Annotated in this window: 106 protein-coding genes and 1 tRNA gene (2 of these 107 only partly in view); 53 read left to right on the top strand and 54 right to left on the bottom strand. The window is 68.9% G+C overall.

The features are described 5' to 3' along the window. A protein-coding gene (locus F5X71_RS05380; protein WP_238815728.1) for a TetR/AcrR family transcriptional regulator crosses the window boundary here: on the bottom strand, positions 1 to 547 show its 5' portion. It extends 83 nt beyond the left edge of the window; only the first 547 of its 630 coding nucleotides appear in the window; the start codon lies at positions 545 to 547; the stop codon falls past the left edge of the window. Between the two features lie 98 nt (positions 548 to 645). Between F5X71_RS05380 and F5X71_RS05385 the strand changes: the two genes are divergently transcribed. The 3 genes from F5X71_RS05385 to yhjD are packed head-to-tail and all read left to right on the top strand — an operon-like array spanning position 646 to position 3,744. Continuing rightward, positions 646 to 1,602, top strand: a complete 957-nt coding sequence (locus tag F5X71_RS05385) for an oxygenase MpaB family protein (RefSeq protein WP_167460929.1) — start codon at positions 646 to 648, stop codon at positions 1,600 to 1,602. A 48-nt stretch (positions 1,603 to 1,650) separates the two neighbouring features. Continuing rightward, the gene (gene trpS / locus F5X71_RS05390; RefSeq protein ID WP_167460930.1) at positions 1,651 to 2,682 is read left to right on the top strand and encodes a tryptophan--tRNA ligase; all 1,032 of its coding nucleotides are present in this window, start codon (positions 1,651 to 1,653) and stop codon (positions 2,680 to 2,682) included. A gap of 39 nt (positions 2,683 to 2,721) precedes the next feature. Further along, positions 2,722 to 3,744, top strand: coding sequence for an inner membrane protein YhjD (gene yhjD, locus F5X71_RS05395; protein ID WP_167460931.1), 1,023 nt, complete (start codon positions 2,722 to 2,724; stop codon positions 3,742 to 3,744). A gap of 6 nt (positions 3,745 to 3,750) precedes the next feature. Here yhjD and F5X71_RS05400 read toward each other — a convergent pair whose 3' ends face one another. The 5 genes from F5X71_RS05400 to F5X71_RS05420 all read right to left on the bottom strand — a co-directional run bounded on the left by F5X71_RS05400 (position 3,751) and on the right by F5X71_RS05420 (position 8,461). Further along, the gene (locus tag F5X71_RS05400) at positions 3,751 to 4,737 is read right to left on the bottom strand and encodes an RDD family protein (protein WP_167460932.1); all 987 of its coding nucleotides are present in this window, start codon (positions 4,735 to 4,737) and stop codon (positions 3,751 to 3,753) included. 120 nt (positions 4,738 to 4,857) lie between these two features. Next, positions 4,858 to 5,502: a hypothetical protein gene (locus F5X71_RS05405; protein WP_167460933.1), complete on the bottom strand. Its 645-nt coding sequence runs from the start codon at positions 5,500 to 5,502 to the stop codon at positions 4,858 to 4,860. Then, positions 5,495 to 6,727 carry a hypothetical protein gene (locus F5X71_RS05410; protein ID WP_167460934.1) on the bottom strand — a complete coding sequence of 411 codons (1,233 nt, stop codon included), beginning with the start codon at positions 6,725 to 6,727 and terminating at the stop codon, positions 5,495 to 5,497. The genes F5X71_RS05405 and F5X71_RS05410 overlap by 8 nt, the downstream gene beginning before the upstream one ends. Further along, the gene (locus tag F5X71_RS05415) at positions 6,724 to 7,056 is read right to left on the bottom strand and encodes a hypothetical protein (protein ID WP_167460935.1); all 333 of its coding nucleotides are present in this window, start codon (positions 7,054 to 7,056) and stop codon (positions 6,724 to 6,726) included. Before F5X71_RS05415 ends, F5X71_RS05410 begins: the two co-directional genes overlap by 4 nt. 118 nt (positions 7,057 to 7,174) lie before the next feature. Next, positions 7,175 to 8,461 (bottom strand): D-alanyl-D-alanine carboxypeptidase family protein, encoded by a 1,287-nt coding sequence (locus F5X71_RS05420; RefSeq protein ID WP_167460936.1) that lies wholly within the window; start codon positions 8,459 to 8,461, stop codon positions 7,175 to 7,177. Positions 8,462 to 8,583: 122 nt separating this feature from the next. On the opposite strand from F5X71_RS05420, the gene F5X71_RS05425 reads away from it, so the two are divergent. After that, positions 8,584 to 10,137: an MFS transporter gene (locus F5X71_RS05425; protein WP_167460937.1), complete on the top strand. Its 1,554-nt coding sequence runs from the start codon at positions 8,584 to 8,586 to the stop codon at positions 10,135 to 10,137. Beyond that, positions 10,127 to 10,744 carry a TetR family transcriptional regulator gene (locus F5X71_RS05430; RefSeq protein ID WP_174817013.1) on the top strand — a complete coding sequence of 206 codons (618 nt, stop codon included), beginning with the start codon at positions 10,127 to 10,129 and terminating at the stop codon, positions 10,742 to 10,744. The genes F5X71_RS05425 and F5X71_RS05430 overlap by 11 nt, the downstream gene beginning before the upstream one ends. A gap of 8 nt (positions 10,745 to 10,752) precedes the next feature. Here the strand turns inward: F5X71_RS05430 and F5X71_RS05435 are convergent, their stop codons facing one another. Next, positions 10,753 to 11,652, bottom strand: coding sequence for a phenylalanine 4-monooxygenase (locus F5X71_RS05435; RefSeq protein ID WP_167460939.1), 900 nt, complete (start codon positions 11,650 to 11,652; stop codon positions 10,753 to 10,755). A gap of 337 nt (positions 11,653 to 11,989) precedes the next feature. Between F5X71_RS05435 and F5X71_RS05440 the strand changes: the two genes are divergently transcribed. Then, positions 11,990 to 12,193, top strand: coding sequence for a type II toxin-antitoxin system VapB family antitoxin (locus F5X71_RS05440; RefSeq protein WP_167460940.1), 204 nt, complete (start codon positions 11,990 to 11,992; stop codon positions 12,191 to 12,193). Between the two features lie 4 nt (positions 12,194 to 12,197). Here F5X71_RS05440 and F5X71_RS05445 read toward each other — a convergent pair whose 3' ends face one another. Beyond that, on the bottom strand, positions 12,198 to 13,730 hold the full coding sequence (locus F5X71_RS05445) for an alpha/beta hydrolase (RefSeq protein WP_167460941.1): 1,533 nt from the start codon (positions 13,728 to 13,730) through the stop codon (positions 12,198 to 12,200). A gap of 162 nt (positions 13,731 to 13,892) precedes the next feature. On the opposite strand from F5X71_RS05445, the gene F5X71_RS05450 reads away from it, so the two are divergent. Then, a complete protein-coding gene (locus F5X71_RS05450) occupies positions 13,893 to 14,567 on the top strand; it encodes a JAB domain-containing protein (protein ID WP_167460942.1) in 675 nt (224 codons plus the stop codon). A 111-nt stretch (positions 14,568 to 14,678) separates the two neighbouring features. On the opposite strand, the gene F5X71_RS05455 is transcribed toward F5X71_RS05450, so the two are convergent. Then, the gene (locus F5X71_RS05455) at positions 14,679 to 16,331 is read right to left on the bottom strand and encodes an alkaline phosphatase D family protein (RefSeq protein WP_167460943.1); all 1,653 of its coding nucleotides are present in this window, start codon (positions 16,329 to 16,331) and stop codon (positions 14,679 to 14,681) included. 70 nt (positions 16,332 to 16,401) lie between these two features. Next, positions 16,402 to 17,340: a hypothetical protein gene (locus F5X71_RS05460; RefSeq protein WP_167460944.1), complete on the bottom strand. Its 939-nt coding sequence runs from the start codon at positions 17,338 to 17,340 to the stop codon at positions 16,402 to 16,404. Between the two features lie 204 nt (positions 17,341 to 17,544). Between F5X71_RS05460 and F5X71_RS05465 the strand changes: the two genes are divergently transcribed. Beyond that, entirely contained in the window at positions 17,545 to 17,940 is a 396-nt protein-coding gene (locus tag F5X71_RS05465; protein ID WP_167460945.1) for a PPOX class F420-dependent oxidoreductase, read from the top strand. Positions 17,941 to 17,986: 46 nt separating this feature from the next. Beyond that, positions 17,987 to 19,837, top strand: a complete 1,851-nt coding sequence (locus F5X71_RS05470; protein WP_238815729.1) for a hypothetical protein — start codon at positions 17,987 to 17,989, stop codon at positions 19,835 to 19,837. Positions 19,838 to 19,897: 60 nt separating this feature from the next. Here the strand turns inward: F5X71_RS05470 and F5X71_RS05475 are convergent, their stop codons facing one another. From F5X71_RS05475 to sdhC, 4 genes are all read right to left on the bottom strand, one after another. Next, positions 19,898 to 20,608: a succinate dehydrogenase iron-sulfur subunit gene (locus F5X71_RS05475; RefSeq protein WP_228836019.1), complete on the bottom strand. Its 711-nt coding sequence runs from the start codon at positions 20,606 to 20,608 to the stop codon at positions 19,898 to 19,900. A 104-nt stretch (positions 20,609 to 20,712) separates the two neighbouring features. Beyond that, positions 20,713 to 22,464 (bottom strand): succinate dehydrogenase flavoprotein subunit, encoded by a 1,752-nt coding sequence (gene sdhA, locus F5X71_RS05480; protein ID WP_167466237.1) that lies wholly within the window; start codon positions 22,462 to 22,464, stop codon positions 20,713 to 20,715. 30 nt (positions 22,465 to 22,494) lie between these two features. After that, positions 22,495 to 22,926: a succinate dehydrogenase hydrophobic membrane anchor subunit gene (locus F5X71_RS05485; RefSeq protein ID WP_167460947.1), complete on the bottom strand. Its 432-nt coding sequence runs from the start codon at positions 22,924 to 22,926 to the stop codon at positions 22,495 to 22,497. A gap of 81 nt (positions 22,927 to 23,007) precedes the next feature. Continuing rightward, a complete protein-coding gene (gene sdhC, locus F5X71_RS05490; protein WP_081869145.1) occupies positions 23,008 to 23,406 on the bottom strand; it encodes a succinate dehydrogenase, cytochrome b556 subunit in 399 nt (132 codons plus the stop codon). Between the two features lie 277 nt (positions 23,407 to 23,683). Between sdhC and F5X71_RS05495 the strand changes: the two genes are divergently transcribed. Next, positions 23,684 to 24,085, top strand: a complete 402-nt coding sequence (locus F5X71_RS05495) for a cytidine deaminase (protein WP_167460948.1) — start codon at positions 23,684 to 23,686, stop codon at positions 24,083 to 24,085. 36 nt (positions 24,086 to 24,121) lie between these two features. On the opposite strand, the gene F5X71_RS05500 is transcribed toward F5X71_RS05495, so the two are convergent. After that, positions 24,122 to 24,349, bottom strand: a complete 228-nt coding sequence (locus F5X71_RS05500) for a hypothetical protein (RefSeq protein ID WP_167460949.1) — start codon at positions 24,347 to 24,349, stop codon at positions 24,122 to 24,124. 98 nt (positions 24,350 to 24,447) lie between these two features. On the opposite strand from F5X71_RS05500, the gene F5X71_RS05505 reads away from it, so the two are divergent. From F5X71_RS05505 to F5X71_RS05515, 3 genes are all read left to right on the top strand, one after another. Continuing rightward, positions 24,448 to 25,737, top strand: a complete 1,290-nt coding sequence (locus tag F5X71_RS05505; protein ID WP_174817014.1) for a thymidine phosphorylase — start codon at positions 24,448 to 24,450, stop codon at positions 25,735 to 25,737. Positions 25,738 to 25,950: 213 nt separating this feature from the next. Next, positions 25,951 to 27,048 carry an adenosine deaminase gene (locus tag F5X71_RS05510; protein WP_167460950.1) on the top strand — a complete coding sequence of 366 codons (1,098 nt, stop codon included), beginning with the start codon at positions 25,951 to 25,953 and terminating at the stop codon, positions 27,046 to 27,048. Between the two features lie 67 nt (positions 27,049 to 27,115). Continuing rightward, a complete protein-coding gene (locus F5X71_RS05515; RefSeq protein ID WP_167460951.1) occupies positions 27,116 to 27,772 on the top strand; it encodes a hypothetical protein in 657 nt (218 codons plus the stop codon). 81 nt (positions 27,773 to 27,853) lie between these two features. Here F5X71_RS05515 and F5X71_RS05520 read toward each other — a convergent pair whose 3' ends face one another. The 5 genes from F5X71_RS05520 to F5X71_RS05540 form a co-directional block, all read right to left on the bottom strand. Further along, complete coding sequence (locus F5X71_RS05520; protein ID WP_167460952.1) at positions 27,854 to 29,104, bottom strand: primosomal protein; 1,251 nt, start codon at positions 29,102 to 29,104, stop codon at positions 27,854 to 27,856. A 26-nt stretch (positions 29,105 to 29,130) separates the two neighbouring features. Beyond that, a complete protein-coding gene (locus F5X71_RS05525; protein ID WP_167460953.1) occupies positions 29,131 to 29,478 on the bottom strand; it encodes a YbaB/EbfC family nucleoid-associated protein in 348 nt (115 codons plus the stop codon). A gap of 76 nt (positions 29,479 to 29,554) precedes the next feature. Beyond that, complete coding sequence (locus F5X71_RS05530) at positions 29,555 to 29,896, bottom strand: hypothetical protein (protein ID WP_167460954.1); 342 nt, start codon at positions 29,894 to 29,896, stop codon at positions 29,555 to 29,557. Next, entirely contained in the window at positions 29,893 to 31,023 is a 1,131-nt protein-coding gene (locus F5X71_RS05535; protein ID WP_167460955.1) for a C40 family peptidase, read from the bottom strand. Before F5X71_RS05535 ends, F5X71_RS05530 begins: the two co-directional genes overlap by 4 nt. A gap of 4 nt (positions 31,024 to 31,027) precedes the next feature. Further along, a complete protein-coding gene (locus F5X71_RS05540; RefSeq protein WP_167460956.1) occupies positions 31,028 to 31,351 on the bottom strand; it encodes a type VII secretion target in 324 nt (107 codons plus the stop codon). 147 nt (positions 31,352 to 31,498) lie between these two features. Between F5X71_RS05540 and upp the strand changes: the two genes are divergently transcribed. Beyond that, on the top strand, positions 31,499 to 32,122 hold the full coding sequence (gene upp, locus F5X71_RS05545; protein WP_167460957.1) for a uracil phosphoribosyltransferase: 624 nt from the start codon (positions 31,499 to 31,501) through the stop codon (positions 32,120 to 32,122). A 9-nt stretch (positions 32,123 to 32,131) separates the two neighbouring features. Here the strand turns inward: upp and F5X71_RS05550 are convergent, their stop codons facing one another. The 3 genes from F5X71_RS05550 to F5X71_RS05560 are packed head-to-tail and all read right to left on the bottom strand — an operon-like array spanning position 32,132 to position 34,651. Further along, positions 32,132 to 32,353: a hypothetical protein gene (locus F5X71_RS05550; protein WP_167460958.1), complete on the bottom strand. Its 222-nt coding sequence runs from the start codon at positions 32,351 to 32,353 to the stop codon at positions 32,132 to 32,134. 21 nt (positions 32,354 to 32,374) lie between these two features. Beyond that, positions 32,375 to 33,871 carry a phospho-sugar mutase gene (locus F5X71_RS05555; RefSeq protein WP_167460959.1) on the bottom strand — a complete coding sequence of 499 codons (1,497 nt, stop codon included), beginning with the start codon at positions 33,869 to 33,871 and terminating at the stop codon, positions 32,375 to 32,377. Continuing rightward, on the bottom strand, positions 33,872 to 34,651 hold the full coding sequence (locus F5X71_RS05560; protein WP_167460960.1) for a purine-nucleoside phosphorylase: 780 nt from the start codon (positions 34,649 to 34,651) through the stop codon (positions 33,872 to 33,874). Positions 34,652 to 34,872: 221 nt separating this feature from the next. Between F5X71_RS05560 and F5X71_RS05565 the strand changes: the two genes are divergently transcribed. From F5X71_RS05565 to F5X71_RS05575, 3 genes are all read left to right on the top strand, one after another. Continuing rightward, complete coding sequence (locus tag F5X71_RS05565) at positions 34,873 to 35,577, top strand: enoyl-CoA hydratase-related protein (protein ID WP_167460961.1); 705 nt, start codon at positions 34,873 to 34,875, stop codon at positions 35,575 to 35,577. A gap of 104 nt (positions 35,578 to 35,681) precedes the next feature. Beyond that, positions 35,682 to 36,920 (top strand): M20 family metallopeptidase, encoded by a 1,239-nt coding sequence (locus F5X71_RS05570; RefSeq protein WP_238815730.1) that lies wholly within the window; start codon positions 35,682 to 35,684, stop codon positions 36,918 to 36,920. A gap of 77 nt (positions 36,921 to 36,997) precedes the next feature. Next, positions 36,998 to 38,179, top strand: a complete 1,182-nt coding sequence (locus F5X71_RS05575; RefSeq protein WP_167466242.1) for a M20 family metallopeptidase — start codon at positions 36,998 to 37,000, stop codon at positions 38,177 to 38,179. Positions 38,180 to 38,267: 88 nt separating this feature from the next. Here the strand turns inward: F5X71_RS05575 and F5X71_RS05580 are convergent, their stop codons facing one another. Beyond that, a complete protein-coding gene (locus tag F5X71_RS05580) occupies positions 38,268 to 38,741 on the bottom strand; it encodes a gamma-glutamylcyclotransferase (protein ID WP_167460962.1) in 474 nt (157 codons plus the stop codon). 242 nt (positions 38,742 to 38,983) lie between these two features. Between F5X71_RS05580 and F5X71_RS05585 the strand changes: the two genes are divergently transcribed. The 4 genes from F5X71_RS05585 (at position 38,984) to F5X71_RS05600 (ending at position 44,076) form a co-directional block, all read left to right on the top strand. Further along, positions 38,984 to 40,387, top strand: coding sequence for an NAD(P)H-quinone dehydrogenase (locus F5X71_RS05585; protein WP_167460963.1), 1,404 nt, complete (start codon positions 38,984 to 38,986; stop codon positions 40,385 to 40,387). A gap of 447 nt (positions 40,388 to 40,834) precedes the next feature. After that, positions 40,835 to 41,707 (top strand): hypothetical protein, encoded by an 873-nt coding sequence (locus F5X71_RS05590; RefSeq protein WP_238815731.1) that lies wholly within the window; start codon positions 40,835 to 40,837, stop codon positions 41,705 to 41,707. A gap of 74 nt (positions 41,708 to 41,781) precedes the next feature. Continuing rightward, entirely contained in the window at positions 41,782 to 42,795 is a 1,014-nt protein-coding gene (locus F5X71_RS05595) for a hypothetical protein (protein WP_167460965.1), read from the top strand. A gap of 93 nt (positions 42,796 to 42,888) precedes the next feature. Next, a complete protein-coding gene (locus F5X71_RS05600) occupies positions 42,889 to 44,076 on the top strand; it encodes a PLP-dependent aminotransferase family protein (RefSeq protein WP_167460966.1) in 1,188 nt (395 codons plus the stop codon). On the opposite strand, the gene glpK is transcribed toward F5X71_RS05600, so the two are convergent. Beyond that, positions 44,058 to 45,557 carry a glycerol kinase GlpK gene (glpK, locus tag F5X71_RS05605; protein ID WP_167460967.1) on the bottom strand — a complete coding sequence of 500 codons (1,500 nt, stop codon included), beginning with the start codon at positions 45,555 to 45,557 and terminating at the stop codon, positions 44,058 to 44,060. The two genes, F5X71_RS05600 and glpK, sit on opposite strands and share 19 nt — an antisense overlap. Before the next feature lie 250 nt (positions 45,558 to 45,807). On the opposite strand from glpK, the gene glpD reads away from it, so the two are divergent. Next, on the top strand, positions 45,808 to 47,574 hold the full coding sequence (gene glpD / locus F5X71_RS05610) for a glycerol-3-phosphate dehydrogenase (RefSeq protein ID WP_167460968.1): 1,767 nt from the start codon (positions 45,808 to 45,810) through the stop codon (positions 47,572 to 47,574). 200 nt (positions 47,575 to 47,774) lie between these two features. On the opposite strand, the gene F5X71_RS05615 is transcribed toward glpD, so the two are convergent. From F5X71_RS05615 to F5X71_RS05635, 5 genes are all read right to left on the bottom strand, one after another. Then, on the bottom strand, positions 47,775 to 48,344 hold the full coding sequence (locus F5X71_RS05615; RefSeq protein WP_167466244.1) for a TetR/AcrR family transcriptional regulator: 570 nt from the start codon (positions 48,342 to 48,344) through the stop codon (positions 47,775 to 47,777). 95 nt (positions 48,345 to 48,439) lie between these two features. Then, positions 48,440 to 49,801 carry a hydroxysqualene dehydroxylase HpnE gene (hpnE, locus tag F5X71_RS05620; RefSeq protein ID WP_167460969.1) on the bottom strand — a complete coding sequence of 454 codons (1,362 nt, stop codon included), beginning with the start codon at positions 49,799 to 49,801 and terminating at the stop codon, positions 48,440 to 48,442. 54 nt (positions 49,802 to 49,855) lie between these two features. Further along, entirely contained in the window at positions 49,856 to 50,041 is a 186-nt protein-coding gene (locus F5X71_RS05625) for a hypothetical protein (protein WP_167460970.1), read from the bottom strand. 242 nt (positions 50,042 to 50,283) lie between these two features. After that, positions 50,284 to 51,066 carry a DNA-formamidopyrimidine glycosylase family protein gene (locus F5X71_RS05630; protein ID WP_167460971.1) on the bottom strand — a complete coding sequence of 261 codons (783 nt, stop codon included), beginning with the start codon at positions 51,064 to 51,066 and terminating at the stop codon, positions 50,284 to 50,286. Between the two features lie 27 nt (positions 51,067 to 51,093). After that, on the bottom strand, positions 51,094 to 55,743 hold the full coding sequence (locus F5X71_RS05635; RefSeq protein ID WP_167460972.1) for an ATP-dependent helicase: 4,650 nt from the start codon (positions 55,741 to 55,743) through the stop codon (positions 51,094 to 51,096). Between the two features lie 192 nt (positions 55,744 to 55,935). On the opposite strand from F5X71_RS05635, the gene F5X71_RS05640 reads away from it, so the two are divergent. Further along, complete coding sequence (locus F5X71_RS05640) at positions 55,936 to 56,481, top strand: histidine phosphatase family protein (protein ID WP_029898536.1); 546 nt, start codon at positions 55,936 to 55,938, stop codon at positions 56,479 to 56,481. Between the two features lie 3 nt (positions 56,482 to 56,484). On the opposite strand, the gene F5X71_RS05645 is transcribed toward F5X71_RS05640, so the two are convergent. Next, positions 56,485 to 57,111 (bottom strand): TetR/AcrR family transcriptional regulator, encoded by a 627-nt coding sequence (locus tag F5X71_RS05645; RefSeq protein ID WP_167460973.1) that lies wholly within the window; start codon positions 57,109 to 57,111, stop codon positions 56,485 to 56,487. Positions 57,112 to 57,179: 68 nt separating this feature from the next. Here F5X71_RS05645 and F5X71_RS05650 point away from each other — a divergent pair, with 68 nt between their 5' ends. Both F5X71_RS05650 and F5X71_RS05655 read left to right on the top strand, forming a co-directional pair. Further along, positions 57,180 to 58,127, top strand: coding sequence for a patatin-like phospholipase family protein (locus tag F5X71_RS05650; RefSeq protein WP_167460974.1), 948 nt, complete (start codon positions 57,180 to 57,182; stop codon positions 58,125 to 58,127). After that, the gene (locus F5X71_RS05655; protein WP_167460975.1) at positions 58,124 to 58,960 is read left to right on the top strand and encodes an SDR family oxidoreductase; all 837 of its coding nucleotides are present in this window, start codon (positions 58,124 to 58,126) and stop codon (positions 58,958 to 58,960) included. The genes F5X71_RS05650 and F5X71_RS05655 overlap by 4 nt, the downstream gene beginning before the upstream one ends. 222 nt (positions 58,961 to 59,182) lie before the next feature. On the opposite strand, the gene F5X71_RS05660 is transcribed toward F5X71_RS05655, so the two are convergent. Then, positions 59,183 to 60,340 (bottom strand): lipase family protein, encoded by a 1,158-nt coding sequence (locus tag F5X71_RS05660; RefSeq protein ID WP_167466246.1) that lies wholly within the window; start codon positions 60,338 to 60,340, stop codon positions 59,183 to 59,185. Between the two features lie 755 nt (positions 60,341 to 61,095). Here F5X71_RS05660 and F5X71_RS05665 point away from each other — a divergent pair. Further along, positions 61,096 to 64,569 carry an indolepyruvate ferredoxin oxidoreductase family protein gene (locus F5X71_RS05665; RefSeq protein ID WP_167460976.1) on the top strand — a complete coding sequence of 1,158 codons (3,474 nt, stop codon included), beginning with the start codon at positions 61,096 to 61,098 and terminating at the stop codon, positions 64,567 to 64,569. Between the two features lie 133 nt (positions 64,570 to 64,702). Here F5X71_RS05665 and F5X71_RS05670 read toward each other — a convergent pair whose 3' ends face one another. Beyond that, positions 64,703 to 64,990 carry a hypothetical protein gene (locus F5X71_RS05670; protein WP_167460977.1) on the bottom strand — a complete coding sequence of 96 codons (288 nt, stop codon included), beginning with the start codon at positions 64,988 to 64,990 and terminating at the stop codon, positions 64,703 to 64,705. 406 nt (positions 64,991 to 65,396) lie between these two features. Here F5X71_RS05670 and F5X71_RS05675 point away from each other — a divergent pair, with 406 nt between their 5' ends. Next, positions 65,397 to 66,158, top strand: coding sequence for a helix-turn-helix transcriptional regulator (locus F5X71_RS05675; protein WP_167460978.1), 762 nt, complete (start codon positions 65,397 to 65,399; stop codon positions 66,156 to 66,158). Between the two features lie 197 nt (positions 66,159 to 66,355). Here the strand turns inward: F5X71_RS05675 and F5X71_RS05680 are convergent. After that, positions 66,356 to 66,429, bottom strand: a tRNA-Met gene (locus F5X71_RS05680). Positions 66,430 to 66,697: 268 nt separating this feature from the next. Here F5X71_RS05680 and F5X71_RS05685 point away from each other — a divergent pair. The 4 genes from F5X71_RS05685 to F5X71_RS05700 all read left to right on the top strand — a co-directional run bounded on the left by F5X71_RS05685 (position 66,698) and on the right by F5X71_RS05700 (position 72,282). Beyond that, complete coding sequence (locus F5X71_RS05685) at positions 66,698 to 68,383, top strand: MDR family MFS transporter (protein ID WP_167460979.1); 1,686 nt, start codon at positions 66,698 to 66,700, stop codon at positions 68,381 to 68,383. 442 nt (positions 68,384 to 68,825) lie between these two features. Then, complete coding sequence (locus F5X71_RS05690) at positions 68,826 to 69,650, top strand: acyl-CoA thioesterase (protein WP_167460980.1); 825 nt, start codon at positions 68,826 to 68,828, stop codon at positions 69,648 to 69,650. Beyond that, positions 69,650 to 71,038, top strand: a complete 1,389-nt coding sequence (locus F5X71_RS05695; protein ID WP_167460981.1) for a hypothetical protein — start codon at positions 69,650 to 69,652, stop codon at positions 71,036 to 71,038. Before F5X71_RS05690 ends, F5X71_RS05695 begins: the two co-directional genes overlap by 1 nt. Beyond that, positions 71,035 to 72,282, top strand: coding sequence for a cytochrome P450 family protein (locus tag F5X71_RS05700; RefSeq protein ID WP_167460982.1), 1,248 nt, complete (start codon positions 71,035 to 71,037; stop codon positions 72,280 to 72,282). The genes F5X71_RS05695 and F5X71_RS05700 overlap by 4 nt, the downstream gene beginning before the upstream one ends. A 94-nt stretch (positions 72,283 to 72,376) precedes the next feature. Here the strand turns inward: F5X71_RS05700 and amaB are convergent, their stop codons facing one another. Beyond that, on the bottom strand, positions 72,377 to 73,942 hold the full coding sequence (amaB, locus tag F5X71_RS05705) for an L-piperidine-6-carboxylate dehydrogenase (protein WP_238815732.1): 1,566 nt from the start codon (positions 73,940 to 73,942) through the stop codon (positions 72,377 to 72,379). 112 nt (positions 73,943 to 74,054) lie between these two features. Between amaB and F5X71_RS05710 the strand changes: the two genes are divergently transcribed. Then, entirely contained in the window at positions 74,055 to 74,507 is a 453-nt protein-coding gene (locus tag F5X71_RS05710; protein ID WP_014981966.1) for an Lrp/AsnC family transcriptional regulator, read from the top strand. Positions 74,508 to 74,570: 63 nt separating this feature from the next. Then, on the top strand, positions 74,571 to 75,905 hold the full coding sequence (gene lat, locus F5X71_RS05715) for an L-lysine 6-transaminase (protein ID WP_167460983.1): 1,335 nt from the start codon (positions 74,571 to 74,573) through the stop codon (positions 75,903 to 75,905). Between the two features lie 90 nt (positions 75,906 to 75,995). Here lat and F5X71_RS05720 read toward each other — a convergent pair whose 3' ends face one another. Continuing rightward, complete coding sequence (locus F5X71_RS05720) at positions 75,996 to 76,340, bottom strand: hypothetical protein (RefSeq protein ID WP_167460984.1); 345 nt, start codon at positions 76,338 to 76,340, stop codon at positions 75,996 to 75,998. Between the two features lie 317 nt (positions 76,341 to 76,657). Between F5X71_RS05720 and F5X71_RS05725 the strand changes: the two genes are divergently transcribed. Then, positions 76,658 to 78,211 (top strand): serine/threonine-protein kinase, encoded by a 1,554-nt coding sequence (locus tag F5X71_RS05725; protein ID WP_167460985.1) that lies wholly within the window; start codon positions 76,658 to 76,660, stop codon positions 78,209 to 78,211. A gap of 222 nt (positions 78,212 to 78,433) precedes the next feature. Then, on the top strand, positions 78,434 to 80,521 hold the full coding sequence (locus F5X71_RS05730; protein WP_167460986.1) for a serine/threonine-protein kinase: 2,088 nt from the start codon (positions 78,434 to 78,436) through the stop codon (positions 80,519 to 80,521). 72 nt (positions 80,522 to 80,593) lie between these two features. Here F5X71_RS05730 and F5X71_RS05735 read toward each other — a convergent pair whose 3' ends face one another. The 3 genes from F5X71_RS05735 to F5X71_RS05745 all read right to left on the bottom strand — a co-directional run bounded on the left by F5X71_RS05735 (position 80,594) and on the right by F5X71_RS05745 (position 84,563). Further along, complete coding sequence (locus F5X71_RS05735) at positions 80,594 to 81,529, bottom strand: patatin-like phospholipase family protein (protein ID WP_238815733.1); 936 nt, start codon at positions 81,527 to 81,529, stop codon at positions 80,594 to 80,596. 115 nt (positions 81,530 to 81,644) lie between these two features. Beyond that, positions 81,645 to 83,438 carry an acetyl/propionyl/methylcrotonyl-CoA carboxylase subunit alpha gene (locus F5X71_RS05740; protein WP_167460988.1) on the bottom strand — a complete coding sequence of 598 codons (1,794 nt, stop codon included), beginning with the start codon at positions 83,436 to 83,438 and terminating at the stop codon, positions 81,645 to 81,647. 159 nt (positions 83,439 to 83,597) lie between these two features. Then, a complete protein-coding gene (locus tag F5X71_RS05745) occupies positions 83,598 to 84,563 on the bottom strand; it encodes a sulfurtransferase (protein ID WP_167460989.1) in 966 nt (321 codons plus the stop codon). A gap of 166 nt (positions 84,564 to 84,729) precedes the next feature. Between F5X71_RS05745 and F5X71_RS05750 the strand changes: the two genes are divergently transcribed. Next, positions 84,730 to 85,542, top strand: coding sequence for a helix-turn-helix transcriptional regulator (locus F5X71_RS05750; protein ID WP_167460990.1), 813 nt, complete (start codon positions 84,730 to 84,732; stop codon positions 85,540 to 85,542). Here the strand turns inward: F5X71_RS05750 and F5X71_RS05755 are convergent. The 3 genes from F5X71_RS05755 to F5X71_RS05765 all read right to left on the bottom strand — a co-directional run bounded on the left by F5X71_RS05755 (position 85,468) and on the right by F5X71_RS05765 (position 88,208). Further along, entirely contained in the window at positions 85,468 to 86,103 is a 636-nt protein-coding gene (locus F5X71_RS05755) for a nucleoside triphosphate pyrophosphatase (protein ID WP_167460991.1), read from the bottom strand. The two genes, F5X71_RS05750 and F5X71_RS05755, sit on opposite strands and share 75 nt — an antisense overlap. Continuing rightward, positions 86,100 to 86,432: an acyl-CoA carboxylase subunit epsilon gene (locus F5X71_RS05760; protein WP_167460992.1), complete on the bottom strand. Its 333-nt coding sequence runs from the start codon at positions 86,430 to 86,432 to the stop codon at positions 86,100 to 86,102. Before F5X71_RS05760 ends, F5X71_RS05755 begins: the two co-directional genes overlap by 4 nt. Before the next feature lie 135 nt (positions 86,433 to 86,567). Continuing rightward, positions 86,568 to 88,208, bottom strand: coding sequence for an acyl-CoA carboxylase subunit beta (locus F5X71_RS05765; RefSeq protein WP_167460993.1), 1,641 nt, complete (start codon positions 88,206 to 88,208; stop codon positions 86,568 to 86,570). 275 nt (positions 88,209 to 88,483) lie between these two features. On the opposite strand from F5X71_RS05765, the gene F5X71_RS05770 reads away from it, so the two are divergent. Both F5X71_RS05770 and F5X71_RS05775 read left to right on the top strand, forming a co-directional pair. After that, complete coding sequence (locus F5X71_RS05770) at positions 88,484 to 88,669, top strand: hypothetical protein (RefSeq protein ID WP_167460994.1); 186 nt, start codon at positions 88,484 to 88,486, stop codon at positions 88,667 to 88,669. 58 nt (positions 88,670 to 88,727) lie between these two features. After that, positions 88,728 to 89,528 (top strand): biotin--[acetyl-CoA-carboxylase] ligase, encoded by an 801-nt coding sequence (locus tag F5X71_RS05775; protein WP_167460995.1) that lies wholly within the window; start codon positions 88,728 to 88,730, stop codon positions 89,526 to 89,528. A gap of 74 nt (positions 89,529 to 89,602) precedes the next feature. Here F5X71_RS05775 and F5X71_RS05780 read toward each other — a convergent pair whose 3' ends face one another. Continuing rightward, positions 89,603 to 90,556 (bottom strand): acyl-ACP desaturase, encoded by a 954-nt coding sequence (locus tag F5X71_RS05780; protein WP_167460996.1) that lies wholly within the window; start codon positions 90,554 to 90,556, stop codon positions 89,603 to 89,605. 281 nt (positions 90,557 to 90,837) lie between these two features. Between F5X71_RS05780 and F5X71_RS05785 the strand changes: the two genes are divergently transcribed. From F5X71_RS05785 to F5X71_RS05795, 3 genes are read left to right on the top strand one after another with little or no spacing between them, the layout of a single operon-like run. After that, positions 90,838 to 91,386, top strand: coding sequence for a PH domain-containing protein (locus tag F5X71_RS05785; RefSeq protein WP_167460997.1), 549 nt, complete (start codon positions 90,838 to 90,840; stop codon positions 91,384 to 91,386). A 22-nt stretch (positions 91,387 to 91,408) separates the two neighbouring features. Then, positions 91,409 to 92,086: a response regulator transcription factor gene (locus F5X71_RS05790; RefSeq protein WP_014981983.1), complete on the top strand. Its 678-nt coding sequence runs from the start codon at positions 91,409 to 91,411 to the stop codon at positions 92,084 to 92,086. A 1-nt stretch (position 92,087) separates the two neighbouring features. Then, the gene (locus F5X71_RS05795; RefSeq protein ID WP_167460998.1) at positions 92,088 to 93,395 is read left to right on the top strand and encodes a sensor histidine kinase; all 1,308 of its coding nucleotides are present in this window, start codon (positions 92,088 to 92,090) and stop codon (positions 93,393 to 93,395) included. A gap of 2 nt (positions 93,396 to 93,397) precedes the next feature. On the opposite strand, the gene F5X71_RS05800 is transcribed toward F5X71_RS05795, so the two are convergent. After that, the gene (locus F5X71_RS05800; protein WP_167460999.1) at positions 93,398 to 93,937 is read right to left on the bottom strand and encodes a GtrA family protein; all 540 of its coding nucleotides are present in this window, start codon (positions 93,935 to 93,937) and stop codon (positions 93,398 to 93,400) included. 38 nt (positions 93,938 to 93,975) lie between these two features. On the opposite strand from F5X71_RS05800, the gene F5X71_RS05805 reads away from it, so the two are divergent. The 4 genes from F5X71_RS05805 (at position 93,976) to F5X71_RS05820 (ending at position 97,787) form a co-directional block, all read left to right on the top strand. Next, a complete protein-coding gene (locus tag F5X71_RS05805; RefSeq protein ID WP_167461000.1) occupies positions 93,976 to 95,199 on the top strand; it encodes a 5-(carboxyamino)imidazole ribonucleotide synthase in 1,224 nt (407 codons plus the stop codon). A 13-nt stretch (positions 95,200 to 95,212) separates the two neighbouring features. Next, positions 95,213 to 95,713 carry a 5-(carboxyamino)imidazole ribonucleotide mutase gene (gene purE, locus F5X71_RS05810; RefSeq protein ID WP_167461001.1) on the top strand — a complete coding sequence of 167 codons (501 nt, stop codon included), beginning with the start codon at positions 95,213 to 95,215 and terminating at the stop codon, positions 95,711 to 95,713. 55 nt (positions 95,714 to 95,768) lie between these two features. After that, positions 95,769 to 96,449 (top strand): TetR family transcriptional regulator, encoded by a 681-nt coding sequence (locus F5X71_RS05815; RefSeq protein ID WP_238815734.1) that lies wholly within the window; start codon positions 95,769 to 95,771, stop codon positions 96,447 to 96,449. A gap of 180 nt (positions 96,450 to 96,629) precedes the next feature. Then, the gene (locus F5X71_RS05820) at positions 96,630 to 97,787 is read left to right on the top strand and encodes an acyl-CoA dehydrogenase (RefSeq protein ID WP_167461002.1); all 1,158 of its coding nucleotides are present in this window, start codon (positions 96,630 to 96,632) and stop codon (positions 97,785 to 97,787) included. A gap of 176 nt (positions 97,788 to 97,963) precedes the next feature. Here F5X71_RS05820 and F5X71_RS05825 read toward each other — a convergent pair whose 3' ends face one another. Both F5X71_RS05825 and F5X71_RS05830 read right to left on the bottom strand, forming a co-directional pair. After that, a complete protein-coding gene (locus tag F5X71_RS05825) occupies positions 97,964 to 98,248 on the bottom strand; it encodes a GNAT family N-acetyltransferase (protein ID WP_167461003.1) in 285 nt (94 codons plus the stop codon). A gap of 41 nt (positions 98,249 to 98,289) precedes the next feature. Continuing rightward, positions 98,290 to 99,648 (bottom strand): FAD-binding oxidoreductase, encoded by a 1,359-nt coding sequence (locus tag F5X71_RS05830; RefSeq protein ID WP_167461004.1) that lies wholly within the window; start codon positions 99,646 to 99,648, stop codon positions 98,290 to 98,292. Between the two features lie 56 nt (positions 99,649 to 99,704). On the opposite strand from F5X71_RS05830, the gene F5X71_RS05835 reads away from it, so the two are divergent. Then, positions 99,705 to 100,256: a GtrA family protein gene (locus F5X71_RS05835; protein WP_428981453.1), complete on the top strand. Its 552-nt coding sequence runs from the start codon at positions 99,705 to 99,707 to the stop codon at positions 100,254 to 100,256. Here F5X71_RS05835 and F5X71_RS05840 read toward each other — a convergent pair. The 3 genes from F5X71_RS05840 to F5X71_RS05850 are packed head-to-tail and all read right to left on the bottom strand — an operon-like array spanning position 100,244 to position 102,224. Then, positions 100,244 to 100,903, bottom strand: a complete 660-nt coding sequence (locus tag F5X71_RS05840) for a Type 1 glutamine amidotransferase-like domain-containing protein (RefSeq protein ID WP_167461005.1) — start codon at positions 100,901 to 100,903, stop codon at positions 100,244 to 100,246. The genes F5X71_RS05835 and F5X71_RS05840 overlap by 13 nt on opposite strands. Next, complete coding sequence (locus F5X71_RS05845; RefSeq protein ID WP_167461006.1) at positions 100,903 to 101,742, bottom strand: maleylpyruvate isomerase family mycothiol-dependent enzyme; 840 nt, start codon at positions 101,740 to 101,742, stop codon at positions 100,903 to 100,905. Before F5X71_RS05845 ends, F5X71_RS05840 begins: the two co-directional genes overlap by 1 nt. After that, positions 101,739 to 102,224, bottom strand: coding sequence for an HIT family protein (locus F5X71_RS05850; protein WP_167461007.1), 486 nt, complete (start codon positions 102,222 to 102,224; stop codon positions 101,739 to 101,741). Before F5X71_RS05850 ends, F5X71_RS05845 begins: the two co-directional genes overlap by 4 nt. A gap of 396 nt (positions 102,225 to 102,620) precedes the next feature. On the opposite strand from F5X71_RS05850, the gene F5X71_RS05855 reads away from it, so the two are divergent. From F5X71_RS05855 to F5X71_RS05875, 5 genes are all read left to right on the top strand, one after another. Next, complete coding sequence (locus F5X71_RS05855) at positions 102,621 to 103,739, top strand: Re/Si-specific NAD(P)(+) transhydrogenase subunit alpha (RefSeq protein WP_167461008.1); 1,119 nt, start codon at positions 102,621 to 102,623, stop codon at positions 103,737 to 103,739. Next, the gene (locus F5X71_RS05860; protein ID WP_167461009.1) at positions 103,739 to 104,056 is read left to right on the top strand and encodes an NAD(P) transhydrogenase subunit alpha; all 318 of its coding nucleotides are present in this window, start codon (positions 103,739 to 103,741) and stop codon (positions 104,054 to 104,056) included. The genes F5X71_RS05855 and F5X71_RS05860 overlap by 1 nt, the downstream gene beginning before the upstream one ends. Next, the gene (locus F5X71_RS05865; protein ID WP_194250757.1) at positions 104,056 to 105,489 is read left to right on the top strand and encodes an NAD(P)(+) transhydrogenase (Re/Si-specific) subunit beta; all 1,434 of its coding nucleotides are present in this window, start codon (positions 104,056 to 104,058) and stop codon (positions 105,487 to 105,489) included. Before F5X71_RS05860 ends, F5X71_RS05865 begins: the two co-directional genes overlap by 1 nt. Positions 105,490 to 105,613: 124 nt before the next feature. After that, positions 105,614 to 106,741 carry a DUF5925 domain-containing protein gene (locus F5X71_RS05870; protein ID WP_167461010.1) on the top strand — a complete coding sequence of 376 codons (1,128 nt, stop codon included), beginning with the start codon at positions 105,614 to 105,616 and terminating at the stop codon, positions 106,739 to 106,741. A 113-nt stretch (positions 106,742 to 106,854) separates the two neighbouring features. Next, the gene (locus F5X71_RS05875; RefSeq protein WP_167461011.1) at positions 106,855 to 107,628 is read left to right on the top strand and encodes an LppU/SCO3897 family protein; all 774 of its coding nucleotides are present in this window, start codon (positions 106,855 to 106,857) and stop codon (positions 107,626 to 107,628) included. Positions 107,629 to 107,659: 31 nt separating this feature from the next. Here F5X71_RS05875 and F5X71_RS05880 read toward each other — a convergent pair whose 3' ends face one another. Continuing rightward, the gene (locus F5X71_RS05880; protein WP_167461012.1) at positions 107,660 to 108,868 is read right to left on the bottom strand and encodes an MFS transporter; all 1,209 of its coding nucleotides are present in this window, start codon (positions 108,866 to 108,868) and stop codon (positions 107,660 to 107,662) included. A gap of 41 nt (positions 108,869 to 108,909) precedes the next feature. Beyond that, positions 108,910 to 109,755, bottom strand: coding sequence for an NAD(P)H-binding protein (locus F5X71_RS05885; RefSeq protein ID WP_167461013.1), 846 nt, complete (start codon positions 109,753 to 109,755; stop codon positions 108,910 to 108,912). A gap of 81 nt (positions 109,756 to 109,836) precedes the next feature. Here F5X71_RS05885 and F5X71_RS05890 point away from each other — a divergent pair, with 81 nt between their 5' ends. Both F5X71_RS05890 and F5X71_RS05895 read left to right on the top strand, forming a co-directional pair. Next, the gene (locus tag F5X71_RS05890; RefSeq protein WP_167461014.1) at positions 109,837 to 110,790 is read left to right on the top strand and encodes an AraC family transcriptional regulator; all 954 of its coding nucleotides are present in this window, start codon (positions 109,837 to 109,839) and stop codon (positions 110,788 to 110,790) included. A gap of 29 nt (positions 110,791 to 110,819) precedes the next feature. Further along, complete coding sequence (locus tag F5X71_RS05895) at positions 110,820 to 111,209, top strand: acyl-CoA thioesterase (protein ID WP_167466251.1); 390 nt, start codon at positions 110,820 to 110,822, stop codon at positions 111,207 to 111,209. Between the two features lie 30 nt (positions 111,210 to 111,239). On the opposite strand, the gene F5X71_RS05900 is transcribed toward F5X71_RS05895, so the two are convergent. The 3 genes from F5X71_RS05900 to F5X71_RS05910 form a co-directional block, all read right to left on the bottom strand. Then, positions 111,240 to 112,049, bottom strand: coding sequence for an SDR family oxidoreductase (locus tag F5X71_RS05900; RefSeq protein ID WP_167461015.1), 810 nt, complete (start codon positions 112,047 to 112,049; stop codon positions 111,240 to 111,242). Between the two features lie 47 nt (positions 112,050 to 112,096). Further along, a complete protein-coding gene (locus F5X71_RS05905; RefSeq protein WP_167461016.1) occupies positions 112,097 to 112,588 on the bottom strand; it encodes an Lrp/AsnC family transcriptional regulator in 492 nt (163 codons plus the stop codon). Positions 112,589 to 112,672: 84 nt separating this feature from the next. After that, a protein-coding gene (locus F5X71_RS05910; protein WP_167461017.1) for a VOC family protein crosses the window boundary here: on the bottom strand, positions 112,673 to 112,729 show its 3' end. Its footprint extends 312 nt past the window's final position; only the last 57 of its 369 coding nucleotides appear in the window; the start codon falls outside the window, past its right edge; its stop codon occupies positions 112,673 to 112,675.

A 112,729-nucleotide genomic window follows, 5' to 3' on the forward strand; every position in this document is an offset into this window, starting at 1 on the left:
GCAGCTCACCCTGTAGCCAGGCCGTCAGCGTCTGCACCAGCCCGCCGACCAGGTAGTTCGCTCGGAACGCGATCGCCGGGTCCGCGGTCGGATCGTCGATGCCGTAGAAGTCGATGCCCTCCGCCGCGACCATCCTGGCGAACAGCCGCACGGTCTCGGTGGTGCGTGCTCGCAGCTCCGGTGTCGCCATGCCCGCGACCAGCGCGACCTTGGCCTTACGCGGATCATCGGTGAGCAGGTGGATGCCCGCGGCGATCGCGGCGTGGGCGGTGCCGCGGGAGTCCTTCGGCGCGGTGCTCACCGCCGCGACGATCACGACCGCGAGTTCCTCGGCGATGCTGTCGATCAGCGCGGTCAGCACGGCGTCGCGGCTGTCGAAACTCTCGTAGTAGTACCGCTCGTTGAGGCCTGCCTGGGCGCAGAGCCCCGAGACGGTCAGTTTGGGCAGCCCCTGGGTGCCGATGATCTCCAGCGCGGCATCGAGCAACGCCGTGCGCCGGTGTGCCTTGCGCTCTCCCGCGGAGACACCGCCATAGCTACGAGTCACAACCTCGATTCTGGCACGTCCCATTCTGGCAGAGACTATTGCCAGAATTGGAAATCTGGCGGATGCTATTGCCAGATGGTCTCGACGAGGAGGCAGTGATGTCCGAACCCGGCTACTTCAGTGAGCGCTCGATGGCCAGGCGGGTGATGCGCAAGCGCGCGGTCGGCCTGACCTACGGGCAGCGCGCCCTCGTCGTCGGCGCGGTGCATCCACTGCTCTACGTGGGCACCGCCGAGAACACCGAGCATCGGACGACCCCCTACACCAGGCTCGCGCTCACCGGCCATCTGTTCGAGTCGGTGTTCCTCGGCACCAAAGCCGAGGCGGACCGGGCACTGGAGTTCACCAGGAAGAAGCACGCCACGGTGCGTGGCGCGCTCCCAGAGGACGCCGGGGCGCACCACCCCGCGGGCACCGGATACTCGGCGAACGATCCGCACCTGATGTACATGACCATGGCGTTCACCCTCGACTCCGCCGAGGTGATGTACGACCTGCTGGTCCGGCCCCTGACCGATGGCGAGCGCGAGGGTCTCTACCAGGACTACGTCCGCTGGGCCGAGCTCTTCGGCATGCCCGCCACGGCGGCGCCCGCCACCTACCGGCAGTTCCGCGCGTCCTTCGACGCCTACCTCGCCTCGGACGAACTGTTCCTCACCGACGAGGCGCGCCTGGTCGGCTCGTACCTGGCCGGGCAGCGCGTGCCGTACCCGCAGCGGGTGCCCTTACAGCAGGTCACCTCCGCCTTTTTCCTGCTCGTGCAGGGCAGCCTGCCGCCGCGGATCCGGGAGATGTACGGCATGCGCTGGGGGATCGCCGAACAGGGCGCCTACCGGGCGCTCGCGCAGGCCGTGCGGACCGCGCACCGCACCCTGCCGCTGGCACCGCCCGTGGTGCGCCGCACCATGGCCGGGCCGAGCGCGCCGGTCTACAAACTGGTGTCGCAGCGGGAGCGCCGACTCGCCCGCACAGGACGGCCGAGCATGCCCGGCGTCGATCCGCGGAACTGGGTGGAGCGAAATTCCATCGGTCAGCGGCGCGCAGCGACTCAGTGAGGGGTGGCGGTCGGGCGACGGGTGGGCGCGGCATGAAAAGATCGGTGCATGTCCGTTCCTGCAGAAACCCCGGCCGCTGAACGCAAGCAGCGGGTCCTTTCCGGGATCCAGCCCACCAGTTCCTCGTTTCACCTCGGCAACTACCTTGGGGCACTGCAGTACTGGGTGACCATGCAGGACGACTACGACACGCTGTACTTCATCCCGAACCTGCACGCGATCACCGTGCCGCAGGATCCGAAGGCGCTGCGGGCCCAGACCAGGGGAGCCGCGGCACAGCTGCTCGCCATCGGCATCGACCCGAAGAAGTCCACCCTGTTCGTGCAGAGCCAGGTGCCCGAGCACGCCGAGCTGGCCTGGGTGCTCAGCTGCATCACCGGATTCGGCGAGGCGAGCCGGATGACCCAGTTCAAGGACAAGTCCGCCAAGCAGGGCTCGGAGAACGCCTCCGTCGGGCTGTTCACCTATCCGGTGCTGATGGCCTCGGACATCCTGCTCTACCGGCCGCATCAGGTGCCGGTTGGCGAGGACCAGCGTCAGCACCTCGAACTGACCCGAAATCTGGCGCAGCGCTTCAACACCCGCTTCAAGAAGACCTTCGTGGTGCCCGAGGCGCACATCGTGAAGGGCACGGCCAAGATCTACGACCTGCAGGATCCGACGGCGAAGATGAGCAAGTCCGCGTCCTCCGACGCCGGGCTGATCAACCTGCTCGACGACCCGAAGGTCACCGCCAAGAAGGTGCGCTCCGCGGTCACCGACACCGAGCGCGAGATCCGCTACGACGTCGAGCACAAGCCGGGCGTCAGCAACCTGCTGGTGATCCTCGGCTCGCTGACCGGCACGCCGATCGTCACGCTCGAAAAGGACTACGCGGGCAAGGGCTACGGCGACCTGAAAGCGGATGTGGCCGACGCGCTGGTCGAATTTGTCACGCCATTGCAGGCGAAGGTGCAAGAGTATTTGTCGGATCAGGGCGAACTCGACCGCATCCTCGCCGCCGGTGCCGAGCGTGCGCGAGAGATCGCCGGCAACACCCTCGCACAGGTATACGACCGAGTGGGTCTGCTGACCCGTTAGCGGCGGCACCTGCGAGATCACTCCTGAAGGGGCGAACTGGTGCAGGTGATCGACAACATCAAGGCCGGGATCGAACGACGGATCCAAAAGCGGCCATGGCTCGACCATTTGGTGCGAGCGGGCGGACGGTACCAACGGCAGCGCGGTGATTACTATGCCGCCGGAATCACGTATTTCACCGTGCTGTCGCTGTTTCCGTTGCTGATGGTCGCGTTCGCGATCGCCGGGTTCGTGCTGACGAGCAATCCCGATCTGCTCGGCGAGTTGCAGGCCAAGATCGTCGACAATATTCCCGGCGAGCTCGGCACCCAGCTGAACGAGCTGGTCGAGAAGGCCGTCGACTCGCGCGGCACGGTCGGCGTCATCGGTCTGCTGGCCGGGCTCTACACCGGGCTCGGCTGGATGGCGAACCTGCGGGCGGCGCTCACCGAGCAGTGGGAGCAGAAGACGCAGGAGCAGAACTGGTTCCTGGCGAAGCTGTCAGATCTCGGTGCGCTGCTCGGACTCGGCCTGGCTTTCGTTGTCTCCCTTGGCCTTTCCGCGGTCGCGTCCAGCACCCTCGGGGCTCGGCTGCTGATCGGCCTCGGGCTGTCGCATCTGCCCGGCGCGCGGCTGCTGCTGGCGCTGGCCTCGACCTTCCTCGGCTTTCTCGCCTCCTGGGCGGTCTTCGCCTGGATCATCGCGCGGCTGCCACGTGAGCCGGTCACGTTGCGCAGCGCCGCGAAGGCCGCGGCGCTGGCCGCCCTGGTCTTCGAGGTCTTCAAGTTCGTCGCCTCGATCTACCTGCAGACCGTGCTCTCCAGCCCGGCCGGCGCGGCGTTCGGCTCCATCATCGGCCTGATGGTCTTCAGCTACGTCACCTACCGCATCGTCCTGTTCGCCACGGCGTGGGCCGCCACCGCCTCCGACAACGACCGCGAAGCCGACATCGCACCCCCACCCGCCGCCGTCATCGCCCCCCGCGCCACTACCCCCGAACTCTCCCTAGGCGCAGGCGCCACCTTCTTCGGCGCAGGCGCCCTGGCCGCCCTGGCCCTGACCACCCTCCGCCGCCGCCCCTGACCCCAATCACACTGCGCTGCTGAACCTTCGGTCCCGGCGGCGGACGGCGGGCAGGAAATAGTCCTGCGGACGGTCGGGGCCGATGCCGTCGCCGAGCACCGCGATCGGCAGGTACACGTCGAACAGCCACACCGCGAGCAACTGCTTGAAGCTCGGATAGGCCCCGTCCTGCGGGCGGATCACCACCAGACCGAACAGCGCCTTGCCGATTGTCGTGTGAAAGACCGCCTGGATGGCGATCCGATCGATCGCGGATGCCACCAAGAAGAACCCGAATACGACAACCGGATTCACGCCCGTGTGCTGCCAGTTCTGCCGGGCGATCGCGTCCGCCGCGAACGCGGGACTGACCGCGATCGCGGCGCCGATGCCGCAGCCCACGTGGACGATCCAGTCGACGAGAAAGGCGAGGCAGCGTCGGAGCAGCCGTGGGGACGGATACTGGGCATCGTCTTTGCCACCGTGTCGCTTCGGGGCGGCAGGCGCGGCTGTCGCCTGTAGGTCGGCCCGGTGCGACCGACGCTCGCTGTCCGTGGACGTCTGCATAGCGTGCGCCTCGTCGGGTCGGTGGGCGTGTTCAGCGGGCAGGCGCGGCGTCGAACGGAACGCATAGCGCAGGTCCGCGCCACCCGGTCTGGATACCACCCCGTACTTTCTCGGGTCGCCGGCGAACCAGAGTTCCCGTGTCTGGAGGTTCACCAGCTTGCCTCGCTCGGTCGGCCAGGTGCTGAGCTGGAGTGTCGACACGGGTTCACCGCTCGCCCCGATCAATTCGATCCACTCGTCACCGCCGTTGCACAGGTAGCGGACCGGCCACGCCTGCCATGAGTAGCGGCGCAACACCTTTCGTTTCCGATGCCCGAGCCAGCCGAACACGCCGCAGACGAGCACCCCGATGACGAACACGACGCCCGCCACCTCCGCACCCGCCACCACCACGTTCTCGAGCTCGGGCACCACCCGCGCCCGCACCGCCATCAGCCCGTAAGCCACCGGCGCACAAGCAAGGACCGCCACCACCACCGGCCATCGAACCCACGCGGCGCGCCGCAGCGCCGCCCGCGTTCCAGGCGCGGCATTCGCAGGAGCCGAGGAGTGTTGAATCATGGCCCCTCACAGGTCGAGTGACGACGGACGGACGGGTGGATGATCACTCGGCCGGAAGCCGACCGAACGCGCCATATCCACGATCATCTTTCGGAACTCAGGGCCGTGATCGACGTAGGAGGTCGACATCTCGATTGCCGCAGTCGCCGACCCGTCCGCAGCGGGAACGATGGCTTCCAATTGGTAGGTGGCCGTGCTGTCCCCGGCATAGGGCCGCCCCGGCAGGTCCGGGGTGGGTAGTCGAATTGTTCGCTCCGAGAACAGCATCGGGATTCCATCGATGTCGGTCACCTCGACCTCGCCCTGCTCGTCGCCGGCCGCGATCCTCGACTCGACCAGGTTGGTCAGCGTCAGTCGAGGGTTGCACTGCTCACCTTCGGTTTCGAGGACGCACACAGTGAGGCAGGAGGTGACCAGATCTCCCGTCGAGGACAGGTGCCGACCGACGCCGCAGTACCGGGCGTCCCGCTGTGCCAGCGCACCGAGCAGTGTGGTGACAGTTGGCAGGATCGCGTTTGCCGTAGCAGTCAGCTCCGACGATGGCAGCCCGGCGACCAACTGCTGGACGACGCGCAGGCGCTCCTGGATGCCGGAGAGCGGCATTTCCAGGTATCCCTCGGGAATCCAGATGTCCAGCGCGGTATCACTCATGGTTCCCGATTACGCTCCCGATCTTCTCCAGCCCCAATGCCGACTTCGCCGAACGGGAGAACAATTCGATGCCTGCGAGGGCAGTGCCCGGTGCCGCCTTGCTGGCCTGGCTGAAGTCCTCGAGCCAGAAGGTGGCTTCGGCAGGCCGCGGAATGGAGTTCAGCGCTTTCGACGAGATGGTCGGCGCCTGGGCTCCTTCGGTGAATGCCCGTACCGCGGGGCCGAACTCGCCGATCTCGGAGAACGCCTTCGCGCCCTTGAACGCGCCGCCTACACCGGGTATCACCGCGAGCGAGTCGAGCCCGACCGTGGTCCCGATCTTCTTCAATGCGTCGCTGTTGAAATCGCCGTGCACTACGTCGCTGAAGGCGCTGCGGATTTCGGGGTCCAACGCGTCCATCGCGAGCGCGCCGGCACCGCTCACCAGTGCGATACCGGCGAAGATCACGTCTGCCGGTGGTGGCGTCACCAATGCGAGCAGGCCGGTGAGGGCGGAGATGCCGGAGAGGATGTCGTGTATCTGCTGCCGATGCTCACTGATCCAGGTGCCGATGCCTTTTACCGCGTCGGCAATGCGATCCCAGACGCTCTTGTCCGGTGGGCTGGGCGCGAAATCCTTTGCCGCGGCGTCCAGCTCGCTCGCGATTCGACGCGCTGTCGTGTCGTGCAGGCCCTGTAGGTCGCGAGCGCGCCGCAGGACGGAGTCGATCTTCGCCTGCGAGTTGTCGACGGCGGTGCTCGCCGCGCGGACCTGCGCGGTGGCGGCATCTAGCCGGGACTGGGCGGCTTGCAACTCCGCTGGATCGGTGAATGTCACTGTGGCGAGGCCGAGATCGGGGTTCGATCTGGCGCTGTGCAATGCGGCGACCGCCTGAGTGTGCTGACCCCTGGCGTCGGCGGCCTCGGCTTCGAGTCCTTTGGCGGTGTCCTGAAAGCCGACCAGGTCGGTGTGCCATTCGTCGAGGAGGCCGACCGCCCGCTCCAGGGACTTCTGTGCGTAGCCGAGATCCTGGGCGAGCGTGGCGTCGAAGTTCGCGCGGAACGCGTCCCCGGCGGCGCCCTTCCAGACGTTGTCGTTGCTGTTGCGCAGGCGGGTCAACAATCCGTTGGTCTCGCGGACCGCATCCGCGGAGGTGTTGATCTGCGTACGCAGTCCGGTCACGTCGGCCGGCGCGCCGGGCACCGGGTTGAATCCCAGGTTGGGATAGGGGTTGTTGTCGCTCATGCCTCGACCTCGCCGGGCGACTGCTTCGTGACGAGCCCGTTGACCTGCTCCAGCGCCTTGGCGATGGCGGTGTCGACCTCCTGATAGGCGTCGTGACACTTGGCCACGCCGTCTGCGGTGGCCTTGGCTGCCTCACCGATGCGTTCGACGCCGAAATGCCAGCGCCGCTGGAAACTTTCGGCCGCGTCGTTGAGTACGGCGGTGCCGATGTCGCCGTGGCCGTCCTTCGTCATTGCCCGCAACGCATCGTTGAGCACCTGCTCTGCACCGCGCAGTGACTGGACGGTCTTGCCCAACATCTCGACGTCTACTCCGAGAATTCCGGCCAACTCGACTCTCCTCGCCTACGGCACCGGACCCCGGTGAACGAAACCACTCCTACATGGCCATAGACGCAGCGGGGTCTGGATTGGTTCCCGTGCGGTTGATCCTGTCCGAAATGCCGGTTTACCTGCGGCGGTTGAGGCGGCGGGCGCCTAGGAGGAGGGCTAGGGCGAGGATGGTGGCGCCCACTATCCAGACGGTGCGGTCGGGGGTGCGGGTGTGGGTGGGGGTTTGGTCGGGGTGGGCGGTGTCGCGGGGTGGTGGGGAGGCCAGGGCGGCACCGGGATTCGAGGGGGGTGGGGTTTTGGTGGGGAGCTTGCCGATGCTGGTGCCACGGGGGAGGGCGAAGCCGTAGTCGAGTAGGCGGGCGGCCTGGTCGGTGGGGCGCAGGGGGCGCACGTCGGCTTTGAGGAGGGTGACGACGAGGCGGCGGCCGTCGCGTTCGGCGGCGGCGACAAAGGTCTGCCTGGCGTCGTCGGTGAAACCGGTCTTGCCACCGAGGGCGCCCTCGTAGTCGTAGAGCAGGTGGTTGTCGTTGCCGATCGGAAAGCCGGGGTGGTCCTCGTCCTCGGGGATCTTCGGATTGGCCGGATAGCCGGGGAAATCGACCTGTTCGGTGTGGATGAGTTCGGCGAACAGCGGGATCGTCATGGCCTCGCGGAACAGCACGGACAGGTCGTAGGCGGAGGTGCTCATGCCGGGCCCGTCCAGCCCGGACGGCGTGGCGGCGCGAGTATCCAAGGCGCGCAACGACTTCGCGAGCTCGTTCATCTTGGCGACGGTGGCTTCCTCGCCGCCGAGCTGGGTGGCGATGGCGTGCGCGGCGTCGTTGCCGGACGCCATGATCAGCGCCTGCATGAGCTGCCGGTTGGTGTAGCGCCCGCCGGGACCGATGCCGACGCGGGTGCCGTCGGCGTTCGCGTCGTCCTCGGTGCCGATCACGACCTTGTCCAGGTCGAGGGTGCGCAGCGCGATGGCGGCGAGCAGCACCTTGATGGTGCTGGCGGGGCGATACCGGCCGTGCGGGTCCTTGGCGACCAGGACGTCACCGGTGTCGAGGTCCGACACCTGCCAGGCGGTGGCCGAAATGTCCTGCGGCACAGCGGGTGCGCCCTTGGGCAGGACCAGTCCGCATTCGCCGAGCCTGCTGCCGCCGACGGGCGGGGTCGGGATCGGCAGCGCGGTCGGCGCCGACTGGCCGGGCCGCGGCACCTCGGACAGGTCGATCGGCGGCGGCGGGCTGGTCTTCTGCGGGCACCCGTCGGTGTTCGGCGTGGTGAACGGTGTCGTCGTCGGACTCGTCGGTGCGGCGAACGACGGAACGGCGGCCAGACCCGCGGTAACGGCCACTGCGGCCAGCGCGGAACCGAGGCGAAGTATGGCGCGGCGGCGCGACTCCCTGATCTTCATCGTTTGCGAGCGTAACGGTCGACGCCGAAGTCGGCCGCGCTCGCGCACACGCGAAGTATTGCCAGACGCTACTAAATAAGAGCTACTATCAAAAGATAGTTTCTCTCATTTTTGGAGGGGTTGTGCGCACTGATTCCACTCGTCGCTGGCTGGCGCTCGGCGCGCTGGCGATCGCGATGCTGACCATCGGGCTCGATGTCACGGTGCTGACCGTGGCGCTGCCCACGCTCGCGGTCGAGCTGCCCGCGAATACCGCCGCGCTGCAATGGTTCAGCAGCGCGTACACGCTCGCGCTGGCCGCGGTGATGCTGCCCGCGGGCGCGCTCGGCGATCGCTACGGGCGCAAGAAGTTCCTGCTTGCCGCCCTGCTCGTGTTCGGTGCGGCCTCGCTCGCCTGTGCGTTCGCCACCTCGGCGGGGCAGCTGATCCTCGCGCGGGTGGTGCTCGGGGTGGCGGCCGCGGCGATGATTCCGCTGTCGATGGCGGTGCTGCCCTCGCTGTTTCCCGAAACGGCGGAACGGCAGCGGGCGCTGACCATCTGGGTGACCGCGACCGCGCTCGGCCTGCCGCTCGGGCCGATAGTCGGCGGCTGGCTGCTGCGGAACTTCTGGTGGGGCTCGGTGTTTCTGATCAATGTGCCGATGGTGGTCATCGGCGTGCTCGCGGTGCTGGCGCTGGTGCCGGAATCGCGCAGCGCGAATCGCTATCGGCTGGACGTGCCCGGCGTCCTGCTCTCGGTCGCGGGCATGCTCGGCCTCACCTACGGATTCATCCGGGTCGGCGAGTACGGCTGGGGCGACGGGCCCGCCTGGGCCATCGTTGGTGCCGGTGCGCTGCTGCTCGGCGCGTTCGTGTGGTGGCAGCGCAGGACCGCCCATGCGCTGATCGATCTCGGCTTGTTCGAGCACGCCGGATTCCGCTGGGGCACCGCGTTGTCCATCGTCGTCAACTTCGCCATGTTCGGCATGTTCTTCACGGTGCCGCAGTATTTCCAGGCGGTGCTCGGCGTGGACGCGCTCGGCAGCGGCCTGCGCTTGCTGCCGTTGATCGGCGGGCTGATCGTCGGCAGCCGGGTGGTCGACCGGGCGCTGCCGAAGCTCGGCACCCGGGTGGTGCTCGCCGCGGGCTTCGGCCTGCTCGCCGCCGCGCTCGCGCTCGGCGGGCTGACCACCGCGGACAGCGGCTACGGATACACCGCGCTGTGGCTGGCCCTGCTCGGCGCCGGAATGGGCCTGGCCATGCCGACGGCCATGGGACTGGCGATGGACGAGCTGTCCGTCGAGCGCTCCGGCTCCGGCTCGGCGTTGATCCAGGCGCTGCGACAGGCGGGCGGCACCATCGGCGTCGCGGTCCTCGGCACCGTGCTGGTCAACCAATACCGTTCGGGGCTGGGCACATTGAACCGCGAACCCGTCTCGGACGGGGTGAACGCCGGGGTCGCGATGGCGCATCGGGCCGGCGACTCGGCGATGCTGCACCAGGTGCAGACCGCGTTCGTCGGTGGCATGGCCGCGATGCTCTGGGTCTGTGCGGCGCTGTGCGTGGTCGCGGCAGGGCTCGCCGTCGCGTTCCTGCGCGCGCCGCGACCGGTCGCACCCGAGGAACGGCACCGGCCGGTCACCGCACCGGACGCGGTTGTCGGGACCGATGCGTCAGAATCGAAGCATGTCGGTTGATGTGTCCGGAGAAGAGCCCGCGGTGCGCGGCCTGAGGGAGCGGAAGAAGGAGCGGACCCGCCGGACGATTCGCCTCGAGGCGTTCCGGCTGTTTCGCGAGCAGGGCTACGGGGAGACGACCGTCGAGCAGATCGCCGCGGCCGCCGAGGTCTCGCCGAGCACCTTCTTCCGCTACTTCCCCTCGAAGGAACAGTTGGTGCTCGCCGACGACCTCGACCCGGTGCTGCTGCGGGTGTTCCAGGCGCAGCCGCAGCACGTGCCGCCGCTGCGAGCGTTCCGCGACGCGATCGCCGAGGTCTTCAGCGGGTTGCCCGCCGAGGAGCTGGCCTTCGAACAGGAACGTCAGGCGCTGGTCTACCACGTGCCCGAGCTGCGCTCGGCCATCGGACAGGAGATGCTGCGCAGCATCGAACTGTCCGCGGGCATGCTGGCCGAGCGGCTCGGCGTGTCCCCGGACGACTTCGAGGTCCGGGTGTTCTCCGGCGCGCTGGCCGGCATCGCGCTGGCCATCACGACGGTCGCCCCGGTCAACGCCGAGAACCTCGCCAGAGCGATGGAGTTCCTGGAGGCGGGCCTGCCACTGGGGCGCGAGCACGCCGCCGAGTAGGCCCGAACCTACTGCGCTCCGGCGATATTCGAGTGGCGCAGCCGGGCCGGTGTCTCGTCGTCCATGGTCGCGAAGAACCCGCCGATCACGTCCTCGATCTCGGCGATCGATTCCGCGCAGTAGAGAATCGGCTGGTAGTGCGTAATGTCGTAGACCGCGCTGCCCATCTCCGCGACATCGAGCGGGCGCAGGTCGGCGCCGCGGAACTCCTCGATCTCGCCGTAGGACGACAGCAGTCCCGCGCCGTAGCAGCGGACCTCGCCCCGCTCGCGCACCACGCCGAATTCCATCGAGAACCAGAAGACATTGGCCAGGAATTTCAGCGCGGTGTCGGTCTCGAGTCGTCCGACGGCCGCGCCGACCGCCTCGTAGATGGCCGCGAAGCGCGGGCTCGCGATCTGGTTGGCGTGCCCGATGATCTCGTGGATGGCGTCGGGCTCCGGGGTGTACAGCGGGGCCGAGTGGTGCCGAATGTACTGGGTGGAGTGGAAGATCCGGTCGGCGAACGAGCCGAAGAACTCGCGCAGCGGCACCAGGCCCGCGGCGGGCGCGTAGCGGAATCCACTGAGCGGCAACAGCGCCGCGGAGACCTCGTCCAACTGCGGGATGTGGTCTTCGGGCAGGGCCAGTCGCGCCGCCGACGCCAATACCTCGGCACAGGCGTAGGTCTGGTGCTTCTTGGCGAGCTCCGCGGAGGCGATCCGCCACACCTGCTGTTCTTCGTCGGTGTAGTCGATCTGCGGAACCGGCTTGCCCGGGGCGTAGTCGAGGGCGAGTTCGGCGATGGCGTTGCGACGCGTCCGGTAGTCGGCGTCGTGCACGCCGGGGTGCTCGTCGCTCAGATGGACGGTCACGCCGCCATCGCCGGACCGGGTCACCGGTGAGTACAGCTGAGCTTCGGTGAACATACGTCGATGCAAGCACCGCGGCGGCTCGGCGACAACAAACGGGCATTCAGCTTGGCAAAGTGCATAGCTGTCTTCGGATATAGGCCCGCTTACCGGCGTCCGACGGCGTATTCCAGCGGCGAGCTGACCAGTGACCGCCGGGGCCCGGAAAGCGCCTCGGCGGCCGGTGCCTGCGGCGATGCCGAAGGTGTGCCGAACGCCTGGTCATCGGTGGCGCGTTGCGGTGCCGAACCTGCTTGCGGCCCTGAAAAACTCGGTGAATCCGGCCACTCTGATCGATTTGCCGGACATGAGCGGGCGGGACAGCGCAAAATGGCGAACGTACGAAGGAGGACGCATGAAAACCGTGCGGATCGATCTCGACCAGAAGCTGCTCGCCGCCGCTGCCTCGATCATGGGCACCTCGACGAGCAATGCCACCATCAACGAGGCCCTGCGCCGGATCGTCGTGCACGAACGTCAGCTGCGCCATCTCGAAAAGCTCGCCGCGACAGCGTTGTTCACCCTCCCGGCGCCCGAGGTCGTGGTGGTCGACGGGTAGTCGTTCAGGACTTCCGGCACCGCAGGTCCGCGGTAGGCGCGGTCAGGTCGATCAGATACTTCAGCACGGGTTCGTCCACGCAGGCGACACCCTCGAAGGTCACGCCGTGCTGGGTGCCCTCATAGGTGATCAATGCGGCGCCGAGGGCCTTGGCCAGGGCGACCCCGCCGGGGTACGGCGTCGCCGGATCGCCCGTCACCGCGACGACCACGACCTTCGGCAGCCCGGCCACATTCGGCACGTGCGGCTGCGCGGTCGGTGGGACCGGCCAGAACGCGCAGGTGTCGAGCGGCGTCCGTTCGTTGACCACGCCGTCGTCGAAAATCGGCGCGGCGCTGCGGGATCGGCGATCGATATCGTTGGCGACCGCGCGATCGGTCACGCGGACCTGCTCGAGGCAGAGCACCGCGCGATGCACGTCGTCGGAGGAGACCTCTTGATACTCGCCCGCCTCGCCGAGCAGCGTCTCGCCGCGGCCGTTGGCGAGCTCGGTGAGTCCCTTGGTGAGCGCGGGCCAGGACTCGGGGGAGTAGAGCGCGGCGATGGTCGCGGTGACGACGGCGTCGTAGTCGAGGGTGCGCTGGTCCGCTGTGCGGATCGGGTGCCGGATGAGCGGTAGCGCCAGCGCTCGGTAGGCTTCGGTCGCCTTCGCCGGATCGGTGCCGAGCGGGCAGTCCGGCGCCTTGGCGCAGTCCGCTGCGTAGGCGTCGAAGGCCTGCTGGAAACCCGCGGAGATGAGCACCTCGTCGGCGATGTTCGTGGTGGGATCCACGGGTGCGTCGAGCACCATGGCGCGGACCCGGTCGGGGAAAAGTTCGGCGTAGGTCGAGCCGAGGCGGGTGCCGTACGACGCGCCGAAGTAGGTCAGCTTCTTGTCGCCGAGCACGGCGCGGATGACGTCCATATCGCGCGCGACGTCACCGGTGCCGACGTGGCCGAGCAGCGCAAGGCCGGTGCGCCGGGCGCACGAATCCGCGTATTCCTCGTTCTCCTGCTCGATCTGGTCGATCTCGGCGAACGGATCGGTCATGCCGAGCACGCGCTTGCTGGTCAGGTGCTCCTTGGTGGAACGGCAGCGGACCAGTGGCGTCGACGCGCCGAGGCCGCGCACGTCCATCCCGATCACGTCGAACCGTTCGGCCACCGGCAGTTTCGCCAGTGCCAGCGGCAGCAGCAGGCCGGGCGCCCCGGGGCCGCCCGGATTCGTCAGCAGCGAAGCGACTTTCGCGCCGGTGGCCCGTGCGCGGGAGATCGCGATCTGCGCCGTCTCGCCGTCGGGCCTGCCGTAGTCGATCGGCACGGTGACCCGCGCGCACTCGATCCCGGCCGCGGTGAGTTCGGTGCCGCCGCCCGGGTAGTCGTCGCACGAACCCCATGCGATCCGCTGCTGGTAGTACCGATCCAGGGTCGGCGCGGGCGGTGGCGGCGCGTCCTGGCTGTTGCCGCACGCGCCGACCAGCAACGCGACCGCGGCGATGATCGCGGTCAGCCCGACGGCGCGCCCGGATGCCGCGGTTCCCTTGCGCGATGTGCACATTCGTCGACCCCTGTACCTCGTGTGACGTACTCAGTCTGCCGGACGGACAGTGAAGCGCGATCGGCAGGACCGGACAACTCGGGCGGCACGCGGGCGTGGCCACCATGTCGGTGGGGCCTGGCACACTGCGAGGCACTGTCGCCGTGACCAAGGGGTGGAACGATGCCGGTTTCTCTTATCGATGTGCCCGTCGAGCAGCGCCCACGCGAGCGGCTGCTCGCCCTCGGACCGCAGGCGCTCAGCGACGCCGAACTGCTGGCGCTGCTGCTACGGCACGGCAGGCGCGGGGCCAGCGCCCTCGATCTGGCGGTGGAATTGCTCGTCGAGCACGGCAGCCTGGCCGAGCTGGCAGCGGCGCGCCCCGAGGAACTGGCCCGCCGGGCCGGCATCGGGACGGCGAAGGCCGCCGCCCTCGTCGCCGCGTTCCATCTCGGTGCGCGGGCCCGCACCGGCACCGGCGGCGCGACGCGGCTCACCGGCGCGTCCGATGTCGCCGACGCCGCGCGCCCGCTGTTCATCGGCGCCCGGGTCGAGCGGCTGCTGGTGCTGGTGTGCGACGCGCAGAATCGGCTGCGGCGCAAGGTGTTCGTCGCCGAAGGCGCGGTCGATCAGGTGGCTGTCCCGGTCCGCGAGATCCTGAACACCGTCCTGCGGCACGACGGTCGCGCCTTCGCCGTCGTGCACAACCACCCCTCCGGCGACGCGGTGCCCAGCCTGGACGATCGCCGCGCCACCGCGCTGCTCGCCGAGGCCGCGCGCACCGTCGGTCTTCGCTTCCTCGATCACGTGGTGATCGCGGGCGAAGAGTGGGCCAGCGCGCCCGCCATCGCATACTGACCGATGCGACCGGCGGGCGAGCGGGCCGCCGTCGCGGCCGCCTTCCGGCGCCTGCGCGGTAGTCCCCGGGTGCTCGAGCAGGCCGAGCGGAAGTACTTGCGCGGCAACGGTTCACCGGGGCCCGGTGCCGGGCGGCGCGGTGGTCGAGTCCGGTGTCGCCGACGGCGCGATCGGCTCGGCCTGGGTGTCGCGCACAACGCCGGGAACGCGATCGAGCACCACGAAGCTGGCCCGCGTGTGCACGGGTGCGCCGGGGCGGTGGATATACGGCACGACCCGGAAATCGCTGCGCCACCGGCCGTGCTCGAGTTCCACCCGGACGTAACCGCGCTGCGCGTTGAAGAACTCGAGGTCGGGATTGGCGGCGAGCAGATTGCGCCCGGAGGCGGTCATGTCCGCTCCGTCACCGCCGCTGCTGATCGACGTGCCGATGAATTCCGAAGCCACCACCGGCGATTCGGGATCGGCGAAATCTCGCCGCAGATTCGCCGCGTGGTTCTGGTGCCGGTCGCCGGTGATCACCACGAGATTGCGCACGCCGTGGTCGGCGGCCGCGCCGAGCACCGCGTTGCGGTCGGCGACGTAGCCGTCCCACGAGTCGGTGCCGACCGCGGTGACCGGCCCGGCGTCCTGATCCGACTGACCCATCGACACCTGATTGCCGAGGATCTGCCAGCGCGCGGTCGAGTGGGCGAAGCCGTCGATCAGCCAATCCCGTTGCGGCGCACCGAGCAGCGTGCGGTCCGCGGCGAACCGATCGGCGCAATCGATGACGGTGTTGCCGTCGCCGCAGGCCTGCTTGTCGCGGTACTGCCGGGTGTCGAGCATGGTGATCTCGGCCAGATCGCCGAAGGCGTAGCGGCGGTGCAGATGGATCGATGACCCGGCGGGCAGCTGGGCCCGACGCAGCGGTTGATGTTCGTACATCGCCTGGAACGCAGCGGCTTTGCGCCGCCGGAACAGCGCGGGGATGCGGTAGATATCGATGCCGAGGCCGGGCGCCTCGCCTGCCCAGTTGTTGTCGATCTCGTGATCGTCCATCGTGACCAGCCACGGGAACGCGGCGTGCGCGGCGCGCAACGGCGCCTCCGCCTTGGCCTGCGCGTAGCGCAGCCGGTATCCCGCCAGATCGACGGCTTCCCGCTGCAGGTGCGGCTCGACCGTCATGCCGGCGCGGCCGCGGTTCCAGCCGCGCTCATAGATGTAATCACCCAGGTGCACAACAAGATCCAGGTCTTCGGCGCTCATGTGCTGATAGGCGGTGAAGAAGCCGGAGGTCCAGGACTGGCAGGAGGCGAACGCGAATCGCATCCGCGCGGTCGGTTGACCGGGTGCCGGGGCGGTGCGGGTGCGGCCCACCGGGGAGAGCGCCGAGCCGGCCCGGAAACGATAGAAATACCACCGGTCCGGTGCCAGGCCGGTGATCTCCGGATGCACGCTGTGCGCCAGCTCGCGCGTCGCCAGCGCCGTGCCGCGCGCCACCACCTGCGCGAAGTTCGCGTCGTGCGCGACCTCGTAGTCCACGCTCACCGGGGCCATCGGCATGCCGCCAAGCCCGTCGGGGGCGAGCGGATCCGGCGCGAGTCTGGTCCAGAGCACCACGCCGTCGGCCGTCGGCTCACCGGAAGCGACGCCGAAGGTGAACGGATCGTCGGACCAGCGCGGGGCCCGGAACACGCCGCTGCTCGCCGCCGAGGTACCGAGCAACACGGCAAGCGACCCGGCACCGCCGAATCTCAGCAGTCGGCGTCGCGACAGACCCATACGTCAGGGTATATCGCCCGGTGGTCAGCCTGCCGGTTGTCGGTCGGGGCGTTGGCGGGGCTGCGACTACTCAGCTGGGTGGGCCGAGCCTGAGTGGCTTGTACTCGGATTCCTTGGTGCCAGTGCCAGTGCCAGTGCCTACCCCGGCGCGTGCGCGTGTGTCGGTGCTCGTGCCAGTGCTGGCTCCAGCCCCAGCGCCTGTGTCTGCTGCGGTCTCGGTGCCCGGCTCGGTACTCGCCGCGACCGGCGACGCGGCGCTCAGCGAGGCCAATCCCGCACTGCCGGTGGCGATTCCGGCCGCCACCCCGGCGCCGAGGGCGACTCCGAACGGGACGGCGGCCGCACTGCCGTTGCCGAGCATGGCGCTGCCGGTGCCCGCCATCGCGGCGAACGGCGCCGCCGCCGCGCCGGCACCCGCGAGACTCGCGCTGCCGGTGCCCGCGGCCGCACTGCCCGCGCCGAGCATGGCCAAGGGGGTACCGAGGCCACCGCTGGCGACGCTGCCCGACGCGCCGACGGCCGCGCTGCCGGTGCCGAGCAACGCCGCGCCCGTACCGAGGACGACGCCCAACGGCGCGAGCGCCGCGCTGCCGGTGCCCGCCGCGGCACTGCCGGTGCCGAGCACCGCGGCCCACGGTGCGGCGGCGACGCTGCCGGTGCCGAGCATCGCGCTGCCGGTGCCGAGCAACGCGGCCAGGCCGAGGCCGAGTGCGGCGCCGCCGGCGCCGAGCGGGCCTGCGGTGTCGACGAGACCCGGGTACAGCAGGGTGTTGAGCACCGTGCGGCGCGGTGCCGCGGCGGGCATCAGGCCCGGGTACAGCAGCGTGCCGAGCACGGCGCGCGACGCGGCGGGGGTGGCGAACCGCGTGGCGAGGACCGAGCTCGCGGGCGGTGCCGCGCTGTCCCGATGCGGCACCGCGCCGGTGGGCGCCGAGGCCGTTGCTGCCGCGGCGACCAGCGCCGGGCAGGTGAGCATGGTGGCGGCGATCGCGATGCGGAGCATGAACATGGATGAGCGCCTTCCTCCGGGCCACGCACGGAAAGCGGGGTGGCGTGGCTGACGATGTATCGGCAACCTGGAGAACACGTCCAAGATCAACTTACCGGCAACCCCGCGGTATCGACGGCACATTGCGCGCGATAACCGCTGGACAGAGCGGTTCGCACCGAAAACGGGGCAGCAGGCGCGCCGCGCGTCGCCTACTGTTCGGATATGGGAATCGCGCTCAGCCCAGCCACCATCGCCCTGCTCGACGGCAAGAACTACGCGGTGCTCGCCACGCTCAACGCCGACGGCAGCCCGCAGACCTCCGCGATGTGGGTGCTGCGCGACGGCAACGACTTGCTGTTCTCCACCCTGGAAGGCCGGCTCAAGCACCGCAACATGCTGCGCGACCCGCGGGTGAGCGTGACGGTGATCGACTCCGCCGACGGCGAGAGCTATGTCGAACTGCGCGGCCGCGCGAGCATCACCCACGATGTCGATCTGCGGGTCGGCCACGAACTGTCACGAAAGTACGACGGCACCGACCACGCGCCGCCCGCGCCGGGCGAGGTCAGGGTCGCGGTGCGCGTCGAGGTCGACAAGGCCACCGGCTACGCGGCTTGACCGCGTCTAGGGGGTGCCGCTCGCCCCTTCACTAGGGTGGGTCGGCATGGACACCGCTGCGGTCGTGCCGTCGAAGGTCGTGTCCTCGACGCAGGCGGCCGGTCGGTCCGAGTGCGACGGGCCTGGTCCTGCCCGTCGGGTGTCGCCCGTCCTGCTCGTCGCGGTGTGCGCGATCGTGCTGCAACTCGTGCTGCGCGGCTGGGTGGCGGTCAACGGGTACTTCTACTGGGACGACCTGATCCTGGTCGGCCGGGCCGGTCGCTATCCGCTGCTGTCCACGGAACTGCTGCTGTACAACCACGACGGGCATTTCATGCCGCTTGCCTTCGTTGTCGCCTGGGTGGTGACGAAGACCGCGCCGCTGGTCTGGGCGGGACCGGTGCTGGTGTCGGTCATCGGCCAGCTCGCGGCGTCGCTGGCGGTGCTGCGCATGCTGTCGCTGTTGCTCGGGTGGCGGTGGGTGCTGCTGGCTCCGCTCGCCTTTTTCCTCTTCTCGCCGGTTACGCTGCCCGCCTTCGCGTGGTGGTCGGCCGGATTGAACACGCTGCCACTGCAATTCGCGCTCGCCTGGATCATCGGGGACGCGGTGCTCGTGCTGCGCACCGGGCATCGCCGGTACGCGGTGCGCGCGATCATCGTGCTCGTTGTCGCGCTGCTGTTCTTCGAGAAGTCGGTGCTCGTGCCGTTCGTCGCGTTCGCGGTCGTGGTGCTCGCGCGCTACCTCGACGAGCCACGGAGTCGGCACGGCGTGCTCGGCGAGGTCGCGCGCCGCGGGCGGGCGCTGTGGCTGGGTTCGGGTCTGGTGCTGCTGGTCTGGGCGGCGGTGTACCTGGCGATCGTCGGGGTGTCCGGTGTGCACAACAACGCGGCGGGGATGCGGGATTGGCTGCCCAACGCGACCTCGCTCGGCGTGGTGCCCGCGCTGGTCGGCGGGCCGTGGCGGTGGGAGCGCTGGCTGCCCGCCGCGCCGTGGGCCGATCCGCCCGGCGGTGCCGTCGTGCTGGCCTGGGTGGTGCTGGCCGCGATCGTGGCGCTGTCGGTGTACACCCGGCGCGGGGCGTGGTCGGTGTGGGCGCTCGCCGTCGTCTACGTGCTGCCGGTGCAGCTGCCGGTGGCGCTGGTGCGCGGCGGCCCGAACACCGCGGCCGAGCTCATGCAGTCGCTGCGCTACTTCGCCGAGCTGGGTGTCGTGGGCGCCGTCGTCGGCGCCCTGCTGCTGCGGGCACAACCGCGCCGGCCGCCGCCGCGGTGGTTCGGCGCGCGTTTCGCGGTCGCGCTGACGGTCGTGTTCGTGGTCAGCAGCCTGTGCTCCACCTACACCTTCGTGCGCTCGTGGCGCCCGAGCCCCACGAAAGCCTATGTCGCGAACGCGAAGTCGGCCCTCGCACACTGGGACGGCGCGCCGCTGCTGGAGCAAGAAGTGCCATGGGACGTGCTGAATCCGCTGGCCTATCCGCAGAATCTGGCCAGCCAGGTGCTCGCACCGATAGCGGCGCCGGGCACCTTCACCGACTCGACCCCGCACCTGCGCATGCTCACCGACACCGGCACCGTCGTCGAGGCCGAAGTCTGGTGGAACCGCCGGATCCTGCCCGGCCCGAATCCCCGGTGCGGCTATCGAATCCACGGCGGCGACCCGGTGACCGTCCGCCTCGACGGCCCGATGCTGGAACACGAATGGACCGCCCAGCTCAACTACCTTGCCGACCGCAACGGAAAACTCGCCGTGACCTTCGAACACGGCGAACCCGTCACCGTCCCGGTGCGCGCCGGCCTCAACACCGTCTACGTCCGCCTGACCGGCAGCGGCTCCGCCCTGCGCCTCGTCTCCCGCACCGAGGGCCTGACCACCTGCCTCGGCGTCGGCCCGGTCGGTGTCGCCTCCTACGACAACTGACCCGGGAACGCCGAAGGCCGCCCGCATCTTTCGATGGAGGCGGCCTTCGGGGTCTCGGGGTCAGCGGGCGAAGAGCAGAGCGCGCTTGACTTCTTGGATGGCCTTGGTGACCTCGATGCCGCGGGGGCACGCGTCGGTGCAGTTGAAGGTGGTGCGGCAGCGCCAGACACCTTCGACATCGTTGAGGATGTCCAGGCGTTCGCGGGCACCCTCGTCACGGCTGTCGAAGATGAAGCGGTGCGCGTTGACGATGGCGGCGGGGCCGAAGTAGCTGCCGTCGCTCCAGTACACCGGGCACGAGGTGGTGCAGCACGCGCAGAGGATGCACTTGGTGGTGTCATCGAAGCGCGCGCGGTCGGCCTGCGACTGGATCCGCTCCCGGGTCGGCTCGTTGCCCGAGGTCATCAGGTACGGCTTCACCGCGCGGAACGCGTCGAAGAACGGCTCCATGTTCACCACGAGATCCTTCTCCACGGGCAGGCCGCGGATCGGCTCGACGGTGATGGTGAGGGTCTTGTCGCCCTTGGGCAGCATGTCCTTCATCAGCACCTTGCAGGCCAACCGGTTGACCCCGTTGATCCGCATGGCGTCGGAACCGCACACACCGTGCGCGCACGAACGCCGGAACGTCAGCGTGCCGTCCAGGTAGGACTTGATGTAGATGAGCACGTTGAGGAATCGGTCCGTCGGCAGCACCGGCACCTGGAACGACTCCCAGTGCGCACCCTTGTCGTCCTCCGGGTTGAACCGGGCCACCTTGACGGTGACCATCACGGAGCCCTCGGGGACCGGCGCGGGCTTGGCCGGAGGGGTCTTCTCGAGTACGCCGGCGGACGGCGAGGCGGCGGAGCCGCCGGGGTGGGTATGTACAGTCATCAGTACTTACGCTCCATCGGCTCGTAACGGGTCTGCACCACCGGCTTGAAGTCGAGGCGGATATCGGAGATGAGATCCGCGCTTTCCTTGTAGGCCATCGTGTGCCGCATGAAGTTCACGTCGTCGCGGTCCGGGTAGTCCTCGCGGGCGTGGCCGCCGCGCGATTCCTTCCGGTTGAGCGCACCGACGACGGTGACTTCGGCCAGTTCCAGCAGGAAGCCGAGCTCGACGGCTTCGAGCAGGTCGCTGTTGTAGCGCTTGCCCTTGTCCTGCACCGTGATCCGGCTGTAGCGCTCCTTCAGCACGTGGATGTCGGTGAGGGCCTGCTTGAGGGTGTCCTCGGTGCGGAACACGGCGGCGTTCATGTCCATCGTGTACTGCAGCTCGGTGCGGATATCGGCGACCCGCTCGTCGCCGTGATCGGACAGGATCAGCGCCAGCCAGTCCTGCACCATCTGCGCGGGCTTGTCCGGCAGGTCGACGAACTCGGTGCGGTGCGCGTACTCGGCGGCGGCGATGCCGGCGCGGCGGCCGAACACATTGATGTCGAGCAGCGAGTTGGTGCCGAGGCGGTTGGAGCCGTGCACCGAGACGCACGCGCACTCGCCCGCGGCGTACAGGCCGGGCACCACGTCGGTGTTGTTTCGCAGCACCTCGCCGCGGATCTTGGTCGGGATGCCACCCATCACGTAGTGACAGGTCGGCATGACCGGCACCAGCTCGGTCACCGGGTCGACGCCCAGGTAGGTGCGCGCGAACTCGGTGATGTCGGGGAGCTTCTCCTCGAGCACGTCCTCGCCGAGGTGGGTCACGTCGATGTAGACGTAGTCCTTGTTCGGCCCGGCGCCGCGACCCTCGAGCACCTCGAGCACCATCGAACGGGCGACGATGTCGCGCGGCGCGAGGTCCTTGATGGTGGGGGCGTAGCGCTCCATGAAGCGCTCGCCGCTGGCGTTGCGCAGGATGCCGCCCTCGCCGCGGACGGCCTCGGAGATCAGGATGCCGAGCCCGGCCAGGCCTGTCGGATGGAACTGGTGGAACTCCATGTCCTCCAGCGGAAGACCCTTGCGGAACACGATCGCCATGCCGTCGCCGGTCAGCGTGTGCGCGTTCGAGGTGGTCTTGTACATCCGGCCCGAACCGCCGGTGGCGAAGATGATCGACTTCGCGTGGAAGACGTGGATGTCACCGGTGGCCAGCTCGTAGGCGACGACGCCGGTGGCGACCTGGCCCCGGTCGGTGTCGCTGAGCACCAGGTCGAGTACGTAGAACTCGTTGTAGAACTCCACGTCGTGCTTGACGCAGTTCTGGTAGAGCGTCTGCAGGATCATGTGACCGGTGCGGTCGGCCGCGTAGCACGCGCGCCGCACCGGGGCCTTGCCGTGATCGCGGGTGTGACCACCGAAGCGACGCTGGTCGATCTTGCCCTCGGGCGTCCGGTTGAACGGCAGACCCATCTTCTCCAGGTCCATCACCGCGTCGATGGCCTCCTTGGCCATGATCTCCGCGGCATCCTGGTCGACCAGGTAGTCGCCACCCTTGACGGTGTCGAAGGTGTGCCATTCCCAGTTGTCTTCTTCGACATTCGCCAGTGCGGCGCACATGCCGCCCTGTGCCGCGCCGGTGTGGCTGCGGGTCGGGTACAACTTGGTCAGGACGGCGGTACGCGCCCGGGGCCCGGCCTCGATCGCCGCGCGCATGCCGGCGCCACCGGCACCGACGATCACGACGTCGTAGCGATGCTCCTGAATCCGCGATTCACTCATCGAAGTGGCCTGTTCCTAACTGATGTTGGGGTCGAAGGTGAAGATGACGTAGGTGCCGACGGCCAGGATCAGGATCATCGAGATGGCCAGCAGCGTGTTCAGCCAGAATCGAGTCGAGTCCTTGCGGGAGTAGTCCGCGATCACCGTGCGCAGGCCGTTGCCGCCGTGCAGCTGGGCGAGCCAGAGCATGGTCAGGTCCCAGATCTGCCAGAACGGGCTGGCCCAGCGGCCCGCGACGAAGCCGAAGTTCAGCCGCTTCACGCCACCGTCGAGCAGCAGCATGATCGACATGTGGCCGAGCACCAGGACAATCAGCAGCAGGCCGGAGAAGCGCATGAACACCCAGGCGTACATCTCGAAGTTGTTGTTCGAGCGGGCGCGGGGTGAGCGCGGCGAATCCAGGCTGGCCGGCCGGTCATAAGACTTACCGAGGACAGGTGCACTCATGCCCGCACCTCGCTGACGCTCGGTCCCGGCATGACCGCACTGGCGGCTGTTGTCATTTTTCGCTCGCTTCGCTCACGCATCTCAGTGCTCCGTGAAGAGGTAGAAGAACTGGCGGCCGATGGCGGGTACCGCCAGCACGAACCAGATCGCGAGGATGATCCAGAGCATCGTGCGCTGGTACTTGGGGCCCTTGGCCCAGAAGTCGACCAGGATCACGCGGACGCCGTTGAGTGCGTGGAAGAGCACGACGACGACCAGGCCCATTTCCATCAGCGCGACGATGGGCGTCTTGTAGGTCTCGATCGCCTGGTTATAGGTATCCGGACTGACTCGGACCAGCGCGGTATCCAAGACGTGCACGAAGAGGAAGAAGAAGATGGTGCAACCGGTGATCCGGTGCAGCGCCCAGGACCACATTCCGGGGTCGCCTCGGTACAGCGTCTTCCGCTTCGGCTGGGCCGGAGCTTCTATCGTGGTCATAGAGTGCGGTGCCTCCAACGTCGTTGATGGACCCGGTTCGCTGATTCGACGCCGGCTGCGTTCCGGGGCATATGCCCAGGTGGCTGCGTTGCGGCCCGCTGCCGGGAACCTGAACCGATCTATTTGGACTCTAATCCTCTCGGTTTCCCGGAACTAATTCGGCGTGCCGTGCGTTGCGCTACAGTCGGGCGGGTTAGGTTTGCCTTTCTTGATGTGTGCGGGGTTGCGCCGAGGCCCTGTCGCGGCCAGGTCGGGCGCGTTCGAGAAGGGGTTCACGATGCCGGAAATCGACTGGAAATCCCTGCGTGACAACGCAATTCAAGTAATGCGTAATGCCTATGTCCCGTACTCGCGGTTTCCGGTCGGCGCGGCGGCTCTCAGCACCGATGGTCGAATTGTGCGGGGCTGCAATGTGGAAAATGTCTCATATGGTTTGACCCTGTGTGCCGAATGCGTACTCATCGGTAACTTGCATTCGGCGGGCGGGGGCCGGTTGCGCGCCATCGCCGTGTGCGATTCCCGCGGCGAAATCCTGATGCCGTGCGGGCGCTGCCGTCAGCTCCTCCATGAACACGGCGGGTCCGACCTTCTGGTCGATCACAAGAGCGGACCCGTCCGGCTCGGTGTGCTGCTGCCCGACGCCTTCGGGCCCGATGATCTGGACGCCGGTCAGGTGTAAGGCGTTCGGCTGCTCCGGGAGGAGGTCTGGCGGCCGTCAGCAGTCCGCGTCGATGTCGTCCTCGGTCGCGACGGTGATCGCCGAGATGTCTGTGGCGGGCACGCCGATATGGCGCAGGAGTAGCGCGAAGCTGCGGCGCTGTACCAGCTCGATCCCGGTGACGCGTCGCCTCAGTTCGTACAGCGACTCACTGTGCGTGTCTTCGATGTCGGTGACGCGCGTCTCCAGCGCCCGGACGCGACGGTCGATGCGTGCGGATGTCATGGATCCCCCTTGCCCCGTGTTCGATTGATGCGCTGAGGCTATCGGAGGGCCCCGACAAGAACCAGACCCCGGCGCCCGTTCGTGCCAGACTGGCGAATGTGACGGCACTGGACGCGGTTTCGATCATCACGACCAAACGCGACGGTGGTGAGCTCTCCGACGCCCAGATCGACTGGGTGATCGACGGGTTCACCAAGGGGGTGGTGGCCGACGAGCAGATGTCGGCGCTGGCCATGGCGATCGTGTGGCGGGGCATGACCCGGCGCGAGACCGCGCGCTGGACCGCGGCGATGATCGCCTCCGGGCGCCGCATGGACTTCACCGATCTGCCGCGGCCGACGGTGGACAAGCACTCGACCGGCGGTGTGGGGGACAAGATCACGCTGCCGTTGGCGCCGTTGGTCGCCGCGTGCGGCGCGGCCGTCCCGCAGCTGTCCGGGCGCGGGCTCGGGCACACCGGCGGCACCCTCGACAAGCTAGAGGCGATTCCGGGTTGGCAGGCCGACGTTTCGGTACCCCGGATGCGGGAGGTGCTGAGCGATCCCGCGGTCGGCGCGGTGATCTGCGCGGCGGGCGCGGACCTGGCGCCTGCGGACAAGCGGCTCTACGCGCTGCGCGATGTCACCGGCACGGTGGAATCCATTCCGTTGATCGCCAGCTCGATCATGAGCAAGAAGATCGCGGAGGGCACTGCGGCCCTGGTGCTCGACGTGAAGGTGGGCGCGGGCGCGTTCCTGAAGACGCTCGACGGCGCGCGTGAATTGGCCACGGCGATGGTCGAATTGGGCACCGACGCGGGTGTGCGCACGGTGGCCCTGCTCACCGCGATGGACACCCCGCTCGGTCGCACGGCCGGTAACGCGCTCGAGGTCGCCGAGTCGGTGGAGGTGCTCGCCGGCGGCGGGCCCGCCGACATCGTCGAGCTCACCGTCACGCTCGCGCGGGAGATGGTGGCGCTGGCCGGCCTCGACGTCGACCCCGCGGACGTGCTGGCCGACGGCAGGGCGATGGATCACTGGCGTGCGATGGTCCGCGCGCAGGGCGGCGACCCGGATGCCGCCCTGCCCACCGCCCGGCACGCCGAGGTCGTCCCGGCCGCCCGTGACGGCGTGCTCACCCGCCTGGACGCGATGGGCGTCGGTGTCGCCGCCTGGCGGCTCGGTGCTGGCCGGGCCAGACAGGGTGATCCGGTGCAGTTCGGTGCGGGCATCGAAATGCACGCCAAGCCGGGCGATTCCGTCACGGCCGGGCAGCCGCTGCTCACCCTGCACACCGACACCCCGGCGGCATTCGCGGGCGCGCTGGACGCACTCCGGGACGCCGTCGCCATCGGTGAGCCCGGCGAAAAGCCGACCACCCCTTTGCTTCTCGGTCGAATCGGCGGCTGAACGGCTACGCGACACCGCCTCGTCAGCTGTTGGCGGACGCGAGTCAGCTTGGCAGTCAACGGGTTATCTGCCGGGTGCGGCACACCGTGACCAGGTGGCGCCTTCGCCCGACTCGTGTCGATGTGTGAGCCGATCCATGCCCGGCCGGCAACGAGATGGTTGCCACTGCACCAGTCGGGTGCCGTCGCGGCCGGGTGCGGCTACCGTCATTACATGACTGGACCGACCGCATTGACCCTTGCCTCGATCCGACAGGCGCCAAAAGCGCTGCTGCACGACCACCTCGACGGTGGTCTACGGCCCGCCACGGTGCTGGAGCTGGCCGCCGAGTGCGGCTATACGGACCTACCCGCCACGGATGAGGCCACCCTGGCCGCCTGGTTCCGCGACGCGGCCGACAGCGGATCGCTGGAACTGTATCTGGAAACCTTCGCCCACACCGTGGCCGTCATGCAGACACCGGAGGGTCTGCGCCGGGTCGCCCGCGAATGCGCGGAGGACCTCGCCGCCGATGGCGTGGTGTACGCCGAGGTGCGTTTCGCGCCCGAACAGCATCTCGAACGGGGGCTGACCCTCGACGAGGTCGTCGAACACACCCTGGCCGGGTTCCGGGAGGGCGAGGCGGCCGCCGCGGCGGCGGGCCGCCCGATCGTGGTGACCTGCCTGCTCACCGCCATGCGGCACGCGGCACGATCGCGGGAGATCGCCGAACTCACCGTGCGCTTCCGTGACCGCGGCGTCGGCGGGTTCGACATCGCGGGCGCAGAGGCCGGATTCCCGCCGAGCAGGCACCTGGACGCGTTCGAGTACATGCGCGCCAACAGCGCGCACTTCACCATTCACGCGGGTGAGGCGTTCGGGCTGCCCTCGATCCACGAGGCGCTCGCCTTCTGCGGCTGTGACCGGCTCGGCCACGGCGTGCGGATCACCGACGACATCAGCGTGCCCGGTGCGATCGAGGACGCGCACCTCGGGCTGGTCGCGAACTACGTGCGGGACATGCGCATCCCGCTGGAGCTGTGTCCCTCGTCGAACGTGCAGACCGGTGCGGTGCCCTCGCTGGACAAGCATCCGTTCGACCTGCTGGCTCGGCTGCGCTTCCGCGTCACGGTCAACACCGACAACCGGCTGATGAGCGACACCACCATGAGCAAGGAGATGCTGAAGCTCGTCGACACGTTCGATTACGGCTGGAGCGATCTGGAGCGGTTCACCATCAACGCGATGAAGTCGGCGTTCATCCCGTTCCCGGAACGGCTGCGGATCATCGACGACATCATCAAGCCGGGCTACGCGGTCCTGCTCGGCTGACCGACCAGGGTGTGAACCGGGTGACAGTCCATGGGTGAGTGCACCCGGTTTCGCTAGCGTGGCCGACATGGCGACACTGCGCATTCCGAGTCGATTCAACGGTCCGCCGGGTACCGGTAACGGCGGATACGTCGGCGGCTTGCTCGCCGAGCGGCGCGATGAGGACGCGGTTACCGTGGTGCTGCGCAACCGCCCGCCGCTGGACACCCCGCTCGAACTGCGCGACGGACACCTCTACTCGGGGGACACCCTGGTCGCCGAGACCAGGGCAGGCGAATTCGATCGTGCCGCACCGCAATCGGTTCCCTTCGCGACGGCCACGGCGGCCGCGAGCTCGTACCGGACCAACGAGATGTTCGCGTCCTGTTTCGTCTGCGGCAGCGCCCGTGCCGACGGCCTGCGCATCGAGGCGGGGCAGGTCGACGCGGGCCGGGTGGCGGCACCGTGGATACCGGACAGCTCGCTCCCGCTCGGTCCCGCGATCGTGTGGGCCGCGATGGACTGTCCGGGTGGCTGGTCGCTGCCCGACATGATGGACCGGCCCGCGCTGCTCGGCTCGATGACCGCCACCGTGCACGACCTGCCCGCGGTCGGCGAGCAGTGCGTCGTCGTCGGTGAGGCGCACGGCGCGCAGGGCCGCAAACTGTTCGCCTCCACCGCGGTCTACGGAGCCGACGACCGGATGCTCGGCCGGGCCGAGCAGATTTGGATCCGGCTGAAGTGACCAGGGCGGTAACCGAAGCCGGGTAAAGCCGAGCCCCCCGTCGCGTCGCGGCGGGGGGCTCGTGGCTACTGCGGCTCGTGGCTACTGCGGATTGAGCCGGGCCTCGAAATTGCGTTCCAGATCCCGCCAGGCCTGCGCCTCGGCGGCGAACGGAGGGTTGGGTGCCAATCGGTTCGGGTCCGGGTTCAGCAGGTACGACACGTACCAGCCGAGCGGATTGGACTGGGCCAGAGCCTGTTCCACGACATCGTCGCCCGCGTAGTCGGACGCGTCGGTGAACAGTTCGACCGCCAGGTCGAGCTGTTCGATGTCGACGGCCTCCGGGCCCTCGGCCAGATCGTCGGCCAGCCCGGGCAGCACGTAGACGTTCTCGTCGGTCACCTCGACCTCGAGCGAGCCGTCCACGGCGGCGGTCTGCACATCGGTGAAGGTGCTGACCCGCGCCAGGTCGTGCTCGTGGTCGTCGGCCAGGTAGCGCGCCAGCGCGCGTTCGGAGCCGAACACCGTGATCTTCTTGTCGCTACCGAGGAAGATCGGCTCGTCGTCGAGGTAGCAGCGCAGGGTGAAGTAGGTGCCGTCGGAGGTGACGATCTTGACCGGGTCGATGCCGACCTCGTGCCAGAACGAATCGTCCTCGTCCTCTTCGTCCTCGTCGTCGGCATCCAGATCGACGGGCTCGAACTCGTCCTCTTCGTTGTCGGCCGCGTCGTCGGCGTCGACCACGTTCTCCTCGGCGGCCAGCAGCTCGGCCTCGGCGACGGCGACGGCTTCGGCGTCCACGTCGGGGGTCTGCACCACCGAGTCGATGGCGTCGAGCACGTCGTCCCAGCCCTTGGCGATGGCGGCGCCGATCTGGTCCCACAGCTCCTCGCCGTCGCGGCCGAGGAAGGCGTTCACGCCGCCGGGCAGCGCGCCGAGCACCGGATGCGACCCGAAGAACTTGGTCACCGTCTCCAGCTCGCACACCTCGCCGATGTTGCGAACCATGCCGAGGGTGTCCTCGAGCTCGGCGATGGTGTCCACCTCGGGCTCGCCCGCGGCGAGCTCGGGCACGGCGACCAGATCGAAGGAGAAGTTCTCCTCCGGCTCCAGTTCCACCGCGGAGAGCCCGGCGACGACCTTCCACGCCGGGTGGTCGACGAGGTCGTTGTCGGAGTTGGTCCGGATGAACGCGGCCAGCTCCGCAACGGACTCGAAACCGTAGAGGGAGTCCTCGTGACCGAGGAACGCCTCCCACTCGTCGTCACCGTCTCGCCAGCGCGGTGCCCACAGGGTGACGAGATCGCCGTCGGTCAGGCCGAGCTCGATCGGGACGATGTCTCCAGAAGCCATGAGCGGAAGCCTATCTACCTTCCGCGTCAGGCACTATCCGGCCCGCCCCCAATGGCCCCGCCGGCGGGGTTCGCCGGCGGAACGAACGACTCGTTCAGTGTCGCAACGACCTTCGAGCGCTGGTTGCCCGCGTCCTCGGCGGCTTGCCTGCAGGCCCACACGATCAGCTGTCCGACCTCGGCGGGTGGCAGTGAGGTGACGGTCTCCGCGAGGCTCAGCGCGACGAGCGCGCCGTCGCTGTCCACCTCGACGGTGACCGATCCGTCGTCGGTGGTGTGCCGGCCACGGACCTGTTTGAGGCCGTACAGTGCCGCCTCCAGCGCCTCCAGCTTCTGCGTCGCGTTCGCGACCAGAGCATCCATCTCCGCGCTCATGCGTCCGCCTCGCTAGCGCTCGGCTCCCGCACGAGCGCCGTGGCGGCAGTGTGCATTGCTTGCTCGCTCCGCTCGCTCATACAGGCCTCATCCAGGTCGTCGGTCCGGTGTCCGCGTCGTCGATCCGGTCCAGCTCGTCGACCGCGGCCTGGCGGGTGGGCAGGCCGAGCCGGTCGAGGATGTCGGCGGGCATGCCTGCCTCGGCCAGCAGCTCGCGCCTGCGGGCCTTCGCGGCGACGGTGGAGCGCTTGGTGAGCCGCAAGATCTCGTTCGCGAGACTCTGGGCTCCGTAACGGTATTCGCTGCGCTCGAACTTGATCTCCACCGGCATGCCCTGATCGGTGGCGCGCACCGAGATGGTGCCGGACCGGTTGGTGCTACCGGCCACCGTGACGTTCGGAATCTGCGGTTGCGTCATGAGGTCGGCCGGTAGAAGCCGTAGAAGCCCATGCCTGAGTTCTCCGTTCGAATAGAGCTGATCTGGACCGGGTCACCGGCCTCGACGAACTGGCCGTTGCCGATCACCATCGCGACGTGGCCATCCCAGATCGCCAGGTCGCCGGGCATCAAGTCGCCGGGAGACACCGGACTGCCGGTGGCCTGATCGGCGGCAAGTCTAGGGATGTCGACGCCCGCCTCGCCGTAGGCGTACTTGGTGAGTCCGCTGCAATCCAGCCCGGCGCCGGGGGTGTTGCCGCCCCACACATACGGAGTGCCGACCGCGCCGAGCGCCGAGCGCACGGCGGTCGCCGCCTTCTCGTTCGGCGCCTCGACGACGCTGCCATCGGGCAGCGTGATCTTCACGCCCTTGCCGTCGGCCGACAGCCCCGACGAGCCGGTGTTCGGCTTGGTGGTGCTCGGCGAACCCTGGGTGCTGGAGGTGGTGCTCGGCGTCGACGCCATCGACGCCGGGATGGTTGACATCGCGCTGCTCATCAGCCCGCTCGCCATCGAGCCCGCGCCGCTGAGCGCGCTGGACGCGGTCGAGACGAACTGCTGCGCGCTCGCGGCGGCGGTCGTGGTGCCCGCGAGCGAGGGCGTCGACGGCGGCGGGGTCAGCTCGGTCATCGAGGCGGTCTGGGTGTTCAGCTCGTTGCGCACCCGGCCGACCACGTTGAGCGCCTGGCCGAGATGGTCGATGGCGGAACCGACGATCATCGTCATGCCCGCTGGCGTGGCCAGCGCGGGGCCCGCGCTCACCGCGGTGTTCACGAACGACTCGACGATGCCGGTGAGTTCCTTCTGGCCCGTCTCGACCTCGGCCGCGGCCTGACTCACCACGGTTGCCATGTCGTTGCCGCGGTCGGAGATGGTGGCGGCGGAGGTCTGCACCCGCAGCGCCTTGGCCGTCGCGGCGTCGGCGGCCTGGCCGTCCCAGGCCAGGTTCATACCGTTGATGCTGTCGCGGCCCATCCGGTGGATCTGGTCGACCGCGCTGGACGTGCTGCGCAGCGCGTCGGAGGGTCCGCCGGTCGGCAGGACGCCGGAACCGAAGCTGGACAGCAGTTCGATGATCGGTTTGGCCAACGCCTCGATATCGATCACAGGCTCACCCGTCCAGTTCGGCGGCCGCGCTCTGCAGCGATCCCGCGTGCGCGACGTCGGTTTCGGTGAGCACCGTGGCCGCACCGGTGGCCGCGCCACCCATGCTGGTCAGCACCGCGGAGAGTTGACCGATCGCGGCGACGTGTCCGGCGTGCGCCGCGGCGTATGCGGCCATGAAATCGCCGCCGACCAGTCCCATGATCGGTCCGAGCAAGGCAGGTTCGGCCGCTACGGCACTGGCCGCGGCCGTGGCCATCTCCCCGGCCATCACATGCGCGGTCGCGCCGTAGGCCGCGATGCCCTCGGTGTCCGCCGACATCTTCCGCATCAGAGCTTCCCCCATCCTTGTTTCCCAGGCAGAGTACGTCATCCACTTGGTTCGACGCGCGCTCTTCCCGTTCGGTTCCCACCGATGCGAAAAAACTTTCGGGCCGAGCTTTCGGCGGCGGACCCGCACTCACTTTATCGTTCCCTCATGCGTACTGACACCGTGGACCACCCGCTCGCCGCCGCCCTGTTGACCACGATGCGAGACGCGCGTACCGACAATTCCGCCTTCCGTACCGCGCTGCGCGAACTCACCAGGATCCTGGTCTACGAGGCGTTGCGCGGTGCGCCGACGGAACAGTTCGAGATCAGCACGCCCGTCGCCGTCACACAGGGCGCGCGGCTGGCCGCGCCGCCGCTGCTGGTGCCGGTGCTGCGGGCGGGCCTCGGCATGGTCGACGTGGCCGCCGAACTGATCCCCGACGCCAGGGTCGGCTTCGTCGGCATCGCGCGCGACGAGCAGACCCACCAGCCGGTCCCGTACATGGAGTCGCTGCCCGACGATCTGGCCGGTCTGCCGGTCTGCGTGCTCGACCCCATGCTGGCCACCGGCGGCTCGATGCGGCACACCCTCGAACTGCTCGCCGCCCGCAACGCCACCGACATCACCGCGATCTGTGTGGTCGCCGCGCCGGAGGGCGTTGCCGCCCTCGCGGCTTCGGGGCAGCCGGTGCGCCTGGTCACCGCCGCCGTCGACGCGGGCCTGAACGAGCACGCCTACATCGTCCCCGGTCTCGGCGACGCAGGCGATCGGCAGTTCGGCCCGCGCTGAGCGTCCGCGCTACTCCTGCGGTCTGGTGAACAGGACCAGGTGCGAACAGTCCTGACATCGATAGGCATCGACCAGCCAGTGCGGCCGGCCGGTGCGGATGGCGCCCCAGGAGCCGATCTTCAGGGCGCCCTCGGTCCAGCGGACGTGGCCGCGCGAACTGTCGCCGGAATCCTCGATGAAACCGGGAACCAGGCCGTCGCCGCCGCAATGAGTACAGTGCATCGCCGTCATCAAATGATGATGCCTGGACGATCAAAGCTGTCGGCAGAATTCGCGCAGGACGGAAAGGTGTTGTCCCGCAGTTGTCCTGGCTGCGGGCAACTCGGACCTGGCGCCGACCGGGGTCAGCACCTCCAGATAGCACTTGAGTTTCGGCTCGGTACCCGAGGGCCGGACCACGACGCGCGTGCCCGCGCCCTCGAAGATCAGCGCGTCGGTGCGCATCCGCCCGCGCACCTGGAGCAGGTCGGTGAACTTCACCGGCTCACCCGCGATCTCGTCCGGTGGGTTCGCGCGCAGCCGGGCGACCACCGCGGCCGCGTCCGCGGCCGAGGCCAGGCGCAACGACACCTGATCGGTACTGTGCAGGCCGAATTCGACGGCGTAGTCGTCGAGTTCGTCGCGCAGCGTGCGACCCGCCGCCTTCAGCCGCGCCACCAGATCCGCGCTCAGTACGGCCGCGGAGATGCCGTCCTTGTCGCGGACGGTCGCCGGGTCGACGCAGTGACCGATCGCCTCTTCGTAGGCATAGACCAGGCCGTCGCCCGCGCGGGCCAGCCACTTGAACCCGGTGAGCGTCTCGGCATAGCGCGCGCCGCGCGCCGCCGCGATCCGCGACAGCAGCCGCGAGGACACGATCGTCGTCGCCACCAGCGCGTCCTGCGGTGCGGTGCGCAGTACACAGTCGCCGAGCAGCACCCCGGTCTCGTCGCCGCGCAGCATGCGCCAGGTGTTGTCCGGCAAGGGTATTCCCACGGCGCAGCGGTCGGCATCGGGGTCGAGCGCGATCGCCACATCGGCCTCGACCCGCGCGGCCAGGGCGAGCAGGAGATCGGTGGCGCCCGGCTCCTCCGGATTCGGGAACGCGACGGTGGGGAAGTCCGGGTCCGGTTCGAACTGCTCCGCGACGACGTGCACATCGGTGAATCCCGCCGCGGCCATGGCCCGCAACGCCGTCTCGCCACCGACACCGTGCAGGGTGGTCAGCGCGATCCGGATCGGCGCGCGCGCACCCGGCCCGCCGAGCAGCGCGGGCAGCGCCGCCACGCGTTCCAGATAACGCCGCACCACCTCGTCGTCCGACGGTGCGACCGGCGTGCGTGCGATCGGCTCGGTGACCGCCTCGATGCAGCGTTCGATCTCGGTGTCGGCCGGCGCCAGCAACTGGGAGCCACCGTCGAGATAGACCTTGTAACCGTTGTCGGTCGCGGGATTGTGCGAGGCGGTGATCTGCACGCCCGCCACCGCGCCGAGCTCACGCACCGCGAAGGCGACCACCGGCGTCGGCAGCGGCCGCGGCAGCAGTGTCACCGGAAAGCCCGCCGCCGCAAAGATTTCCGCGGTCGCCGTGGCGAACTCGGCGGACCCGTGCCTGGCGTCCCTGCCGACGACCACCGCGCCGCCGCCGAGACACCGGCCGCGCAACCACTCGACGATGCCCGCGCTCGCCCTGCGCACCGTCGCCACATTCATGCCGTCCGGGCCGTCCTGCAACGGACCACGCAGACCGGCGGTGCCGAAGCGCAACATCTAGACCCGTTCCAGCACGCCGCGCAGCAGCTTGCCCAAACGCGGTGCGGCGGCGTGCCCTTCGGCGAGCACCTCGGCGTGCGACAGATGCGCGCCGGTCACACCCGCGGCCAGATTGGTCACCAGCGAGATGCCGAGCACCCGCGCGCCGGCCGCCCGGCACGCGATCGCCTCCAGCACCGTCGACATGCCGACCAGATCGGCGCCCATGGTGCGCAACATCCGGATCTCCGCCGGCGTCTCGTACTGCGGACCGGTCAGGCCCGCGTACACGCCCTCGGTCAGGCTCGGATCGATCTCCTTTGCCAGGGCACGCAATTCGGGATCCCACGCGTCGACCAGGTCCACGAAGGTGGCGCCCGTCAACGGGGTACGCCCGGTCAGATTCAAGTGATCGTCGATCAACACCGGCTCGCCGACCCGCAGCCCCTCGCGGATACCGCCCGCGGCATTGGTGAGCAGCACGATCTCGGCGCCCGCCGCGATCGCCGCGCGCACCGGATGCACCACATCGCCGGGCTGGTAGCCCTCATACAGGTGCTGGCGGCCCATCAACAGCAGCGCCGACGTGTCGCCGACCGCCACCGAATGAACCATCCCGCCGTGCCCCTGCGCACTCGGCATACCGAACCCGGGCAACTCGGACATCGGAACCGAGGCCCGCGGCGACCCGATCTCGGCCGCCGCCTCCTGCCAACCCGATCCGAGCACCACCGCAACGCGATGATGCGGCACTCCAGTACGTTCGGCGATCGCCTCGGCGGCCTGTGCGGCAAGCATGAACATCACGATACTGGGCCATCTACCGCGCGGGCGCGGCTAGTTCGCGGCCCCATTGATCACCGTCGCGAAGCGGTTCGATGCGAGGTGGCGGTCGGGCGACGGGTGGGGTGCTTCGTGGTGGGGTCGGGCTCGGCGGGGGTACCGGGGTGGGGCGGCATCAACTGTGATGTTGCTACCCGTGAGTAGGAAGAATGGGGTGGGGCCGATACGCTCCTGGCATGCCGTATCTGGAACGTGAAGGGGAAGTGTTCGTCGTCTACCTCGGGAACGAGGGGCAGACCGACAACGAGAACCGCTTCCACCCGGACTGGATCGATGAATTCCACCGGGTGCTGGACAAGGTGGAGGGCTCGCAGGGGCCCGCCGCGCTGGTGACGGTGGCGACCGGCAAGTTCTACAGCAACGGGCTCGACACGGACTGGTTGTTCGGCAACCTGGACAAGACGCACGGGTACCTCGATCGCGTGCACACGCTCTACACGCGCCTGCTGCAGTTCCCGATGCCGACGGTGGCCGCGATCAACGGTCACGCGTTCGGCGCGGGCGCGATGCTGGCCACCTCGCACGACTTCCGGCTGATGCGCGCCGACCGCGGCTTCTACTGCCTGCCGGAGGTGCACCTCGGCATGCCGTTCACGGTCGGGATGAACGCGCTGCTCACCGAGCGGCTGTCGAACCAGGTGTGCGTGCAGGCGATGACGACCGGTCACCGCTACCCGGCCGACGAGGCGATCGCCGCGGGCATCGTCGACGGCAAGGCCGATGCCGAGTCGTTGCTGTCCACCGCTGTCGCGCGGGCCGCCGCCCTGGCGAGCAACCGCAAGCCCAATCTGCCGGTGATCAAGACCGCGCTGCACGCCAACGCGCTCGCCGGTCTCGCGGTGCCGACCACGCCGGAAAACCTCGCCTTCGCCGCGGGCTGACCCGGGACGCGAATCCACGAATCCGCAGATCGAGCATGGTTGCCTGGACGGTAGCCACGATCTGAGCCGCGCTCGGTTTGCGGTGCAGTGCAAGACTGTGTGCCATGCCACCACCGCGCAGCGGGCACCAGGAATCACGCAGCGACTATCGCAGCGCTCGTGCCGATGCCGTGCAGCGCTGCGACGCTGCCATCAAAGCCGCGGGCGATCAGCTGATCGATCTGTCGCACTCGATCCACGCCGAACCCGAGCTCGCGTTCGAAGAGACGCGCAGCATGGCCAAGACCATCGCGCCGCTCGCCGAACGCGGCTTCGAGATCCGCCCCGGCGTGGCCGAGCTGCCGACGGCGTTTCGCGCGAGCTTCGGTAGTGGGCCGCTCACGGTCGCGCTGTGCGCGGAGTACGACGCGCTGCCGGGCATGGGACATGCCTGCGGGCACAACATCATCGCCGCCGCCTCGGTCGGCGCCGCGCTCGGCCTGGCCGAGGTCGCCGACGAGCTCGGATTGACCGTACTGGTACTCGGCACGCCCGCGGAGGAGAGCGGCGGCGGCAAGGTATTGATGCTCGAGCGCGGTGTCTTCGACGACGTGGCGATGGCGATGATGGTGCATCCCGGTCCGCTCGATATCGCCGGCGCGCACTCGCTGGCCATGGCCGATCTGTCGGTGGTGTTCCACGGTCGCGAGGCGCACGCGAGCGCCGCGCCGCACCTGGGACTCAACGCGGGCGACGCGGTGACCATCACCCAGGTTGCCCTCGGATTGCTGCGTCAGCATCTCCAGCCCGGCCAGCAACTTCACGGTATAGTCGGCGACGGTGGGGTAGCCCCCAACATCGTGCCCGGACGTGCGGAACTGCTGTATTACCTACGTGCAGTCGACTCGGCGTCACTCGACAATCTGATGCGACGAGCGTCGGCGTGTTTCGAGGCGGGCGCCCTCGCGACCGGCTGCCACCAGGAAATCCGGACTGTCGCGCCGACATATACCGAGCTGACACCCGATCCGGCGTTACTGTTTGCCTACCGCGAGCAGATATCCGGATTGGGACGAGTGCCGATCGCACCCGAGCTCGAGGCACAGCGGCCGCTCGGAAGCACGGATATGGGCAACGTCACCAACGTCATTCCGGGCATCCACCCAGTTATCGGCATTGATGCCGGTGGCGCGGTGACCCACCAGCCAGGCTTCGCCGCGGCGAGTGTCAACGCCTCGGCGGATCGAGCGGTGCTCGACGGTTCGCTCGCACTCGCGCGTACCGCGATCACCGCCGCGGGCGATGAAGAACAAAGAGACAGGTTGTTGCAACGGCTCGTTCAACGACAGGAGGCAATTCGGTGAGCAATACCGGCCGTTCGGCGGCGCGAGGTTCAGAGGCGGGGGCGTGCCTGGTCACGATGGGCCCCGAGAGCATCGTGATGCCGGACACCACGGTAACCGGGCGGGCGGCCGTCGAAGGCTGGCTGGCCGAGCACGCGGTCGACCTCGTGCAGTGGCGTCGGCACATCCACGCCAACCCGGAACTTTCCCGGACCGAGTTCGCCACGACCGAGTTCATCTCCTCGTGGCTGACCAAGGCCGGGCTCACCCCGCAGCTGTTGCCCGGCGGCACCGGGATCATCTGTGACATCGGCCCGGAAGGGCCGCGCATCGGCCTGCGTGCCGACATGGACGCGCTTCCGCTACAGGAATTCACCGGTCTCAGCTTCGCCTCCACCGTGCCCGGCGTCTCGCACGCGTGCGGCCACGACGCGCACACCACGATCCTGCTCGGCACCGCGCTGGCGCTGGCCGAGGTGCCGGACCTGCCGATCGGTGTGCGACTGGTGTTCCAGCCCGCCGAAGAGGTGATGCCGGGCGGCGCGATCGACGTGGTCGCCACCGGCGCGATGGAGGGTGTCGAGCGGATCTTCGCGCTGCACTGCGACCCGCGACTCGAGGTGGGCCGCATCGGCATCCGGGTCGGCGCGATCACCTCGGCCGCCGACACCATCGAGTTGGTACTGGACTCCCCGGGCGGCCACACCTCGCGGCCGCACCTGACCAGCGACCTGGTCTATGCCATCGGCACCGTGATCACCGGTCTGCCCGGTCTGCTCAGCCGCCGCATCGATCCGCGCACCAGCACCGTGATGGTGTGGGGCGCGGTGAGTGCGGGCAAGGCGCCCAACGCGATTCCGCAGACCGGCATGCTCACCGGCACGGTGCGCACCGGCGATCATGCCACCTGGTCGTTGCTGGAGCCGATGGTCCGCGAGATCGTCGACGGCCTGCTCGCCCCGACCGGCGTGCGCTACCAGCTCAACTACCGCCGCGGCGTGCCGCCGGTGGTCAACGACGAGGAATCGACCCGGATGTTCGAGGACGCGATCCGGATGATCGGCCCGGACGCCCTCGCCGACACCATGCAATCCGGTGGTGGCGAAGACTTCTCGTGGTACCTGGAGGAGGTGCCCGGCGCGATGGCCCGCCTCGGTGTCTGGTCCGGCCACGGCGAGCAGCTCGACCTGCACCAGCCGACCTTCGACCTCGACGAACGCGCGCTCTCGGTAGGCGTGCGGGTGATGAGCAACATCGTCCTCAACGCCGGACTGAGCTGATTCGCCGCGGAGCGAGCCGCAGCGCAACGAGGCTGCGGCTCGTAACCGCTGGGGGACACAAACCCGGCTGCGGCCACGCGGCGCAAGATCAGCCGAAGTTGCCTGGGCCTACGTTGCGACTGTTCCTGGTGCGCAGTGAGTGCACGTAATCCTCTGGCGCACCGGCTTTTTCGGCCGCGTCGGCGATGACGCCGATGTAGCGCGCCGACGGCAGCCCGCCTTCGTAGGCGTCGAGCACGTACAACCACGACAGGGTCGGCTCGGCGCCGCTCTCGCTGCGGGTGACGCGCAGACGGATCTTTTTGTGGATGCCGAAGTCCGAGCCTTCCCAGCGGTCGAGCCGCTGCTCGTCTTCGGGGGAGACGTCGTAGAGGACGACGAAGACTCGGGAGCCGGGCTCCTCGACCACTGTCGCCAATGGTCCTTCCCAGCCGATGTCGTCACCGGCGAAGGTGAGCCGCCAGCCTTCCAGCCAGCCCGTTCCGGACATTGGCGAGTGCGGGCAGCGCTCGAGCATCTGGGTTGAGTCCATGTTGGACCCGTAGGCGGCGTAGATCGGCACCAGCAAAGGGTAGCCAATAAGATCCTGGGATCGACTCTATCCCGGCCAGATGCGGTATTCCCGTGGCGCGCCCCGGGCGCGGCGACCTGGGGAATGGCGGCGGGCCCGGTGGCCGGGACCGGTCGGCACCTGGGCGGACCGCCCTGACCCGGCGGGCGGGTAGTCACGGTGTGACCTGCCTCGCCCGATAACGTTGACAGGTACCGGAGATCCCGGTGCGCAACCCTGAAGCGGAGGTATCCATGACCCGCATTGCGATCATCGGTGGCGGACCGGCCGGCTACGAGGCGGCGCTGGTGGCAGCCCAGCACGGTGCGTCGGTGACGCTGATCGATAGCGACGGCATCGGCGGGGCATGTGTGCTCTGGGACTGCGTTCCCTCGAAGACTTTCATCGCCTCCACCGGCGTGCGCACCGATCTGCGCCGGGCCAGGGATCTCGGTATCACCCTCGACCCGAATCAGGCGACCGTGCAGTTGTCGGAGGTGAACGGCCGCGTCAAGGCGCTCGCACTCGCGCAGTCCTCCGATATCCGGTCGAAGTTGCAGACCGTGGGCGTGACGGTGCTCGCCGGTCGCGCCGAGCTGGCCGGTCCGGCCACCGGTCGCGCGGGACATCAGGTCCTGGCGAAGCTGGCCGACGGCACCGAGTCGACGATCGAGGCCGAGGTTGTGTTGATCGCCACCGGCGCGAGCCCGCGCGTGTTGCCGGGCGCCGAGCCGGACGGCGAGCGCATCCTGAACTGGCGTCAGCTCTACGACCTGGAGGAGCTGCCGGAGACCCTGGTCGTGGTCGGCTCGGGTGTCACCGGTGCCGAATTCGTCTCGGCCTACACCGAAATGGGCGTGCGGGTGCGGCTGGTGTCCAGCCGGGACCGGGTGCTGCCCGGCGAGGACGCCGACGCCGCCCTGGTGCTCGAGGACGCGCTCGCCGAACGCGGTGTCGAGCTGGTCAAGCACGCCAGGGCCGACGCGGTCGAGCGCACCGCGGAGGGCGTGGTGGTCAAGCTGGCCGACGGCAGGACGGTGTCCGGCTCGCACGCGCTGATGACGGTCGGTTCCACGCCGAATACCGAGGGTCTCGGCCTGGACCGGGTCGGCATCGAGCTCGATCGCGGCGGCTACCTGCGGGTGGACCGGGTGTCGCGGACCTCCGTGCCAGGCATCTACGCCGCGGGCGACTGCACCGGCCTGCTGCCGCTGGCCTCGGTGGCCGCGATGCAGGGCCGGATCGCGATGTATCACGCGCTCGGCGAGGGCGTGAGCCCGATCCGGTTGAAGACGGTGGCCTCGGCGGTGTTCACCCGCCCGGAGATCGCGACCGTCGGCGTGAGCCAGACCGCGATCGACAACGGCGAGACCCCGGCGCGCACGGTGATGCTGCCGCTGAACACCAACCCGCGCGCGAAGATGTCGGGCCTGCGCCGCGGCTTCGTCAAGATCTTCTGCCGCCCCGCCACCGGCGTGGTCATCGGCGGTGTGGTGGTCGCGCCGATCGCCTCGGAACTCATCCTGCCGATCGCGCTCGCGGTGCAGAACAACCTGACCGTCAACGACCTGGCCCAGACGTTCTCGGTCTACCCGTCGCTGACCGGGTCGGTCACCGAGGCGGCCCGGCAGTTGATGCGTCACGACGACCTGGACTGAGCTCCGGAGCGAACCTTGTTCGAATGGGGTTGCGTTCCAGCGCGGTTCGTGCGGACTTTAGGTCTTCATTCACATTGCTCATCAGGCCTACATATGGTTCACTTCCCGCAGAGATGCGATCGGCGGGCGGTCGCGTGGTTCGGTGTTCGGGGGGATGGATCTTTCCCAGTCGAAACGGCGAACGACCCTCGCGTCGTTCGGCGACCGGGCGTCTCGACAGAGACAACTGTGTGTGGCCGAATCTGGACACACCCGGGAAAGGGAATGCGAAAAGTGAAACATCGTAAGCCGAGTCGGGCGCAGCGAGCGATGGCTAGCACCTCGTTGCCACTGGCTACCGCGGCTGCCGTGGCCACTCTGTTCGCGGCGCCGGCGGGGGCGGCTCCAGGGGATCCGACCGTTCCACCTACCACGGCACCGCCTGCGCCGTCACCGGCGCAGCCGGGCGTGAACGAGGCTCCGCCGAGCCCGGACACCACCAAGCCGGACCCGAACAAGCCGACGGTGCCGCCGGCGCCGAGTCCGAGCCAGCCGGGCGTCACCACGCCCGACCCCGACCAGGTCATGCCGAATCCGCAGAAGGATCCGAAGCTGGCCCAGCCGACCCAGCCGGGCGTCACCACGCCGCGGATCGCGCCGCTGCCGGTGCCGGGGCAGAAGGACCAGCCCCTGCCCGCGGTTGTGCCGGACCCGCCTGCCGGTGCGCAGGACGAGCAGCAGCCCGGCGAGCCGAAGCAGGCGCAGCCCGGCACCGCGCCCGGTACCCAGGCGCAGCCGGGCACCGGCGAGAACGCGCAGGCCCAGCAGCCAGAGACACTGGTGCAGCCGCAGCAGCAGCCGCGTTGGCAGGCCCCGCAGTTGCAAGCCGCGCCGCCGGCCCCCGTGGTCGAGATGACCGGTCCGCACCAGGAGATCGGTGCGAACATCGACGGTGGTTCGGTGCTGCCCGGTTACGTGGCGAACACCCACCACTTCAACAACGAGCACGGCTATGTCGGCACCGTCGGCTACCGCACGCCGACCGGCGCGGGCGAGGCGGGCGTCTCGGTCGAGTACGTCGACGCCAACACCGTCAAGGTGACCACCTACACCGGTGGCGAGGGCCTGTCCGACAACAAGACCATCTCGGTGTTCGACACCACCCAGGCCAACCTGGCCAAGGCGGCGGTGGAGAACTGGATCCGGGAGCAGCCGGGCGGCGCGGCCGCACTCGAAGCCGCTGCGCAGGTTAAACTTCCACTCCAGCCGGGCGATTTGGCTCCGCAGACGGTCGAGGTGGGTGGTGTCACCACCCAATGGGGTGGTTCACTCCAGTACTGACACGATCTGATTTCGACGGGTGGGGCGGTCGTTCACGACCGCCCCACACGTGTGTCCTGGGGAAAGGATGAGGTGTGACCTCAGACGGTGATCCGAGGAAGGACGAATCCGACGATCGGCCCGCGTCGGATTTCGGCCCGCCGGTGGGCGAATTCGGCCCGCCTGTATCGGAATTCGGGCCGCCCCTTGCCGAGTTCGGTCCGCCGATGGGCGATACCGGGCCGCGCTGGCCGGTGCCGGAGCAGAGCGCCGATCATCCTGAGTTGGTGTGGCGTCCCGCCGACGAGTGGGAGCCGACCCCGGCGCAGTATCGCGCGCCGGACGCCTCGACACCGCCCGCGCCGGACCCGCGGCAGCGCCTGCCCGCCCCGCAGCCCGGACCGCCGGAGCGCGAGCGGCCCGCGAGCGCGGCCGCCGACGCCGACAAGGACTCGTGGTGGACCCGCCCCACCGATACCGGCAGCGTGCCGAAACCGCCGCCGTTGACCTCCCCCGGGCTGTCCTGGGCGGACGATCCGATCGCGCAGCGGCTGGCGCCGAGCACGCCCGCGGCCCCGCCGCCGCGCAAGTCCGGTTCGCACCGGGGACGCAACATGCTGGCCGGAATTCTCGCGGTCGTCATCCTGATCGGGCTGACGGTGACCGTGATCGTGGTGTCCAGAAACGGCGGCGGCGATCCCGTGTCGGCCGACTCGACCACCGCGGCCGGGTTGACCTGCCCGTCCGGCAAGGACGGCAAGGTGACGGTCGGCAACGGCAACGGCGACACCGCGAGCGGGGCCGGTGCGATTCTCGGCTTCCAGTACGCCTTCTATGTGCAGCGCAGCGGCGCGCAGGCCAGGGCGTTCGTCGCGCCCGACGCGGAGAACGTCTCCTCGGCCGAGATCATCCAGGGTGGCATCAACGCCGAGGTCCCGGTGGGCACCAAGCACTGCCTGCGGATCACCGAGGTGGCCTCCGACACCTTCGACGTGGACCTGACCCAGCGCAAACCGGACGGTACCGAGACCATCTACCACCAGACCATCACCACGGTGGTCCGGGACGGAAAGGTGCTCGTCTACTCGATCAAGCCGCGCGAGGTGTAGTCAATTCTCATTATGTGAGAAATGAGTTTCACATATTGGTCGGGTCGTGCGAAGGTGGACCTCCGCGTATCTGGCGTCCGTTCGGAGGTTCCCATGTCGCCGACCCGTCCCATGCTGGCAGCCAAGCTCGGTGGACTGCAGAGCTCGGCGATTCGTGATCTGCTCGAGCTCACGGCGCGCGCCGAGATCATCGGGCTGGCCGGCGGTCTGCCCGACGCCGAGCTGATGCCGCGCGAGCGGATCGCCGAGGCCACCGAGGCCGCGCTGCGCAACGCCGCCTGCCTGCAGTACACCGTGTCGCCGGGCTGGGCGCCGCTGCGCGCGGTCCTTGCGGAACGGGAGACGGCGCGACTGGGCCGGACCGTGCCCGTCGCCGAGGTGTTCGTGACTCATGGCTCGCAGCAGGCACTTTCGCTGCTGGCCGAGGTGCTGCTCGATCCCGGCGCGCTGGTGATCGTCGAGGATCCGGCCTATGTCGGTGCGTTGCAGGTCTTCCGGGCCGCCGGCGCGCGCATCGTCGCCGTGCCGCTCGACGCGGATGGCATGCGCACCGATGTGCTCGCCGACCTGCTCGCGCGCGGCGAACGGCCTACGGTGGTGCACACAGTGAGCAACTTCCACAACCCGGGCGGGGTCACGATGAGTGCCGCGCGCCGCGCCGAACTCGCCGAACTCGCTGAGCGGCACGGTTTCTGGGTGATCGAGGACGACCCGTACGGTGAGCTGTGGTTCGACGCACCCGCGCCGGCGCCGATCGCCACGTACTCCCGCAACGTGATTCGGTTGTCGAGCTCGTCGAAGATCCTCGCGCCGTCGCTGCGGGTCGGCTGGCTGGTCGCGCCGAACGAGGTGTGCCGCGCGGTGGAGTTGCTCAAACAGGGTGCGGACCTGTGTGGTTCGGCGTTGACCCAGCAGATCGCGGCCGAGCTGCTCGCCGACCGGGACTGGCTCGGCGCCCACGTCGATCACGTGCGCACCGTCTACGGCGCGCGGGCCAAGTCGCTGGTGCACGCGGTGCGCGGCCGCTTCGGTGATCGGGTGCGTTGCACCGACGCGACCGGGGGCATGTTCGTCTGGGCCGATTTCACCGACGGCACCGATACCCAAGAGCTGCTACCGCGCGCCTTGGCGGCGGGCGTGGCCTACGTGCCCGGTGCCGCGTTCGCCGTGGACGGCGGCTACCGCGACGCGCTGCGGATGTGTTTTACGACTTTCGATGGTGCGACGCTGACCGAGGCGGTCGATCGGCTGGCCCGCGCGGCTCAGTCCGTCCAGCCGTAGGTGCGCTCGACGGCCTTGTTCCAGCTCCGGAGGTGCTCGGCCCGGTCCGCCTCGGACATGGTCGGCTCCCAGGTCTTGTCCGCGGCCCAGTTCCGCACGATGTCGTCGGTGCTCGACCAGAACCCGACCGCGAGGCCCGCGGCATAGGCGGCGCCGAGCGCGGTGGTCTCGTTCACCACCGGGCGGACGACGGGCACGTCGAGAATGTCGGACTGGAACTGCATCAGCAGGTCGTTGCCGACCATGCCGCCGTCCACCTTCAGGGTGGTGAGCTCGAGGTCGAGGTGCTCGGACTCGGCGTCGGCGCGCATGGCGTCGACCACCTCGCGGGTCTGAAAAGCGGTGGACTCCAGCACCGCTCGGGCCAGGTGGGCCTTGTTCACGAACCGGGTGAGCCCGGCGATCACCCCGCGCGCGTCGGGGCGCCAGCGCGGCGCGAACAGCCCGGAGAACGCGGGCACGATGTAGGCGCCGCCGTTGTCCTCGACGCTGCGGGCCAGCGGCTCGATCTCGGTCGCGGACGAGATGATGCCCAGATTGTCCCGAAACCACTGCACCAGTGAGCCGGTGACCGCGATCGAGCCTTCCAGGGCATAGACCGCCTCCGCGTCGCCGAGCTGATAGCAGACGGTGGTGAGCAGGCCGTGCTTGCTGACCACCGGCGTGGTGCCGGTGTTGAGCAGCATGAAATTGCCGGTGCCGTAGGTGTTCTTGGCCTCGCCCGGGCTCAGGCAGGCCTGGCCGAAGGTGGCCGCCTGCTGGTCGCCGAGAATGCCCGCGACCGGCACCCCTTGCAGCGGACCGGCTTTGATCTGCGCGTACACCTCCGAGGAGCTGCGGATCTGCGGCAACATCGCCTCCGGCACGCCGAACTCAGCGCAGATCCGCGAATCCCATTGCCGGGTCCGCAGATCCATCAGCATGGTGCGCGAGGCGTTGGTCACGTCGGTGATGTGCTCGCCGGTCAGGTTCCACAGCACCCAGCTGTCGATGGTGCCGAAGCAGAGCTCGCCCGCCTCGGCGCGTGCACGGGCGCCGTCCACGTGGTCGAGGATCCAGCGCAGTTTCGGGCCCGCGAAGTAGGTGGACAGTGGCAGGCCGGTGCGCTCCTGGTAACGGGTCGGCCCGATATCGCCGCCCAGCTCTGCGGTGAGCTGGTCGGTGCGGGTGTCCTGCCAGACGATGGCGTGGTGAATCGGCTTCCCGGTGGCCCGCTCCCACACCACGGTGGTCTCGCGCTGGTTGGTCACCCCGACGGCGGCGATGTCCTCGCTGCTCAGCTCGTGTGCCTCCAGCACCTCGCCGAGCACGGATTCGGTGTTGCGCCAGATGGTTTCGGCATCGTGCTCGACCCAACCCCGGCGCGGGAAGAGCTGTTCGTGTTCGCGCCGGGCGACGCCGACGACGCGCCCCTGCCGATCGAAGACGATGCACCGACTCGAAGTCGTGCCCTGGTCGATGGCGGCCACATAGCGACGCATTCGTGCAGGCTACTAAAAGCCGCACGGGCTGTGGCCCATTGTCGCCCCGCCGGTCGCGCCTCGCCGCGGCCGCGTGCCTGGATTAGGGTTGGTGTCGGGTTACCGACCGGTAGCGCCCGACGACACGGGCGCACCTCGCGGTCGACGAGATCGCGGACCGTTCGCCTAGCCTGTTAGCAGCAGCAGCTCGAGCTATGCCCGAAGAAGACCACAACGTCGTCGGCAACCGGCGCGGCTGGAGGAGTCGAGCATGACCAAGAAGCCGGAATCCCAGTTCCTCGGTCCGGAGCAGCGCCGAACGGCCTGGGAGCGGTTCGGTAAGGACCATTTCGACGTGGTCGTCATCGGCGGTGGCGTGGTCGGCGCGGGCATCGCCCTGGATGCGGCCACCCGCGGCCTGCAGGTCGCGCTGGTCGAGGCCCGCGATCTCGCCTCCGGCACGTCGAGCCGGTCGTCCAAGATGTTCCACGGTGGCCTGCGCTATCTCGAGCAGTTGGAGTTCGGCCTGGTGCGCGAGGCGCTGCGCGAGCGTGAGCTGGCGCTGTCCACGCTGGCGCCGCACCTGGTGAAGCCGCTGCGTTTCCTCTATCCGCTCACCCATCGCGCCTGGGAACGCCCGTACGTCGCGGCGGGCCTGGTGCTCTACGACACCATGGGTGGCGCCAAATCCGTTCCCGGTCAACGACATCTGACCAGGATGGGCGCGCTGCGGCTGGCGCCGGGACTCAAGCGCAACGCACTGATCGGCGGCGTCAGCTACTACGACACCGTGGTCGACGACGCCAGGCACACCATGACGGTGGCGCGCACCGCCGCGCACTACGGCGCGGTGATCCGCACCTCCACCCAGGTGGTCGGCTTCCTGCGGGAGGCGGACCGGGTGGTCGGCGTGCGGGTGCGCGACAGCGAGGACGGCCGGACCGCGGACGTGCGCGCGCATGTGGTGATCAACGCGACCGGCGTGTGGACCGACGAGGTGCAGGCGCTCGCGCATCAGCGCGGTCGGTTCCATGTGCGCGCCTCCAAGGGCGTGCACATCGTGGTGCCGCGCGACCGCATCGTCAGCGATGCCGCGATCATCCTGCGCACGCCCACCTCGGTGCTGTTCATCATTCCGTGGGGCTCGCACTGGATCATCGGCACCACCGACACCGACTGGAATCTCGATCTCGCGCATCCGGCCGCGACCAAGGCCGATATCGATTACCTGCTCGATCGGGTCAACGAGGTGCTGGTCACGCCGCTGACCCACGACGACATCGACGGCGTCTACGCGGGCCTGCGGCCGCTGCTGGCGGGGGAGAGCGACGAGACCTCCAAGCTGTCGCGCGAACACGCCGTCGCTCGCGTCGCGCCGGGGCTGGTCGGCATCGCGGGCGGCAAGTACACCACCTATCGGGTGATGGCCTACGACGCGGTCGACGAAGCGGCACAGGACATTCCGGCCCGGGTTTCGCCCTCGATCACCGCGAAGGTGCCGCTGCTCGGCGCGGACGGCTACTTCGCGCTGGTCAATCAGACCGTGCAGTTGGCCGAGGCCTACGGCGTGCACCCGTATCGGATCAAGCACCTGCTCGATCGTTACGGTTCGCTGATCGACGAGGTGATGGCCATGGCCGAGGGCAAACCGGAACTGCTGCAACCGATTACCGACGCCCCGTCGTATCTGCAGGTGGAGGCCGTCTACGCGGCCGCGGCCGAGGGCGCGTTGCATCTGGACGACATCCTGGCTCGGCGCACCCGTATCTCCATCGAGTACTCCCATCGCGGCGCCGACTGCGCCGAGGAGGTGGCACGGCTGGTGGCGCCGATCCTCGGCTGGGACGATGCCGAAATCGCGCGGGAGGTAACGACATACCGCGCGCGGGTCGAGGCGGAGATCCGTTCGCAGACCCAGCCCGACGACGCCTCGGCCGACGCGTTGCGCGTCGCGGCGCCCGAGCCCAGGCCCGAGATCCTCGAGCCGGTGCCCGCCGACGGCTCGGCGAGCAAGGGTGCGCGGCAGCCGAATTCGTAGCGGTTCAGGCTGTGCCGAGCATGGGCGGCGGCAGCGCGATGGTGCGGCCGCCCGGCACCGTGGTCACGCACGCGGGCGGCGAGCAGTTCGAGCACGGCGAATTCCTTCGGCACCGACGAACGCAGGATGTGCGCGGTCATCCGCCCTGGAACCAGAAAACCAAGCTGTCCGTGAGAATTTCGGATGCGCCTGGGCACAGGTCAGTGCGGTGTTTCCTGCCGTACCGCCCAGCCGACGAGCGAACGCAGGTAGCGCAGCACCATCTCCTCCGGATGCGCCACCGGATCGGTGAGATGCAGGCGTGCCAGTTCTTCCATGGCGGCCAACAGGATTCGTTCGGTCGGGCCGTCCGGATCGACCGTGACGCCGGTGTATCGGGACAGGTGCCGCGCGCCGATCGCCCTGGCGTAGGAGCGGCCGAGCTCGAGCCGGGCCCGCAGATCGGGCGGCCCGCCGTCGGGCGGGCTGAGGATGATCCGCCAACTCGTCGGTGCCGCATGCAGATACGCGAGGATGCCGCGGCCGACCTGATCGATGTCGGACTCCTCGGGCCAGTCGATGGTGCCGATGCCTGCCAGCGCGATCGCCGACTCGCGGTCGAGCAGCGCGGTCATCAGCCCGGACAGATCGGTGAACTGCTGATAGACCAGGGCGCGCGCGACCCTGGCCGTGCGCGCCACCCGATCGATGCTGACCGCGGCGAAGCCGTCCTCGGCGACGATATCGCGTGCGATATCGAGCAATTGGGCGCGTCGGTCGGCGGCCGACATCCGGCGTTTCGGAACCGCCGCGGCGTTCGTCGGTGCGTCGGCGGGCTGTGCGGGCGGGGATTGAGCGGCGAGCTCGGATGTGGCGCGATCCGTGGTCACCGCACTGACGGTAGCGCAAGCAGCAGCTCGACGGCGGTCGCCGCACTCTGCACCGCGCTCTCCATGGTCGCCGACCAGTCGGTCGCGGTCCAGTCGCCGGCCAGGACCAGAGTCGGTACCGAGGTCCGCTGTGCCGGGCGCAGCCCGTGCGTGCCTACCACCTGGGAAAACGTGGCTTTGGGCATGCGCACCACGTGGCCCTGCAGCACGGTCGCCGCGCGCGCGGCCGGGTAGTAGCGCCGCAGCAGCGCCATCTGCTCGGTGACGATCTCCTCGTTCGACTTGTGAATCTGCTCGTAGGCGCCGCTGGTGGTCAGGCAGTACAGCCAGGCTCGCTCGGTGCTGCGGCCGGTCATGCGCTGGCGGTCGAAGACCTCGTCGATCACCCCGGTGCCGCCGATCAAGGCCTCGAACTCGGCCGTCGTCCCGAGTGGGCGATCCAGATAGAGGTTGGTGCTGACGATCGGCGTGTAGCCTAGTTTGTCTGCGGCCGAATAGATTTCGGCGTGCTCGGGCAGATCGTCGAGCAGCCCGTTGATGTTGGAGTTGGGCACCGCGCAGACCACCGCGTCGGCGGGCACGGTGCTGCCGTCCGCGAGCGCGACTCCGGTCACCCGGCCCTCGGCGATCTCGATGCGCCGGGCAACGGCGCGGTGTCGCACCTGAACACCGTGCCGCGCAAAGACTTTCAACGCACCGGTGACATAGAGCGTGTCCAGGTCGGCGGTCGGGTAGCCGATGGTGGCGGGCCGTCGGTGTTTGATACCGAGGCGGATGCCCGTCGCCATCACATCGGCGAGCACCTTCGCCGATTCCTGCTGCACGGGTTCGGCCGCGACCCCGAGCGCCAGCCAATCCCACAGCGCCTCACGGGCTTTGGCGGGCATGCCGACCCGCTCGAACCATTGCTCGGTGGTCAGGTCGGGTAGATCCGCTGGCTGGCGCAGGCATTGCCAGCCGAGCCTGGCGGTGGCGACGGCGGCCCGCGCCCGCTCCAGCAGGGAAGCGTCGGGATGTGCACCGGAGAGGGTGCGCAGCGCGCCGAGACCCTTCGTGTGCATGGTGACGCTGCGCCCGTCCGGCCAGCGCAGGGTCGCATGGTGTGGAAACGCGACGTACTGGCGGGTGCCGACGCTGGTGAGGTACCGGAACAGGTGTTCGTACCCGCTGGCGATCACGTGCTGTCCGTTGTCGGGCGGATCGTCGGCGGCGTCGACCCGCATGGCGTGGGTGCGCCCGCCGAGCCTGCCGCGTCGTTCCAGCAGGGTGACCTGCTTGCCCGCCTCGGCGAGCCAGACCGCGGCCGCGAGCCCGGCCAGTCCGCCGCCGATGACCACGTACTGCCGTGGATCGTTCATGCCGCACTCCTCGATAACTTACAAAATGCAAGTTATGTGAGTGGGGTCACTTCGTCAAGGGCGCGGCGATACCGCGGACACCGAGGGGTGCGGCGCTTGGGGTGTCGAGCCCTGACCCGAATTCGGGTGCAGCAGAAGGTAGCTGAACACCACGGTGGCCAGTGTCGCCAGCGTTGCGAAGAACAGGCGTCCGGCGATCGCGAGGAACAGTCGTCCACCCGTTCTCGGTACCGTCGTCATGGCTTGCTCCTGTGCTGTGTCGTGACTGCCACGGATGTAGTCGTGTCGCGCGCGCCGAGCATTAGCAACTGAGTGGCAAATTACAGTGCCTGGCGGGTGATAGCTCGGTGGCACGCCGGGATTCGCCATGTTCGGACGGTAGGAGCAGGTGCGTTCGCACGACAGCGGCGCGCAACTGGGGAGTCGGTGACCTGCGTCGATGTCGAGCGGCGGCGGCAACTGGGTGCGCCGTCGCCGGCGGTTCAGCTCGTCGGTTCCGGCTGACAGCGCGGGCAGAAGTAGATGCCGCGCTCGCGTTTGGCGAGCCGATCGGTCTCCGGCGCGGTGTCGCCCAGTAGGCGCACCGCGATCCGCGTGCCACAGCGCTGGCACGGCCAGCGGGTACGCCCGTACGCCAGCGGACGCCATGGCGGTTCGTGCACGGCCTTGTTCAGCACCCGGTGCGCCTCGTGTACCAGCGCGAGCAGGTCGGGCACCGCGCGCACCGGGGTCGCCGGGTGGACCCGCCGCAGGTAGCAGATCTCGCTGCGGTAGATATTGCCGATACCGGCCAGATTCCGCTGATCCAGCAGCGCGACCCCGATCGACTGGTCCGGCTGTTTCTCCAATCGGGTCATCACCTCGGCGACATCCCAATTCGGCCCGAGCAGGTCGGGGCCCAGATGATCGATCACCGTGTGTTCGTCGGCCAGGCGCAGCACCTCGACCTTGCCCAGCGAGAACCCGACGGCCTCGACGTCCTCGGTGCGCAGGACCAGCCGTGCGGTGACGCGCGGCCTGGTCCAGCGCTGCCCGCAATGGAAGACCCGCCAGACGCCCTCCATCTTGAGATGGGTGTGAATGCTCACCGTCGGGGTCCTGATGAAAAGGTGCTTGCCGTAGCTGCCGACGCTCTGCACGACCTGGTCGCGCAGATCCACCGTCGCGTAGCGCGGCACCCGAAAGTCGCTGCTGGTCAGGGTCTTTCCCACGAGCGCGGCGCGCAGCCGGGCCGCGGCGAAGTAGACCGTGTCACCCTCGGGCATCGCACCACCGCGATGTGCTGTCGCGGGTCACGGCCGGGTCCGCAGCCGCAGTCCGCGCGGGGTGGCCGAAAAGCCGGCCTCGGTGAGAAAGCCCGCGAAGGTGTTGCCGTGCACCGTTTCCCCGTCCACCTTGTCGATCACGAGGGAGTCGACGCGACGACCATGCACCAGGCCGGCCAAGGCGTGCGCGGCCCGCCGCCGGGCGTCCGGATCCTCGGTGAAGGTGAGCAGCGTTTTGCCGCCCCGTTCCAGATACAGCACCAGGTCCCCGTCGACGAGCACGACGAGCGCGCCCGCCTTCCGGCCCGGCCGATGGCCGCCCTCGCTCTCGCCCTTGGGCCACGGCAGTGCCGCGCCATACGGATTCGCCGGGTCGCAGGCGGCCAGCGCGAGGGCTTGACCGGCCTGCGCGGCGGTCTCGGACGGACGGCGCTCGGTGTCGAACGAGCGCAGCCGATCCACCACATCGGTGGTGGAGAACTGTGCGCCACCGAGCGAGTCGACGAAATAGCCACGGCGGCAACGGCCGCGGTCCTCGAACTCGGTGAGCACCCGGTACATCAGCGCGAAACCGCCCGGAATGCCTTCGCTCTGGACCGAACCCCTGGTCAGGACGCCGTACCGTTCCAGAAGCAGGTCGGCGGTCGCGTGGGCTCGAACGGTGTTGTCGGCCACCCGTTCCGGCAGCAGCGACCAGCGACCGGCCACCGTCGGCGGCCCGGAACGGGTCGGCATGCTGGGCCGGGGCAGGTAGGCCCGCCCGCGCGGCGCGCGCCGTGGCGTCCGATGCGCGGTCGAGGTTCGGGTGGTACCAGACAACAGCGCCCGCACGGGAGCGAAGGTATCGCCGGAAACTATTCCCGCCCAGACCAATTCCCATAGGGCCGCGGCCACCTGGGCGTCATCCAGCAAACCGGTGGCGTCGGAGAGTTGGCGGAAGAAGTAGGCGCCGCCGCCGTGCGGTACGGGGGCGAGTCGAGGGGCAGGCACACCGGTGCCGGATGGCCGGGCGTCGGGCGCGTCGAGGTCGAGCTCGACCGGTTTCTGTTGGGGTAGCGCGGCATTCGCCGGTGGTGGCGTGAGCGTCGCGCCGAGCGCGCTGAGCAGGCTCAGCTGCACCTCGGACAGTTCGATGTCGTCGGGTGGGGCCAGCGTGAACGGCGCCTGTTCGGTCAGGTGCAGCGCGATCCAGCCGTCCTTGGCCGTGATCGAGCCGTGGCCGGACCAGCTGACCTCGCCGGTGGCCATCAGCTCGTCCAGCATGGCGGGGGAGTAGTCGCGCACCCGGGCGGGCAGGACGAGCGATTCCCAGGCCGAGGCCGGAATCGGCACGCCGGCCAGCTGTTCCACCACCGCGGCGACGCCGTCGACACCGCGGAGTTCGCTGCTGCCGATGTGCTGCCAGGCGGGCAGAAAACGGCCGAGGGTCGCCGTCGACACCGGTTCGACCTCGTGCCTGGCGGCGGCGAGCGAGCGGCGGCGCAGCCTGCGCAGTACCTGTGCGTCGCACCACTCGGAGCCCGCCGCACCCGGCGTGAATTCGCCTTCGACGACGCGCTTTTCGGTGACCAGCCGGTGCAGCGCGGTGCCGACGACCGCGGTGCCGAGGCCGAATCGCGCCGCGACCGCCTCCGTGGTGAACGGGCCGTGCGTGCGCGCGTAGCGGCCGACCAGGTCGCCGAGCGGGTCGGGGACCGGCTCGATGAAGGCCGCAGGCGTCCCGATCGGCAGCGGCACGCCCAGCGCGTCGCGCAGCCGGGACGCATCCTCCACGGCCACCCACCAGCTGCGGCCCGCGAAGCTCACCGCCATGGCCCGCCGCGCCGCGAGCAGCTCGGCGAACCAGTCGGCCGGGTCGGCCACGCAGCGCTCGGCCGCCTCGGCGGCGGTGAGCGGGCCGAGTAGACGCAGCAGATCGGCAAGGCCCTCGGCGTCACGCGCGTGGCGTTCCGGGGTGATGCGCTGCAGTTCGCGTTCAGTCAGTTCGAGCACAGCGGCGTCGAGCAGTTCGCGCAGTTCCACCCGGCCGAGCAGCTCGGCGAGCAGGCTCGAATCGAGCGAGAGGGCGGCGGCGCGACGTTCGGCCAGCGGGCTGTCGCCGTCGTACATGAACTGGCCGATGTAGTCGAACAGCAGCGCGTTGGCGAACGGTGACGGGGTCGCCGTCTCGACCTCGACCAGGCGCAGTTGCCGCCGGGCCACCCGGCTGAGCACGTCACGCAGGGACGGCAGATCGTAGACGTCGCGCAGACATTCGCGCACCGTCTCCAGCAGGATCGGGAAGTCGGGGAACTTCTGGGCGACGTCGAGCAGCTGCGCCGATCGTTGCCGCTGCTGCCACAGCGGGGCGCGCTTGCCGGGATCGCGACGCGGCAACAGCAGCGCGCGGGCCGCGCACTCGCGGAAACGGGAGGCGAAAAGCGCGGAGCCGCCGACCTGTTCGGTGACCACGTCGTCGATCTCGTCCGGCTCGAAGACGAACAGTTCGGCGCCGGGCGGCTCGTCGGTGGTGTCGGGCAGGCGCACCACGATGCCGTCGTCGGAGGCATTGGGCGCGGCGTCAACACCGAAGCGTTCGCGCAGTCGCGCGCCGATCGCCAGCGCCCACGGCGCGTGCACCGGGAGCCCGTACGGTGAGTGCAGCACCAGCCTCCAGTCGCCGAGCTCGTCCCGGAAACGCTCCACCACCAGGGTTTTGTCGCTCGGCAGGTGGCCGGTCGCGGTGCGCTGCTCGTCGAGCAGGGCGCTGAGATTGCTCGTCGCGAAGGCGTCCAGTCCCGCTGCCGCCGTGAGCTTTTCCAGGTTCTGCGGATGTTGTCCGACCTTGCGCACGAATTCGCCGAGCGCGCCGCCGAGTTCGGCGGGCCTGCCCAAGCCGTCGCCGTGCCAGAACGGCAGCCTGCCCGGCTGTCCGAACGCGGGCGTCACCAGCACCCGGTCGAAGGTGATCTCCTCGATCCGCCAGCTGGTCGCGCCGAGGGCGAAGACGTCGCCGACCCGCGACTCGTACACCATCTCCTCGTCGAGTTCGCCCACCCGCGAGGCCTTTTCGCCGACCATGTACACCGCGAACATGCCGCGGTCGGGGATCGCGCCGCCCGAGGTCACCGCGAGGCGCTGGGCGCCGGGGCGGCCGGTGAGGGTGCCCGCGTCGCGGTCCCAGACCAGCCGCGGGCGCAGTTCGGCGAACTCGTCGGACGGGTACCGCCCCGCCAGCAGGTCGAGCACCGACTCGTAGGCCGAGCGCGGCAGGGTCGCGTAACTGCCGGTGCCACGCACGATCTCGAACCAGGCGTCGACGTCGATGGGTTCGAGCGCGCACGCCGCCACCGTCTGCTGGGCCAGGATGTCGAGCGGGTGCGCGGGGATCTGGATGGCCTCGATCTGACCGGTGGTCATCCGCTGGGCCGCGACAGCGCAGTGGATCACGTCGGTGCGGTGCTTGGGGAACAGCACGCCGCGCGAGATCTCGCCGACCTGATGCCCGGCCCGGCCGACCCGCTGCAGCCCGCTCGCGACCGAGGGCGGCGCCTCCACCTGAACCACCAGGTCGACCGCGCCCATGTCGATGCCGAGCTCGAGGCTGCTGGTCGCGACCACGCAGCGCAGCCGCCCGCTCTTCAGGTCGTCCTCGATGATCGCGCGCTGCTCCTTGCTCACCGATCCGTGATGCGCCCGCGCGAGCAGCGGGCTCGCGCCGTGCACCACCTCGCTGGTGGCGCCGATCAGGGCGGGCGGCTGGTGCTCGAGCTGCACCGGCGCACCGATCCGCTCGGCGTAGGTCTCGTTGAGGCGGGCGGTGAGCCGCTCGGCGAGTCTGCGCGAATTCGCGAACACGATCGAGGACCGGTGATCCAGGACGAGATCGACGATGGCCTCGTCCACGTGCGGCCAGATCGAGCCCTGCTCCGAGTCGCCCAGTTCGGTCATGTCCGCGACCGGCACCCGCACGGACAGATCGAAGGTCTTCGGTGCGGGCGGCGAGACGATGGTGATCGGCGCGTTGCCGACCAGGAAGCGCCCAACCTCGTCCGGCGGCCGCACGGTCGCCGACAGGCCGATGCGCTGGGCCGGACCGCTCGGCGCCCGGTCGTCGCCTTGGCGCGGCTCGGAGGTCAGCATGTCGAGCCGGGCCAGCGAAAGAGCCAGGTGCGACCCGCGTTTGGACCCGGCGATCGCGTGCACCTCGTCCACGATCACGGTGCGCACGTCGCGCAGCGTCTCCCTGGCCGCGGAGGTGAGCATCAGGAACAGTGATTCGGGCGTGGTGATCAGGATGTCCGGCGGGGTGCGCTGCATCGACCGCCGGTCGGCCGCGCTGGTATCGCCGGAGCGGACGCCGACCCGGATCTCCGGCGGGTCCAGGCCCAATCGTTTGGCGGTCTGGGTGACGCCGACCAGCGGCGCCCGCAGGTTGCGTTCCACGTCCACCGCGAGCGCCTTGAGCGGGGACACATACAGCACCGAGGTGCCGGTGCCGGCCTCCGATGGCGCCCTGGTGGCCAGCCGATCGATGGCCCACAGGAACGCCGACAGCGTCTTGCCCGACCCGGTCGGCGCGATCACCAGCGTGTGCTCGCCCGCCGCGATCGCCGCCCACGCCCCCAGCTGCGCGGACGTCGGCGCCGGAAACGCACCGTCGAACCACTCCTGGGTAGCCGGGGAGAACTGAGCCATGCCATCAGTCTGCACCCGGGCACCGACACATCCCTCGGTGTCAACCACCCTGGCGGTCGCTCGCGTGCGCACCCGGATCCCGCGTGGGGACGGGCTGGGCGTGATCGCGGCCGTACCACCGGCCGCCTGCGCGTACTCGAGTCTGGCCGGAATCCGCGAAGCCCCGCAACGGATAGTCGTAGGCTCTGTCCCGTGCACAAGGTGCTGAGACTCGACCTGGTCAGCCATGGAATGACCGAGGCGATGCGGAAGGCACGTTTTCCAGTCGACGAATCGCTGACCGAAGCAGGCCGCCGCGCCATCTCCGGCAGCACCGCGCTGGCCGCACCTCGGGTGCTCACCGGTCCGGAACGCCGGACGGTCGAGACGGCGGCGCTATTGGGGCTGCCTGGCGAAGAGGACACCCGACTACGTGACTTGGACGCGGGGGCATGGCGCGGTGGCGCGCTGATGTCGGTGCCGCAGGACGAGCTGTACGCCTGGCTCACCGACCCGAAGTTCCGTGGCCACGGCGGTGAATCCGTGGTGGACGTGATCGAGCGGACCAGGTATTGGATGGCCGAGATCGCCTCCGAGGGGAAATCCACCATCGCCGTCACCCACCCCGCGGTGATCCGGGCCGCACTGCTGGTGACGCTGGACGCACCGCCGAAGTCGTTCTGGCGGATCGATATTCCGCCGGGCAGTGTCACCCGGCTGCACTACCGCGGGGAATGGACGCTGCACTTCACCGCCTGACCGCTACGGCGTCGCGCCGCTCTTCGCGGCGAGCGGGCCGGTGCCGAGCGTGAGCAGCATGCGCAGGGCGTCGGTGATCAGTCTGGCCGGGATGGACGGATCGATGGCGCGCTGCATGCCGAGCCCGATGCCCATGCTGAGGATCCCCGTCGCGGCGTCCTCGACCGGTACCGGCAGATCCATCCCCAGCGTGTCGGCCAACGTCTGTACCTGCGCGGCAACGGCGCCGCGCAGCACGCCGAGGCTGGACACGAGCGCGGCCCGCAGCATCGGGTCGTCCCGCGCGACGGTCGCGAACTCGAATTCGAGCATGGTCCAGCCGACGTCGCCGATGGTGTGCTCGGCCCATTCCTGGAACCGCAGCAGCTGGTCGTCGAAGTCGCCGCCGGCCGCGAGCAGGTCGGTCACCTCCTGGAACTTGGTCGCGTGGATCAGCTCGAGCACCTCGAGGCCGAGCTCCTTCTTGGTGCGGAAGTTCGAGTAGACGGCGCCCTTGGAGTACCCGGCCTCCTCGGCGACCCGTTCCAGACTGGTGCTTGCGTAGCCGTCCGCCAGGAACAGGTCGCGGGCCGTGGCGATCAAGTCCGCGCGGGTGCGGGCCTGGCTCTCGGATCGGGTCAGACGTGCCATGCCGTGATTCTACGTACCGATAGATTTCGGATACCGCTGGTATTTGGATTCTGCTAGTGTTTGCAACCATGGGTAGCAAGAACGGGTCGCAGCGGCGCGGCCTGGCCATCGGCTGTGGCGGCACGCTGGGCGCGGCGTGGATCGTCGCGGCGCTCGCGTCGGTGCGAGATGTGCTCGATTGGGATCCGCGCGAGGCCGACGTCCTGATCGGCACCTCGGCGGGCGCCGAGCTGGTCACCATGCTCGGCAGCGGTATCGCCGTGGACGAGCTGGTCGCCGTGCAGGACGGCACCTCGATGCACCCGATCCTCACCGAGCACCTGCGCTCCGGGCCGGGACGGCTGCCTCCGGTGCCGCGCCCGCGCCTGGGCTCGCTCCGATTGCCCTTGCGGCGCACGGATTCCGGGCAGCGGCTGCTCACCGCGGGCAGCGGGTTGCTTCCGGTCGGCGGCGGCGACGCGAGCTGGTTGCAGCGGCTGGCCGAGCGGCTGAATCCCGGCCGCGCCTGGGTGTCCCATCCGGCGACCTGGTTGGTGAGCATGGATTACGCGACGGGAGAACGGGTTCCGTTCGGCTCGCCGGACGCACCGGCGGCCCCGCTCGGCGCGGCGTTGCGCGCCTCGTGGGCGGTGCCCGGCTGGTTCCCGCCGGTGCAGATCGACGGTCGCCGGTTCATCGACGGCGGGGCGGGCTCGACCGCCTCGGTAGACCTGCTCGTGCCCGCGAAGCTGGACGAGCTCGTCGTGCTCGCTCCGATGGCCTCGACCGGGAAGATCCCCGCGAGCGGGCCGGGTCACTTCCTCGAACGGCAGCTGCGCAATCGCATGAGTGCCGCGCTCGATGCGGAGATCGCTCAGCTGCGCGCGACCGGTACCAAGGTGCTGCGCATCGACGCCACCGCCGCGGATCTCGCGGTCATGGGCCCCAATTTCATGGACGGCCGCCGCCGTCTCGACACCTTCCAGCACAGCCTCACCAGCACCCGTCGTGCGGTCGAACAAGGAGTCTTCGCATGAGAATTCTCGGTCACGGCTACCCCGGCCTCGAGCTGAAGGGTGCCCGGGTGCTGATCACCGGCGCCGGTCGCGGGATCGGGCTGTCCACCGCGGAACTGTTCGCGGGCAAGGGCGCCGAGGTGGTGATCGCCGATGTCGATACCGCCGCCGCCGAAACCGCCGCTGCCGCACTGGGCGCCAGGTCCTACGAACTCGATGTGCGCTCGCGAGGCCAGTGGGACAAGGTGATTGCCGATCTCGGCCACGTCGACGTGCTGGTCAACAACGCGGGCGTGATGCCGGCGGGTGCCTTTCTCGACGAGCCGGATGTGGTGGGGCAGGCCACGATGGACATCAACGTGTGGGGCCTGATCCACGGCATGCGCGCCGTCGCGCCCGGCATGATCGAGCGCGGCCGCGGCCATATCGTCAACGTGGCCTCGTTGGCGGGCAAGATCCCGGTGGCCGGTCTGGCTGTCTATAACGCGAGCAAGTTCGCCGCGGTGGGCCTTTCCGCCGCAACGCGTTTGGAGTTCGCGCCGCAGGGGGTGAGCGTCAGCTGCGTGCTCCCCTCGGCCGTGCGGACGCGGCTCTCGTCCGGCCTCGCGCTCGGCAACGGCATGCCGACGGTCGATCCCGAAGACGTCGCCGCCGCCATCGTGCGCACGGTCGACACCCGTAAGGCCGAGGTCGCCGTCCCTAACTACCTGGGCCCCATCGACGTCGCGCTGGCCGCCGCTCCCGAGCGCGCGGTCCGCCTGGTCCGCCGCCTCTTCGACGGTGACCGCGCCCTGCACCCCGCCGACGAGAAGACCCGGGCCGAATACGAGGAGCAGGTCCGCAACATCAGCTGACCCTCCGTGCCCGCGGTGCGTGAGCCCCGACCTTCTCGGCTGGGCTCGTTCCGCACCGGCTGTGCCGACGGGGTCGGCACACATCGCCGTTCTCGACCCTGCCTGACAAACCGGGCACTGGTACAGCAGGCGATACGGCGTCGCATTCACTCGACCCACGGTGGGCTTTACAACGACTGTGGGCCGGCCGAGGGCTGGCCACAGTCGTTGCGGCGGAGGGGTTCAGCAGGTGGTGGGGGCGGGGTCGCCGCGGAAGCGGGCCTCCACGTAGTTCCATGCCTCGGCGAAGCCCGCGGCGGCGGTGGTGAGGTGTTCGGCGATCTCGTAGGGGCGGAACTCGACTTGTGCGCCCGCCTTGCAGTAGCGGTCGACGACCTCGGCGACCGGTGGGAAGAAGGTCATTTCATCGAAGCGACCCTGCCAGATGAAGGTGGGGATGCTGGGGACGCCGTCGTAGTAGCGCAGGCTGTTCTCCCGCAGCACCTGGTGCGCGACCGGGCTGTCCATCAGGCTCTTCGACGCGGCCATCTGCTCGGCGTTACGGAACGCGCCGTGGAACAGCAGGAACCGGCGGCAGGCATCATGGGTGAATTCCCGGAACCACAAACCGTTTTCATTGAGCTGATCCGAAACCGGCAGCCGCTCCGGGTATTCGCGTTCCAGGCCCATCGCAGCGGCGAAGGCCAGCCCGAAGCCGGGGTGCGGCGCGAAGCCCAGCGCCATCGCCATCTCCTCGAGATCGGCGGGGATACCGCCCGCGACGGCCGCGGTGAGCTTCAGGTCGGGGGCGTAGGTGGGCTGCAACGCGGCCGCCCAGGCGGTAGCCATGCCGCCGCCGGAGTAACCCGCAATGGCGACAGGCGAATTGCCGAGTCCGAGTTCGGTCACCTTCTGCACGGCTTTGACGCTGTCCAGCGTCATCATGCCGCTGAGCCGGGCGGCGCCGTAGGCCGAGGTGGGGCCGAGGTAGTCGGGCAGCGAGACCGCCCAGCCGCGCCCGATCGGCAGCATCGCGCCGACTGCGTCCTGGAGCTCGCCGTTGAACAGCGAACGCGACGGGTTGCACTGGGTGCCAAGGGAATTGATGAGCGCCTGATAGGAGACCAGCGGTGGGTTCTTGACGCCGAGCGGCAGCAGCACCGTGGTCACGCCCATGACCGGCTTGTTCTGCGAATTGGTGGACCGGAAGGCGACCTGCCAGCCCTCGGTCCCGACGTACGGGCCGGTGTCGATCTTGCGCGAACGTACCACGTCACCAGGTTTCAGGTCCGCCAAATTCGCTGGCGCACTGTAGAACACGTCCGGGTCCGGGGTGGGGTACAGCGGCTGGGCGGTCGTCGCGGGCAGGCCTACCAGGCCCATCGGGACGATGCTCAGCATCAGGATCGCGATCCTGAACGGAACTCTTCGCACGGCTTTCCTTCGAATCTCGGCCGCCATCGACTCGCCGACCCCGACTTTCGTTCGGCAGTTCGGACGGACCAGCACTGCAGGGAGAGGTCGCGGCGAACATCGTCGTTCGCTGCGTGGACGGTAAGCAGGAACCCACAGCCGCACCGAGGGGCGGACCGGCACACCACCTTTCGACTCGACGCTGCGGATTGCGCGGCAGACGGCACCATCCGCAGCGAAAGTAGCGTCGAGGCGGCCGCCCCGCGCGACCGGCCCCGGCAAATTGGACAATTAACAACTCGGCACCTGTGCACCTGCACAAGATCACTATTGCCAAGCGTGCGCAACTCCCGCCCGTCGTCGTTGGGAGCCGTTGGCTATCACCGCAGTAGGGCTGTGTGGCGCCGTGCGGCGACGGCCGGTGTTTCGTCCGGCTGACCCTGTTGTCGCCGAAGCGGCGGGCTGTCGAGTCGACGCGCGGTGGGTTCGCCGGGATGTCGCCACGCGCTCGGCGCACCCGGCGGGGCGGCCGGTGCGCGGTCGGCGATCAGTGACTGAGTGGTGGCTGTCACAACAGACCGCACATCATGCATAGTGTGTGCCCATTCACAGGTGATCGAATTGGGCAACATGCTCAACAAAGTGAGCAAAGGTTGTTCAGTTAGCGCTTTGAAGGCAGGGTATGCGGCAAGAAGTGCTCAACTAGGAAGGCGCCCGATCGGTGCCGACCGGAGGTGGACCGAATGACCGAGCTCGCCGATCACGACCTGATCCCGGCTCCGTATGACCTCGCCGACCGTTACCGCGTCGGCGCGGGCACCGTTGTCCTCACTGGCGTCCAGGCGATTGCCCGACAGCTGGTGGAGCAGCACGTGCGTGACCTGCGTGCCGGGCGCCGGGTCGGCACCTTCGTCTCGGGCTACCAGGGCAGTCCGCTCGGCGGCGTCGACAAGATGCTCAGTGGCATGCCGAATGTGCTGGCCGAGCACGACATCGCGTTCGTCCCCGGTCTGAACGAGGAACTCGCGGCCACCTCGGTGTGGGGGAGCCAGGCCGATCTGCCCGCCGGGTCCGCCACGCACGACGGTGTGGTAGGCGTCTGGTACGGCAAGGGGCCCGGCCTCGACCGCGCGACGGACGCTTTGCGCCACGCCAACATGTACGGTGCGAACGCGCGCGGCGGTGTGCTGCTGCTCGTCGGTGACGACCCGGCCTCCAAGTCCTCGACGGTGCCCGCGGTGAGCGAACGCTCGCTGGCCGCGATGAACATTCCGGTGCTGTTTCCCCGCAATGCGCGCGAGATCATCACCATGGGCCTGCACGGGGTCGCGCTCTCGCGCGCCTCCGGCTGCCTGGTCGCGCTGAAGATCGTCGCCGATGTGGCCGACGGCGCCTGGGCGGTCGAGGGCAACGTGGGCGACATCGACATCACCGTGCCCGAGATCACCTGGGAGGGACGCCCGTTCAGCTACCTGCAGCGTCCGATGGCCGCGCCGACCGACAGCGTGATCGCCGAGGCCGACCTGTACGGGCCGCGCTGGGAGACGGTGAAGGCGTACAGCACGCTCAACGAACTCGACGTAATCGAGGTGAACCCGGCGCAGGCCACGATCGGGATCGCCGCCACCGGAACGACTTTCGACGCGGTCCGGCAGGCTCTGATCGACCTCGGCGTCGACGACGACGCGCTCATCCGCTCGGGTGTGCGGCTGCTGCGCATCGGCATGCCGTATCCGATTGCGCCGCAACGGGTCCAGCAGTTCGCGCAGGGCCTCACCCGCCTGGTGGTGGTCGAGGACAAGACCGCCTTCATCGAAACGCAGATCCGTGAAATCCTCTACGGCACCCCGGATGCCCCCGAGATCATCGGTAAGCGCGACGCCGCGGGCCGTCCGCTGTTCAGTCAGGACGGCGAGCTCACCACCGGCCGGATCGCCAAGCCGCTGTGCCGCGCGCTCGACGGCTTCGTGGAGATGAAACGCCCACTGCCGCAGCCGCTGTCGCTGGCCGTACTGCCCGCCAAGCGGGCCGCCTACTTCTGCAGCGGCTGCCCGCACAACCGCTCCACGGCCGTGCCGGAGGGCTCGCTGGCCGGTGGCGGCATCGGCTGCCACACCATGGTGACCATGTCCGGTCGTGAGGACAGCAAGGTCACCGGCTTGACCCAGATGGGCGGCGAAGGCGCGCAGTGGATCGGCCAGGCGCCGTTCACCGACGTGCCGCACCTGTTCCAGAACATCGGTGACGGAACGTATTTCCACTCCGGCCAGCTCGCCGTGCAGGCGTGTGTCGCGGCCAAGGTGAACATCACCTTCAAGCTGCTCTACAACGACGTCGTCGCGATGACCGGCGCACAGGATGCCGAGGGCGCGCTCGCGGTGCCCCGGCTCACGCACAAGCTGGCCACCGAGGGGGTCGCGCAGATCATCATCTGCGCGGACGAGCCGAAGAAGTATCGCAAGCGAGACCTGGCCGCCGGCACCCGGCTGTGGCACCGCGACCGGCTCGACGAGGCGCAGCGCATCCTGCGCGAGATCCCCGGCGTCACCGTGCTCATCTACGACCAGCACTGCGCCGCCGACGCGCGCAGGCAGCGCAAGCGGGGCACCCTGCCGGTGCGCCAGACCCGAGTGGTCATCAACGAGGCGGTCTGCGAGGGCTGCGGCGACTGCGGTGTGAAGAGCAACTGCCTGTCGGTGCAACCGGTGGAGACCGAGTTCGGCCGCAAGACCCGCATTGATCAGACCTCCTGCAACACCGACTACAGCTGTCTCGACGGCGACTGCCCGTCGTTCGTCACGGTGGAATTGCCCGATCCCGCGAAAGCGAAGAAGCGTAAGAGCACTCAGCGTCCGACGCCGCCGGTGCTGCCCGACGTGCGGTTCGACCCGCCGACCGCGACGCAGAATGTCTTCCTCGCGGGCATCGGCGGCACCGGCATCGTGACCGTGAACCAGGTGCTGGCGACCGCCGCGCTGCGGGCCGGATACGACGTGGCGAGCCTGGATCAGATCGGCCTGAGCCAGAAGGCGGGCCCGGTCGTCTCGCACCTGCGGTTCGTCGCGGGCGAACTGGAGCCGGCGAACCGGCTGACCCCCGGCTCCGCGGACTGCATCGTCGCCTTCGACCTGCTCACCGCGACCGACAACAAGAACCTCGCCTACGGGTCGAAGGAGACGACTCTGTCGGTCGCCTCCACCAGCAAGACGCCGACCGGGGACATGGTGTACGACAAGTCCGTTCAGTACCCGGAGACGCCCGCGCTGCTGTCCCGGCTCGAGCAGGCCTCGCGGGAACTGCGTTCGTTCGACGCGCTCGGCGCGGCGGAGGTGCTGTTCGGCAACACCGCGGCGGCCAACTTCCTGATGGTCGGCGCCGCGTACCAGCTCGGTGGGCTGCGGCTGCCCGCGGCGGCGATCGAGGAGGCCATCGAGATCAATGGGGTCGCCGTGAACGCGAACATCGCGGCCTTCCGGTGGGGCCGGGTCGCGATCGCCCGCCCGGACGAGTTCGCCGCCGCCGTCGGCCGCCCGCAGGCCGAGCGGGCCGAGATCAAGGTTCCGGCAGACCTTTTCGACACGTTGACCGCCACCGGTGAGACCCGGCGGCTGGTCGAGCTGCGAGCCGCCGAGTTGATCGGCTTCCAGGGCGTGCGGGTCGCGCGCGACTACGTGACGACCGTGCAGCGGGTGTGGGCGGCGCAGCAGCGGGTCACCGACCGGACCGAGTTCAGCGAGCAGGTGGCGCGCGGTCTGTTCAAGTTCACCGCGTACAAGGACGAGTACGAGGTCGCGCGGCAGCTGATCGACCCGGCCTTCCTGGACCAAGTCGCGGGCCAGCTGCCCGAGGGCACCAACCTCACCTACAAGCTGCACCCGCCGATCCTGCGCGCCATGGGCCGCAAGAAGAAGATCGGCATCGGGCCGCGCGGGCACATCGCACTCAAGGTGCTGGCCAAGGGAAAGCGGCTGCGTGGCACCAAGTTCGACATCTTCGGTTACGCGCACGTGCGCCGGGTCGAGCGGGCCTTGCTCGCGCACTACACCGACATGGTGCTGGCACTGGCGGGTTCGCTCGACGAGGCCGGTTACGACCGCGCGGTCCAGGCCGCGGCGCTCGCCGACACGGTGCGTGGTTACGAGGGCGTCAAGCTCGTGAACGTCGAGGTGTACCGAAACAGCCTGCGCGAACTCGGCATCGAGGCGCCGCAGGTGTGAACGAGCGTGGGCTGGGCAGTAGTCCACGCGCCTGGTCGAGCGTAAAGGCCACGCTCCCAGGCACATGAGAAGCGACCCGGAACCGTATCGGTTCCGGGTCGCTTCGCTGTGTGCGGGTGATTCGCGTGCCGCGTCAGGCGCCCACCCTGCGGTGGCGGATGACGGTGACGGCCAAGGCGAGCGGGGGTGTCAGCGTGAGGATGCCGAGCACGGTGACCACGAGCGGCGTCCTGGCGGGGAGGGCCAGGCACAGGGCAATGACACCGGCGGTGATGGCGAGGGCGAGTACGGACACGCCGACGCCGGGCCAGGTCCGGCCGGAGCCGAGCGCGCGGCCGCGTTGGGCCGTCGGCTGGTCGGTAGGTGCGGGATCGGCCGCGGCGACCTCGCCGCGGACAGGATCGGGCGTGAGCAGGGGCACTGTCGTCTCTCAGGGTTCAGTGGACAAGTCGCGCAGGCAATACCCGTTCGACGGCATCGCAATCAGCCCTGATCGGCCTGATTTCTCGGACACCGCCGCGGCCTCCCGAATCGTGCGCGTGCACCGGGGTCGGCCGAGGGCGACGAACTCCGGGCCGGAAACACACTGGCGGCCCATCGGCGTGGCGCGGGATCTCGTTGCCGCACGCTGAAGTTCGTACCTGACGTGCACTCATCATAGCGTATGTGCATGGAGGCTCGCGCTGCGGCAACGTCTTCCGCGTGGCCGTCTCCGGAGCCCGCCGCGAGCGCTTCTCAAATCTATTGCCCCGAAACGGAACCGATCGGGCATCGGCGGCGTCTAATCCCGTGACTGGACACAGTAAGGAACAAAGGTGGGGGTTGGCATGAACGCTTTGCAGCTGAGCCGGGGCATCGAGGCGACGGGCACGACCACCGCGTTCGCGCATCCGAGCCTGCGCGACTATCTGGACCCGGCGGACGGGCCGTGGGGCGGACTGTTCGCGGCACCGCTTCGGCTCGAATTCGTCGAGTACGACGAGCTGGGCAGTCGAGACGCCGTCGCGGGTGCGCCGATAGTGCTTCCCGTGCACACCGAGTGTCAGGCCGAGCGATTGCGCGCGATCCGGGCGCGGCACGCGATGGCGTTGCTCGTCGCGGTGACCAACGACGTCACCGGTCATTCGACCTATTCGGCGATCCGGTCGGGGGCGAACTTCGTCGTCAATCTCGCGATCTCGGTGGAGCGCCAGGCCGAGGTGCTGCGCGCCCGGCTCCTCGACCACGCCGGCGCCCTGCCGAGAAGGCCGCGTCCGGCCGTCCTCGGTGCGGTACCCGATCGCGCGTCCGCCCCGGCCGCGCGGGCGCAGCGCCCCGGCCGCGACAGCACGCTTTCCACCGCGAACGGCTCGCGCGCCGCCGCCCCGCCGGACCGACCCGAGCTGGACGAGTTCGACACCCGCCTGCTGCGCATGCTGCGCACCACCATGACCGTGGCCGAAATCGCCAGGCAGAACTACCTTTCGGAACGATCGATGTACCGGCGCATCCGCAATCTCTACGACACCCTCGGCGTCTCGGGCCGCAACGACCTGATGAACTCCGCCGAGCCCACCCCCACCCGCTCCCTCACCGTCCTACGGGCGTGAGCGGCCGCCCCGCACCAACCCGACCGATCCCACCGCCGCCGACCGGCTGGCGCAACTCACAAAGTCCTGCTGCACTCGGCCACCGCTGATGAATTGGACGCCGCGAATAACCTGCGACGCAAACGAATCCATGAATCTGAGTTCGGTCCGAACGCGAGAACGGCCCGGAACCTGTCGGTTCCGGGCCGTTCTCTTAGTAGCGGGGACAGGATTTGAACCTGCGACCTCTGGGTTATGAGCCCAGCGAGCTACCGAGCTGCTCCACCCCGCGTTGGGTATCTGCAACCTTACACACCATGGGGGCGGATGTGAAAACGCCTGGTGAGAGTGGGTTGGGTGCGGGGTGTTGGCGGGTGGCGGGGGTGGGGTGAGTGATGTGGATCATGGTGATGGCGGGTTACCTGGGACGGGATGTCAGAGCTATCGTGACTACTTCGCATTGCGTAGTTTCTTGGGCGGGAGCACCGCCGCGGTCCGGGGATGAGAACGACCGCTGACAACAGATTGTGAACTCCCTCTTCTGATTTCAGGAGGCGCTGATGGCGCTGACTATTCGGCAATCCGGAAAACGCGCACAGCAGAGCGCCGTGGTGACGGCTCGACCGGACAATCCGGGCGGATTCACCCATCGGCAGGTGCTGATCATCCTGAGCGGCCTGGTGCTCGGGATGTTCATGGCGGCCCTGGATCAGACCATCACGGCGACCGCGGTGCGGACCATCGCCGACGACCTGTCCGGTTACTCGTTGCAGGCGTGGGTCACCACCGCGTATCTGATCACCGCGACCCTGACCACGCCGCTGTACGGGAAATTGTCGGATATGTACGGCCGCAGGCCTTTTCTGCTCGCCGCGATCGTGATCTTCGTCGGCGGCTCGTTGCTGTGCACGGTCGCGCAATCGATGTACGAGCTGGCGGTGTTCCGGGCGATCCAGGGTGTCGGCGCGGGTGGGCTGATGTCGCTGGCCTCGGCGGTGCTCGGGGATATCGTGAGTCCGAGGGAGCGGGCGAGGTATCAGGGTCACTTCTTGGCGACCTGGGCGCTGGCCAGCGTGATCGGTCCGGTGCTCGGCGGCGTCTTCGCGGGGCAGCACAGCATTCTCGGCGTAACGGGCTGGCGCTGGGTCTTTTTGGTGAACGTGCCGGTGGGCCTGATCGCGCTGGTGGTGGTGTATCGCGTGGTGCGGATCCCTCGGGTGAACCAGGGGCGGGTCGCGGTGGACTGGTTGGGCACCGCCGCGTTCGCGATCGGCATCACGCCCATCCTGATCGTCGCCGAACAGGGACGGAGCTGGGGTTGGACCAGTGCGGGCGCGGTGAGCTGCTACCTGATCGGTGCGCTCGGTGTGATCGCGTTCGTCGCCATCGAGGCCAGGATGGGTGACGCCGCGTTGATTCCGTTGCGGCTGTTCCGAAATCGCACGTTCGCGATGGGTGTCGCGATCGCGCTGGTGGTCGGTGCCGCGCTGTTCGGCGGGATCATTCTCGTTCCGCAGTACCTTCAGGTGGTGCGTGGCGCCAGTCCGGTCGCGGCGGGGTTGCAGCTGTTGCCGATGGTGGTCGGGCTGCTGGTCGGCTCGGCGGTGTCCAACCGGCTGATCAGCAGGACCGGGCGCTATCGCATATTCCCGATCGCGGGCACCGCGGCGGTCGCGCTCGGCCTGTTCCTGTTCCACTATCTGACGCCGGACACGCCGCTGTGGCGCACCATGATCTTCATGGCGATCACCGGGATCGGCCTCGGAAACCTGTTGCAGCCCATCACTTTGGCGATTCAGAACGCCGCCGCGCCCGCGGACATGGGGGTGTCCAGCGCGGCCGCGACGTTCTTCCGGCAGGTCGGCGGCACGCTGGGGGTCGCGGCCCTGCTGTCGACGCTGTTCGGCCTGCTGCCGTCGCGGGTGGACGCGGCCGTCACGTCGGCGGGTACCGACCCGGCCTACCGGCAGGCAGTGGTGGCGGGGCTGCACAGCGCCAACCCGGCCGATGTCGCGTTCGCGCAGGGGCTTGCCCGCCACGATCCCGCGGCGGTGCAGCGGATCTTCGACGACAGCTCGCTCATTCAGCGGCTGGATCCGACCTTGGCCGCCCCCTTGCAGACCGGCTTTGCCGACGCCATGTCGACGGTCTATCTGGTGTCCGCGGGCCTCGCCGTGCTCGCTCTGGTGCTGGTGCTGTGCTGGAAGGAGATCCCGCTACGCGAGTCCGGCGGTCTGGACCGGTAAACGAGGGATTTCTGCAATTGCAATATGTGCACGGTGTTGCACCGCGTTAACTGTGTGTTGATTGCGGGGGCGACTTCTGCTGTGCGAGTGTGCGGAAATATTTCTAGGGGTGGATTGTTTGACCGTTTCGCGAGGTCGAATATTTCCGATTCGCCGGTTGCAGGAAAGGTCCCGGGCGGGATAAATACGACAACAAAGGTAATAGCAGTTGTGCATCATCCCAAGTGATCGGGGATGTTTTAGGCACTGTTCTAACCGGTCATTGGCCTATTTCCGTAAAGAAACCGTAATGTCTTGTGAGGTGGACTACACCGCCTTGAATAGCTATAGCTACGGGTTCACTGTATTCGGTATCAGGTGTCGCATGACGGTCTGTAGACCCGACGGAAAACGGTCGAGTGCGCACGGTCGGTATCAGGCAATTGAAGGGAACGGTGGCCTCATGGTTGAGTTGCTCGACGCGATGGCCGTAGAGGAAATCGACACGAACTATTTCCGCGGTAAGCGCCAGCACCGCACCGCGCTCATGCGCACCTTCGGCGGGGAGGTGGCGGCCCGAGCACTGGCGGCGGGGTCGACCGGGATGCCCGCGCAGTTCATCGTGCATTCGATCCACGGGTACTTCGTTCGCCCGACCACACCGGAGGTTCCGCTCGACTATCACGTCGACACGGTCAAGCTCGGACGGTCGTTCGGGGTGCGCCGGATCAGGGCGGTGCAGCGGGGTAAGGAGACGTTCCTGATGGTCGCCTCGTATCACGTGGGCGATCGCGGTGTGCGGCACGCCGACCCGTGCCCGGACGCGCCGGACCCGGAGGCGCTGCCGCGCATCGGCGCCGGCGACGCGGGCAACGAGTGGGAGGGCTGGGACATTCGCCGGGTGCCCGACGGCCCGACAAGCGCAGCGCGCCAGCAGGTTTGGCTGCGCTACACCGGTGAGCTGCCGCCCTGCACGGTGACCCACAGCTGCGCGCTGACCTACGCCAGCGACATGACGCTGCTCGGCGCGGCGGTCGCGCCGTATCCCGGCATCGCCATCCAGACCGCCGCGCTCGACTACTCGATCTGGTTCATGCGCCCGTGCCGGGTCGACGATTGGCTGCTGTACGACGAGATCTCGCCGTCGGCCGACGGCGGCCGGGCCTTCACCCAGGGCCGGATCTTCAGCAGGGACGGCCAATTGGTCGCGATGGTCGCGCAGGAGCGGATGCTGCGGTTGGCCGAGCCGGAGTTCGATACCGGGCTCGCCGCGAAGGCGGCGTCCTGATGTCCCCGGTGTACGTCGGTCTCACCGACAAGGCGTTCCTGCGATTCCACCACGGCCACGGCGTGCCGGTGATCAGCCAGACCATCGCGGTGCTGGAGCATCGGCTCTCCGACGAGCAGTTGCGTTCGATGTACGAGATCCTGTGCGCGGGCCCCGGCACGCGGCGGGTGCACCGGCCCGCCGTGCCGTTCGCGCGCTGGCGCTGGGTACCGGCACAGGACTCGCTGCCGCTGAGCGTCGACCTGGCCGCCATCGACGAGAACGACGTGCTGGCCTGGGCGAACACCCAGGCGCAGTACCCGCTCGACCCCGAAAACGGTTACGGCTGGCGGATGTCGGCGGTGCCGACGCGGTCCGGCGGCATGGTGTGGTCGGTCATCGCCTCGCACGCCATCGCCGATGGGCACGCGGGGTTGATGGCGATGGCCGCGCTGGTGCACCCTGAACTCGCCAGCACGGCGGCGCTCGGCGCGGTCATCGATCGGCGCGGCGACCTGCGGGACGGATTGCGCCGCAGTGTCGCGGTCGCGCGCGGCGTCGCGACCGAAGCGCGCCGGATGGTCCGTGATCCGGCGCACCGCACGGCGGTGCGCCGGGCGTTGACCGCACGCGAACCGGCGCCCGCGGGTGAGCCGCTCGGCTGGCGCGAGGGCTCCGTTGTCGTGACTTTCGATGCGGCGCAATGGAATGCGCGCGCGGCCCAGCGTGGCGGATCGCCCAACACGCTGTACCTCGCACTGGTGGCCGACCTGTTGCGGCACTGCTCGCTGGTGGGTCCCGATGGCGCGCTGGTGCTGCTGACGGCGGTGCGGATTCTGCGCGAGCAGGACCAAGCCGACTCGAATTCCTTTGCGCGCGTGCCGATCGTGGTGGATCCGGCGTGGCTGGACAGCGGCGATCTCACGCCGTTGCGGATGGCGAGCAAGGCCGCGTTCGCCAACGTCCACGACGTGGGCTCCGGCTCGATCTCGCGCCCGAGGAACATGCCCGCCGACCTGATCGACGTGCTGCCCGAAGGCCTGGTCGAGCGGCTCGCCGAGCCCTCGCCGATCACCGTCGGCATGTGCTCCAACATGGGCGTTGTCGATTCGTTCGTGCCGACCGCGATGCGGCAGGGCGCGAATCCGTCGATGTTCATGATGCGCGGGGTGTTCCAAGGCATCGACGCGCCACGCGCTGACCGGCAGCCGATCGCGCTCGCGACCTGGTTCTCCCAGTTCGACGGGAAGATCCAGTGGGTGCTGGAGAGCCTCAAGCCGGAAATGGCGCACTCCGACGAGGAATTGGTGTTCCTGGCGCGGCTGATAGCCGAGAGCTGGGATCTCGAACCCCTGCACGTCACCAGTGGTGACGGCAACCGCCGCACGACCTACAGGAAGTTCTCATGACCAAGCCACTGATCAGACTCGGCGCCGAGTTCTTGTACAACCCCTATCCCGTCTACGACGAACTGCGTGCGCAGGGACCGGTCCATCACGTGCTGCTGCCCAACGGGCTGTCCACCTGGCTGGTCGTCGACTACCAACTCGGGCGCGCGGTGCTCGCCGACGACCGGGTCAGGAAGGACGCGGCCAGCATCGCGCCGATCACGACCCGCCTGCGCGGCGAGACCGACGGGATGACCGCGGTGAGCACCGACCTGTGGAAGCACATGCTCAGCTCGGACCCGCCGGACCACACCCGGCTGCGCAGGCTGGTCAGCAAGGCCTTCACCGCGCGCACGGTCGACCAATTGCACCCGCGGATCGAGGCATTGGCCGATGAACTGCTCGACCGGATGGCCGGAACGGACGAGGTCGACCTGATCGAGGGCTACGCGCTCCCGATCCCGATCACGGTGATCTGCGAGCTGTTCGGGGTGCCGGAGGCCGACCGGAACCGGTTCCGCGAGCTCTCGACCACGATGACGGCGACGTCGGCGGAGAATGTCGAGGATCCCGACGCGGCCGACTCACCGTTCTACGCCACCGCCGCCCAGCGCGCCGCGGCGAGTGTCGAGTTGGCCACCTATCTGATCGGGTTGATCGCCGAACGCGGCAAGGATCTGGGCGATGATCTGCTGTCCCAGCTGATCCTGGCCAATCACGAGGGCGACAAGCTCAGCGATCAGGAACTCATCGCCATGCTGTTCCTGATCCTGGTGGCCGGGCACGAGACGACGGTGAACCTGATCGGCAACGGGCTGCTCGCCGTGTTGCGTGATCGGGCGCTGTACGAGGAACTCACGGCCGCCCCCGAACAGATCCCGGCCGCGATCGAGGAATTCCTGCGCTACGAGAGCCCGGTCCACGTGTCCACGCTGCGCTACACCGCGGAGCCGATCACGTTGGCGGGCATCGACATTCCGGCCGACGAGCTGATCTCGGTGTCGTTGCTCGCGGCCAATCACGACCCCGGCCAGTTCGCGCGGCCAGACGACATCCGGATCGGGCAGACCACCAAGGGCGGGCATCTGGCGTTCGGGCACGGCATCCACTACTGTGTCGGCGCGCCGCTCGCCCGGCTTGAGGCGCGGCTCGCGTTCGAGAAGATCCTGACCAGGTATCCGAACATGCGCCTCGCCGAGCCGGTGCGCTGGCGGCCGAGCAGCACCTTCCGCGGCGTGCAGGCACTGACCGTCGTGGTCGAATGACTGTGCCGCACAGGCAGATCCGCCGCGGCCGGGTGGTCGATGCCGGCCACCCGGCCGCGGCGGCGCCCTGTGATATCAGGACGGCGATCTTCGCTCAGCCGAACTTGATCCCTTGTGCCAGTGGCAGTTCGGCGGAGTAGTTAATCGTATTGGTGGCCCGGCGCATGTACGCCTTCCAGGAATCCGAGCCGGATTCCCGTCCGCCGCCGGTCTGCTTCTCACCGCCGAACGCGCCGCCGATCTCGGCGCCGGAGGTGCCGATGTTGACGTTGGCGATACCGCAGTCCGAACCGTCCGCGGCGAGGAAGCGTTCGGCCTCGCGCTGGTCGGTGGTGAACACGGCCGACGATAGTCCCTGCGGCACCGCGTTGTGCAGGGCGATCGCGCTGTCGAAGTCGTCGTAGGTCAGCACGTACAGGATCGGCGCGAAGGTCTCCTCGCGCACCACCGCCGTCTGCGCGGGCATCCGTACGATCGCCGGGCGCACGTAGTACGCGTCCTCGCCGAAGCCGTCGACTCGTTCACCGCCGCAGATCAGTTCGCCGCCGTCGGCCAGCGCCCGGTCCAGCGCGGCGCGCATGCCCGCGTAGGCGCGGCCGTCGATCAGCGGGCCGACGAGCACGCCGTCCTCGAGCGGATTGCCGACGCGCAGTTGCCGATAGGCGCTCTCGATCCGCTCGACCAGTGCCCCGACCACATCGGTGTGCACGATCAACCGGCGCAGGGTGGTGCACCGCTGGCCCGCGGTGCCCGCCGCGGCGAACACGATGCCGCGCGCGGCGAGCTCCAGATCCGCTGAGGGCGTGACGATCGCGCCGTTGTTGCCGCCCAGCTCCAGCAGGCAGCGACCGAACCGCTCGGCCACCCGCGGCGCGACGATGCGGCCCATCCGCACCGAACCGGTGGCGCTCACCAGCGCGACCCGCTCGTCGTCGACCAGCCGCGCGCCGACCTCGGCCGCGCCCTGGATCAGTTGGTGCACTTCGGGATCCGCGCCGACGTCGCGTGCCGCGCGGCGCAGCAGGGTGTGGCAGGCCAGCGCGGTGAGCGGGGTGGTCTCCGAGGGCTTCCACACCACCGTGTCGCCGCAGACCAGCGCGATCGCGGTGTTCCACGCCCAGACCGCGACCGGGAAGTTGAACGCCGAGATGACCCCTACGACACCGAGCGGGTGCCAGGTCTCCATCAGCCGGTGGCCGGGGCGCTCGGAGGGCATCGTCTGCCCGTACAGCTGCCGGGACAGACCGATCGCGAACTCGCAGACGTCGATCATCTCCTGCACTTCACCCGCGGCCTCGGCGCCGATCTTGCCCGCCTCCAGCGTGACGAGCTCGGCGAGTTCGCTCTTGTGGGTGGTGAGCAGCTCGCCGAGCCTGCGCACCAGCGCGGCCCGGACCGGGGCGGGGACCGTGCGCCAGGCGCCGAAGGCCGTGGCGGCCCGCTCGATCGCGGCATCGACCTCGTCCAGCGAGCTGGCTCGCAGGGTCAGCAGCTGAGTGCCGGTGATCGGGCTGCGTGCGGGCAGTTCGCCGGGTTCGGGGGATTCGACGCCGAGTCCGCGCAGCACCGCCGCGGCCCGCTGCGCGAGTTCCTGAGTGGTCTGGTCGCCGAGCGCGGCTTCGTTGGTCCGCGACTCGGAAGCGCTCTGCACATCTGTCATCTGTTGCTCCGCCGTACCTTTCGGCCGCATTGCGGCATATCTGTCCCATGTCTTGGGAGGATCGGGGTGAGGTTTCTGCCACGAGCCGGGTCGCCTGGTTTACCCTTCGCTGATGGCGGATACACCGGCAAGACCAGTACTCGACGACATAGATCGCCTGCTGATTCGTGAATTGATGGCCGATGGACGCGCCACGTTGTCGAATCTGGCCGAGAAGGCGAGCCTGTCGGTTTCCGCCGTGCAGTCGCGGGTGCGCAGGTTGGAAGCGCGCGGCGTGATCCGCGGGTACACGGCGCACGTCGACCCCGAGGCGCTCGGCCAGCTGTTGTCGGCATTCGTCGCGATCACTCCTCTCGACCCGTCGCAGCCGGATGATGCCCCGGCAGTGTTGCAGCACATCCCCGGGATCGAGGCGTGCCACTCGGTGGCAGGCGACGAGAGCTACATGCTGTTGGTCAGGGTGGCCTCGCCGCGGCACCTCGAGCAGCTGCTGCAGGAGATCAGGGCGACCGCCAACGTCAGGACTCGAAGCACCATCATCCTGCAGACATTCTATGACAGGTAGGACTTACGTGTAATTAATCCGCTTTCCTGTACAGATTCCGTAAATTTTCGTACCCTCGATGGTGTGACCATCGAACTGGAACGCACCCGCCCGGCGGTCACCCCCGCCGCCCGAGTGCATGAGATCTTGTCGGCCAGCATCCTCGCCGATGGCTTCGAACTAGTCCTCGACCTACAGAAGTCCCGCGGCTGCCGGCTCGTCGACGAGCGCGACGGCAGCTCCTACCTCGACATGTTCGGCTTCTTCGCCTCCAACGCCCTGGGGATGAATCACCCCGCGTTGGCCGAGGACGCCGAGTTCCGCGAACAGATCGCGACCGCCGCGATCAACAAACCGAGCAACTCCGACATCTACACCGTCGAGATGGCCCGCTTCGTGCAGACCTTCGTGCGGGTGCTGGGCGACCCCCGGCTGCCGCACCTGTTCTTCATCGACGGCGGCGGCCTCGCCGTGGAGAACGCGCTCAAGATCGCGTTCGACTGGAAGAGCAGGCACAACGAGACGCACGGCCGCGCACCGGAACTGGGCACCAAGGTGCTGCATCTGACCGGTGCGTTCCACGGCCGCACCGGGTACACCATGTCGCTGACCAACACCGATCCGGTGAAGGTCGCGCGGTTCCCCAAGTTCGACTGGCCGCGCATCGAGGCGCCGTACCTGAGCGAGGCGCACGACATCGACGAGGTGGAGGCGCGGGCGCTGGACCAGGCGCGTCGCGCGTTCGCCGAAAACCCGCACGACATAGCGTGTTTCATCGCCGAGCCGATCCAGGGTGAGGGCGGCGACCGGCATCTGCGTCCGCAGTTCCTGCAGGCGATGCAGCAGCTCTGCCACGACAACGACGCGCTGTTCGTGCTCGACGAGGTGCAGACCGGGGTCGGCATGACCGGAACCACCTGGGCCTACCAGCAACTCGGCGTGCGGCCCGACATCGTCGCCTTCGGCAAGAAGACCCAGGTGTGCGGTGTCATGGCGGGCGGGCGCGTCGACGAGGTGCCCGACAACGTGTTCGTGGTGAACTCCAGGATCAACTCGACCTGGGGTGGCAACCTCACCGACATGGTGCGGGTGCGCCGCATTCTCGAAGTGCTGGAACAGGATTCGCTGGTAGAGCGGTCCAAGGAGCTCGGCGCGCATCTGCTGGATCGGCTGCGGTCGCTGGCCGCGCGCCACGCGAGCATCAGCGAGCCGCGCGGTCGCGGCCTGATGTGCGCGATCACCGTCTCCTCGGTGGCGCTGCGCGACGAGGTGCTCACCGCGCTGCGCGAGCAAGAGCGGGTGCTGATCCTCGGCACCGGCGAGCGCGGCATCCGGTTCCGCCCGCCGCTGACCGTCTCCGCCGCCGAACTGGACGAGGCGGTCGACGCGCTGGACCGGGTACTCGACCGGCTCGGCTGACAGGACTTCGCACACCTCGCCGGAATCCGGTCCGTGCGTCGCCACGGGCGGGTTGCAGTGTGACGACTCGGCGAGGTGTGCGAACACCCCTCAGTCGGTGCGCGGGCGTAAGCCGAGCGCACCCTCGATGAACCGCCGCACGGCGCTCATTCCGGCATCGAGCGCCTGTTCATGGCCGGGACGCGCCCAGCCGGTGAGTTTCGCGGTGCCGTCCGGCGCCGGGGTGGCGCCCACCTCGGCGACCAATTCGGCGGTGGTCGGTTCGCACACCGCCCAGGAGAAGTGGGATTCCTGAACCCAGCCCGCGAACCGCAGCGCGACGTAGCCGGGGTCGGTGATGCCGCCCTGGGCGAGGGCGGGCCGATCGTCGATGCGGTCGTCGGCGCGCAGTGCGCGCAGATACCAAGTGCCCGCGTTGATTTCGATCGGTTCCATCCGGGTCCGCGCTCCTCGGCGATATGCGGCGACACCCCCTCGGCGCCGCGCGATACATCGAGGCTATCGGTCGGCTTCGTGCCCGATGCGGCCGTCCCGCGATACCGGCCGCGATCTTCCTCGGATCGGGTTATCGCGCCGACGATGCGTGGGCCGCCCGCGACAATCGCGCTACGCTCGTTCGCATTCCGCGGCGCTTAGCCGCCCTGCCGCGAAATGATCGCCAGAGGCGCCGCGCCGCATCCTCGCGCTCCGCGGTACCGATACGTATTTCGGGTAGCTCCTCGATGAGGAAAGGCCAGCGGGAGGTTCCATTCATGGGTGTGACGTGGTTCGGCCACTATCGCCTCGATCGATTGCTCGGCAGCGGCGGCACCGGACAGGTGTGGCTGGCCTACGACACCACGGCCGCGCGGTCCGTCGCGCTGAAGGTGCTTTCGACCACCTACGCCGACGAACCGACCTACCGGCGGCGGTTCACCAGGGAAGCGCGCTTGGCCGCGCAGGTGCGCGGACCGCATTCGGCGGCGATCCACGCCTTCGGCGAACTCGATGGGCGGCTCTATCTCGCCATGGAATTCGTCGCGGGTGTCGACTTGGCCGCGCTGCTCCAGCGGGAAGGACCCATGTCGCCCGCGCGGGCGGTGCGGATCGTGGTACAGGTCGCGCAGGCTCTCGATGACGCGCACCGGGTCGGGCTGGTGCATCGGGACGTCAAGCCGTCCAACATCATGCTGGGCCCGGACGACCACGTGCGTCTGATCGACTTCGGCACGGCGTATCGGGTAGACCAGCCCGCGTTGACGACGAGCAGCAATGTGGTCGGCACGCTGGCCTATATGGCGCCGGAACGGTTCTCCGGCGCCGGTGACGCGCGCTCGGACCAGTACTCGCTGGCCTGCGTGCTCTACGAATGTCTCACCGCGCGAAGGCCGTTCGGCAACGCCGACGCCGCACAGTCGTTGCTCGCCCACCTGATGACCGAGCCGCCGCTTGCCGCGGACCTCAATCCCGCGGTGCCCGCCGCGCTCGACGCGGTGATCGCGCGGGGGATGGCGAAGGTGCCCGAGCTGCGCTGCGCGAGCGCCGGCGAACTGGCGGCCGCCGCGTATGCCGCGGTGACCGGGCTCGATGTACCGACCGTGGAGACCGCGGCCGTGGTGCGGCCCGCGACAACCGCACCGGCCCAACCGTTTCGGCCCACCGAGCCGTCGATCACGCTGCCGGGTACCAAGCCGGAGCGGCTCGCCGTCGACCGCGGCGCCAGCGCCTCGGCCGATCCGGCTCCGAATGTGCCACGGCGGGAAGCGAACTCGCGGGTCGCCGCCGCGGTGCTGGGCGCCCTCGTGGTCACGGTAGGAGTGGTGCTCTGGCTGGGGCAGTCGCTGGAACGGGAAAAGGGTTCGGCCGCAGGATCATCGGTGCTGCTGACGACCACCGCCGCGGCGGAGCCCGCACCCACCGCCGCGGTCCCGGCGTCGGTGCCGGAACTCGGGCCGAGCGCCGCTGCGCCCGCCGCTTGGCAGCCCTGCGACCCCGCTGTCGACGCGCGCGGCGTGGCGGCGGACGGGCAGTCGCTGCGGTGCCTGCCCACACTCGGCAGCACGGCGAGCTGGATTCCGGCGGGGCAGGCCGCCGCGGTGCCGAAGCCGGATGCGGCGGAACCGAAGCGGCCGGATGCGGCGAAGCCGAAGCGGGGTGGGCCCGGTGCGGCGGCTGGGGTCGGCAACGGAAACAGCGGGCACGGTGGCGGGCCTCGAAACGCCAATGGCAACGACGTGGGGCCTGGACCTGGCACCGGCCCCGGGCCTGGACCTGGCCCCGGACCCGGGAACAGCGCCGGGCGTGGGAAGCACGGAAACGACAGGTAGCGCACCTCGGCGGGCGAGCGTGGTGGCGGTCATGGCGGCCGCGGTGCCCGACCCGGATGTCGTTCGCGACACACTGGCCGGGGTGCCGGGGCGGGGTTACGCTGCGAGGGAGGTTGGGTCCTTTGGTATTTGCGGCTCGAACAGGTCTTTTCCGGTGTCGCCGCAGATCATCGGGGCCGGCGGGCCGAGCCTGGACAAGTCGACGGTGACTGGAGGTTCGCGATGGGGGAGGTGCGATTCGGGGGATACCGGCTGGAGCGGTTGCTCGGCCGGGGTGGCATGGGCCAGGTCTGGCTGGCCTACGACGAGGCCGGTGCGCGATGGGTCGCGCTGAAGCTGTTGCCCACCGAACTCGCCGCGGACGCGAGCTATCGCAAGCGGTTCGAGCGCGAGGCCGAGGTGGTGTCGAAGCTGCGTGACCCGCGCATTCCCCGCATCCACCGCTTCGGGGAGATCGACGGCAGGCTCTTCATCGACATGGAGTTCGTCGAGGGCGCGGATCTGGCGGCGATGATCGCGGCTGGGGCGTTGGGGCCCGCGACGGCAGTGGGCATCGTCGGGCAGGTCGCGGTCGCGCTGGACGCGGCGCACCGGGCCGGGCTGGTGCATCGGGATGTCAAACCGTCGAACATCGTGGTGCACGCGGGCGGGTTCGCGTATCTGATCGACTTCGGCATCGCGCACGGCATCGGGCAGACCGCGGTGACCACCACCGGGCTGGCCATCGGCACCCTGGCCTATATGGCGCCGGAACGGTTCACTGGCACGGCGGACGCCCGCTCCGACGTGTACTCGCTGGCCTGCGTCCTCTACGAATGTCTGACCGGTGCCCGCCCCTACGGGGACACCGACCCCGCCCGGCAGATGCACGCGCACCTGATGACCGAACCGCCGCGCGCCAGAATCCACAACTCCGCCGTCCCGGTCGCGCTCGACGACGTCATCGCCCGCGGCATGGCCAAGAACCCCGCCGACCGCTACCCGAGCGCAGGCGATTTCGCCGTCGCCGCCAACGCGGCGATCGGAATCCGCCACCTTCTGCTACCCCAACCACCCCCGGGCTCCGCGCACCCAACCGCGGTGCTGCCGCACGACGGCCCGACCCCCACCCGCATCGACGAGCACCGGACAGCGCCACCGCCCGCAGTCGGTTCCCTCGGGCCTCGCCTTGGTGAGTCGGCGGGAAGTGCTGGTGCGCAGCGACGTTCACCGACTCGGGTGATGCCGTCGACATCGACCGGTGCGGCCGCATTCTTCGGCGGCTACCCGGCGGGAAGTGGCGAAGGTGCGGACGTCCCTGGGGCGAAACGACTTTCGCCGACCAAGGTGATGCCGGAGCCTGGGCCCGCGCCGACGTTGGTGGCGACTCGGCTTGCCGAGGCGGCGCCGTCGCAGCGGCCGGGGAGTGGACTGCCTGGTGCGCAGTCGCCGAGTTCGGTTGCGGGCAAGGGGTTTGGGGCCGGTGTGGCGGGGAGTGTCGGGCCGCAGGCACGTGCGGTGTCGCCCCGGTCGTTGGCGGCAAAGGTGGGGCTTGCTCGCTCTGTGCCGGGAAGCGTTGTGCCGCAAGATCGTCCGGAGACAGCGGCGCGGCCGCCGGTGGTGTCGTCGGGGTATCCCGTCGGGTACGGGCGCAAAGTCTTTCCGGCTCCCGCGAAACCGCCGAAGTACGCGAAGGCGGGGCGTCGCCCGGCGGCGGCTCGGCCGCGACGGCGCAAGCGCGGCGGTTTCGTCTCGAAGGTCGTCGGCGCGTTGGTCGTGGTCTTCCTGACTCCGTTCCTGCTCGCGGCGGGCTGTGTCGCGTTGCTCGCGGCGGGCAGCCGGGTGACCGATTCCGGCGGTAGCACCGCCGCGCCGTCGCCACCGACCGCCGTGGCCGAGGAGAATCCTGGACCGCCGCCGGAACAGCCCGACCAGCCACTACCCGCCGCGGCGGGAACCCCGGTGCGCGACGGCAAGTTCGAGTTCGCCGTGCGCGATGTCGACACCGGGGTGCGGCGGGTCGGCCTGCAGCAGGCCGCCGGTTCGTTCGTGGTGGTCACGCTCGCGGTGCGCAACATCTCCGACGAGGCGAAGTGGTTCCTCCCGTTCGGGCAGCGACTGTTCGACGCGGCGGGCACCGCGTTCGACCACAACGCCACCGCCACCATGTGGCAGGTCGCGCAGCACAGCTACGACTACTCGTTCGAGCTGGCACCCGGTCAGTCGGCAACCACCCAACTGGTCTTCGACATCCCGGCCGAATCCACCCCGGCCCACCTGGAACTACACGACTTCGTCCTCTCCAACGGCGTCGCCGTCCAACTGCCCTGACCTGAACGACCTCTTCCGCCGTGCGAGCACGTTCGGTCCGCGTTAGTCGGGTTGGGCGCGGTCAGCAGGAGTTCAGGCGACCCGTAGGTTGTCCGCGAAGACGGCGTGCACCGCGTTGCGGCCGATCTCGAGCGCCTTCGCGAGCAGGCCGACGTCGCGGGCGGCGCTGTCCACGTCGGGGGAGCCGAGGGGTGGATGGATCTGCAGGACGGCCTCGCCGCGGTCGGCGAGTGCCCGGTCCTCGATCGCCTGCTGGTGCGGACGCTGGATCCAGGCGCGGTAGGCGCCGGGGGCGACGGCGCGCAGATAGCCGCCGCCGACCACCCGGTGCAGCAGCGAGGCGGGCGGGCGATGCTCGTCGACCCGGCGGGTGCGCAACACCAGCGCGTGCGTGGCACCGGCGCGCACCGCGGTGCGGATCGGGACGGTTTCGGTGAGACCTCCGTCGAAATACTGTGCGCCGCCAAGCCGTATCGGCGGACCGGCCAGCAGGGGTAGTCCGGCGGACGCGCGGATCGCGGCCATCAGGGTGTGCTTGTCGACGATGTGCGGGTGCAGGTCCACCGCCTGTCCGGTCTGGATGTCGGTGGCGATGGGGTGAAAAGTCGTGGGGTTGGCCAGAATTGCCGGAAAATCCATGGGCTCGATGCCGTCGTAGACCTGATGCACCAGGTAGCGCAGGTCGAAAGCCGGTCTGCCGCGCAGCATCCGAGCCGGATCGATGGCGCGGCGCATGATGTCCGGGTCGGTCCAGGAGCGCATGCCCGCCACGGCGCGCCCGCAGAGCAGCCACGCGGCGTTGATCGCGCCGGCCGAGGTGCCGTAGACCGCGTCGAAGACCGCGGCGAGGCCGAGCTCCTCCAGCGCGGACACCATGCCGCTGGAGTAGACGCCGCGGCTGCCGCCGCCCTCGATGACGAGCACCAGCCGATTGCCGTCGGCGCGGCTCCCCGCGGCGCGACGGGCGCGGATCAGCTCGGCGACGACGGAGACGCTCGTACTGGTCACCGGACCACGATACGACAGAGCGGGCGCGGGCGGCATGGCCCAGCGCCCGCTCGAAGCGGTGTTCGCCGTTCGTTTACGCGAGCACCACTCGTGCTCGCCCAGTGTTCGGAACGGTTTACTTGATCTCGGCGAGAACGGTGCCCTGGGTGATCGCGGCGCCTGCCTCGACCGCAAGACCGGTGACCACGCCCGCCTTGTGCGCGTTGACCGGGTTCTCCATCTTCATGGCCTCGAGCACCACGATCAGGTCACCCGCCTCGACGGTCTGGCCCTCTTCGACGGCGACCTTCACCACGGTGCCCTGCATGGGCGCGGTGACCGCGTCACCGGAGGCCGCGCCGCCGCCCGCGCCACCACGCTTGCGCGGCTTCGGCTTCTTGCGCACGACGCCGTTGCCCGCGGCGGTCCCGCCGCCACCGAGGCTGAACTGACCGGGCAGCGACACCTCGACGCGACGACCGCCGACCTCGACGACCACCTTCTGCCGGGGCAGGCTCTCGTCCTCCTCGGCCGGGGCGCCCGCGGTGTACGGCTCGACGGTGTTGGTCCACTCGGTTTCGATCCACTTGGTGTAGACGTCGAACTTCTCGCCGTCACCGATGAATGCCGGATCGTCGACGATCGCGCGGTGGAACGGGATGACCGTGGCCAGACCCTCGACCTGGTACTCGGCCAGCGCGCGCCGGGCCCGCTCGAGTGCCTGGGTGCGGTTCTCGCCGGTGACGATCAGCTTGGCCAGCATCGAGTCGAACTGTCCGCCGATCACGCTGCCCTCGACCACGCCGGAGTCCACGCGCACGCCGGGGCCGGTGGGCTCGCGGTACACCGAGACCGGGCCGGGGGCGGGCAGGAAGCCGCGACCGGCGTCCTCACCGTTGATGCGGAACTCGAAGGAGTGCCCGCGCGGGGCCGGATCTTCCTTGATGGTCAGCTCTTCGCCGTTGGCGATGCGGAACTGCTGGCGCACCAGGTCGATGCCCGCGGTCTCCTCGGTGACCGGGTGCTCGACCTGCAGGCGGGTGTTGACCTCGAGGAAGGACACCGTGTCGCCCTGCACCAGGTATTCGACCGTGCCCGCGCCGTAGTAACCGGCTTCCTTGCAGATGGCCTTGGCCGAGGCGTGGATCTTCGCGCGCACCTCGTCGGACAGGAACGGCGCGGGCGCCTCCTCGACCAGCTTCTGGAACCGGCGCTGCAGCGAGCAGTCGCGGGTGCCAGCGACCACCACGTTGCCGTGCTTGTCGGCGATGACCTGAGCCTCGACGTGGCGGGCCTTGTCCAGGTACTGCTCGACGAAGCATTCGCCGCGACCGAACGCGGCGATCGCCTCGCGGGTGGCAGACTCGAACAGCTCGGGGATCTCCTCGATGGTGTGCGCGACCTTCATGCCGCGGCCACCGCCACCGAAGGCGGCCTTGATCGCGACGGGCACGCCGTACTGCTTGGCGAATTCGACGACCTCGTCGGCGTTCTTCACCGGGTCCTTGGTGCCCGCGGCCATCGGCGCGTTGGCGCGCTCGGCGATGTGCCGGGCGGTGACCTTGTCGCCGAGGTCGCGGATGGACTGCGGGGAGGGGCCGATCCAGATCAGCCCGGCGTCGAGCACGGCCTGGGCGAAGTCGGCGTTCTCGGAAAGGAAGCCGTAGCCGGGGTGGATCGCGTCGGCGCCGGAACGCGCGGCCGCGTCGAGAATCTTGTCGAACACGAGGTACGACTCGGCCGAGGTCTGGCCGCCGAGGGCGAAGGCTTCGTCCGCGAGCCGCACGAAGGGCGCGTCCGCATCGGGCTCCGCGTAGACCGCGACGCTGCCGATGCCTGCGTCCTTGGCCGCCCGGATCACGCGCACGGCTATCTCGCCTCGGTTAGCTACGAGTACCTTCGTGATCCGTGCGCTGGCGTGGCTGGGCACTGAGCCTCCTGTGTGCAATCTTTTTGGTCGCCCCGAGGTCGACAGAACTACGTATCGGGCGAGTGTAGGCAGTCTGCCAACAGACGCCGAACTCGGCTACTCCTACTGGACAGTAGGTCGGGTATCACACACCGCCTGTCCGGCGGAAACGCCGTGCGTCTACCTGGCCCGCGCACGGCGGCCCGCGCTCGGCGGCGCCACGCCGGGTTCAGCCCCCTTGGCGATCGGCATGCGCACCGAGTTACCCCACTCGGTCCAGGAACCGTCGTAGTTGCGCACCGTCTCGATGCCGAGCAGATATCGCAGCACGAACCAGGTGTGGCTGGACCGTTCGCCGACCCGGCTGTAGACCACGACGTCGTCCGCCGCGGCCAGCTCGCCGTATATCGCGTCCAGTTCGGCGCGGGAGCGGAAGCGTCCGTCGTTGCCGAATGCCTCGGTCCATGGAATGTTGGTCGCGGTCGGGATGTGTCCGCCGCGCAGCGCCGAGTCCTCGGGGTTGATCGGCTTGCTGGTCAGCATCGCGTCGCGATTCGATGAGGGATGGTGGTCGGGTGACGGGTGGGTCGATTCGCCGGAGTACTCCTCGGGCGAGCGCACGTCGAGCAGCGGTCGGCCGAGGTGGGCGAGCACGTCCTCGCGAAAGGCCCGCGCGCTGGTGTCGTCGCGGTCCACGTCCGGATAGTCGCTGACGGAAAGATAGGGGGTGTCGAAGGTGGTGTCGCGTTCCTCGGAAATCCACGCGTCGCGGCCGCCGTCCAGCAATCGCACATCTTCGTGCCCGAACAAAGTGAACACCCACAATGTGTGCGCCGCCTGCGCGTTGCCCCGGTCGCCGTAGATCACCACGGTATCGTCTCGCTCGATTCCCTTGGCGCGCATCAACCGGGTGAATCGGGCGCCGTCGATGTAGTCGCGGGTGACCGGGTCATTGAGATCGCCGCGCCAATCGATCTTGATGGCACCGGGCACATGCCCGATGTCGTACAGCAAAATGTCCTCGTTGGACTCGACGATCTTGAGTCCGGACGTGCCGATGTTTGCCGACAGCCACTCCGTGGTTACTAGTCGGTGAGGATGTGGGTAAGCACCGAATGAGGGATGCGAGTCCGGAGCAGCGGGCACGTTGTGGGTCCTTCACGCGAGGTAGACGGCGGTTACAGCGGTTCAGGTCTCACAGCGATGGTATGTGTGAGGCGGTAGTTGCTTTCGTTTCAGATCACGAATCGGCTGAATGAGCGAATAAATCGCACGTGCATCCGATAAAGTCTCCCGGGAGGAGGGGTGAGCTATGTCCGATTCTTGGCCGCGGCGGCGACTGCTCGCGATCCTACGTGGCGCCAGCGAGCCTCTCGACGCCCAGGAACTGGCCAGAATCACCGGACAGCACGTCACCACGGTTCGGTTCCATCTGGATGTGCTCACCCGGGAATCCCTGGTGCGCCAATTTCAGCAGCCGCCGCGCGGTCGCGGCCGCCCGCGAATCGGATACAGCGCGGTGCAGCGATCGATCGGCTACCAGGATCTCGCGCAGGTGCTCGCCGATCAGCTCGGCCCCGATCCGCGTAGGCGGTCCGAGGCGGCGATCGCGGCGGGCCGGGCCTGGGGCGCGAAATTGGACGTCGGTGACCATCGGGTCGAAACGCTGGAGGACGCGAAAGACGTCACCATGACGTTTCTTTCGGAGCTCGGCTTCGCTCCCGAACGCGATCCGAACAACGACAACGCCGAGCAGGTGCTGGTCCGGCTCACCGCGTGTCCGCTGCGGGAACTCGCGCGCACGCATTCGGAGGTGGTGTGCGGCGTACACCTCGGCCTGATCAAAGAGGTGCTGGATCGCAACGGCGCGCGCGGAGCTGTGAATGTGCGGCTGCACCCGTTCGTCGAGCCGGAACTCTGCGTCGTCCGGCTGGAGTTGCTGGCGCGCCGCGAACAGGAGGCGCGCCGCGAGCCGGACAATCGTGAGGTCGCCGCGGTGGCCGCGGTCGCCGATACCGGCGCGTCGGTGGAGCCGGTGATCGCGCCGCCGTCAGCGGGCCGGATCGCCCCACAGCTGCGTAACGGCGACCCCAACGTCGCCAAGCAGTCGGCGCAGCAGTGGTAGGCCGATACCGATCACGCTGGACGGATCGCCGTCGATCCGGTCGATGAACCAGCCGCCGAGCCCGTCAAGGGTGAACGCGCCGGCCACCTGCAGCGGTTCGCCGGTCGCGATGTAGGCGTCCAGCTCGTCGGGCTCTGGCTTGCCGAAATGCACTGTGGTGGAACTGCAGTCGACCGCCTCGGCGACGCACTCGCCGTCGCGGAATCGCAGCACGCAGTGACCGGTCACCAGATCGGCACTGCGCCCGGCCATTTCGCCCCAGCGGGCCCGTGCGATCGCGGCGGTGTGCGGCTTGCCCTGCAGCTCGCCGTCCACCAGCAGCATCGAATCACAGCCGACGACAACGCAATCGGCGCTCAGATCGGGAATCTTCGGGGCGATCGCCGCGGCCTTGGCCCTGGCCAGCTCGACCACGACGACCTGTGCGGCGGTGCCATCGGGCAGCGCGGCCGCGACGGCATCCTCGTCCACGTCGGACACCCGGACGATCGGGTCGATGCCCGCGGCGCGCAGGACTTCCCGGCGGGCCGGGGACGCGGAGGCGAGAACGAACCGCGTCACCCGCGCAGGTGGGACAGCTGGGGGAAGGCGTAGGGCGAGAACGGCGAGGTGCCCCGGTGCATGAACGTGGGGCGGCCCCACATGTCGATCGGGCCGGTCGAGCCCGCGGCGGCTTCGTTCGCGGCCGCGGACAGCACACAGACCAGCGCGGCGATCTCCTCGTCGCTCGGGTTGCCCTTCAGCACCCGGAAGAACGGCTCCCCGGTGGCAGCGGACTCGGCGGTGCCGGCCTGGGCGCCCTCGGCCTGCTCGGTCTGGTCGGCCAGCGCGCCGACGGAGAGGTCGAGCTCGGCGGCGGTCAACACATCTTCTTCTGCCACGGTCGTCACAGTGCCAGATCCTCTCTTTGCCTGATCAGGCGTGTTCCTTGTACGAAAGCCGACGGTCGGTGCTGCGATCAGCCTCGGATCGACTCATTGTGTCGCTACCACCAGTGTGCGCGGCGTACCGAGGGTATCGCTTGATCACAACGGGATGTTGCCGTGTTTTTTCGGCGGCAGGCTGACCATCTTGCGCTCGAGCAGCCGCAGTGCCGACACGATCTGACCACGGGTGTGCGACGGAGGAATGACCGCGTCCACGTAGCCGCGCTCGGCGGCGACGTAGGGGTTCACCAGGGTGTCCTCGTACTCGTTCTGCAGCTCCAGCCGCAGCGCGTCGACGTCATCCCCGCTGTTGGCGGCGTCCTGCAGCTTCTTGCGGTAGACGAAACCGACCGCGCCGGAGGCGCCCATCACCGCGATCTGCGCGGTGGGCCAGGCCAGGTTCACATCGGCGCCCATGTGCTTGGAACCCATGACGTCGTAGGCGCCGCCGTAGGCCTTGCGGGTGATGACCGTGATCTTTCCCACAGTGGCCTCGCCGTACGCGTACAACAACTTCGCGCCGCGCCGGATGATGCCGTTGTACTCCTGCCCGGTGCCGGGCAGGAAGCCGGGCACGTCGACCAGCGTGAGGATCGGGATGTTGAACGCGTCGCAGGTGCGCACGAAGCGCGCGGCCTTCTCCGAGGCGTCGATATCGAGGCAGCCGGCGAACTGGGTCGGCTGGTTGGCGACGATGCCGACGCTGCGGCCGTCGATCCGGCCGAAGCCGACGATGATGTTCATCGCGCGCTCGGCCTGCACCTCGAGGAACTCGTCGTCGTCGAGCAGGCGACGGATCACCTCGTGCATGTCATAGGGCTGGTTCGGCGAGTCCGGGATGATCGAGTCCAGCTCGCGATCCTCGTCGGTGAGCGAGTCCTCGATCGCGCCGTCGATCGGGTCCGACGCCGGGAACCGCGGCGCCTCGGCGCGGTTGTTGCTCGGCAGGTAGGACAGCAGGTCCTTGACGTAGTCGAGGGCGTCCTGCTCGCCGGACGCGACATAGTGCGCGACACCGGATTTCGTCATATGGGTGTGCGCGCCACCCAGGTCCTCCATGGAGACGTCCTCGCCGGTGACCGTCTTGATGACGTCGGGTCCGGTGACGAACATCTGACTGGTGCCATCGACCATCACCACGAAGTCGGTCAGCGCGGGGGAGTACACGTGGCCACCCGCGGCCGGGCCCATGATCAGCGAGATCTGCGGGATCACGCCGGAGGCCTGCACGTTGCGGTGGAAGATCTCGCCGTAGAGGCCGAGCGAGACGACGCCCTCCTGGATGCGCGCGCCCGCGCCCTCGTTGATGCCGATCAGCGGGCGGCCGGTCTTGAGCGCCAGGTCCATCACCTTGACGATCTTCTCGCCGTAGACCTCGCCGAGGCTGCCACCGAACACGGTGACGTCCTGGCTGAAGATGCAGACGTCGCGGCCGTCGATGGTGCCGTAACCGGTGACGACGCCGTCGCCGAGCGGACGGTTCTGGTCCAGTCCGAAATTGACGCTGCGGTGCCGGGCCAGCGCGTCGAGTTCGACGAAGGAGCCCTCGTCGAGCAGCGCGAGGATGCGCTCGCGGGCGGTCATCTTGCCCTTCGCGTGCACCTTGTCGACTGCGGCCTCACCCATCGGGTGCTTGGCCTCTTCCAGCCGATTCCGCAGATCAGCCAGCTTCCCGGCGGTGGTGTGGATGTCGGGGGCGCCCGCCGGGTCTTGCGCGGACTGCTGCTGGACACTCGTCATGGCTCCGGAGTGTAACGAGTGGCAGTCTTTCTCTCTAACCGAGTAGGGGCTACCGACCGGTAAAAAGCGCAGCTAGATCACTGTTGTGCCGGGAAAGTTCCAGGTCGTCCGGTGCATTTCCATTCGGCAGAAAATGAGTATCGCCGCGACCGGGGGTCCGGATAGCCTGGAGCAGTCGAATTTTCGCGCTCCGATCGGGGCCAGGACAAGGAGAACACACCGCCCAGGCAGACAGTTTCACCGCCCAGGCATTCCGCTCAGGGGAGGAGCACAGCATGTGGGAATGGAGCAAGACCGTCGCCGAATACGCCGCCGCGGGGGCGCACACGAGGTGGCCGGCGACCGAGCCGGAGCCGACGATCCTCGACCCGGACTTCCGGACCGAGGCCACACCGTCGGACGCGGCCGCCGAAGAGGGCGCCGCACGCGCCCCGAGCTGCGGTTACGACCTCGTCGGATAGGCGCCCCGGCGCCCGGCGGGTGTCGGGCGACACCTCGCGCACCGAGTAGCCTGCCCATGTGGACAGGCCCCCTTTGGATGCAGAGCAGTTGCGGCGCAGTCTCATCGAGTCGCCCGAGCTGTCGTTCTTCCACCACATCGAGGTGGTGGAGTCGACCGGGTCCACCAACGCGGACCTGATCGCGCGGGCAGGCGAATCGGACGCCGATCGCGTGGTACTCCTCGCAGAGCAGCAGGAGCAAGGGCGCGGCAGGCACGCGCGCACCTGGATCAGCCCGGCGCGGGCCCAGATCTCGATGTCGCTGCTGGTGCGGCTGCCCGGGATCGACCCGGCAGTGCTCGGCTGGCTGCCGTTGCTCACCGGCGTCGCCGTGGTGGACGCACTGCGCGCGAGCGCCGGTGTGCACGCGAACCTCAAGTGGCCCAACGATGTGCTGATCGATGGCCGCAAAGTGGCGGGCATCCTCGCCGAGGTCGCGGTGAGCGGCGACGTGCCCGCCGTGGTCATCGGGATGGGGCTCAACGTGAGTCTCACCGAGGCCGAACTGCCGGTGCCGCATGCGATTTCGCTGACTCTGGCCGGTGCGGGCGACACCGATCGGACCCGGCTCGTGCAATCGATGCTGACCGAGTTCGCCGCCCGCTTCACCGCGTGGCGCGACGCGGGCTGGAAGACCGCCGAGCTGGCCGCCGCCTACCGCGAGCGCTGCGCGACGCTGGGCAAGCAGGTGCGCGCCGAACTGCCCGGCGGGCAGACGCTGACCGGTGTCGCCACCGACATCGACGACGCGGGCCGCCTGCTGATCGGCGACCGGCCGGTCTCCGCGGGCGACGTCACCCACCTGCGCGCCGACTACTGAACCGCCGCATCGGAATTACCCGCCCGCACCCGAGGCGAACCGCGAACTCGGGTGCGGGACAGCGGAAATGAGTGTCAGGCCGGTTGCAGCGCCGCCTTGGCCGCCTCGCGCGCGAACATCCGGTCGCGCTGTTCCTCGAACTTGACCACGTCCTGCTCCAGCTTCTCGATGAACAGCCCGAGCTCCTCGCGCGCTTGCTCGCCGCGCGGCCCGAAGTCGGTGCGCTCGAAGATGTTCCACTGCTTGAGCACCGGTGCGATCACCTCTTCCAGATGCTGGCGCAGATCGTAGATGCCGTGCTTGGCCATCAGCACACCGTTGCGGCGGAAGTTCGGCATGCCCGCGCCGGGCATCACGAAATGGGTGAGGATCTTGGTGATGGCAGGCATCGCCTGATCCGGCGCCAGGTCCAGGCCCGCGCCGCACAGCGTGCGGTAGAAGACCATGTGCAGGTTCTCGTCGGCGGCGATGCGCTGCAACAGGCGATCGGCGATCGGGTCGTTGCACACCCGGCCGGTGTTGCGGTGCGAGACCCGGGTGGCCAGCTCCTGAAAGGTCACGTAGGTAACGCTTTCCAGGAAGCCGCCCCAGTTGTCCGGCGCGGCCACCCCGTTCGTCATGTGGATCATCCTGGCCTGCTCGAGCGCCACCGGATCGACGCCGCGGGTGACCACGAGGTAGTCCCGGATCGCGATGCCGTGGCGGTTCTCCTCGGCGGTCCAGCGGCCGACCCAGGTGCCCCACGCGCCGTCCTGGGAGAAGTTCTCGGCGATCTCGCGGTGGTAGGAGGGCAGGTTGTCCTCGGTGAGCAGATTGGTGATCATGGCGACCTTGGCCACCTCGCTCAGCTTCGACTGCTCCGGCGCCCAGTCCTCGCCGCCGAGCGCGGCGAAATTGCGGCCCTCATCCCACGGGATGTAGTCGTGCGGGTGCCACTCCTTGGCCAGCTTCAGGTGCCGGTCGAGCGTTCGGGCCGCGATCGGCTCCAGTTCGGTCAGGATTTCCAGTTGCGTCAGATCCTTGGTCACACATGCCTCCCGGTTGTTCTTGCGGTGACTCGGTATGGGCAGAGCCTTTGTTCGAGTACGGCTTTGAGGTGGAGCCCAGGGTTGGAGCGCGGCACAGCACGAGAACGCGGCTACAGGCCGGCCGCGGGTACAGCGACTGACGGAACGCGGCCTCCAGTGGCACGGTCGCGGCTCGAAGCGGGAACGCGAACGCGGTGCCGACACGCGCAGGCAGACGATTGTGCAGCACGACGCGGTCCGGTGTCAGGCATTTCGGCATCTTCACGCGGTAGTGTTCGACCATGGGTTATCCGGAGGATGTGCTTGCGCCGGAAGAGCAGCTGATTCTGCATCGTCATCCGCACTGGAAGATGCTCTTCTGGCCGATCGTGACGCTGATCGTCGCCACCGCACTCGCCGGGTTCGCGGGGGGTCTGGCCTCGCGCAAGGCGCCCGAGGGCACCGCGCGTACCGCACTGCTGATCGCGGTGCTGGTCATCTGGCTGATCATCGTCGTATGGCGTTGCGTCGCACCGATTCTCGGTTGGAAGACGACGCATTTCATCATCACCGACCGGCGCGTGCTGGTGCGCCAGGGCGTACTGACGCACACCGGTATCGACATCCCGATGAGCCGCATCTCCAGCGTGCAGTTCCGGCACGGGTTGTTCGACCGGATGCTCGGCACCGGCACGCTCATCATCGAGTCCTCGTCGTCGGAGCCGCTCGAGTTCGACGACATCCCGGCGGTGCAGCGGGTGCACGCGCTGCTGTATCACCAGGTCTTCGAGGTCGAGCAGGGTGAGCACGGTCGCGACGCGTACTCGCGCGAGCGCGGCGACTATCGGTGAGCGTTCGCGTTAACCTGGGCGTATGACGGCCGTACTGCTAGCTGAAGACGACGAGGCGATCGCCGCGCCGTTGTCGCGCGCCCTGGGACGCGAGGGGTACTCGGTGACCGTCGAGCGCTTCGGTCCGGCCGTGCTCGAGCGCGCCCTGGAAGGGCATCATGATCTGCTGATCCTCGACCTCGGCCTGCCCGGCATGGACGGGCTGGAGGTGTGCCGTCAGGTCCGGGCCAGCGGCGCGGACATCGCCGTGCTGATGCTCACCGCCCGCACCGACGAGGTCGATTTCGTGGTCGGCCTGGACGCGGGCGCCGACGACTATGTGGGCAAGCCGTTCCGGCTGGCCGAGCTGCTGGCGCGGGTGCGAGCCCTGTTGCGGCGCAGCGGAATCGGCGACGACACGGTGGAGGTCGGCGGGATCCGGCTGGAGCCTGCCGCGCGCCGGGTGCTGGTGAACGGCGCCGAGATCGGCTTGGCCAACAAGGAATACGAGCTGCTGAAGGTGCTCATTGATCGCGCCGGTCAGGTGGTCCCGCGCGAGACCATCCTGCGCGAGGTCTGGGGTGACGCCGAGCTGCGCGGCTCCAAGACGCTGGACATGCACATGTCCTGGTTGCGGCGCAAGATCGGCGACGAGGGCCCGATGGCCGAGCGGCGCATCGTCACCGTGCGCGGCGTCGGCTTCCGGCTGAACACCGACTGACGTGCGGCGCAGAATCCTGCGGTCCATGCTCACCGTGCTGATGCTCACCACGGTGGTGCTCGGCGTGCCGCTCGTCTACACGGCCTGGCTCTGGGTCGAGGACATCACCCGCGACGACCTGCAGAGCAAATTGGAACGCATCGCCGCGGCCATCATCGTGCAGGAGCACGGCGACGGCATGGTGCTCGGCGAGCTCGACACCCGCGCGATGGAGCCGGTGCTGCCCGCCGATGCCAAGCTCACCATCGTCTACCCCGCGCCGGAGGACAACGCCTCGCGCGTGGACATCGGCGTGGACACGGTGCAGGACCCGCTGGTCGAGTCGCTGTCCATGGGGCAGCGCGGCTCGCTGCGGCTGGAGGTGCCCTCGGCGCCGATGCATGCCAGGCAGCGCCAGGCGGTCGCGGTGGTGGCGCTGGCCGTGCTCGCCTCGCTGGGCGCCGCGGTGTCGGTCGCGGTGGTCACCGCCCGTCGGGTGGCCGATCCGTTGCGTGACGTGGCCGCCAGGGCCGCCAGATTGGCTATGGGTGACTTCCGGCCGGACCCGCGCAGGCACGGCATCTCCGAACTGGACAGGGTCTCCGACGTGCTCGACTCGGCCACCGTCGAGATCGCCGGGCGGCTGCAGCGCGAGCACGCGCTGGTCGCCGACGTCTCTCACCAGCTGCGCAGCCGGCTCACCGCGGTCCGGCTGCGGCTCGACGAGCTGTCCGCGCACGCCGATCCCGAGGTGGTGCACGAGGCCGAGGAGGCCATGGCCCAGGTCGATCGGCTCACCGACGCGATCGACGACCTGGTTCGCGCGTCCAGGGACGAGGATGCGGCCGATCTCGACCCGGTGCCGGTGATGGAGGAGCTGCGCGGGGTGGTCGCCGAATGGACCCACCCCTTCTCCGAGGCGGGCCGCACGCTCTCGCTCATCGGCGACGAGTCGCTGCGCGCGCCGATCACCGGTTCTCGGCTGCGTGAGGCGGTCGCGGTGCTCGTCGACAACGCGCTCATGCACGGCGGCGGCACCTGCACGGTGTCGGTGCGCACGGTGCGTCCCGGGATCGATCGCGATCCGCTCGTGTGTGTGGAGGTGGCCGACGAGGGCGACGGCATCCGCGACGAACTCGCACCGCACATCTTCGACCGCGGCTTCTCGGCAGGCGGTTCGACCGGTGTGGGGCTGGCGCTGGCGCGGGCGCTGGTCGAGGCCGACGGCGGGCGGCTGGAATTGCAGCGGCGCAGGCCCGCGCTGTTCGCGGTGTTCCTGAATTCGTCGGCGTACCGGTCGCAGAACTCGGTGGTGCCGGAGCCGCGGTGAGCCTAGTTGCGGCCGAATTCCTCTTCGACGATCTCGTCGAACTCGGCGGCGATCTCGTTCATCTCGTCGGGGAACACCCAGCGGCGCATCGCCCAGAACCGGAACGCCATCTGCAGCAGGTTGCCGATGATGAAGGCGCTGATGAAGTCGGCGATGTTCTCGACGGTGAAGCTGACATCGGGTTGGCGCAGGTCGAAGACGTAACTGGAGATCCACAGCGGGATGAAGGCCAGCACGACGCCGACGCCGCTGACCGCGAAGAACAGCAGCGCCTCATGGTGTCGTTCGCGCCCGCCCCGGTTCCGGAACGACCATTCCCGGTTGAGGATGTAGGACGCGATGACCGCGATGACGCCGGAGATGATTTTCGCGGTGACCGGCTTCTCCGACAGGACGGTCCATTTCAGGACGTAGAAGATGCCGCTGTCGATCACGAAGGTGGTCGCGCCGACGATCGCGAACTTGATCAGCTCCCGATGCCGGAACGCGATCCTCGCGAGAGGCCTGGGGAGGACGCGAACCACGTCGTCGACGAATGACACGGGCCCGAGTGTACCGGTCGGGGTCATTCGGGCCGGACATGACAATATTGTCCGACGTGGACGCCGTTCGCTCCTTCGAATCCTCGGGCATGCCCACCGTCACCATGATCGGCGGTGGTCAGCTGGCGCGCATGACGCACCAGGCCGCCATCGCGCTCGGCCAGCGGCTACGGGTGCTCGCCGAACGCCCCGACGACCCGGCCGCCCAGGTCAGCCCCGAGGTGGTGCTCGGAAGTCACGCCGACCTGGCCGCGTTGCGCAAGGCCGCGGTGGGCTCGCACGCACTCACCTTCGACCACGAGCACGTGCCGACCGAGCACCTAGAGGCGCTGGTCGCCGAGGGCGTGAATGTGCAGCCGCCGCCGCAGGCGCTGGTCTTCGCGCAGGACAAACTGGCCATGCGACGCAAGCTCGCGGAACTCGGCCTGCCGGTGCCCGCGTTCACCACCGTCGACTCGGTCGAGGACGCGGTGCGCTTCGGCGACGAGCACGGGTGGCGCATCGTGCTCAAGGCGGTGCGCGGCGGCTACGACGGCCGTGGCGTCTGGATGCCCGGGTCCGCGGCCGAGGCCACCGCGATCGTCGCCGATCAGCTCGCCAACGAGGTGCGGTTGCTGGCCGAGGCGAAGGTCGACCTGAAGCGCGAGCTGTCGGCGATGGTGGCGCGCTCGCCGTTCGGGCAGGCCGCCACCTGGCCGGTGGTGGAGACCGTGCAGCGCAACGGCCAGTGCGCCGTGGTGATCGCGCCCGCGCCGGACCTCGACGACGATCTGGCGGCGCAGGCGGAGACGCTGGCGCTGCACCTCGCCAAGGAACTCGGCGTGGTCGGCGCGATGGCCGTCGAACTCTTCGAAACCCACGACGGTGCGCTGCTGATCAACGAGCTGGCGATGCGGCCGCACAACTCCGGGCACTGGGGGATGGACGGCGCGCGCACCGGTCAGTTCGAGCAGCACCTGCGTGCCGTGCTGGACTATCCGCTCGGCGACACCAGCCCGCTCGCCCCGGTCACGGTGATGGCCAATATCCTCGGCGCGGCCGAGGCGCCCGCGATGACCATGGACGAGCGCCTGCACCACCTGTTCGCGCGGATGCCCGACGCGAAGGTGCACCTGTACGGCAAGGGCGAACGCCCGGATCGCAAGATCGGGCACATCAACATCCTCGGTGACGACGTCGCCGAGGTGCGGGAGAAGGCCGAACGCGCGGCGCACTGGATGTCGCGGGCGGTATGGACGGACGGGTGGGATCCCCACCAGTGAGCGAGGCGCACGCATGACCACTCCGCAGGTAGGCCTGATCATGGGCAGCGACTCCGACTGGCCGACCATGGAGGCCGCCGCGCACGCCTTGGCGGAGTTCGGGATTCGTTTCGAGGTCGGGGTCGTCTCGGCGCACCGCACACCGCAGCGGATGCTCGATTACGCGCGCGAGGCCGCGGGCCGCGGGCTGCAGGTGATCATCGCCGGTGCGGGCGGCGCCGCCCACCTGCCCGGCATGGTCGCCTCCGCGACCGCGCTGCCCGTGATCGGCGTCCCCGTTCCGCTCAAATACCTCGACGGCATGGATTCGCTGCTCTCGATCGTCCAGATGCCCGCCGGCGTCCCGGTGGCGACGGTCTCCATCGGCGGCGCCCGCAACGCGGGTCTGCTCGCCGTCCGCATCCTCGCCGCCCACGACCCCGCCCTGCGCACCCGCATGGAACAGTTCCAAGCCGATCTGGAAAAGCTGGTACTCGACAAAGACGAGGCCCTACGCACCAAACTCCTCGGCTGATCGATCCACGAACGTCACGACGCTCGCCGGGCGCGCGGCTCGCTACGGTTAGGTGGTGACTACTGGTGAGGGGCGGGTGCGGGGGGAGGACAACGCGGAGTTTCGGCTGGCGGTGGTCGATCAGGCGCTGCGGTTGTTCGCCGAGAAGGGGTATGAGGCGACCACGGTCGACGAGATCGCGGAGGCGGCGGGAATCTCGCGGCGCACGTTCTTCCGGCAGTTCCGTTCGAAAGAGGACGTGATCTTCGCCGATCACGAATCGCAGTTGGCGCGCGCGGCCGAGTACCTGGCGGCGACGCAGGGGGATCCGTGGGAGACCGTGTGCGAGGCCGTTGTTCAGGTTTTCGTGCGGTTCACCCAGTGGCGCGAGATCGCGGCGCGGCGATACCAGGTGGTGCGGCGGGTGCCCGCGCTGCGCGAGCGCGAGATCGTGACGGTCTTCCGGTACGAGCGGCTGTTCACCGACTACCTGCGCGAACGCCTGCCCGAGGTGCCGGACCTGGCGCGGGTGCAGTACACGGCCGCGCTCACCGCGACGCACAACTATCTGCTGCGCCGAATGGTGCGCGGCGAGTCCGATGCCGGCGCCGCGGACCTGCGGGTGGAACTCGCGGCGATCCCGCGCGGTGACGGCGGCCGGGCGGCGGCGGACGAACTGGTGGTCGCGGTGTTTCCGCGGGACACCCCGCCCCGGCAGGTCGCCGACCTGGTGGCACGCAAGCTCGGTAGTCTTTGACCAGGGTCCAGTGCGACCAATCTGACACTGAGTGCCAGTAGGTATCCGCACGTTGCGGTGCCGTTTGCGCGTACACTGGGCCAGGATGTGGCACCGAGTGCCGAAGTGTGGCATTTGCGGAGTCAGCGCAGTACCGACCTGTGCAGTGCCGACGTGTACCGACGACCAGGAGTGAGCCCCATGGCGGGAAACCCCGATTTCGACCTGTTCAAGCTCGAGGACTTCCACGACGAACTGCGGGCGGCCATCCGCGGGCTGGCGGAGAAGGAGATCGCTCCGCACGCCAAGGACGTCGACGGTAACTCCCGCTTCCCCGAGGAGGCGCTGTCCGCGCTCAACGCGGCGGGCTTCAACGCGGTGCACGTGCCCGAGGCCTACGGCGGCCAGGGCGCCGACTCCGTCGCCACCTGCATCGTGATCGAAGAGGTCGCGCGCGTCTGCGGTTCCTCCTCGCTCATCCCCGCGGTCAACAAGCTCGGCACCATGGGCCTGATCCTCAACGGTTCCGAGGAGCTCAAGCAGAAGGTGCTGCCCGACATCGTCAACGGTGAGATGGCCTCCTACGCGCTGTCCGAGCGTGAGGCCGGTTCGGATGCCGCGAGCATGCGCACCCGCGCGAAGCAGGAGGGCGAGGACTGGGTCCTCAACGGCTCCAAGTGCTGGATCACCAACGGCGGCAAGTCTTCCTGGTACACCGTGATGGCGGTGACCGATGCGGACAAGGGCGCCAACGGTATTTCGGCCTTCCTGGTGCACAAGGACGACGAGGGTTTCGTCGTCGGTCCGCTCGAGCACAAGCTCGGCATCAAGGGATCGCCCACGGCCGAACTGTATTTCGAGAACTGCCGGGTGCCGGGTGACCGCATCGTCGGCGAGCCGGGCACCGGCTTCAAGACCGCGCTGCAGACCCTCGATCACACCCGCCCGACCATCGGCGCGCAGGCCGTCGGCATTGCGCAGGGCGCGCTCGACGCGGCCATCGCATACACCAAGGACCGCAAGCAGTTCGGCAAGTCGATCGCCGACTTCCAGAACACCCAGTTCATGCTCGCCGACATGGCGATGAAGATCGAGGCCGCCCGCCTCATGGTCTACACCTCGGCCGCCAAGGCCGAGCGCGGCGAGAAGAACCTCGGCTTCATCTCCGCCGCCGCCAAGTGCTTCGCCTCCGACGTGGCCATGGAGGTCACCACCAACGCCGTCCAGCTCTTCGGCGGCGCAGGCTACACCACCGACTTCCCGGTCGAGCGCATGATGCGCGACGCGAAGATCACTCAAATCTACGAGGGCACCAACCAGATCCAGCGCCTGGTCATGAGCCGCGCGCTGCTGCGCTGACCCGCACGGGTGTAGAACTCAACGGTGGCACCGGGTTTCGGTGCCACCGTTTTTCGTCCCGCTCGCGGTGCGCCGTGCCGAGACGGCCTGCTGGCGCGCAGCGTCGCGATGAGCGTGGAAGGCGAGCCCGAGGGGTTAGGCGCGGGCTGCCTTCGACACCGATCCGCGCTCCGCGCTCAGCCGACGAGGTCGGCGTATTCGCGGTGCTCGGCGATGTACTTCTCGACGTACCAGCAGGTGGGGACGACGGCGTAGCCGTTGGCGCGCGAGTCCTTCAGCGCGAATTCGACCACCTGGGCGGCGACGCCGCGGCCACGGAATTCGGGGAAGGTCATGGTGTGGTGGAACTCACGGGTCTTCGGATCGTCGCGCTCGGCGTAATCGGCGTAGCCGGCGAGAGTGTCGTCGAGATATATCTCGAAACGGGTGTCGGCGACATTGTGCTCGAGCCTTGTGGTCATGATGCGGTGAAACTCCTTCGCGGCCGGGAATGTTCCGTGGGCTAGAGAATCGCGCCCGGGTTGAGGATGCCGTGCGGGTCGAGCGCGTCCTTGATGCGCCGGGTCAATGCCATCACGTCGGCGCCGAGCTGGTCGGGCAGCCACGCCTTCTTGAGCCGTCCGACACCGTGCTCGCCGGTGATGGTGCCGCCGAGCGCGATCGCCAGATCCATGATCTCGCCGAAGGCGCGGTGCGCGCGTTCGGTCATGGCGGCGTCGGCGGGGTCGTGCACGATCAGCGGGTGCGTGTTGCCGTCGCCCGCGTGCGCGATCACCGAGATGATCACGTCGTTGCGGGTGGCGATCTCGGCGACACCGGTCACCAGGTCGCCGAGCCGGGGCAGCGGCACGCCGACATCTTCCAGCAGCAGCGCGCCCCGCTTCTCCACCGCGGGAATCGCGAACCGCCGTGCCGCGGTGAAGGCTTCGCCTTCCTCGGCGTCGGCGGTATGGAAAGCCTCTGTCGCGCCCGCCTTTTCACAGGCGGCCAGCATGATCTCGGCTTCGCGCCCGGCGAATTCGCCAGGCGCGTCGGACCGGGCGACCAACAGCGCGGCGGCCTTGCGATCCAACCCCATGCGCAACTCGTCCTCGACCGCGTTGATCGAGACGGAGTCCATGAATTCCAGCATGGCGGGCCGCAATTCGCCGGTGATGGCGAGAATCGCGTCGACGGCGGCGGTCAGCGTCGCGAACGAGGCGACGACGGTGCTCTGCGGCGGCTGGGCGGGCAGCAGGCGCAGCGTCAGTTCGGTGATGACGCCGAGGGTGCCCTCGCTGCCGACGAACAGCTTGGTCAGCGAGAGTCCCGCCGAATCCTTGAGCCGGGGCCCGCCGAGCCGCAGCACGGTCCCGTCGGCGAGCACCACCTCCATGCCGAGCACGTAATCGGTTGTCACGCCGTACTTCACGCAGCACAGCCCGCCCGCGTTGGTGGCGGCGTTGCCGCCGATCGAGCAGATCTCGAACGAGGAGGGGTCGGGCGGATACCAGAGGCCGTGCTCGGCGACGGCGCGCTTCACCTCGGCGTTGAGCAGGCCGGGCTGCACCACCGCGGTGCGGGTGACCGGGTCGACGGTGATCGCCCGCATCCGTTCGGTGCTCAGCACGAGTCCGCCGTCGACCGCCGTGGCGCCGCCGGACAACCCCGATCCCGCGCCGCGCGGCACCACCGGTACCCGGCGCTGGTGCGCCCAGCGCAGCGCCGTCGCGACCTCCTCGGTGCTGGTCGCGCGCACGACCGCGACGGGCGTGCCCGCGTCGGGATCGCGCGCCCAGTCCTGCCGGTAGCCCGCCAGCAGATCGGGGTCGGTGACGACCGCGCCCTCGGACAGTCCATCGATCAGCTCACTCACGTCCACGACCCCACGCTAGTGCCCTCGCGGGCGCGCCACCGCGTCGACGGATCGACCCGGCGTTGCCGGATGATCATCTGCTGGTCACCTGCCGCTGGCACGCTGGCGGCGTGCACGAGCCGGCGCAGACCACCGACACCGTTGCCGATCGCTTCACCCGCTGGTGCGAGGCGGTCGTCGCGCGGCTGCCATGGGGCCTGCACCGGCTGGTCGCCCCGACCTTTCTCGGATTCGCGCTGATCAACACCGGCACCTTCGGTGTGGATCTGGCGCTGCTGACCCTGTTCCACGGTGGGCTCGGACTGCCGGTCTGGCTTTCGGTGTCGGTCGCCTACGTGTGCGCGTTCGGGTTGAGTTTCGTGCTCAACCGCACGTTCAACTTCCATTCGCACGCGCCGGTCGGCAAGCAAGCCGGGGTGTACGTGGTGGTCGTCGCGATCAACTACGCCGCGTTCATCCTCGGCGTCGGCAGCGGGCTCACCGCGCTCGGTGTCGACTATCACCTGGCTCGGCTGCTCGCCGGCGGCTGCGAGGCGGTCTACATGTACAGCGCGATGCGCTGGGTGGTGTTCCGGCGCGGCGCGAAACCGGAACTCACACCTCACTCGGTGTGAGGTTCCTGGCCGATCAGCGCCTCGGTGCGATCGCCGTCGACGACGATCGCGTCCTCGTCGGTGAGCGCCCAGTGTGCGATGCCTTGCGCGCGATAGGACTCGGCGAGCCGGTCGCACAGGCCGAGCGGATCGGTCGGCGAGGCGATATGCGGCACGATCCGCCGATCCACCAAACCCAGTCCGTCCCAGCGCGGTTCGATACCGCACGCGGGCTCGACCTCGGCGGGATCGTCCGAGGTTTCCAGCCCGTGCAGATCGGGGGTCAGTACACAGGCGCCCGCGCTGTAGCCCGCGTAGACGAACGCGTCGGCCGCCAGCAGCCGGGGGAGCACGACATCGGCTCCGCTGCGGGCGAATTGGGCGCGCAGCACGAAGGTATTGCCGCCGCGCACCCACAGCATCGGGAACTCGGCCAGCGTGCGCTCCAATTCCGCGGGGCGGCCGACGAAATCGCGCAGATCCACGGTCTCCACCTGGTACCCGAGCCTGCGCAGCGGGACGATATCGCTGATGATCGCCGACTCCCACAGCTCGGGCCAGGCGTCACAGGCATTGGGTATCAACGCGACTCGGCCCGGCGTGCCGACAAGCGCGGTGAGCCGGTCGTAGTGCGCGCCGAATCGGTAGCTGGACAGGAACAGACGCATCAGAGGGTGAACGCGAGATTCTCGACCAGCCGCCGACCGAGCTCCTGATCGCCGCTGATGGTGATCTCGTCCATGTGCCGGTCCGCGGTGCTCCGGCCACCACCGAGCCGGACGAAAGCGGCCGCGGGCAAATGGATGTCGACATTCGGCGTGCTGTCGAAGGCGTCGACGTAGTTCGCGCGCCCCGCCACCTCGATGTGCAGCGAGCGCGCCAGTGGACCGGTCAGTGAGAAGGTGATCCGCGAACCGTCCGGCGCGCCACCCTTTTTCACCACCACCCGCGGGATGCTGCCGAGGAATTCGGTGAAGGCCACCTCGCCGCGGCGGCCGCCCTCGTCCACCCGCACGCCAAGCGCGTCGGCGATGTCGAGTTCGTGCATCCAGCAGTCGAACAGCCGCACCCGCATGAACCGGCCGTAGCTGACCAGCCCGATCGGCGATGGGGTCTTGGCCTGCCATTCGTCCTCGCCGAGGGCGCCCAGTGCCGCCCGGCGTCGCCCGGTGACGTCGTGGAACATCTCCAGCAGTCGTTCGCCGGGCAGCGGCCGCAGCCGGTCCACCCAGATCTCGTTGAGCACCGCGGTCTCGTTGCGCACATGCGCCAGCGTGCGCACGTCGGTCTTGGGCGTCAGCGGGTCGTGCGCGGGCGGGCGTTCGCCGAGCAACCACGATTCGGTGCCGACGACGTGCGCGACCACGTCGAACACGCTCCAGCCGGGCAGCGCCGTCGGTGTCCGCCACTGGTTTTCGTCGAGGCCGGTGACCAACGCGGCGATGGCGTCCCACTGTTCGGACAGCAGTGTGGTCAGCTCGGCCCGGTCCAGGGTCGGATCGGTCATTCGGGCGCTCCTTCTGCCGGACGGTCCGCGTCCGGCTTGCTGGTCGATGCTTCGTCGCTGTCCAGTGCTGCTATCCCGGCCTTGATGGCGGCAGCGGTCGACCGCGCGTCGTGCGGTCTGCGCAGCAGGAAACCGGCGGCGAAGCGCAGCTTGTCGCCGTGACTGCGGGGGATCACGTGCAGGTGGACGTGCGGAACGGTCTGGAAGGCGGCGGTGCCGTCGTTGAGCACCAGGTTCGCGCCGTCGGCGGCGAGCGGGCTGCGCCGGACCGCCAGTGCGAGCCGATGCCCGGCCCGGAAGACTTGGGCGCCGAGTTCGGCGTCCAGATCCTTGAGCTCGGTGGCGTGCTGCTTGGGGATCACCAGGGTGTGCCCGCGCGCGATCGGCCGAATATCGAGAAAGGCGCAGAGCGAGTCGTCCTCGTACACCTTTGTTGCGGGGGCTTCGCCTGCCACGATGCGGCAGAAGACGCAGTCGGTCACAGGCTGGACCTTACGGCGTACGAGCGGCGCGGAACAGTCCGGCGCGAGAATCGATCATGATGCACGTCACTTCTCCGGGCTGACGACCCGTACCTGACCTGCTGCCGAACCTGTGGGTAAGTAATAGACCTGCACGTTCGCTCTTGTCGCGGACGGTAACGGCGGCCACCATCAGATCGTCGCTTGTCCGAACAACCATCGCAGAGGAGGTGACTCCGATGACGTTCGAAGTCTGGCGAATGGGCGCAATCCGGCGCCGGCGTGTGACGGGCGTCTCAGCGGTCCGCGCAACACGCCGGGTACAGTTGCGAGGATTTGGGCGACCTTACTCTGAAGTAACATCGTCCGGCCGTCCATCTGTTGCCTGCAAGCTCAGCACAAGAAGGAACTGACATAGTGGAGACAACGCAGAGCGTAGGCGAGCAGTCGCCGCGCGGCGCGCGTGTCGGAGTCGTTCGCGAGTCCAACGCGGGCGAACGACGTGTCGCATTGGTGCCGAAGATCATTCCGACCCTGCTGAAGCAGGGGGTGCAGGTGGTGGTCGAGTCCGGTGCCGGCCTCGGCGCGCTCATTCCCGACAGCGCCTATGAGGAAGTCGGTGCGACGATCGGCGACCCCTGGTCGGCCGAGGTGGTCGTGAAGGTCGCCCCGCCCAGCGACGCCGAGGTGGCGAAGCTGTCCGACGGGCAGACCCTGATCGGGTTCCTGGCCCCGCGCAACGCGGACAACCAGATCGGCAAGCTGAAAGCCGGTGGCGTGCAAGCGTTCGCGGTCGAGGCGATCCCGCGGATCTCGCGCGCGCAGGTGATGGACGCGCTGTCCTCGCAGGCCAACGTGGCCGGATACAAGGCCGTGCTGCTCGCGGCGTCGGAGTCGACGCGCTTCTTCCCGATGCTCACCACCGCGGCGGGCACCGTGAAGCCCGCGACGGTGCTGGTGCTCGGCGTCGGTGTCGCCGGTCTGCAGGCGCTGGCCACCGCCAAGCGGCTCGGCGGCCGGACCACCGGTTACGACGTGCGGCCCGAGGTCGCCGATCAGGTGCGCTCGGTCGGCGCGCAGTGGCTCGATCTCGGCATCGACGCCGCCGGTGAGGGCGGCTACGCCCGCGAGCTCACCGACGAGGAGAAGGCCAAGCAGCAGCAGGCGCTCGAAGACGCCATCAAGGGATTCGACGTGGTGATCACCACCGCGCTCGTACCCGGCCGTCCCGCACCGCGTCTGGTGACCGCCGCCGCCGTCGAGGGCATGAAGCCCGGCAGCGTGATCATCGACCTGGCGGGGGAGACCGGCGGCAACTGCGAGCTCACCGAGCCCGGCCAGACCGTGGTCAAGCACCAGGTCACCATCGCCTCGCCGTTGAACCTGCCCGCGACCATGCCCGAGCATGCCTCGGAGCTGTACTCGAAGAACATCGCGGCGCTGCTGGAACTGATGCTGAAAGACGGCGTGCTCGCACCCGATTTCGAGGATCAGGTGCTCGCGGACTCGTGTGTCACTCGTGAGAGGGAAGCCTGATGTACACCGAACTGCTCGCGAACATCGCGATCCTGGTGCTGTCCGGGTTCGTCGGTTTCGCCGTCATCTCGAAGGTCCCCAACACCCTGCACACCCCACTCATGTCCGGTACCAACGCCATTCACGGCATCGTCGTGCTCGGCGCGCTGGTCACCCTTGGCAACGTGCAGGACCCCTCGATCCTGACCCAGATCATCCTGTTCGTTGCCGTCGTCTTCGGAACCCTCAATGTCATCGGTGGTTTCGTGGTGACCGACCGGATGCTCGGCATGTTCAAGGGCAAGAAGGCGCCCGCGCCGGTTAAGGCGGAGAAGTGATGCATACCTTCGACAATGTGACCTATCTGGTCAACGGCCTCTACATCATCGCGTTCGGCATGTTCATCTACGGTCTGATGGGCCTGACCGGCCCGAAGACCGCGGTGCGCGGCAACCTGATCGCCGCGGTCGGCATGTTCATCGCCGTGGTCGCCACCCTGATCTCGGTGCGCCACACCAGCAATTGGATCCTGATCATCGCCGGACTGGTGGTCGGTATCGCGCTCGGCGTGCCGCCTGCGCAGTTCACCAAGATGACCGCCATGCCGCAACTGGTCGCCGCGTTCAACGGTGTCGGCGGCGGCACGGTCGCGCTCATCGCGTGGTCGGAATTCATCAACAGCCAAGGCTTTTCGCGCTTCGACGAAGAGCCGACGGTGCACATCGTGATCGGCTCGCTGTTCGCGGCGATCATCGGCTCGGTTTCGTTCTGGGGCTCGCTGATCGCCTTCGGCAAGCTGCAGGAGATCCTGCCTGGCCGCCCGATCAGTCTCGGCAAGCTCCAGCAGCCGCTGAATCTGTTGCTGCTCATCGGCGCCATCGCGGCGGCCGTGGTGATCGGCATCGGCGCCACCGGTGACGGTGTGTCGCAGCTGTGGATGATCGCGGTGCTGGTGCTGGCCGGGGTGCTCGGTCTCGCCGTGGTGCTGCCGATCGGCGGCGCGGACATGCCGGTGGTCATCTCGCTGCTCAACGCGTTGACCGGATTGTCGGCGGCCGCAGCGGGTTTGGCGCTGAACAACACCGCGATGATCGTGGCGGGCATGATCGTCGGCGCGTCCGGCACCATCCTGACCAACCTGATGGCCAAGGCCATGAACCGGTCCATCCCGGCCATCGTCGCCGGCGGATTCGGCGGTGGCGCAACGGCTCCCGGTGCCGGTGGCAACGGCGAGAACAAGCAGGCCAAGGCCACCTCCGCCGCGGACGCCGCGATCCAGATGGCCTACGCCAACCAGGTGATCGTGGTGCCCGGTTACGGCATGGCCGTCGCGCAGGCCCAGCATGCGGTCAAGGAAATGGCGGCGCTGCTCGAAGCCAAGGGCGTCGAGGTCAAATACGCCATCCACCCGGTCGCGGGCCGCATGCCGGGGCACATGAACGTGCTGCTGGCCGAGGCCGAGGTCTCCTACGACGCGCTCAAGGAGATGGACGACATCAACGGCGAATTCGGCCGCACCGATGTCGCCCTGGTGATCGGCGCCAACGACGTGACCAACCCCGCGGCCCGCGAGGACGCGAGCAGCCCGATCTACGGCATGCCCGTGCTCAATGTCGACCAAGCCAAGAGCGTCATCGTGCTCAAGCGTTCGATGAACTCCGGCTTCGCGGGCATCGACAACCCGCTGTTCTACGCTGACCACACCTCGATGCTGTTCGGCGATGCCAAGAAGTCCGTCGGTGCGGTCACCGAGGAACTCAAGGCGCTGTAGGGAACTCACGACAACGAACGGCCTCCTGCGTGCGCGGGAGGCCGTTCGTCGTTAAAACACTGGACAATCCGGACCCGCCGACCGGATCATGCTCTGAGTGTCCGCACGTAACGAGCCTCTTCGGTTGATCGACCCGAGTGTGCCCTCGGCCGATCCCGCCGAGCGGCTGCCGTGGACTGTCACCCTCGACTCCGCCGATTCGACGCGCGATGTGATCGACACCCTCGCGGTGAGTCCGTTCCTGCGCGGTACGCACCCGTATGCGCGCACCGCGCATCTCGAGCGGATCAAGCCCGACGCCCTGCTGCGGCCTGCGCACGGCCGGGTGGTGCGCGCGACCCGCGACGAGGACAGCGGCTCGGCGCTGGTGGTCGGGCCGGGGTGGTCGCTGCGCGCGGTCCGCTGGTCGGGTGGTTCGGCGACGGTCGAGGTCACCGCCGTCACCGAGGAACTCGCGACCACCGTGCTCGCCGAGGCCACCCGCGACGCGGTCGCCGAGCCGGAGATCGGCGAGACCATCGAGATGGGCTTCTGGCATATGCACAGCCACGGCCCGCAGCGGCGCGGGCGCACCATCACCGCCCCGGCGTGGCCGGAAATCCGTGGCAACTATGCCGCGGACGTGGCGGACGCGCTGGACCGGCTGATGGCGCTGACCGCGGCGCAGGTGCGTGGGCGCCTTGTGCTGCTGCACGGACCGCCGGGCACCGGCAAGACCACCGCGCTGCGCGCGCTCGCGCGCGCCTGGGGGCCGTGGTGTCAGTTCGACTGCGTGCTCGACCCGGAGGTGATGTTCGCCAAGCCGGGCTACCTGATGGACGTCGCGGCGGGCATCGACGGCGACGAGGGCGCCGAGCGCTGGCGCATGCTGGTGCTGGAGGATTGTGACGAGCTGATTCGTGGCGAGGCCAGAGAAACTGCGGGGCAAGGACTTTCGCGTCTGCTCAACCTGACCGACGGCATGTTCGGCCAGGGCCGCGCCGTGCTCGTCGCGATCACCACCAACGAGGATCTGACTCGGCTGCACCCTGCGGTGACCCGCCCCGGTCGCTGCCTGGCGCAACTGGAGATCGGGCGGCTCTCCCCGGCGGAGTCGGCGGCCTGGCTGGCCCGGCAGCGGCAGCAGGACGCCCCGCAGGAGGCGTCATGTCCGGACGGTGCGACGCTCGCGGAACTGGTCGCGTTGCGCGACGGCGACACCAAGATCCAGTCGGTGCCCGCGGACCCGGTGAACCCCGGTTTGTACCTCTGAGGACGTGATGGCAATCACCCAGCGCACGGCGGCCGGATCGATCGGCTAGATTCTGTGGGTTCGTTCGCCCGCCGCGTGCGGGCGAGATCGCGTGAACCCTGGGGAGGGGAAACATGACCACACCACCGAACTATCCGTATCCGGGGCAACCCGGCGGCCAGGGCTACGGCGCCCAGCCGAGCTACCCGCAGGCGCAGGGGTATCCGGGTCAGCAGGCACAGCCGGGCTACGGTGCGGGTTATCCGCCGCCGGGCGCCGGATATCCACCGCAGCAGGGCATGCCCCCGCAGGGGTTCCCGCCGCCGCAGGGGTTTCCGCCGCCGGGCGGCCAACCCGGATTTCCGCCGGGCGGCTTCCCGCCACCGGTACCGCCGCGGCGTTCGGGTGGCGGCAAGGCCAAGCCGATCATCATCACGGTCGTCATCCTCGGCTTGATCGGCCTGGTCGCGCTCGCGGTGACCGTCGGGCGCCCGGACGGCAAGAAGGTCGCCATCGGCGAATGCGCCAAGCTGTCCGGCTCCACCTACAAGGCCGAGTTCGCGATCAAGCAATGCTCCGATCCGGAAGCCAATTATGTGGTGGCGCAGCGGATCGACGGGTCGAACAAGGATTGCGCCAACAAGGATTACGCCAGCTACTACCAGACCGGCCGCAACGGTTACACGCTGTGCCTGCGCCTCAATGTGAAAGAAGGCGACTGCATCAAGACCGGCACCCTCTCCGCGAGCACCAAGGTCGCCTGCAGCTCGGCCGCCGACTTCAAGATCGGGCGGATCGTGCGGGGCAGCGCGGACAAGTCCGCGTGCGGTTCGCGGTACACCGAGGACAGCACGATCGTCTACCCGAAGCCGGACCCGATGACGCTGTGCCTGGTGGAACCCAAGTAGGACCTGCGCAGCGAGCGGAATTCGCCGTGTGTCAGCGTTTTTCGCTCGCCGCCTGGGGCGCCGCGACGGCGCCCGCGTAGACGCAGCATGCCACCATGGCCGCCAGCGGGACGAGGAAGGTCGCGGTCAGCGGAACGAGCGCGCTCAGCCAGCCGATCACGGCCGGGCCCGCGAGCAGCCCGAGATAGCCGAGGCTGAACACGCGGGCCATGTCGGTGGCCGCGGTCGCGGAGCCGAGATTGCCCGCGGCGGTGAAGATCTGCGGCACGGTGCCGGAGAGCCCGAGCCCGGCCATGGCCCAGCCGAGCAACGACAGCGGCGCCCACGGCGACACCGTGATGACGGCGAACCCGAGTGCGGCGAGCAAGGTGCCGTAGCGGACGACGACCACCCGGCCGAAGGCGCCGCTCACCCGGTCGGCGGCGAGCCTGCCGCCGGTCATGGTGACCGAGAACGCGCCGAACGCCAGAGCGGCCGTTGCCTCGTCGACGCCGAGGTGCTCGCGCATCTGCAGCGTGCTCCAGTCGCCCGCCACCCCCTCGGCGAGCAGCACCGCGAAGGCGATCGCGGCCAGCGCCAGTACTTTTCGCCGATGGGCTCGTCCGGGATCCAGGCCGGTGGCTATCCGCTCGCCGGTGTCCGGCGGCACCGGCTGTGGCTGGGTCTCGCTGTCGCGGAGCAGGCGCGGCACGAGCGCCGCCGTCAGCAGCACGCCGCCGGTCGCAGCCAGCGCCAGCGTCATTCGCGGATCCCAGCCCGCGCGCAAGGTCGCCGCGCCCAGCAGCGACCCGAGCAGGCCGCCGCCGGAGAACAACGCGTGGAAGGCCGACATGATCGGCCGTCCGTAGGCGCGTTCCACATGCACCGCTTGGGTATTCATGGAAACGTCCAGCGCGCCGTTGCCGAAACCGAAGCAGCACAGTGCGATCGCCAGGGTCATCGGACCGGTCGCCGACCCCGGCCCGAGCACCGCCACCGAGGCGATCACCGCGGCGGCGCCGACCAGCCTCCGGCTGCCGAACCGATCCGCCAGCGGACCCGCGACCCGCATGCCGACGATGCCGGAGCCCGCCATCAACAGGATGAACATGCCGAGCGTGGATTTCGCGACACCGGTCCGGTCGGTGATCGACGGGATGTGCACCACCCACATGGCGAGCAGGAATCCGTTCAACCCGAACACCGTGAACACGGCGAGGCGAGCGATGCGCAGCGTGCGATCCGGCGTCGGACTGAACACCCCATCGACGGTACCGATGATTCCGCTCCCGACTCGGCGGTTCAGCCTGCTCGGAGATCCCAGACGCCCGTCGCGGCCGTCTCCTTCGCGTACTCGGTGAAGTCCTTCGGCTCGCGGCCGAGTGCCCGCCGCACCCCGTCGGCGGTCGCCGAGTTGCGGCCGTCGAGCACCGTGCCGAACAGATAGTCGAGCAGGCTCACCACGTCCGCGGGCACCTGGTATTCGGTCAGTGCCGCAACGAATTCCGTGCGGGACACCGGAACGAAGGCGATCTCGCGACCGGTCGCCGCTGCGATCTCGGCGACCGCCGCGGCGAAGGAGAGGGCGCGCGGCCCGGTCAGCTCGTAGACCTCGCCCGTGTGCCCGTCCTCGGTGAGCGCGACCGTCGCGACGTCGGCGATGTCGTCGGCGTGCACGAAGGGTTCCGGCACGTCACCGTTGGGCAGCGCGACCGTGCCCGCCAGGATGTGTTCGGTGAACGCGCCCTCGCTGAAGTTCTGGGCGAAGAAGCTGCAGCGCACGATGGTCCAGGCCATGCCCGACTGCCGCACGATCTGCTCGCACTCCACCGCCTCCGGCTCACCGCGCCCGGACAGCAGCACCAGCTTGCCGACGCCCTGTTGCTTCGCGGCGGCGGTGAATGCCCGCAGCGTTTCCGGGGCGCCCGGTACCGCGAGGTCCGGCTGGAAGGCGAGGTAGACAGCCTGCACGTCGGCCAGCGCGGCGGCCCAGGTGTTGCGGTCGGCCCAGTCGAACGGAATGTCGGCGGTGCGCGAGCCGTGCCGCACGGTGTGGCCCGCCGCGGTGAGCCGAGCGGCGACCCGGCTGCCGGTCTTGCCGGTGCTGCCGGTGACGAGGATGGGCTGGGATTCGGTGTTGTTTGTCATGGCTCAACTACACCGGTCCGAGGCGAGACGGAACATGGTTCAGCGGCTCGGAATCATGCGTGACCGTCTACTGTTGGTCTCGTGGATGCGCTCGCCAGTCTGCTCGAAGGTCCCCGTGCCCGTGGCGCGTTCCTGATGTGTTCGATGCTCGCCCCGCCCTGGTCGCTGCACATCCAGGACGAGGCGCCGCTCACCGTGGTGTCGATGGTGCGCGGTGGCGCCTGGATCATGCTGGGGGAGAACCCGCCCCGGCAGCTGTGCGTGGGCGATATCGCGATCTTCCGCGGCCCCGACCACTACACGATCGCCGACGACCCGGGCACCGCGCCGCGGATCTATATCCATCCCGGCAACATCGCCAAGACCGCCGACGGCGAAATACTCTGCGAGACATTGAGTCTCGGCGTGCGCCAGTGGGGCACCGACGCCGATGGCGCGACCATGATGATCACCGGTACCTACGAGTCCGCGGGCGCGGCGAGTCAGCGCCTGCTGCGCGCGCTGCCGCCGGTCATCGTGTTGCAGCGCGGCGATTTCGACACCCGGTTGCTCGACATTCTGGTCGACGAGGCGGTCAAGGACGAACCCGCGCAGGGTGTCGTGCTCGACCGGCTGCTCGACATGGTGCTGATCGCCGCCCTGCGCTCCTGGTTCGCCCGCAACGACGCGCCCGCCTGGTATCACGCCTACAGCGATCCGCTTGTCGGCAAGGCCCTGCGGCTGCTGCAGCACAATCCGGCGCACGGCTGGACGGTCGCGGGCCTGGCCGCGGCGGTCGGGGTGTCCAGGGCCGCGCTCGCCCGCCGCTTCACCGATCTGGTCGGCGAGCCGCCGATGTCGTTCCTCACCGAGTGGCGGCTCTCGCTGGCCGCGGACCTGCTCGCCGAGTCCGACGCCACCATCGAGGCCATCGCCCGCCAGGTCGGTTACGGCAGCGCGTTCGCGCTCAGCGCCGCGTTCAAACGCCACTTCGGCGTCAGCCCGCGTGACCACCGGCAGGGCGCCAACCCGGCTGAGCTAGTGTCGGCCGGGTGACGCAGCAGCAGTATCCGGTGCTCTGGCCGATGCCGACCCGGTGGGCGGACAACGACCACTACGGGCACGTGAACAACGTGACCTACTACTCGTATTTCGACACCGCGGTCAACGCGTGGCTGATGCACGCCACCGGCACCGACATCCGCGAGCTGCCCGCGCTCGGCGTCGTCGCGCAGACCTCGTGCCAGTACGTCGGCTCGCTCAGCTTTCCCGACCAACTCCAGGTCGGCCTGCGCGTCTCCCGCCTCGGTCGCTCCAGCATCACCTACGAACTCGCGATCTTCCGCGAAGCCGACAGCGATCTGGAGCTCGCCGCCACCGGCACCTTCGTGCACGTCTACGTGGACGCCGAAACCCGCAAGCCGGTCGAGATCCCGGCCGTCATTCGCACCGCCGCAACCCAACTGACCACCTGAGGCGCGTCCGGCGTGCGATAGCCGATGCGGCTACCCGTTTTTCAGTGCGGCCTGGAAGCGGCGCATGCCGTCGAGCCAGCGGTCGTAGTCGGAGCCCTTGTAGCGGTACATCTTCAGGACCTCGGGGTGCGGCAGGATCAGGAAGTGTTCGGCGTCGAGGGCGGCGAGCACGACCTCGGCCACCTCGTCGGGGGACAGGACCGCACCCGCGGTGGTCACCGCCTTCACCGCGAGTTCGGCGTCCGCGGCGAATTGCTCGGGGACCAGGCCGTGGTGCAGGAGCTGGGTGTCGACCCCCATCGGGCACAGGCAGCTGACCCGAATCCCCTTGTCGCCGTAGGTGACCGACAGCCATTCGGCGAAGCCGACCGCGGCGTGTTTGGAGACCGCGTACGGCGCGGAGCCCAGCTGGGTCAGCAGGCCCGCCGCCGACGCCGTGGACACGAAGTATCCGCCACCGCGCGAAGACCATTCGGGAACCAGCAGCCGTGCGGCCCTGACGTGCGCGAGCACGTTGACCTCGAGCGCGGCCGTCCATTGCGCGTCGGTGCTGTCCAGCCCGCCGCCACCGCCGATCCCCGCGTTCGCGAAATACAGGTCCACCGGGCCGAATTCAGTGGCGGCGCGGTCGATGAGCGCGCGGATCACCTGCTCGTCGGTCACGTCGCCGGGGACCGCGACGGCCGCCGGACCGAGCGATTCGGCGACGGCGCCCACGCCGTCGGCATCGAGGTCGGCGAGCACCACCTGTGCTCCGGCGGCGACCAGCGCTTTCGCCAGCGCCGCGCCGATGCCGGCGCCCGCCCCCGTGACGATGGCAACCTTGCCTGAAATCTCCATCTCCGCACCTTAATCAACAGCGGTGCGGGTAGCACGGTGCGGACGGTTCAGTTAGCGCCGGCCAGCCGGTCCAGCAGGGGTGCGGTGCGCGGGCCGACCAGCTCGCGCATCACCAACGCCATATTGGTGCGCTCCACGCCGGGAATCTTCAATATCTGCCCGGCGATTCGATACAGATCGTCGGCGTCCTTCGCGACGACTCGCACGGTCAGGTCGGTGAGTCCGGTCATGCCGCACACCTCGGTGACCTCGGGCACCTCGGCGAGTTCCATGACCACCGAATCCAATTGGTGCTGATCGACCACCACCGCGACGAACGCCGACAGCGGATAACCGAGCGCGCGCGGTTGCACCCGGCGCTCGAAACTGCCGAGCACCCCACCCGCCTCCCAGCGGGACAACCGCGCCTGCACGGTGTTGCGGGACAACCCCAACCGGGCCGCCAGCTCCACACCCGTGGCCCTCGGGTTGGCGACCAGCTCCAGCAACAACCTGGCATCGGTCGCGTCCAGGGTCACCTCGGCCGTTTCTCTGGTCATGCAACGAAGTATGGCACCACTGTTGGTCCCCAGTGCTCGATGACCCGGCATTTGTCCAGGCCAGGGGCCACTTTACGGGCGCGCTCAGGCGCGGTCGTGCAGCGTGATCCGGTAGCCGTCGGGGTCGGCGAAGGTGAAGGT

The sequence above is a fragment of the Nocardia brasiliensis genome (genome assembly GCF_011801125.1).
Taxonomy (GTDB): Bacteria; Actinomycetota; Actinomycetes; order Mycobacteriales; family Mycobacteriaceae; genus Nocardia; species Nocardia brasiliensis_C.

Excerpts from the sequence above, each read along its gene's own strand:
- F5X71_RS05585 (WP_167460963.1), top strand. The coding sequence starts at position 38,984 with ATGACCCGCATTGCGATCATCGGTGGCGGACCGGCCGGCTACGAGGCG.
- F5X71_RS05540 (WP_167460956.1), bottom strand. The coding sequence starts at position 31,351 with ATGCGGAAGATGTCGGCGGACACCGAGGGCATCGCGGCCTACGGCGCG.
- F5X71_RS05470 (WP_238815729.1), top strand. The coding sequence starts at position 17,987 with ATGGACACCGCTGCGGTCGTGCCGTCGAAGGTCGTGTCCTCGACGCAG.
- F5X71_RS05825 (WP_167461003.1), bottom strand. The coding sequence starts at position 98,248 with ATGACCACAAGGCTCGAGCACAATGTCGCCGACACCCGTTTCGAGATA.
- F5X71_RS05565 (WP_167460961.1), top strand. The coding sequence starts at position 34,873 with ATGCCGTATCTGGAACGTGAAGGGGAAGTGTTCGTCGTCTACCTCGGG.
- F5X71_RS05820 (WP_167461002.1), top strand. The coding sequence starts at position 96,630 with ATGGCGGGAAACCCCGATTTCGACCTGTTCAAGCTCGAGGACTTCCAC.
- F5X71_RS05660 (WP_167466246.1), bottom strand. The coding sequence starts at position 60,340 with ATGCTGAGCATCGTCCCGATGGGCCTGGTAGGCCTGCCCGCGACGACC.
- sdhC (WP_081869145.1), bottom strand. The coding sequence starts at position 23,406 with ATGACCACGATAGAAGCTCCGGCCCAGCCGAAGCGGAAGACGCTGTAC.
- F5X71_RS05720 (WP_167460984.1), bottom strand. The coding sequence starts at position 76,340 with ATGGAACCGATCGAAATCAACGCGGGCACTTGGTATCTGCGCGCACTG.
- F5X71_RS05430 (WP_174817013.1), top strand. The coding sequence starts at position 10,127 with ATGTCGGTTGATGTGTCCGGAGAAGAGCCCGCGGTGCGCGGCCTGAGG.
- upp (WP_167460957.1), top strand. The coding sequence starts at position 31,499 with ATGCGTACTGACACCGTGGACCACCCGCTCGCCGCCGCCCTGTTGACC.
- F5X71_RS05840 (WP_167461005.1), bottom strand. The coding sequence starts at position 100,903 with ATGCGTCTGTTCCTGTCCAGCTACCGATTCGGCGCGCACTACGACCGG.
- F5X71_RS05405 (WP_167460933.1), bottom strand. The coding sequence starts at position 5,502 with ATGAGTGATACCGCGCTGGACATCTGGATTCCCGAGGGATACCTGGAA.
- F5X71_RS05675 (WP_167460978.1), top strand. The coding sequence starts at position 65,397 with ATGAACGCTTTGCAGCTGAGCCGGGGCATCGAGGCGACGGGCACGACC.
- F5X71_RS05510 (WP_167460950.1), top strand. The coding sequence starts at position 25,951 with ATGACTGGACCGACCGCATTGACCCTTGCCTCGATCCGACAGGCGCCA.
- F5X71_RS05730 (WP_167460986.1), top strand. The coding sequence starts at position 78,434 with ATGGGGGAGGTGCGATTCGGGGGATACCGGCTGGAGCGGTTGCTCGGC.
- F5X71_RS05475 (WP_228836019.1), bottom strand. The coding sequence starts at position 20,608 with ATGGTCACCGTCAAGGTGGCCCGGTTCAACCCGGAGGACGACAAGGGT.
- F5X71_RS05450 (WP_167460942.1), top strand. The coding sequence starts at position 13,893 with ATGCCGGTTTCTCTTATCGATGTGCCCGTCGAGCAGCGCCCACGCGAG.
- F5X71_RS05570 (WP_238815730.1), top strand. The coding sequence starts at position 35,682 with ATGCCACCACCGCGCAGCGGGCACCAGGAATCACGCAGCGACTATCGC.
- F5X71_RS05900 (WP_167461015.1), bottom strand. The coding sequence starts at position 112,049 with ATGGAGATTTCAGGCAAGGTTGCCATCGTCACGGGGGCGGGCGCCGGC.
- F5X71_RS05710 (WP_014981966.1), top strand. The coding sequence starts at position 74,055 with ATGGCGGATACACCGGCAAGACCAGTACTCGACGACATAGATCGCCTG.
- F5X71_RS05495 (WP_167460948.1), top strand. The coding sequence starts at position 23,684 with ATGCCGGAAATCGACTGGAAATCCCTGCGTGACAACGCAATTCAAGTA.
- F5X71_RS05785 (WP_167460997.1), top strand. The coding sequence starts at position 90,838 with ATGGGTTATCCGGAGGATGTGCTTGCGCCGGAAGAGCAGCTGATTCTG.
- F5X71_RS05905 (WP_167461016.1), bottom strand. The coding sequence starts at position 112,588 with ATGACCAGAGAAACGGCCGAGGTGACCCTGGACGCGACCGATGCCAGG.
- F5X71_RS05555 (WP_167460959.1), bottom strand. The coding sequence starts at position 33,871 with ATGTTGCGCTTCGGCACCGCCGGTCTGCGTGGTCCGTTGCAGGACGGC.
- F5X71_RS05485 (WP_167460947.1), bottom strand. The coding sequence starts at position 22,926 with ATGAGTGCACCTGTCCTCGGTAAGTCTTATGACCGGCCGGCCAGCCTG.
- F5X71_RS05525 (WP_167460953.1), bottom strand. The coding sequence starts at position 29,478 with ATGAGCGCGGAGATGGATGCTCTGGTCGCGAACGCGACGCAGAAGCTG.
- F5X71_RS05575 (WP_167466242.1), top strand. The coding sequence starts at position 36,998 with ATGCCGGACACCACGGTAACCGGGCGGGCGGCCGTCGAAGGCTGGCTG.
- F5X71_RS05410 (WP_167460934.1), bottom strand. The coding sequence starts at position 6,727 with ATGAGCGACAACAACCCCTATCCCAACCTGGGATTCAACCCGGTGCCC.
- F5X71_RS05600 (WP_167460966.1), top strand. The coding sequence starts at position 42,889 with ATGTCGCCGACCCGTCCCATGCTGGCAGCCAAGCTCGGTGGACTGCAG.
- F5X71_RS05520 (WP_167460952.1), bottom strand. The coding sequence starts at position 29,104 with ATGGCTTCTGGAGACATCGTCCCGATCGAGCTCGGCCTGACCGACGGC.
- F5X71_RS05630 (WP_167460971.1), bottom strand. The coding sequence starts at position 51,066 with ATGCCCGAGGGTGACACGGTCTACTTCGCCGCGGCCCGGCTGCGCGCC.
- hpnE (WP_167460969.1), bottom strand. The coding sequence starts at position 49,801 with ATGAACGATCCACGGCAGTACGTGGTCATCGGCGGCGGACTGGCCGGG.
- F5X71_RS05655 (WP_167460975.1), top strand. The coding sequence starts at position 58,124 with ATGAGAATTCTCGGTCACGGCTACCCCGGCCTCGAGCTGAAGGGTGCC.
- F5X71_RS05685 (WP_167460979.1), top strand. The coding sequence starts at position 66,698 with ATGGCGCTGACTATTCGGCAATCCGGAAAACGCGCACAGCAGAGCGCC.
- F5X71_RS05700 (WP_167460982.1), top strand. The coding sequence starts at position 71,035 with ATGACCAAGCCACTGATCAGACTCGGCGCCGAGTTCTTGTACAACCCC.
- F5X71_RS05875 (WP_167461011.1), top strand. The coding sequence starts at position 106,855 with ATGACCACACCACCGAACTATCCGTATCCGGGGCAACCCGGCGGCCAG.
- F5X71_RS05615 (WP_167466244.1), bottom strand. The coding sequence starts at position 48,344 with ATGTCGGCCGCCGACCGACGCGCCCAATTGCTCGATATCGCACGCGAT.
- glpK (WP_167460967.1), bottom strand. The coding sequence starts at position 45,557 with ATGCGTCGCTATGTGGCCGCCATCGACCAGGGCACGACTTCGAGTCGG.
- F5X71_RS05790 (WP_014981983.1), top strand. The coding sequence starts at position 91,409 with ATGACGGCCGTACTGCTAGCTGAAGACGACGAGGCGATCGCCGCGCCG.
- F5X71_RS05465 (WP_167460945.1), top strand. The coding sequence starts at position 17,545 with ATGGGAATCGCGCTCAGCCCAGCCACCATCGCCCTGCTCGACGGCAAG.
- F5X71_RS05725 (WP_167460985.1), top strand. The coding sequence starts at position 76,658 with ATGGGTGTGACGTGGTTCGGCCACTATCGCCTCGATCGATTGCTCGGC.
- purE (WP_167461001.1), top strand. The coding sequence starts at position 95,213 with ATGACCACTCCGCAGGTAGGCCTGATCATGGGCAGCGACTCCGACTGG.
- F5X71_RS05885 (WP_167461013.1), bottom strand. The coding sequence starts at position 109,755 with ATGACAAACAACACCGAATCCCAGCCCATCCTCGTCACCGGCAGCACC.
- F5X71_RS05690 (WP_167460980.1), top strand. The coding sequence starts at position 68,826 with ATGGTTGAGTTGCTCGACGCGATGGCCGTAGAGGAAATCGACACGAAC.
- F5X71_RS05750 (WP_167460990.1), top strand. The coding sequence starts at position 84,730 with ATGTCCGATTCTTGGCCGCGGCGGCGACTGCTCGCGATCCTACGTGGC.
- amaB (WP_238815732.1), bottom strand. The coding sequence starts at position 73,942 with ATGACAGATGTGCAGAGCGCTTCCGAGTCGCGGACCAACGAAGCCGCG.
- F5X71_RS05765 (WP_167460993.1), bottom strand. The coding sequence starts at position 88,208 with ATGACGAGTGTCCAGCAGCAGTCCGCGCAAGACCCGGCGGGCGCCCCC.
- F5X71_RS05645 (WP_167460973.1), bottom strand. The coding sequence starts at position 57,111 with ATGGCACGTCTGACCCGATCCGAGAGCCAGGCCCGCACCCGCGCGGAC.
- F5X71_RS05695 (WP_167460981.1), top strand. The coding sequence starts at position 69,650 with ATGTCCCCGGTGTACGTCGGTCTCACCGACAAGGCGTTCCTGCGATTC.
- F5X71_RS05460 (WP_167460944.1), bottom strand. The coding sequence starts at position 17,340 with ATGTTCATGCTCCGCATCGCGATCGCCGCCACCATGCTCACCTGCCCG.
- F5X71_RS05550 (WP_167460958.1), bottom strand. The coding sequence starts at position 32,353 with ATGACGGCGATGCACTGTACTCATTGCGGCGGCGACGGCCTGGTTCCC.
- F5X71_RS05530 (WP_167460954.1), bottom strand. The coding sequence starts at position 29,896 with ATGACGCAACCGCAGATTCCGAACGTCACGGTGGCCGGTAGCACCAAC.
- F5X71_RS05865 (WP_194250757.1), top strand. The coding sequence starts at position 104,056 with ATGCATACCTTCGACAATGTGACCTATCTGGTCAACGGCCTCTACATC.
- F5X71_RS05500 (WP_167460949.1), bottom strand. The coding sequence starts at position 24,349 with ATGACATCCGCACGCATCGACCGTCGCGTCCGGGCGCTGGAGACGCGC.
- F5X71_RS05805 (WP_167461000.1), top strand. The coding sequence starts at position 93,976 with ATGACAATATTGTCCGACGTGGACGCCGTTCGCTCCTTCGAATCCTCG.
- F5X71_RS05440 (WP_167460940.1), top strand. The coding sequence starts at position 11,990 with ATGAAAACCGTGCGGATCGATCTCGACCAGAAGCTGCTCGCCGCCGCT.
- F5X71_RS05895 (WP_167466251.1), top strand. The coding sequence starts at position 110,820 with ATGCCGACCCGGTGGGCGGACAACGACCACTACGGGCACGTGAACAAC.
- F5X71_RS05455 (WP_167460943.1), bottom strand. The coding sequence starts at position 16,331 with ATGGGTCTGTCGCGACGCCGACTGCTGAGATTCGGCGGTGCCGGGTCG.
- F5X71_RS05560 (WP_167460960.1), bottom strand. The coding sequence starts at position 34,651 with ATGCTTGCCGCACAGGCCGCCGAGGCGATCGCCGAACGTACTGGAGTG.
- F5X71_RS05625 (WP_167460970.1), bottom strand. The coding sequence starts at position 50,041 with ATGACGACGGTACCGAGAACGGGTGGACGACTGTTCCTCGCGATCGCC.
- F5X71_RS05845 (WP_167461006.1), bottom strand. The coding sequence starts at position 101,742 with ATGACCGATCCGACCCTGGACCGGGCCGAGCTGACCACACTGCTGTCC.
- F5X71_RS05665 (WP_167460976.1), top strand. The coding sequence starts at position 61,096 with ATGACCGAGCTCGCCGATCACGACCTGATCCCGGCTCCGTATGACCTC.
- F5X71_RS05635 (WP_167460972.1), bottom strand. The coding sequence starts at position 55,743 with ATGGCTCAGTTCTCCCCGGCTACCCAGGAGTGGTTCGACGGTGCGTTT.
- F5X71_RS05445 (WP_167460941.1), bottom strand. The coding sequence starts at position 13,730 with ATGTGCACATCGCGCAAGGGAACCGCGGCATCCGGGCGCGCCGTCGGG.
- F5X71_RS05385 (WP_167460929.1), top strand. The coding sequence starts at position 646 with ATGTCCGAACCCGGCTACTTCAGTGAGCGCTCGATGGCCAGGCGGGTG.
- F5X71_RS05770 (WP_167460994.1), top strand. The coding sequence starts at position 88,484 with ATGTGGGAATGGAGCAAGACCGTCGCCGAATACGCCGCCGCGGGGGCG.
- F5X71_RS05435 (WP_167460939.1), bottom strand. The coding sequence starts at position 11,652 with ATGTTCACCGAAGCTCAGCTGTACTCACCGGTGACCCGGTCCGGCGAT.
- glpD (WP_167460968.1), top strand. The coding sequence starts at position 45,808 with ATGACCAAGAAGCCGGAATCCCAGTTCCTCGGTCCGGAGCAGCGCCGA.
- F5X71_RS05860 (WP_167461009.1), top strand. The coding sequence starts at position 103,739 with ATGTACACCGAACTGCTCGCGAACATCGCGATCCTGGTGCTGTCCGGG.
- F5X71_RS05420 (WP_167460936.1), bottom strand. The coding sequence starts at position 8,461 with ATGAAGATCAGGGAGTCGCGCCGCCGCGCCATACTTCGCCTCGGTTCC.
- F5X71_RS05650 (WP_167460974.1), top strand. The coding sequence starts at position 57,180 with ATGGGTAGCAAGAACGGGTCGCAGCGGCGCGGCCTGGCCATCGGCTGT.
- trpS (WP_167460930.1), top strand. The coding sequence starts at position 1,651 with ATGTCCGTTCCTGCAGAAACCCCGGCCGCTGAACGCAAGCAGCGGGTC.
- F5X71_RS05515 (WP_167460951.1), top strand. The coding sequence starts at position 27,116 with ATGGCGACACTGCGCATTCCGAGTCGATTCAACGGTCCGCCGGGTACC.